General features: G+C 71.6%; 99 protein-coding genes, 1 rRNA gene and 3 pseudogenes (1 of these 103 cut by a window edge). 41 read left to right on the top strand and 62 right to left on the bottom strand.

The window, feature by feature from the left end; translation table 11 throughout:
• The 4 genes from AB0M70_RS17100 to AB0M70_RS17085 form a co-directional block, all read right to left on the bottom strand.
• On the bottom strand, positions 1-878 hold the 5' portion of the coding sequence (locus AB0M70_RS17100) for an amidohydrolase (protein ID WP_365820782.1). It extends 850 nt beyond the left edge of the window; the window shows 878 of its 1,728 coding nt (coding positions 1-878); its start codon is at positions 876-878; its stop codon lies beyond the left edge, outside the window.
• Between the two features lie 197 nt (positions 879-1,075).
• Positions 1,076-1,342 (bottom strand): hypothetical protein, encoded by a 267-nt coding sequence (locus AB0M70_RS17095; RefSeq protein WP_363210773.1) that lies wholly within the window; start codon positions 1,340-1,342, stop codon positions 1,076-1,078.
• A gap of 116 nt (positions 1,343-1,458) precedes the next feature.
• Positions 1,459-2,193, bottom strand: a complete 735-nt coding sequence (locus tag AB0M70_RS17090) for an anti-sigma factor (protein ID WP_365820781.1) — start codon at positions 2,191-2,193, stop codon at positions 1,459-1,461.
• Positions 2,190-2,732, bottom strand: coding sequence for a sigma-70 family RNA polymerase sigma factor (locus AB0M70_RS17085; RefSeq protein WP_365820780.1), 543 nt, complete (start codon positions 2,730-2,732; stop codon positions 2,190-2,192). The genes AB0M70_RS17090 and AB0M70_RS17085 overlap by 4 nt, the downstream gene beginning before the upstream one ends.
• 209 nt (positions 2,733-2,941) lie before the next feature.
• Between AB0M70_RS17085 and AB0M70_RS17080 the strand changes: the two genes are divergently transcribed.
• The 4 genes from AB0M70_RS17080 (at position 2,942) to AB0M70_RS17065 (ending at position 9,045) form a co-directional block, all read left to right on the top strand.
• A complete protein-coding gene (locus AB0M70_RS17080; protein ID WP_365820779.1) occupies positions 2,942-4,498 on the top strand; it encodes a DUF4331 domain-containing protein in 1,557 nt (518 codons plus the stop codon).
• A 97-nt stretch (positions 4,499-4,595) separates the two neighbouring features.
• Positions 4,596-5,906: a hypothetical protein gene (locus AB0M70_RS17075; protein WP_365820778.1), complete on the top strand. Its 1,311-nt coding sequence runs from the start codon at positions 4,596-4,598 to the stop codon at positions 5,904-5,906.
• Entirely contained in the window at positions 5,903-7,306 is a 1,404-nt protein-coding gene (locus tag AB0M70_RS17070; protein ID WP_365820777.1) for a sulfite exporter TauE/SafE family protein, read from the top strand. Before AB0M70_RS17075 ends, AB0M70_RS17070 begins: the two co-directional genes overlap by 4 nt.
• 110 nt (positions 7,307-7,416) lie before the next feature.
• On the top strand, positions 7,417-9,045 hold the full coding sequence (locus tag AB0M70_RS17065) for a serine/threonine-protein kinase (RefSeq protein WP_365821132.1): 1,629 nt from the start codon (positions 7,417-7,419) through the stop codon (positions 9,043-9,045).
• Between the two features lie 46 nt (positions 9,046-9,091).
• Here AB0M70_RS17065 and AB0M70_RS17060 read toward each other — a convergent pair whose 3' ends face one another.
• The gene (locus AB0M70_RS17060) at positions 9,092-9,916 is read right to left on the bottom strand and encodes an SGNH/GDSL hydrolase family protein (RefSeq protein WP_365820776.1); all 825 of its coding nucleotides are present in this window, start codon (positions 9,914-9,916) and stop codon (positions 9,092-9,094) included.
• Between the two features lie 312 nt (positions 9,917-10,228).
• Here AB0M70_RS17060 and AB0M70_RS17055 point away from each other — a divergent pair, with 312 nt between their 5' ends.
• The 6 genes from AB0M70_RS17055 to AB0M70_RS17030 all read left to right on the top strand — a co-directional run bounded on the left by AB0M70_RS17055 (position 10,229) and on the right by AB0M70_RS17030 (position 18,645).
• Positions 10,229-10,582 (top strand): hypothetical protein, encoded by a 354-nt coding sequence (locus AB0M70_RS17055; RefSeq protein WP_365820775.1) that lies wholly within the window; start codon positions 10,229-10,231, stop codon positions 10,580-10,582.
• Position 10,583: 1 nt separating this feature from the next.
• A complete protein-coding gene (locus AB0M70_RS17050; RefSeq protein WP_365820774.1) occupies positions 10,584-11,684 on the top strand; it encodes a GNAT family N-acetyltransferase in 1,101 nt (366 codons plus the stop codon).
• Positions 11,685-12,061: 377 nt separating this feature from the next.
• Positions 12,062-12,895, top strand: a complete 834-nt coding sequence (locus tag AB0M70_RS17045) for a glycosyltransferase family 2 protein (protein ID WP_365820773.1) — start codon at positions 12,062-12,064, stop codon at positions 12,893-12,895.
• Positions 12,892-13,929 carry a glycosyltransferase family 2 protein gene (locus tag AB0M70_RS17040; protein WP_365820772.1) on the top strand — a complete coding sequence of 346 codons (1,038 nt, stop codon included), beginning with the start codon at positions 12,892-12,894 and terminating at the stop codon, positions 13,927-13,929. The genes AB0M70_RS17045 and AB0M70_RS17040 overlap by 4 nt, the downstream gene beginning before the upstream one ends.
• The gene (locus AB0M70_RS17035) at positions 13,926-14,726 is read left to right on the top strand and encodes a polysaccharide deacetylase family protein (RefSeq protein WP_365820771.1); all 801 of its coding nucleotides are present in this window, start codon (positions 13,926-13,928) and stop codon (positions 14,724-14,726) included. The genes AB0M70_RS17040 and AB0M70_RS17035 overlap by 4 nt, the downstream gene beginning before the upstream one ends.
• A 166-nt stretch (positions 14,727-14,892) precedes the next feature.
• Positions 14,893-18,645 carry a lipopolysaccharide biosynthesis protein gene (locus tag AB0M70_RS17030; RefSeq protein ID WP_365821131.1) on the top strand — a complete coding sequence of 1,251 codons (3,753 nt, stop codon included), beginning with the start codon at positions 14,893-14,895 and terminating at the stop codon, positions 18,643-18,645.
• Between the two features lie 36 nt (positions 18,646-18,681).
• Here AB0M70_RS17030 and AB0M70_RS17025 read toward each other — a convergent pair whose 3' ends face one another.
• A complete protein-coding gene (locus AB0M70_RS17025; protein ID WP_365820770.1) occupies positions 18,682-20,106 on the bottom strand; it encodes a xylan 1,4-beta-xylosidase in 1,425 nt (474 codons plus the stop codon).
• Between the two features lie 162 nt (positions 20,107-20,268).
• Here AB0M70_RS17025 and AB0M70_RS17020 point away from each other — a divergent pair, with 162 nt between their 5' ends.
• Positions 20,269-21,363, top strand: coding sequence for a DUF5925 domain-containing protein (locus AB0M70_RS17020; RefSeq protein ID WP_365820769.1), 1,095 nt, complete (start codon positions 20,269-20,271; stop codon positions 21,361-21,363).
• Positions 21,364-21,512: 149 nt separating this feature from the next.
• Here AB0M70_RS17020 and AB0M70_RS17015 read toward each other — a convergent pair whose 3' ends face one another.
• Complete coding sequence (locus AB0M70_RS17015) at positions 21,513-21,905, bottom strand: GntR family transcriptional regulator (RefSeq protein ID WP_365820768.1); 393 nt, start codon at positions 21,903-21,905, stop codon at positions 21,513-21,515.
• A 72-nt stretch (positions 21,906-21,977) separates the two neighbouring features.
• Between AB0M70_RS17015 and AB0M70_RS17010 the strand changes: the two genes are divergently transcribed.
• Positions 21,978-22,907, top strand: coding sequence for a GNAT family N-acetyltransferase (locus tag AB0M70_RS17010; RefSeq protein WP_365820767.1), 930 nt, complete (start codon positions 21,978-21,980; stop codon positions 22,905-22,907).
• Positions 22,888-23,406, top strand: coding sequence for a DUF402 domain-containing protein (locus tag AB0M70_RS17005; RefSeq protein WP_365820766.1), 519 nt, complete (start codon positions 22,888-22,890; stop codon positions 23,404-23,406). Before AB0M70_RS17010 ends, AB0M70_RS17005 begins: the two co-directional genes overlap by 20 nt.
• Here AB0M70_RS17005 and AB0M70_RS17000 read toward each other — a convergent pair.
• A pseudogene (locus AB0M70_RS17000) lies at positions 23,407-23,913 on the bottom strand (NUDIX domain-containing protein); the annotation flags it as partial. It lies immediately after the preceding gene.
• Positions 23,914-24,060: 147 nt separating this feature from the next.
• Here AB0M70_RS17000 and AB0M70_RS16995 point away from each other — a divergent pair.
• On the top strand, positions 24,061-24,201 hold the full coding sequence (locus tag AB0M70_RS16995; protein ID WP_363210756.1) for a hypothetical protein: 141 nt from the start codon (positions 24,061-24,063) through the stop codon (positions 24,199-24,201).
• Positions 24,202-24,223: 22 nt separating this feature from the next.
• Here AB0M70_RS16995 and AB0M70_RS16990 read toward each other — a convergent pair whose 3' ends face one another.
• Genes AB0M70_RS16990 through AB0M70_RS16975 form a run of 4 tightly spaced genes read right to left on the bottom strand, consistent with a single transcriptional unit; the run spans position 24,224 to position 27,762 of the window.
• Positions 24,224-24,715, bottom strand: a complete 492-nt coding sequence (locus AB0M70_RS16990; protein ID WP_365820765.1) for a GNAT family N-acetyltransferase — start codon at positions 24,713-24,715, stop codon at positions 24,224-24,226.
• Positions 24,712-26,220 (bottom strand): tripartite tricarboxylate transporter permease, encoded by a 1,509-nt coding sequence (locus AB0M70_RS16985; protein WP_365820764.1) that lies wholly within the window; start codon positions 26,218-26,220, stop codon positions 24,712-24,714. Before AB0M70_RS16985 ends, AB0M70_RS16990 begins: the two co-directional genes overlap by 4 nt.
• 1 nt (position 26,221) lies before the next feature.
• Positions 26,222-26,764, bottom strand: coding sequence for a tripartite tricarboxylate transporter TctB family protein (locus AB0M70_RS16980; protein WP_365821130.1), 543 nt, complete (start codon positions 26,762-26,764; stop codon positions 26,222-26,224).
• A 14-nt stretch (positions 26,765-26,778) separates the two neighbouring features.
• Complete coding sequence (locus tag AB0M70_RS16975; RefSeq protein ID WP_365821129.1) at positions 26,779-27,762, bottom strand: tripartite tricarboxylate transporter substrate binding protein; 984 nt, start codon at positions 27,760-27,762, stop codon at positions 26,779-26,781.
• A gap of 249 nt (positions 27,763-28,011) precedes the next feature.
• Here AB0M70_RS16975 and AB0M70_RS16970 point away from each other — a divergent pair, with 249 nt between their 5' ends.
• The gene (locus AB0M70_RS16970; protein ID WP_365820763.1) at positions 28,012-28,698 is read left to right on the top strand and encodes a response regulator; all 687 of its coding nucleotides are present in this window, start codon (positions 28,012-28,014) and stop codon (positions 28,696-28,698) included.
• Positions 28,699-28,951: 253 nt separating this feature from the next.
• The gene (locus tag AB0M70_RS16965; protein WP_365820762.1) at positions 28,952-29,962 is read left to right on the top strand and encodes a lytic polysaccharide monooxygenase; all 1,011 of its coding nucleotides are present in this window, start codon (positions 28,952-28,954) and stop codon (positions 29,960-29,962) included.
• Between the two features lie 67 nt (positions 29,963-30,029).
• Here AB0M70_RS16965 and AB0M70_RS16960 read toward each other — a convergent pair whose 3' ends face one another.
• The 3 genes from AB0M70_RS16960 to AB0M70_RS16950 all read right to left on the bottom strand — a co-directional run bounded on the left by AB0M70_RS16960 (position 30,030) and on the right by AB0M70_RS16950 (position 33,052).
• Positions 30,030-30,911, bottom strand: coding sequence for an alpha/beta fold hydrolase (locus tag AB0M70_RS16960; RefSeq protein WP_365820761.1), 882 nt, complete (start codon positions 30,909-30,911; stop codon positions 30,030-30,032).
• 177 nt (positions 30,912-31,088) lie between these two features.
• Positions 31,089-31,757, bottom strand: coding sequence for a response regulator transcription factor (locus AB0M70_RS16955; protein ID WP_365820760.1), 669 nt, complete (start codon positions 31,755-31,757; stop codon positions 31,089-31,091).
• Positions 31,754-33,052: a sensor histidine kinase gene (locus tag AB0M70_RS16950; RefSeq protein ID WP_365820759.1), complete on the bottom strand. Its 1,299-nt coding sequence runs from the start codon at positions 33,050-33,052 to the stop codon at positions 31,754-31,756. The genes AB0M70_RS16955 and AB0M70_RS16950 overlap by 4 nt, the downstream gene beginning before the upstream one ends.
• A gap of 133 nt (positions 33,053-33,185) precedes the next feature.
• Here AB0M70_RS16950 and AB0M70_RS16945 point away from each other — a divergent pair, with 133 nt between their 5' ends.
• Positions 33,186-34,094 carry an ATP-binding cassette domain-containing protein gene (locus AB0M70_RS16945; protein ID WP_365820758.1) on the top strand — a complete coding sequence of 303 codons (909 nt, stop codon included), beginning with the start codon at positions 33,186-33,188 and terminating at the stop codon, positions 34,092-34,094.
• Positions 34,091-34,933 carry an ABC transporter permease gene (locus AB0M70_RS16940; protein ID WP_365820757.1) on the top strand — a complete coding sequence of 281 codons (843 nt, stop codon included), beginning with the start codon at positions 34,091-34,093 and terminating at the stop codon, positions 34,931-34,933. Before AB0M70_RS16945 ends, AB0M70_RS16940 begins: the two co-directional genes overlap by 4 nt.
• Before the next feature lie 12 nt (positions 34,934-34,945).
• On the opposite strand, the gene AB0M70_RS16935 is transcribed toward AB0M70_RS16940, so the two are convergent.
• Together AB0M70_RS16935 and AB0M70_RS16930 are read right to left on the bottom strand one after the other, a co-directional pair.
• Positions 34,946-35,920, bottom strand: a complete 975-nt coding sequence (locus tag AB0M70_RS16935) for a hypothetical protein (RefSeq protein ID WP_365820756.1) — start codon at positions 35,918-35,920, stop codon at positions 34,946-34,948.
• The gene (locus tag AB0M70_RS16930) at positions 35,917-39,351 is read right to left on the bottom strand and encodes a DNA polymerase III subunit alpha (RefSeq protein ID WP_365820755.1); all 3,435 of its coding nucleotides are present in this window, start codon (positions 39,349-39,351) and stop codon (positions 35,917-35,919) included. Before AB0M70_RS16930 ends, AB0M70_RS16935 begins: the two co-directional genes overlap by 4 nt.
• A 175-nt stretch (positions 39,352-39,526) precedes the next feature.
• On the opposite strand from AB0M70_RS16930, the gene AB0M70_RS16925 reads away from it, so the two are divergent.
• A complete protein-coding gene (locus AB0M70_RS16925) occupies positions 39,527-40,588 on the top strand; it encodes a DUF3533 domain-containing protein (RefSeq protein WP_365820754.1) in 1,062 nt (353 codons plus the stop codon).
• A 49-nt stretch (positions 40,589-40,637) separates the two neighbouring features.
• The gene (locus AB0M70_RS16920) at positions 40,638-41,783 is read left to right on the top strand and encodes an AAA family ATPase (protein ID WP_365820753.1); all 1,146 of its coding nucleotides are present in this window, start codon (positions 40,638-40,640) and stop codon (positions 41,781-41,783) included.
• 113 nt (positions 41,784-41,896) lie between these two features.
• Here the strand turns inward: AB0M70_RS16920 and AB0M70_RS16915 are convergent, their stop codons facing one another.
• From AB0M70_RS16915 to AB0M70_RS16895, 5 genes are all read right to left on the bottom strand, one after another.
• Positions 41,897-42,982, bottom strand: coding sequence for a S1 family peptidase (locus AB0M70_RS16915; protein WP_365820752.1), 1,086 nt, complete (start codon positions 42,980-42,982; stop codon positions 41,897-41,899).
• 275 nt (positions 42,983-43,257) lie between these two features.
• Positions 43,258-44,193 carry a slipin family protein gene (locus AB0M70_RS16910; RefSeq protein WP_365820751.1) on the bottom strand — a complete coding sequence of 312 codons (936 nt, stop codon included), beginning with the start codon at positions 44,191-44,193 and terminating at the stop codon, positions 43,258-43,260.
• A 179-nt stretch (positions 44,194-44,372) separates the two neighbouring features.
• A complete protein-coding gene (locus AB0M70_RS16905; protein ID WP_365820750.1) occupies positions 44,373-45,272 on the bottom strand; it encodes a S1 family peptidase in 900 nt (299 codons plus the stop codon).
• Positions 45,273-45,526: 254 nt separating this feature from the next.
• A complete protein-coding gene (locus AB0M70_RS16900) occupies positions 45,527-46,345 on the bottom strand; it encodes a DUF1684 domain-containing protein (protein ID WP_365820749.1) in 819 nt (272 codons plus the stop codon).
• Between the two features lie 76 nt (positions 46,346-46,421).
• Complete coding sequence (locus AB0M70_RS16895) at positions 46,422-47,711, bottom strand: DUF5685 family protein (RefSeq protein ID WP_365820748.1); 1,290 nt, start codon at positions 47,709-47,711, stop codon at positions 46,422-46,424.
• Positions 47,712-48,000: 289 nt separating this feature from the next.
• Here AB0M70_RS16895 and AB0M70_RS16890 point away from each other — a divergent pair, with 289 nt between their 5' ends.
• Positions 48,001-48,444, top strand: a complete 444-nt coding sequence (locus AB0M70_RS16890) for a cell division protein SepF (RefSeq protein WP_160504177.1) — start codon at positions 48,001-48,003, stop codon at positions 48,442-48,444.
• A 13-nt stretch (positions 48,445-48,457) separates the two neighbouring features.
• Here AB0M70_RS16890 and AB0M70_RS16885 read toward each other — a convergent pair whose 3' ends face one another.
• Both AB0M70_RS16885 and AB0M70_RS16880 read right to left on the bottom strand, forming a co-directional pair.
• Positions 48,458-49,654: an acyl-CoA dehydrogenase family protein gene (locus AB0M70_RS16885; protein WP_365820747.1), complete on the bottom strand. Its 1,197-nt coding sequence runs from the start codon at positions 49,652-49,654 to the stop codon at positions 48,458-48,460.
• 113 nt (positions 49,655-49,767) lie between these two features.
• Positions 49,768-51,393, bottom strand: coding sequence for an MFS transporter (locus tag AB0M70_RS16880; RefSeq protein ID WP_365820746.1), 1,626 nt, complete (start codon positions 51,391-51,393; stop codon positions 49,768-49,770).
• Positions 51,394-51,624: 231 nt separating this feature from the next.
• On the opposite strand from AB0M70_RS16880, the gene AB0M70_RS16875 reads away from it, so the two are divergent.
• On the top strand, positions 51,625-52,785 hold the full coding sequence (locus AB0M70_RS16875; protein ID WP_365820745.1) for a glycosyltransferase family 39 protein: 1,161 nt from the start codon (positions 51,625-51,627) through the stop codon (positions 52,783-52,785).
• A 237-nt stretch (positions 52,786-53,022) separates the two neighbouring features.
• On the top strand, positions 53,023-54,036 hold the full coding sequence (locus tag AB0M70_RS16870; protein WP_365820744.1) for a phosphatase PAP2 family protein: 1,014 nt from the start codon (positions 53,023-53,025) through the stop codon (positions 54,034-54,036).
• A 111-nt stretch (positions 54,037-54,147) separates the two neighbouring features.
• On the opposite strand, the gene AB0M70_RS16865 is transcribed toward AB0M70_RS16870, so the two are convergent.
• Complete coding sequence (locus AB0M70_RS16865; protein ID WP_365820743.1) at positions 54,148-54,363, bottom strand: I78 family peptidase inhibitor; 216 nt, start codon at positions 54,361-54,363, stop codon at positions 54,148-54,150.
• Positions 54,364-54,781: 418 nt separating this feature from the next.
• Between AB0M70_RS16865 and ctaD the strand changes: the two are divergent.
• Positions 54,782-56,416: pseudogene (gene ctaD / locus AB0M70_RS16860) on the top strand (cytochrome c oxidase subunit I); the annotation flags it as partial.
• Here the strand turns inward: ctaD and AB0M70_RS16855 are convergent.
• The 5 genes from AB0M70_RS16855 to AB0M70_RS16835 all read right to left on the bottom strand — a co-directional run bounded on the left by AB0M70_RS16855 (position 56,355) and on the right by AB0M70_RS16835 (position 61,666).
• A complete protein-coding gene (locus AB0M70_RS16855) occupies positions 56,355-57,425 on the bottom strand; it encodes a YafY family protein (RefSeq protein WP_365820742.1) in 1,071 nt (356 codons plus the stop codon). The pseudogene ctaD and the gene AB0M70_RS16855 sit on opposite strands and share 62 nt — an antisense overlap.
• 75 nt (positions 57,426-57,500) lie before the next feature.
• Complete coding sequence (locus tag AB0M70_RS16850) at positions 57,501-58,376, bottom strand: hypothetical protein (RefSeq protein WP_365820741.1); 876 nt, start codon at positions 58,374-58,376, stop codon at positions 57,501-57,503.
• Positions 58,373-59,653, bottom strand: a complete 1,281-nt coding sequence (locus AB0M70_RS16845) for a glycosyltransferase family 4 protein (RefSeq protein WP_365820740.1) — start codon at positions 59,651-59,653, stop codon at positions 58,373-58,375. The genes AB0M70_RS16850 and AB0M70_RS16845 overlap by 4 nt, the downstream gene beginning before the upstream one ends.
• 164 nt (positions 59,654-59,817) lie before the next feature.
• A complete protein-coding gene (locus AB0M70_RS16840; RefSeq protein WP_365820739.1) occupies positions 59,818-61,101 on the bottom strand; it encodes an ABC transporter substrate-binding protein in 1,284 nt (427 codons plus the stop codon).
• Complete coding sequence (locus AB0M70_RS16835; protein ID WP_365821128.1) at positions 61,076-61,666, bottom strand: hypothetical protein; 591 nt, start codon at positions 61,664-61,666, stop codon at positions 61,076-61,078. Before AB0M70_RS16835 ends, AB0M70_RS16840 begins: the two co-directional genes overlap by 26 nt.
• A 135-nt stretch (positions 61,667-61,801) precedes the next feature.
• On the opposite strand from AB0M70_RS16835, the gene AB0M70_RS16830 reads away from it, so the two are divergent.
• The 3 genes from AB0M70_RS16830 to AB0M70_RS16820 are packed head-to-tail and all read left to right on the top strand — an operon-like array spanning position 61,802 to position 66,160.
• Entirely contained in the window at positions 61,802-62,314 is a 513-nt protein-coding gene (locus tag AB0M70_RS16830; RefSeq protein ID WP_365821127.1) for a hypothetical protein, read from the top strand.
• Positions 62,315-62,318: 4 nt separating this feature from the next.
• Complete coding sequence (locus AB0M70_RS16825; RefSeq protein WP_365820738.1) at positions 62,319-65,474, top strand: ATP-binding cassette domain-containing protein; 3,156 nt, start codon at positions 62,319-62,321, stop codon at positions 65,472-65,474.
• Entirely contained in the window at positions 65,471-66,160 is a 690-nt protein-coding gene (locus AB0M70_RS16820) for an ATP-binding cassette domain-containing protein (RefSeq protein ID WP_365820737.1), read from the top strand. The genes AB0M70_RS16825 and AB0M70_RS16820 overlap by 4 nt, the downstream gene beginning before the upstream one ends.
• On the opposite strand, the gene AB0M70_RS16815 is transcribed toward AB0M70_RS16820, so the two are convergent.
• Both AB0M70_RS16815 and AB0M70_RS16810 read right to left on the bottom strand, forming a co-directional pair.
• Positions 66,138-67,031 (bottom strand): transglycosylase family protein, encoded by an 894-nt coding sequence (locus AB0M70_RS16815; protein WP_365820736.1) that lies wholly within the window; start codon positions 67,029-67,031, stop codon positions 66,138-66,140. The two genes, AB0M70_RS16820 and AB0M70_RS16815, sit on opposite strands and share 23 nt — an antisense overlap.
• A gap of 119 nt (positions 67,032-67,150) precedes the next feature.
• Positions 67,151-67,786 carry a transglycosylase family protein gene (locus tag AB0M70_RS16810; RefSeq protein ID WP_365820735.1) on the bottom strand — a complete coding sequence of 212 codons (636 nt, stop codon included), beginning with the start codon at positions 67,784-67,786 and terminating at the stop codon, positions 67,151-67,153.
• A 526-nt stretch (positions 67,787-68,312) separates the two neighbouring features.
• Between AB0M70_RS16810 and AB0M70_RS16805 the strand changes: the two genes are divergently transcribed.
• Together AB0M70_RS16805 and AB0M70_RS16800 are read left to right on the top strand one after the other, a co-directional pair.
• A complete protein-coding gene (locus AB0M70_RS16805; protein ID WP_365820734.1) occupies positions 68,313-69,119 on the top strand; it encodes a hypothetical protein in 807 nt (268 codons plus the stop codon).
• Positions 69,120-69,261: 142 nt separating this feature from the next.
• Entirely contained in the window at positions 69,262-69,561 is a 300-nt protein-coding gene (locus AB0M70_RS16800; RefSeq protein WP_365820733.1) for a hypothetical protein, read from the top strand.
• 89 nt (positions 69,562-69,650) lie between these two features.
• On the opposite strand, the gene der is transcribed toward AB0M70_RS16800, so the two are convergent.
• From der to AB0M70_RS16770, 6 genes are all read right to left on the bottom strand, one after another.
• Complete coding sequence (gene der, locus AB0M70_RS16795; RefSeq protein ID WP_365820732.1) at positions 69,651-71,123, bottom strand: ribosome biogenesis GTPase Der; 1,473 nt, start codon at positions 71,121-71,123, stop codon at positions 69,651-69,653.
• 70 nt (positions 71,124-71,193) lie between these two features.
• A complete protein-coding gene (locus tag AB0M70_RS16790) occupies positions 71,194-71,880 on the bottom strand; it encodes a lysophospholipid acyltransferase family protein (protein WP_363210719.1) in 687 nt (228 codons plus the stop codon).
• A complete protein-coding gene (gene cmk / locus AB0M70_RS16785; protein ID WP_363211132.1) occupies positions 71,838-72,530 on the bottom strand; it encodes a (d)CMP kinase in 693 nt (230 codons plus the stop codon). Before cmk ends, AB0M70_RS16790 begins: the two co-directional genes overlap by 43 nt.
• Positions 72,531-72,651: 121 nt before the next feature.
• Entirely contained in the window at positions 72,652-73,737 is a 1,086-nt protein-coding gene (locus AB0M70_RS16780; RefSeq protein ID WP_365820731.1) for a prephenate dehydrogenase, read from the bottom strand.
• Positions 73,734-74,096, bottom strand: coding sequence for a chorismate mutase (gene aroH, locus AB0M70_RS16775; protein WP_363210717.1), 363 nt, complete (start codon positions 74,094-74,096; stop codon positions 73,734-73,736). The genes AB0M70_RS16780 and aroH overlap by 4 nt, the downstream gene beginning before the upstream one ends.
• Positions 74,097-74,226: 130 nt before the next feature.
• On the bottom strand, positions 74,227-74,700 hold the full coding sequence (locus AB0M70_RS16770) for a YidB family protein (protein ID WP_365820730.1): 474 nt from the start codon (positions 74,698-74,700) through the stop codon (positions 74,227-74,229).
• A 188-nt stretch (positions 74,701-74,888) separates the two neighbouring features.
• On the opposite strand from AB0M70_RS16770, the gene AB0M70_RS16765 reads away from it, so the two are divergent.
• The 4 genes from AB0M70_RS16765 to AB0M70_RS16750 are packed head-to-tail and all read left to right on the top strand — an operon-like array spanning position 74,889 to position 77,400.
• Positions 74,889-75,566, top strand: coding sequence for a hypothetical protein (locus tag AB0M70_RS16765; RefSeq protein ID WP_365820729.1), 678 nt, complete (start codon positions 74,889-74,891; stop codon positions 75,564-75,566).
• A 58-nt stretch (positions 75,567-75,624) separates the two neighbouring features.
• A complete protein-coding gene (locus tag AB0M70_RS16760) occupies positions 75,625-76,218 on the top strand; it encodes a DUF6529 family protein (protein ID WP_365820728.1) in 594 nt (197 codons plus the stop codon).
• Positions 76,215-76,676 carry a Rieske (2Fe-2S) protein gene (locus tag AB0M70_RS16755; protein WP_365820727.1) on the top strand — a complete coding sequence of 154 codons (462 nt, stop codon included), beginning with the start codon at positions 76,215-76,217 and terminating at the stop codon, positions 76,674-76,676. The genes AB0M70_RS16760 and AB0M70_RS16755 overlap by 4 nt, the downstream gene beginning before the upstream one ends.
• Before the next feature lie 22 nt (positions 76,677-76,698).
• The gene (locus AB0M70_RS16750; RefSeq protein WP_365820726.1) at positions 76,699-77,400 is read left to right on the top strand and encodes a nucleotidyltransferase domain-containing protein; all 702 of its coding nucleotides are present in this window, start codon (positions 76,699-76,701) and stop codon (positions 77,398-77,400) included.
• Here AB0M70_RS16750 and AB0M70_RS16745 read toward each other — a convergent pair.
• The 11 genes from AB0M70_RS16745 to AB0M70_RS16695 all read right to left on the bottom strand — a co-directional run bounded on the left by AB0M70_RS16745 (position 77,397) and on the right by AB0M70_RS16695 (position 90,181).
• Positions 77,397-78,416 (bottom strand): ADP-ribosylglycohydrolase family protein, encoded by a 1,020-nt coding sequence (locus tag AB0M70_RS16745; protein ID WP_365820725.1) that lies wholly within the window; start codon positions 78,414-78,416, stop codon positions 77,397-77,399. The genes AB0M70_RS16750 and AB0M70_RS16745 overlap by 4 nt on opposite strands.
• Positions 78,413-79,141, bottom strand: coding sequence for an NUDIX domain-containing protein (locus tag AB0M70_RS16740; protein WP_365820724.1), 729 nt, complete (start codon positions 79,139-79,141; stop codon positions 78,413-78,415). The genes AB0M70_RS16745 and AB0M70_RS16740 overlap by 4 nt, the downstream gene beginning before the upstream one ends.
• A 142-nt stretch (positions 79,142-79,283) precedes the next feature.
• Complete coding sequence (locus AB0M70_RS16735; protein WP_365820723.1) at positions 79,284-80,471, bottom strand: pseudouridine synthase; 1,188 nt, start codon at positions 80,469-80,471, stop codon at positions 79,284-79,286.
• 10 nt (positions 80,472-80,481) lie between these two features.
• Positions 80,482-81,159 carry an SMC-Scp complex subunit ScpB gene (gene scpB, locus AB0M70_RS16730; protein WP_365820722.1) on the bottom strand — a complete coding sequence of 226 codons (678 nt, stop codon included), beginning with the start codon at positions 81,157-81,159 and terminating at the stop codon, positions 80,482-80,484.
• Positions 81,156-82,160 carry a ScpA family protein gene (locus tag AB0M70_RS16725; protein WP_365820721.1) on the bottom strand — a complete coding sequence of 335 codons (1,005 nt, stop codon included), beginning with the start codon at positions 82,158-82,160 and terminating at the stop codon, positions 81,156-81,158. Before AB0M70_RS16725 ends, scpB begins: the two co-directional genes overlap by 4 nt.
• 17 nt (positions 82,161-82,177) lie before the next feature.
• Positions 82,178-82,777, bottom strand: a complete 600-nt coding sequence (locus AB0M70_RS16720; protein ID WP_365820720.1) for a hypothetical protein — start codon at positions 82,775-82,777, stop codon at positions 82,178-82,180.
• Positions 82,762-83,922 carry a ParA family protein gene (locus AB0M70_RS16715; protein WP_365820719.1) on the bottom strand — a complete coding sequence of 387 codons (1,161 nt, stop codon included), beginning with the start codon at positions 83,920-83,922 and terminating at the stop codon, positions 82,762-82,764. The genes AB0M70_RS16720 and AB0M70_RS16715 overlap by 16 nt, the downstream gene beginning before the upstream one ends.
• Before the next feature lie 378 nt (positions 83,923-84,300).
• On the bottom strand, positions 84,301-85,416 hold the full coding sequence (gene ald / locus AB0M70_RS16710) for an alanine dehydrogenase (protein WP_365821126.1): 1,116 nt from the start codon (positions 85,414-85,416) through the stop codon (positions 84,301-84,303).
• A 144-nt stretch (positions 85,417-85,560) separates the two neighbouring features.
• On the bottom strand, positions 85,561-87,612 hold the full coding sequence (locus AB0M70_RS16705; protein WP_365821125.1) for a tetratricopeptide repeat protein: 2,052 nt from the start codon (positions 87,610-87,612) through the stop codon (positions 85,561-85,563).
• Between the two features lie 197 nt (positions 87,613-87,809).
• Complete coding sequence (locus AB0M70_RS16700; RefSeq protein WP_365820718.1) at positions 87,810-88,436, bottom strand: NUDIX hydrolase; 627 nt, start codon at positions 88,434-88,436, stop codon at positions 87,810-87,812.
• Between the two features lie 86 nt (positions 88,437-88,522).
• The gene (locus tag AB0M70_RS16695; RefSeq protein ID WP_363210704.1) at positions 88,523-90,181 is read right to left on the bottom strand and encodes a CTP synthase; all 1,659 of its coding nucleotides are present in this window, start codon (positions 90,179-90,181) and stop codon (positions 88,523-88,525) included.
• Between the two features lie 415 nt (positions 90,182-90,596).
• On the opposite strand from AB0M70_RS16695, the gene AB0M70_RS16690 reads away from it, so the two are divergent.
• Together AB0M70_RS16690 and AB0M70_RS16685 are read left to right on the top strand one after the other, a co-directional pair.
• Entirely contained in the window at positions 90,597-92,402 is a 1,806-nt protein-coding gene (locus tag AB0M70_RS16690) for a glycoside hydrolase family 15 protein (RefSeq protein WP_365820717.1), read from the top strand.
• A 151-nt stretch (positions 92,403-92,553) separates the two neighbouring features.
• Positions 92,554-94,197, top strand: a complete 1,644-nt coding sequence (locus AB0M70_RS16685) for a PucR family transcriptional regulator (protein WP_363210702.1) — start codon at positions 92,554-92,556, stop codon at positions 94,195-94,197.
• Positions 94,198-94,219: 22 nt separating this feature from the next.
• On the opposite strand, the gene AB0M70_RS16680 is transcribed toward AB0M70_RS16685, so the two are convergent.
• The 3 genes from AB0M70_RS16680 to recN form a co-directional block, all read right to left on the bottom strand.
• Complete coding sequence (locus AB0M70_RS16680) at positions 94,220-95,356, bottom strand: glycosyltransferase family 4 protein (RefSeq protein ID WP_365820716.1); 1,137 nt, start codon at positions 95,354-95,356, stop codon at positions 94,220-94,222.
• An 853-nt stretch (positions 95,357-96,209) separates the two neighbouring features.
• Positions 96,210-96,986, bottom strand: coding sequence for a hypothetical protein (locus AB0M70_RS16675; protein ID WP_365820715.1), 777 nt, complete (start codon positions 96,984-96,986; stop codon positions 96,210-96,212).
• Between the two features lie 147 nt (positions 96,987-97,133).
• Positions 97,134-98,861: a DNA repair protein RecN gene (gene recN, locus AB0M70_RS16670; protein ID WP_365821124.1), complete on the bottom strand. Its 1,728-nt coding sequence runs from the start codon at positions 98,859-98,861 to the stop codon at positions 97,134-97,136.
• A 222-nt stretch (positions 98,862-99,083) separates the two neighbouring features.
• Between recN and AB0M70_RS16665 the strand changes: the two genes are divergently transcribed.
• Positions 99,084-100,433 (top strand): ABC transporter permease, encoded by a 1,350-nt coding sequence (locus AB0M70_RS16665; protein WP_365820714.1) that lies wholly within the window; start codon positions 99,084-99,086, stop codon positions 100,431-100,433.
• Positions 100,434-100,694: 261 nt separating this feature from the next.
• On the opposite strand, the gene AB0M70_RS16660 is transcribed toward AB0M70_RS16665, so the two are convergent.
• The 3 genes from AB0M70_RS16660 to AB0M70_RS16650 are packed head-to-tail and all read right to left on the bottom strand — an operon-like array spanning position 100,695 to position 102,722.
• Positions 100,695-101,600, bottom strand: coding sequence for an NAD kinase (locus AB0M70_RS16660; protein WP_363211127.1), 906 nt, complete (start codon positions 101,598-101,600; stop codon positions 100,695-100,697).
• 11 nt (positions 101,601-101,611) lie between these two features.
• Positions 101,612-102,427 (bottom strand): TlyA family RNA methyltransferase, encoded by an 816-nt coding sequence (locus AB0M70_RS16655; protein ID WP_365820713.1) that lies wholly within the window; start codon positions 102,425-102,427, stop codon positions 101,612-101,614.
• 7 nt (positions 102,428-102,434) lie between these two features.
• A complete protein-coding gene (locus AB0M70_RS16650) occupies positions 102,435-102,722 on the bottom strand; it encodes a hypothetical protein (RefSeq protein ID WP_365820712.1) in 288 nt (95 codons plus the stop codon).
• 42 nt (positions 102,723-102,764) lie between these two features.
• On the opposite strand from AB0M70_RS16650, the gene AB0M70_RS16645 reads away from it, so the two are divergent.
• A complete protein-coding gene (locus AB0M70_RS16645) occupies positions 102,765-103,112 on the top strand; it encodes an SCP2 sterol-binding domain-containing protein (RefSeq protein WP_365820711.1) in 348 nt (115 codons plus the stop codon).
• Here AB0M70_RS16645 and AB0M70_RS16640 read toward each other — a convergent pair.
• The 3 genes from AB0M70_RS16640 to AB0M70_RS16630 all read right to left on the bottom strand — a co-directional run bounded on the left by AB0M70_RS16640 (position 103,096) and on the right by AB0M70_RS16630 (position 106,078).
• Complete coding sequence (locus AB0M70_RS16640; protein WP_365820710.1) at positions 103,096-103,947, bottom strand: ABC transporter ATP-binding protein; 852 nt, start codon at positions 103,945-103,947, stop codon at positions 103,096-103,098. The genes AB0M70_RS16645 and AB0M70_RS16640 overlap by 17 nt on opposite strands.
• 62 nt (positions 103,948-104,009) lie before the next feature.
• The gene (locus AB0M70_RS16635) at positions 104,010-105,038 is read right to left on the bottom strand and encodes an iron chelate uptake ABC transporter family permease subunit (protein WP_365820709.1); all 1,029 of its coding nucleotides are present in this window, start codon (positions 105,036-105,038) and stop codon (positions 104,010-104,012) included.
• A complete protein-coding gene (locus AB0M70_RS16630; protein ID WP_365820708.1) occupies positions 105,035-106,078 on the bottom strand; it encodes an iron chelate uptake ABC transporter family permease subunit in 1,044 nt (347 codons plus the stop codon). The genes AB0M70_RS16635 and AB0M70_RS16630 overlap by 4 nt, the downstream gene beginning before the upstream one ends.
• A gap of 107 nt (positions 106,079-106,185) precedes the next feature.
• Here AB0M70_RS16630 and AB0M70_RS16625 point away from each other — a divergent pair, with 107 nt between their 5' ends.
• Genes AB0M70_RS16625 through AB0M70_RS16615 form a run of 3 tightly spaced genes read left to right on the top strand, consistent with a single transcriptional unit; the run spans position 106,186 to position 108,352 of the window.
• The gene (locus tag AB0M70_RS16625; RefSeq protein ID WP_365820707.1) at positions 106,186-106,488 is read left to right on the top strand and encodes a hypothetical protein; all 303 of its coding nucleotides are present in this window, start codon (positions 106,186-106,188) and stop codon (positions 106,486-106,488) included.
• Entirely contained in the window at positions 106,488-107,519 is a 1,032-nt protein-coding gene (locus AB0M70_RS16620; RefSeq protein ID WP_365820706.1) for an ABC transporter substrate-binding protein, read from the top strand. Before AB0M70_RS16625 ends, AB0M70_RS16620 begins: the two co-directional genes overlap by 1 nt.
• A complete protein-coding gene (locus AB0M70_RS16615) occupies positions 107,519-108,352 on the top strand; it encodes a siderophore-interacting protein (RefSeq protein WP_365820705.1) in 834 nt (277 codons plus the stop codon). The genes AB0M70_RS16620 and AB0M70_RS16615 overlap by 1 nt, the downstream gene beginning before the upstream one ends.
• A gap of 120 nt (positions 108,353-108,472) precedes the next feature.
• Here AB0M70_RS16615 and AB0M70_RS16610 read toward each other — a convergent pair whose 3' ends face one another.
• The gene (locus AB0M70_RS16610; protein WP_365820704.1) at positions 108,473-109,501 is read right to left on the bottom strand and encodes an HAD hydrolase-like protein; all 1,029 of its coding nucleotides are present in this window, start codon (positions 109,499-109,501) and stop codon (positions 108,473-108,475) included.
• A 72-nt stretch (positions 109,502-109,573) separates the two neighbouring features.
• Here AB0M70_RS16610 and AB0M70_RS16605 point away from each other — a divergent pair, with 72 nt between their 5' ends.
• Positions 109,574-110,851: a DUF1015 domain-containing protein gene (locus AB0M70_RS16605; RefSeq protein ID WP_365820703.1), complete on the top strand. Its 1,278-nt coding sequence runs from the start codon at positions 109,574-109,576 to the stop codon at positions 110,849-110,851.
• 89 nt (positions 110,852-110,940) lie between these two features.
• On the opposite strand, the gene AB0M70_RS16600 is transcribed toward AB0M70_RS16605, so the two are convergent.
• The 3 genes and pseudogenes from AB0M70_RS16600 to rrf all read right to left on the bottom strand — a co-directional run bounded on the left by AB0M70_RS16600 (position 110,941) and on the right by rrf (position 113,280).
• A complete protein-coding gene (locus AB0M70_RS16600; protein ID WP_365821123.1) occupies positions 110,941-111,789 on the bottom strand; it encodes a hypothetical protein in 849 nt (282 codons plus the stop codon).
• A 522-nt stretch (positions 111,790-112,311) separates the two neighbouring features.
• A pseudogene (locus AB0M70_RS16595) lies at positions 112,312-112,908 on the bottom strand (hypothetical protein); the annotation flags it as partial.
• A 255-nt stretch (positions 112,909-113,163) separates the two neighbouring features.
• A 5S ribosomal RNA gene (rrf, locus tag AB0M70_RS16590) occupies positions 113,164-113,280 on the bottom strand.
• Positions 113,281-113,491 lie beyond the last annotated feature (211 nt).

The following is a 113,491-nucleotide window of genomic DNA, read 5'->3' as shown; positions in this document are numbered from 1 at the left end:
GCCATCATCACCGCGGCGTCCAGGGCGGACTTGTTGCCGAGCGGGGTGCCGCCGTGTCCTGCCACGCCGAGGAAGGTGAAGGTGACGGCGGTCATCGCGGTGGTGGTGCCCCAGCCGGTCGCGTTGGCCGTCGAGGGGTGCCAGTCCAGGAACGCGTCGAGCCCGTTGTACACGCCCTTGCTGACGGCGTACGTCTTGCCGATCAGCGCTTCCTCGGCCGTGGAGCCGAAGAACTTCACGGTGACGGGGACGCGGTGCTGCTTCGCGGCCTGCGCGACGGCCGCCGCGGCGGCTGCCGCCGCCGTGCCGAGCGCGCTGTGGCCGCAGCCGTGGCCGGGGCCGTAGCCGGGGGCGAAGGGGTCGTGGATGTACTCGCGCGGGTCGTGGTGGCCGACGCCCTTGTGCTGCGAGAGGCCGGGCAGCGCGTCGTACTCGCCGCTGAAGCCGAGGACCGGGCCGCCCTTGCCGTACGTGTACGTCGCGGTGAAGGCCGTCGGGAAGCCCGCGGTGCCGAACCGCACGTCGAATCCGGCCTGTTCGAGGAAGTCGGCCTCGGCGATGGAGGACTTCCACTCGCGCAGGGACAGCTCGGCGTTGTCCCAGATCTCGGCGTTCAGACCGGTGATCCGGCCGTCGTGGGAGGTGATCCAGTCGAGGGCCGCACGCTTGGCGGGGGTATCGGCGGCGAGGCCTCGGGGGGCTTCGTAGGCCGCGGGGCTGTCGTCGGCTCCGGCGGCCATCGCCGGGTCCGCGTCGGCGGTCATGACGCCGGCGGTGACACCGGCCGCGCCGAGGAGCTGCATGATGTGGCGGCGGCTCAGGGACGGGCCGCTCGCGGGGAGTGCCTCATGCTCATGCTGATCGTGCAGGTCACACACGCGCACCTCCGGGGGTGAGGTTGGGTGTATCGGCCAATCAACCAGCCACACTGGTGGCGGAAGGTTGCGGCGTCAACAGGTGCGCATGACACGGGTGTCACTTGGGGTGCGTGAGGGGTGACGTATCCGGAGGGAAGGGGCGGGTGGGTGGAGGCAATCCGCCGCTGAGCGGCGGCCGAACCCCCGACCACCCGTGGTCAGCGACCCCCAAAGAGGGACCGACGCAGCCTGCGCAAGGGGGCGAAGAGGGAGACCCTCCGCACACGTGCACCGTGGCCGCTGCGGTCATGCGCGCCCCGTGAGGTCAGCTCACGCATCAGCAGCGTCGCCTCCGCCGTCTCCCGCTGCGGGACGGCGGGGCCGCCCAGCACTGAGAGATGGCGGTCGAGACGCGAGCTTGTCGCGCTGCTCCCGCAGGTGATCGCAGGGACACGCGCCCTGCTGCGCACCGTTATCTGTTCCATGTCACTCCCCACCCGTACGAGGGCACCCGGCCCAGGGCAGGTTAACCCTATCGCCCCGTCCCGACACTCGTGTATCCCGGTCACAGGATTCACCTACCCCGTAAGGAGGTTGACGATTACTCTCCGAATCCAACTGATTCCAGGGCGAGTTGGACAAGAGGGGCGGAAGTGGGCCTCTCTGAGCCACCGTCGGGTTCGGTGGTCACGGCCAGTGACGCGGTGGTTCCGCGCAAGCCCTCGGCGATCACGGGCGTTTCGCCGTCCAGCAGGCCCAGGGAGCGGGGCCGGGAGGCGGGCCGCAGCAGCCACAGTTGGTGCGCACGGCCCCGGGGCGGCGCCCCGAGCCCGGTGGCGGTCACCACGGCGCGCCGCCTGGACTCCGACGCGACGACGTTGATGCCGCGCCCCCACGCGTCCGTGCTTCCGCTCGCGCGGGCGTCCGGAGCGGCCAGGACGTGGGCGATCTCACGTGCCTCGGCGCGCTCCTGGTCGAGCCGGCGGTCGGTTCGGACCAGCTGGAAGGCGAGGACCGCGGACGCGACAAGCGCAAGAGCGATGGCTCCGACGGCGACAAGGAGCGTCGGGGTGCGAGGGGGCGCGCTCTGAGGGATGGGCGCCCGCGAGGGCGGCTCCTGCTCCGTCGCGCGTACGGCGTTCAGCACCCGCTCGCGCAGGGCGGGCGGCGGAGAGGCCGCCGCCGCGCCCGCCAGGCGTACGGTGCCCTCGCCCAGCTCCCTGGTCTCCGTCCGGCAGGGCGCGCAGCGGGCCAGGTGCCGTTCGAAGCCGCGCAGTTCACGGGGGTCGAGGGCGTCCAGGGCGTAGGGGACGGCCAGCGAGTGGACGCGCCTCACGCGGCGGCGCCCAGGCAGTCCCGCAGCCGCAGCAGTCCGTCCCGCATACGCGTCTTGACGGTGCCGAGGGGCACGGAGAGGCGCCGGGAGACCTCCCGGTACGTGTAGCCGTCGTAATAGGCGAGGGTCACGGCCTGGCGCTGGAGGTCGGTGAGGCGCCGCAGGCAGCGGCGCACCCATTCGCGCTCCAGGTTGCCCTCGACGGCCTCGGCGACCTGGTCGTAGGCGGGTCCTTCGCCGCGCTCGGCCACGCGCTGTTCGCGGTCGTTCGCCGCGCGGACGCTGCGGACCCGGTCCACCGCCCTGCGGTGGGCGAGCGTGAGGACCCAGGAGAGGGCGCTGCCGCGCGCCGGGTCGAAGCGGGCCGCCGTGCGCCAGAGTTCGAGCAGCACCTCCTGGACCACTTCCTCGGACTGGGCGGGGTCGCGGAGCACGCGGCGGACCATGCCGTAGACCGGCCCGGACACCTGGTCGTACAGCTTCTCGAACGCCTGCTGGTCGCCCTGGGCGATCAGTGGCAGCAACTCATCGGACTCCATGCGCGTCCCCTCCCCCTCGTCCCGTCCGGGCGGCTCATGCCGCCGCCGGCCGGGTGCCGCGCCGTGCGGTCGCACCGGGATTCGGGGCGGAAGAAGGCAGCGGATTGGGAACGGGGCCAATCCGCCGGGCCCTTCGCCCCGAATGGCGTGCGTCAGGCGGCTTGCGCGCACCGCGCGGGGTCGCGCGAAGGACAGTAAGGACGGACGCGATGACAGCTATCGCCAAGGGCGCACCGAGGCGGCGCGGCACGCGCGGCCTCGCCGCGCTCGTGTGTGGCGCGCTGGCCGCCGGGGGGCTCGCAGCCGCCGGCGTGACGGCACTGGCACCGGAGGCGGCCGACGCCTCCAGCCACCGGGAGGCCCCGCTGATCTCGGGGCAGCCCCAGTACGACACCACGGACGTGTACGCGTTCGTGAGCCCGGACAAGCCCGACTCCACGACCATCGTGGCGAACTGGCTGCCCTTCGAGGAGCCCACGGGCGGGCCGACCTTCTATCCGTTCGCCGATGACGCGCAGTACGACGTCCACATCGACAGCGACGGGGACGCGCAGGGCGATCTCCTCTACCGGTGGACGTTCGACACGCAGACGAAGAACGGCGACACGTTCCTCTACAACACCGGGCCCGTCACGAGCCTCGACGACCCCGACCTGAACGTGACACAGACGTACGACCTGGAGCTGCTGAAGCTCAAGGACCAGAAGGTCACCTCGACGACGAAGCTCGCCGACGACGCGCCGGCCGCGCCGTCGCACGTCGGCAAGGCGTCCATGCCGAACTACAAGAAGCTGCGCGATCAGGCCGTCAAGCAGGTCAAGGGCGGTGGCTCGACGTTCGCCGGACAGGCCGACGACCCGTTCTTCGCGGACCTGCGGGTGTTCGACCTGCTGTACGGCGGTGACCTGTCGGAGGTCGGGAACGACACCCTCAAGGGCTACAACGTGAACTCCGTCGCCCTTCAGGTGCCGACCTCCCAGATACGGCAGTCGGCGAAGCAGCCGACCGTCGGGATCTGGTCGACGACCCAGCGCAAGAACGCCAACGGCAAGTGGTCCCAGGTCTCGCGGCTCGGCAACCCGCTGGTCAACGAGGTGGTCGTGCCGCGGAAGGACAAGGACAAGTTCAACGCGTCCTCGCCCTGGAACGACGCGGACTTCCTGAAGTACGTGACCAAGCCCGAGCTGCCGAAGCTCCTGGAGAAGATCTACAAGCTGAAGGCGCCCGCCGAGCCGCGCAACGATCTCGTGTCGGTGTTCCTGACGGGCGTGAAGGACCTCAACCAGCCGCCGGGCGTCAGGCCCGCCGAGGCGCTGCGGCTCAACACGTCCATCAAGCCCGCGGCCACGCCCAAGCGGCTCGGGGTCCTCGACGGCGACAACGCCGGGTTCCCGAACGGGCGGCGGCTCACCGACGACGTCATCGACATCGAACTGCAGGCCGTCGAGGGCGAACTCGTCGGGAACAAGAACGACCTGGGTGACGCGGTCGACGCCAACGAGCAGAAGTTCGGCGACACCTTCCCGTACCTGGCGCTTCCCACGTCCGGCTCCCGTGGCCCGTTGGCCAAGGGCGGCGGGGGCGAGGGCACCTCGGCGCGTGACGCGCTGAACGGCGGGGCCGTGCCCGGCCGTCCGGCGTCCGGCGGCGACGACACCGATGCCGTGCTGATCGCCTCGGCGGCCGCGGGAGCGGCAGGGGTGCTCCTTGTCGGACTCGGGCTCGCGTGGTGGCGCAGGCGCGGTTCCTCCGGGATCGCGGGCTGAGCCCGTTCCCTGACCGGCGCGGCCCGCACTCATCCCCCTGCGGGCCGCGCCCTCTCCCTTCTTCCCGGCTCGGCAACTCCTTCTGGAAGGTCTTGTGATGGCACTGCCTCGTCCTGTCGGCCGGTCCGTCGTGGCCGCCGTCGCCCTTGCGCTCGCGATCACCGGGGGCGCTGTCGTGGCCGGCGGCGAGGACGGTCCCGACCGGTCGCCGTCGTCGTCCGCCGCCGTGGCGCCGGGTGCGCTGCGGGGTGCCGATCTCGATCGTGGCGTCGAGTCGCTGCAGGCGCATCTGCGGGACCAGCCGGAGGACTTCGGGGGGTGGGCGACGCTGGGCACCGCCTACGTCGAGCAGGCCCGTACCCGGGGTGATCCCTCGCGCTACCGCGAGGCGGAGCGCGCCCTGGACCGCTCCCTGAAGCTGCGGCCCCGCAATGACGCGGGGCTCGCGGGGCGGGCGGCGCTGGCCGCCGCCCGCCATGACTTCGCCGGGGCGCTGCGTCACGCGCGGGCCGCGCTGAAGGTGAACCCCTACAGCGAGGGCGCGCTGGCCTCGCGGATCGACGCGCTGGTCGAGCTGGGGCGGTACGGGGCGGCCGCGCGGGCCGCCGACGAGGCCGACGCCCGGCGGCCCGGGGTGCCGGTGTTCACGCGGTACGCGTATGTGCGGGAGCTGCGGGGCGATGTGGCGGGGGCGCGGCGGGCGCTGACGCAGGCGGTCGGCACCGGTGCGAAGGCCGGCGGGGACCTCGCCTACGTCACCACCGCGCTCGGGCAGCTCGCCGGGCGGCAGGGCGCGTACGGGGAGGCGCTGAAGCAGTGCGGCACGGCGCTGCGGGCCGACGCCACGTACCTTCCGGCGATGGAGTGCCGGGCTCGGGCCTGGGCCGGGCGGGGCGAGACGGAGCGGGCGATAGGCGCGCTGCGGGACGTGGTGGCGCGGGCGCCGCTGCCCGGTCCGCTGGTCGCGCTCGGCGAGTTGTACGAGGCGCGGGGCGGGCCTGGCGACAAGGCGAAGGCCCGGGAGCAGTACGCGCTGGTGTCCGCCTGGGTGTCGCTGGCTCGGGCGAACGGTGTGAACGCGGACCTGGACGCGGCGGTCGCGCTGACGGACCACGGGGACCGGGACGAACGCAGGGCGGCGCTGCGGGCCGCGGAGGCGGAGTGGGGGCGGCGCCACACGGTGCACACGGCGGACGCGCTGGCCTGGGCCCTGCACGTCGACGGCCGCTCCGAGGAGGCACTGCCGTACGCCCGCAAGGCCACGGCCACCGGCTTCAAAGAGGCGTCGTTCCTGTACCACCGGGGTGTGATCGAGGGGGCGGCGGGCAACGCGGCCGCCGCCCGGCGCTGGCTGTCGGCGGCGCGGGACCTGAACCCCGGGTTCGTTCCTCCGGCGGAGGAGCGATGAGGCGGCGCGCCCTCGCTCACGGGGGTGTCCTGCTCGCGGGCCTCGCTCTCCTGCTGCTGCCGGCCGCCGAAGCGCACGCCCACCCGTTGGGGAACTTCACCGTCAATCGGTACGACGGACTTGTGGTGGGCTCCGGGCAGGTGCGGGTCGACCACGTCGAGGACCTCGCCGAGATCCCGGCCACCCAGGCCATGTCCCGCGTCAAGCGTGTGGGGATGGGGAGTTGGGCCGACGAGCGGTGTGCGGACGCCGCCCGCGACAGCCGGCTCCGGGTGGACGGGCGGGCGACGGAGCTCCGCGTGCGGGAGGCCAGGGCGGTCTCCCGGGACGGCCAGGCGGGCCTGGCGACCCTGCGCGTGGAGTGCGAGCTCGGTGCCCCGCTCCCCCGGGGCACCGAGCTCGCGGCACGGTTCGAGGCCGCGGGAGACGCGGGGCCGGGGTGGCGTGAGGTCACCGCGCGGGGGGACCGGATGACCTTGCGCGCGTCCGACGTACCGGAGGCGTCCGTGTCCGAGAGCCTCACCCGCTACCCGGAGCGGCTGCTCGACTCGCCGCCCGGCGAGGACTCCGCCGAGCTGCGGATCACCCCCGGCGGTCCCGCGCTGAGCGAGGAGAAGCCAGAAGCTCCGGCCTCCGTGCTGCCGCGCGGCGCTGACCGGTGGACGCAGGCCCTGACGGGGCTCGTGGCGCGCCATGACCTCACCCCGGGCTTCGCTGGACTCGCCCTGGGCATCGCCCTGTTGCTGGGCGCGCTGCACGCGATCGCGCCGGGGCACGGCAAGACGCTGATGGCCGCGAGCGCCGCAGCCCGGGGACATGCCTCGCTGCGGGACGTCCTCCCCCTCGCCGCTTCGGTGACCGTCACGCACACCCTGGGCGTGACCGCCCTGGGGCTGCTGGTGGCGGGGGGCTCGGCCGCCGCCCCGTCGGTCATCGCCTGGCTGGGTGTGGTCAGCGGCGTGCTCGTCACCGGGGCGGGGGCGCTGCTGCTGCGAAGGGCTTGGCGGCGGCGCAAACACCACGCTCACGCACACCATCACCATCACCATCACCACACGCACGAGGCGCCGCCCACGGTGCGGGGCGCCCTCTTCCTCGGCTTCGCGGGCGGCCTGGTGCCCAGCCCCTCCGCGGTGGTCGTGCTCGTCGGCGCCGCCGCGCTCGGCGAGGCCTGGTTCGGGCTGCTGCTCGTCCTGGCGTACGGAGTGGGGCTCGCCGTCACGCTGACGGCCGCGGGGTTCCTCGTGGTGCGGGTCGGGGCCCTCGCCGGGCGGCGGGTGCACGGGCCGCGGTGGCTGCACCGGGCCACGCACCGGCTGCTGCCGGTGGGTTCCGCCTTTGTCGTGGTGGCCCTTGGGTGTGGATTGGTGTTCAAGGGGGCGGCAACCGCGCTCGGTTGAGGTAGTTTTGTGGAGAATCGCACTGCTGCGGATGGGGGACGCCCGTGAGCGCGAACGAGCGTGTGATCGCGGGACGCTACCGCCTGCTCGCCCCCTTGGGCGAGGGCGGCATGGGCACGGTCTGGCGGGCCCGCGACGAGGTCCTCGGCCGTGAGGTCGCCGTCAAGGAAGTGCGCGCGCCCGCCGGGCTCCCGGCCCCCGACGTCGACCGGCTGTACGCCCGCCTGGAGCGCGAGGCGTGGGCGGCCGCCCGTATCCCGCACCGCAATGTGGTGACGGTCTACGACGTGGCGAGCGAGGACGGGCGCCCGTGGATCGTCATGGAGATCGTGCGGGGGCTCTCGCTGTCCGACGTCCTGGACGCGGAGGGGCCGATGGCGCCGCAGCGGGTCGCCCGCATCGGCGCCGAGGTGCTCGCCGCCCTGCGCGCCGCCCACGACGCCGGGGTGCTGCACCGCGACGTGAAGCCCGGCAACGTCCTCATCGCGAACGACGGCCGGGTGGTGCTCACCGACTTCGGGATCGCCATGGTGGAGGGGAGCTCGGCCCTCACCATGACGGGTGAGGTGGTCGGCTCCCCCGAATTCCTGGCCCCGGAGCGGGCGTTGGGGCAGCGTCCTGGTCCGGAGTCCGATCTGTGGTCCCTCGGCGTGCTGCTCTACGCGGCCGTCGAGGGCAGTTCGCCCTTCCGGCAGGACACCCCGCTGAGCACGCTGCGCGCGGTCGTCGACGAGCAGCTGCCGCCGCCCCGGTACGCGGGCCCGCTGCTTCCGGTCATCGAGGGGCTGCTGCGCAAGGACCCCGCCGCCCGGATCTCCGCCGCCGAGGCCGAGGACCAGCTGCGGCTCGTCGCGGCGGGCGGCACCCCGCAGATGGCGACGCCCCTGCCGTACATGCCGACGGTGACGTCGCAGCAGCAACAGCAGGTGCCCTCGCCGTATCCGCCGACCACAGACGGGCACGAGCCGCTCGTCACCACGACCACCACCGTCCCCCCGCCCCGCTCACGCCGCACGGTCCTTGTCATCACCGCGGGCCTGGTCGCTCTCGCGCTCGCGCTGGGCGGCCTCGTGTACGCCCTGGTCAACCGTGACGACGGCGGCGGGGGCGGCAACAACAGCGGGGCGTCCGAGGGCAGCGGAAGCGACGGCGGGGGCAACGGCGGCGGCGGCTCCGACGGCGGCAAGGACGGCGGCAGCACCTCCGGCGGCAGCGACGGCGGAGGGTCGGGCGACGGCGGCGGCAGCGACGGGGGCTCCACCGGCGGGGGGTCCACAACCGGCGGTGGAGGCGGCGACAACGGCGGTGGCGGCAACGGCGGTGGCGGCAACGGCGGTTCGACCACACACCCGGCGCAGTCCGTCAAGGTCACGGTCGCCGGCGCGAACACACAGTACAGCGGCGCCTGTCCGCCGGCCGCCGGGCAGGCGCCGTCGTTCACGGCGACGTTCACGGTGGGGCGGGTTCCGGTCACCGTCGACTATCGCTGGGTGACCAAGTCCGGCGAGCCCAGTGACCCCGGCTGGAAGACGCTCAGCTTCGCCTCCGGCGGGGGGAAGACCAAGCAGGTGCATCACACGGAGACGGTTGCCGGGGAGCCTGGCTCGACCCATCAGAACGAGATCAGCGTGGAGGTGCGCAGCCCGGTGAAGGCCGAGTCGAACGCGGTCGCGTACTCCGTGACATGCGAAAAGGAGACCCCGACGGGCGGGGCCTCCTCCTATGCGCCGAACGAATAGGGCCGGACGGACACGGCCCGACGGAGCGGGTCAGGGACGGCGGGGGTCAGGACGCGGCGGCACTGAACACGGGGAGGTAGCCGCCGGACTGGCCTGCGGCCTTGGGGTGGTAGGACTCGCCGATGTTGGTCCAGTTCACGCTGTGCAGCCACGCGTCGCCGGAGCAGATCTCGTGGCCGCTGAAGGTGGAGGTCACATCGCCGAAGGCGAAGCCGTGGTCGGCGGCGCGCTTGGCCGTCGTGGAGTTGAGGAAGTCGGCGGCGCTGTTGATGGCGCCGCGTTCCTTCTCGGAGAGGCCGGCGAGGCAGCCGCCGCCGAGCTTGTAGAAGCGGGGGTATCCGAGCACGACGACCTGGGCGGCCGGTGCCTTGGCGCTGATCGCCGAGTAGACCCGGTCGAGGTTGCCGGGCAGCGTCGTCTCGACGTAGCTGCGGGCCTGCGCGATGCGTGCGAGGCACTTGCTCTCGGACTGGAGCACGCAGGTCGTCATGACGTCGGAGAAGCCGGCGTCGTTGCCGCCCACGGAGAGACTGACGAGCCCGGTGCCGGAGTTGAGCGGGCCGAGCTGATTGGCCACGACATCACCCGTACGAGCGCCCGAGCAAGCCGTGAAGTGGAAGCTGGAGGGTGAGTTGGCGGCCGCCCACAGTGCGGGGTACGCGCGGGGGGTGCGCTTGCAGTTGCCACTTCCGCTGTCGTAGGCGCCGGCTCCGACTCCCGAGGAGTAGGAGTCGCCGAGTGCCACGTAGCCGGTGGCCGCGGCCTGCTGGTCGGATCGCTGGTCGGCTTGAGCCGCTGTGGCCCCGGTGAGGGCGAAGGCGGTGGCGAGGAGGAGTGAGGAAGCGTATGCCGTGATTCGGGACAATCTCATGGAACCTCCCTTAGCAGGATTTCTGCCTCGACCGTGGTACCACTCCCCTCAGGGCGTCGATAGTGTTCATGTCAATAAGTTTCCCGGCAATTCCCTTGCCCACGCCGGGAGTTCCGCTCGTCTTCAGGGGTGCATCTGCGAACATCTGCACACTCCCTCCGCATCTTGACGGGCCGCCGCAGACTGCGCGACATTGAAGCCCGGCATCCGGCGCGTCGGGGGGCAAAGTCGCCAATGCAGACGATCAGGATCAAGGCACCTTCATCAGACACCGGGCGCGAGCCCGGGGAGCGGCCGAGACGTCACGAGGACGTGCCCGCGCTGCTCGCGGGCACGGCGGTGGCGGTGGGCGCGGTCGGCGCGATGCTGGCGCTCACGGACATCGACTCACCCCTGCGCGCGCCCTTCACCCTGTTCTTCCTGCTTGCCGCCCCCACCGCCGCGATCGGCGCCGCGCTCAAGGGACTTGATCCATGGGGCCGGATCATTACTTCCGTTTCCGGGGCCGTCGCGGTCAATCTGTTGGTGGCCCAGGCGATGCTGGCCCTCCACATGTGGTCGGTGCGCGGCGGGGTGGTCGCCATCACCGTGATCGGGTCGCTCATTTATCTGCTGGTACTGGTGCGGCAACTGCGACGCCGTACCCCGACGAGGCGGACCTCCTGACGTGGACATCACCGTGCACCGCCCCGGAGAACTCACCGCCGCGGACCGGGTGGCCTGGACGGCGCTGCAGTCCAAGGCCCATCTGAACGGCGCCCCGGAGCTGGCCAATCCTTTCCTCTCGCCCGAATTCACCCTCGCGGTGGGCCACTGGCGGCGCGGGGTGCGGATCGCGGTCGTACGCGAGGACGGTGAGCCCGCGGCGTTCTTCCCGTTCCAGAGATCCATCACCGGCGTCGGCCGGGCCATCGGCCTCGGCGTCTCGGACTGCCAGGGCCTGGTGCACCGGCCCGGCTTCACCTGGGACGCGCGGGAGCTGCTGCGGGCCTGCGGGCTCGCGCTGTACGAGTTCGACCATCTGGCCGGCGGCCAGGAGCCGTTCGAGGCGGGCGCCTCCGGCTCCTTCGCCTCCCCCGTCATGGACATCGACCAGGGGTACGAGGCCTATCTCGCCCAGCTCAAGGAGAAGTCGCCGAAGTTCACCCGCTCGACCCGCGCCAAGGAGCGCAGACTCCGGCGCGACCACGGCACCGTGCGCTACGTGCACGACGAGCGCGACCCCACGGTCCTTCGCACCCTGATGGAGTGGAAGGCGGCCCAGTACCGCAGGACCGGCCGCAGCAACCGCTTCGCGCAGGCCTGGATCACCCAGCTCGTGCACCAGCTCTTCCACACCAGGTCCGACCAGTTCGCCGGCCTGCTCTCCGTGCTGTACGTGGACGAGGTGCCGGTCGCCGCGCACTTCGGGCTGCGCTCGGAGCGGATCATCGCGCAGTGGTTCCCGGCCTACGACCCGGCGTTCGCCAAGTACTCCCCCGGTCTGATCATGCATCTGCACATGGCGGAGGCGGCCGCCGCCGACGGCATCGCGTACCTGGACCTCGGCCGGGGCCAGAAGCAGTACAAGGACTCCCTGAAGACACGCGAACTCACCGTGTACGAGGGGTGGGTGGCTCTGCGCCATCCGGCAGCGATCGGTCACCGGGCGCGGCGCGCGCCGGTCAGGGCGCTGCGCAACACCGTCTTGTCCAGGCCGGAATTCTTTGAACCGGCCGACAAGCTGCTGAAACAGGTGGGAAAAATACGATCAAGAAAGAAGGAATAAAGGCCGGAGACAGGAACAGGGTGCTCCATTTGTGCCCGCCAAGACTGGCCAAATCATCGAAAACGTGAGGCCACGTTCCAGGTCTTGCCATACGGTCTCAATCATCAATACCGTCTTACATCCACCCGCATCGGTCCATCACGTAATGCGATCTAGGGGAGGGCTCAAGATCGCGGTGGTTCCGGCGCGGGGCGCGGTAGGGGGGTGCCGTGCCCGGCGAACGAATTCTTGCCGGGTCACGTCCCGCGCGATGACAGCTCACTCGGCATGCACGGAGATCTATTCGTCATGCGCAAGTGACAACCCCCCTTTCGAACCGGATACAAAGCCGGACCGCCCGGGGGTGGGCGGTCCACCGGACGAGAGGGATCAGACTCATGAGTTCTGTTGTGCGCCCGGCCACCGAGCCGGGTCCGGATCCGTTGGGCAAACCGGCGCTGTCCACCGACTACCGGCCGATTTCCTCGCACCTGGCGATCACTCCGCCGGTGAGCGTCGTGATTCCCGCCATGAATGAGGCGGAGAATCTTCCCTACGTTTTCAAGACACTCCCCGACTGGGTCCACGAGGTCGTTCTCGTGGACGGGAATTCCACCGATGACACCGTGGCGGTCGCCCGCGAACTGTGGCCGGACGTGAAGGTCGTGAGACAACTCGGCAAGGGCAAGGGCGACGCCCTGATCACCGGATTCGAGGCGTGCACCGGCGACATCATCGTGATGGTCGACGCGGACGGCTCGGCCGACGGCCACGAGATCGTCAGCTACGTCTCCGCCCTCGTCTCGGGCGCGGACTTCGCCAAGGGCTCACGCTTCGCCAACGGCGGTGCCACGGACGACATGACGCCGATCCGCAAGCTCGGCAACCACGTCCTGTGCTCGGTCGTGAACGCCAAGTTCGGCGCCCGCTACACCGACCTGTGCTACGGCTACAACGCCTTCTGGCGGCACTGCCTCGACAAGATAGATCTCGACTGCACGGGCTTCGAGGTGGAGACCCTGATGAACATCCGGGTGGTCAAGGCCGGGCTCAAGGTGCAGGAGATTCCCAGCCACGAGTATCTGCGCATCCACGGCGTCAGCAATCTCAGCGCCGTGCGCGACGGTCTGCGCGTCCTGAAGGTGATCCTCTCGGAGCGTTCCAACCGCCGTGGACAGCGCCGCGGCAGCCGTGGTGTCCCCTTCCGCACGCGTCAGGGAGAGGTGTCTTGAGCGGTCCCCACCACCACGGGGGAGGCACGGTCGGGGGTATCTCCGTCGTCATCTGCGTCTACACCGAGGACCGCTGGGAGGACATCCTCGCGGCGGTCGCCTCGGTGCGGGCGCAGTCCCTGGCGGCTCTGGAGACGCTTCTCGTGGTGGATCACAACGCCTCGCTCCTGGACCGCCTCGGCAAGGAGTACAAGGAGACCGAAGGGGTGCGGGTGCTCGCGAACGCGGGCCCCCGCGGCCTCTCCGCGGGGCGCAACACCGGCATCGCCGCGTCCGGCGGCGAGATCATCGCGTTCCTCGACGACGACGCCGTCGCGGAGCGGGACTGGCTGCGCCACTTCGCCGAGGGGTACGCCGACCCGAAGGTCTTCGCGGTGGGCGGACGCACCATGCCCATCTGGGAGTCCCGGCGCAGGCCCGCCTGGTTCCCCGAGGAGTTCGACTGGGTCGTCGGCTGTACGTACAAGGGGCTGCCCGAGGGGCGCGTGCGGGTGCGCAACGTCCTGGGCGGCAACGCCTCCTTCCGCCGCAGCGCCTTCGAGGCGGCGGGCGGCTTCGCGACCGGCATCGGGCGTGACGGCGACAGACGCCCCCTCGGCTGCGAGGAGACGGAGCTGTGCATCCGGCTCACCCGCGCGAGGCCGGACGCGATCCTGCTCATCGACGACCGCGCGGTGATCCACCACCGCGTCCCCGCGGCGCGCGAGCGCTTCGCGTACTTCCGCACGCGGACGTACGCGGAGGGCCTCTCCAAGGCGCTCGTGGCCCGTAGTGTCGGCGCGGAGAAGGGCCTGGAGTCCGAGCGGCGGTATGCCACGCGCGTCCTGCCGGCCGGTGTCGGGCGCGGGCTGCGGGACGCGCTGCTTGCCCGCCCCGGCGGCGCCGGCCGCGCGGGGGCCATCGTGGCGGGCGTGGTCACGGCGGCCGGGGGGTACGTCCTCGGGAGTGTCCGCGCGCGCAGGGCGGGCGCCTCCTTCTCGGTCGCGGAGATCGGGGCGGGGACGGACGCCGACGGTGAGGGGAGGCAGCCATGAACACTCCGGTGCCGATACTCATGTATCACTCGATCGCGCATGAACCGACCCTGGAGACCCGGGAGTTGTCGGTCTCTCCGGGAGCGTTCGCCGAGCAGCTGGAACTGCTCGGCGAGCGGGGTTTCACGCCGCTGACCACCGCCGGGCTCGGCGCGATCTGGCGCACCCCCGGCCGCGCGCTGCCCGCGCGACCCGTCCTGATCACCTTCGACGACGGCTACGAGGGCGTGCACCGGCACGCGCTGCCCGTGCTCACCAAGCACGGCTTCGCCTCGACGCTCTTCGTCTCCACGGGCTGGCTGCGCGGGGAACACGACACCGGGGGCGGGCTCGACGTGATGCTCGACTGGGACCAGGTGCGCGAACTGGCGGCGGCGGGCACGGAGATCGGCGGGCACAGCCACACGCACCCGCAGCTCGACCAGCTGGACGACGACGCGCTCTGGTCCGAGCTGCTGCGCTGCAGGGACATCGTCACCGACGAACTCGGCACCCGGCCCGCCTCCTTCGCCTACCCGTACGGCTATTCGAGCCGCCGGGTGCGCAACACGGTGCGCGGTGCCGGATTCTCCCAGTCGCTCGCGGTCGGCAACGGCCTCGCGCGGCGCACCCAGGGGCCGTACGCCCTGCAGCGGGTGACCGTGCGCCGCTCCACCGGCATCGAGGAGTTCGCGCGGCTCGTCGAGGGCCGCTCGATCGCCCTCACCTTCGCAAGGGACCGTGCCCACACCAAGGGGTACGCCGTGGTCCGCAGAGCACGACAGGCCCGCCGGAAGGCAACTCGTACCCGTGTCTGACACGTCGACCGCCCAGGCAGACGTCTCTGGGACTCCCGGCACCGAACAGCAGCCGACGTCCGGCAAGCCGGGCAGGCCGCGCAGACTGCGCCTGCTCGGCGGCGGCTCGGGCGGCTCCGGCGGCTCCGGCGGCGGAAGTCCGCTGTTCCGCAACGCCTACGCGCTGATGCTGAACACCGGCATCTCCGGCGTGCTCGGCGTCGGCTTCTGGCTGGCCGCCGCCCGGTACTACTCCGAGTCGGCGGTCGGCCAGGGCTCGGCGGCGATCGCCGCCATGAAACTCCTCGCGGGGCTCACCGCCCTCACCCTGACGGGGGCGCTCGCCCGCTTCATCCCCATCGCGGGGCGCGCCACCGGCAGGCTGATCTTCCGTACGTACGCGGGCAGTTCGGTGGTCGTCGCGTTCGCCGCGCTGATCTTCCTGTTCACGCTCGACCTGTGGGGGCCCTCGTACAAGTTCCTGCACGGCCCGCTGAACGGACTCGGCTTCATCGCCGCGGTCATCGCCTGGTCGCTGCTCACCCTCCAGGACGGCGTGCTCACGGGGCTGCGCAGCGCGCTGTGGGTCCCCGTCGGCAACACGATCTTCTCGGTCGTCAAGCTGGGGCTGCTCATCGCGATGGCCGCGGCGATCCCGACGGCCGGCGTCTTCGTGTCATGGGTCGCCGCGATCGCCATGTCGGTCGTCCCGCTCGGCTGGCTGGTGTTCCGCCGGCTCGTGCCGCGACACGTGAAGGCGACGCAGGACAAGACCAAGCCGCCCACGCTGCGCGAGATGGGCCGCTTCCTGGCCGGCGACTACACGGGCTCGCTCTTCTCGCTCGCCGTGGTCTATCTCGTGCCGGTGATCGTGGCCTCGCAGGTCAGCTCGGTCGACAACGCGTACTTCTACATCACCACCACGATCGGCGGCACGGTCAATCTGCTCGCCATCAACATGGGCGCCTCACTGACCGTCGAGGGCGCGCACGACCCGGCGCGGCTCGCGGCGAACACCCGGGCCGCGCTGCGCCGCATGGCCCGCATCATGCTGCCGGTCTGCGGTCTGCTCTTCGTCGGCGCGCCCTATGTCCTGCGGGTCTTCGGCCAGGAGTACGCGGACGCGGCGACGCCGCTGCTGCGCTGGTTCGCGGTGGGCGCGGCGCTGCGGGTCGTCATGGAGACGTACTTCGCGGTGCAGCGCGCGCAGAGCCGGACGTCGGGGATCGCCTGGATGCAGGGCCTGTTGTGCTTCCTGGTGCTCGGCCTGACGCTGCTCCTGCTGCCGCGGATGGGCCTGACGGGGGCGGGCGTCGCGGAGATCTGCAGCCTCGCGGTGATCGTGGCGATCGCGGCGCCGAAGCTGTACCGGGTGGCCCGGGGTGCCGGGCCGTCCTCGCCGGACGGCGGCGGGGCGCCGGACGGCGATCTCGCGGACCTGGGCACGCCCGAGGACGCGCCGGTCCCCGCCGCCGAGGAGACGGACCGCAAGAAGGAGCGGCGCGGGCCCGCCTGGGCGCTGCGCGAGTCGCTCGACTCGGACACGCTGCAACTGGCCGTGCAGCCCGACTTCGAGCACCCGGAGCGCCGGCCCGACATGCGGCCGGGGCCGGGGACCCCCGCCGCCGGGACGCCCGCTGTCACCAGGGCCGCCGCGGGAAGGCCCGGGGGCGGGAAACCCGCGGGCACGGGGGACGAGGGGGACGACATGGAGCACCGGCCGACCTGGGCGCTGAGATCACCGCTGAGGCCGGCGGAGCCCGAGGACGAGTCCAAGGTCAGGGCCGATGCCGACGCCTCGGTGGCGCGGCCGTCGCCGCTGCCCTCCTCGGTGTCCTCCGCCGTCACCCCGCCCGCCGAGGAGCCGGCCACGGCCGTGCGCACCGGCGAGGCACCGCCCGAGCCCGTCGGCGCGCCCGACGAACGGCTCCCCCGCCGCCGCACCGTCTTCATGGCGCTGTTCCTCGCCCTCGCGCTCGCCCTCTACTGGTGGCCCGCCCTGGACATCACCGAGGCCGACCTGGACACGATGGGCGGGCTCGGGCTCATCTCGGTGCTGCCCACGGCGACCCTGCTCGGGGCCGCGCTGCTCGTCGTCGCCTTCGCCTCGCTGCTCTGGGCGGAACGGCCGCACCAAGCGCTGCTCATGGTGACACTGCTCGCCACCGTGGTGTGCCTGCACGCGCTGCCCGCCGTCCTCGAGGACGAGCCCCGGTTCGCGACGGCCTGGCAGCACCTGGGCTTCATGGAGTACATCGACAGGACCGGTTCCGCGGTGCCCGACCTGGACGCGCGCTGGAGCTGGCCCGGGTTCTTCGCCGCAGCCACGTTCGTGGCGAAGGCGTGCGGGGTCTCGGACATGACCGAGGTGATCCGCTGGTGGCCGCTGGCCATGCAACTGCTCTACCTGGCGCCGATGTTCCTGCTCGTGCGCTCCATGCGGGCGTCCTGGCGCGCCAAGTGGGCCGGTCTGTGGATCTTCGCGCTGAGCGGCTGGGTCGGCCAGGACTACTTCTCCCCGCAGGGCTTCACGTATCTGCTCTATCTGGTGTTCGTCGCGGTGCTCCTGGTGTGGTTCCGCGCGCCGCACGTGCTGTGGGCCAAGCGGCGCCCGGGTGAGCTGGAGGTCGAACCCGCCGACCGGCGCCAGCGCGCGGTGCTGCTCGTGGTCCTCATCGCGCTGTTCGCGGCGACGGTCCCGGCGCACCAGCTCACGCCGTTCGTGATGCTCGGCGTCCTCGCCGCGCTCGTCATGGTGGGCCGCTCGGAGCTGCGCGGCCTGCCGATCCTCTTCGCGGTCCTCGTCGCCGTCTGGGTGGGCTTCCTCGCGGAGCCGTACTGGTCGGGGCACTTCGACGAGCTGTTCGGCGGGATCGGCGGCGTCGGCGGCAATGTGTCGTCGTCGGTGTCCGGCCGGATCGAGGGCGGCAGTTCGACCCATCAGCTCGTGCTGTACGCCCGCGTGGCGCTGGCCGGCGGTGTCATGGCGTTCGCCTGCTGGGGCTGGTGGCGGCGGCGCGACCACAAGTACACGGAACGCTCGCTGCTCGTGCTGACCTTCGTCCCGTTCCTGGGCTTCGGCATGCAGTCGTACGGCGGCGAGATGGCCCTGCGCGTCTTCATGTTCGCGCTGCCCGGCGCCGCGCTCCTGGCCGGTCTCGCGTTCTTCCCGCGCGCGGGCATCACCGCGAAGGAGCGGGACCGCGACCGGGTGAGCCTGGCGCCCCTGGCCGCGCTCCTTGCCGGTCTCGTCCTGATGGGCGGCTTCCTGGTGGCGCGCTGGGGCAACGAACCCTTCGAGCAGACCCGGGCCGGCGAGGTCGCCGCGATGGAGTACGTGTACGAGCACGACGACCCGACGGTGCGGCTGCTGTGGATGAGCGACGACACGCTCAACAACGTGACGCCCGCGCTGCCGTGGGGCGCACGCGACATGGAGAAGGTCCAGTACGTCCCGACCCTCGCCCCGGCCGATCCGGTCCTGGTGTCCGGCCTGGTGAAGGCCCTCAAGGACGCGGGCCCCCACTCGTATCTGATGATCAACAAGAGCCAGACGGTCTATCTCCAGATGGACGTGGGCTACTCAGGCACGTGGGACACCCGGCTGATCACGAACCTCGACGACCGCCGGGAGCTGAAGAAGGTCTTCACGAACGACGACGCGACCCTCTACGCGCTGCGCGAGCAGCCGGACGGCAAGGTCGCGAAGGCCGAACCGGGCCCGATCGGCCCCCAGGTGACCTGGACGCCGTGGTCGGTGATCGGGGCCCTCGCGGCGATCGCCGTGATCCTGCTGCTCCTCACACGGGAGGTCGTGCGCGTGGCGGTGGAGCCGAGCGTGCGGCAACTGCGCTGGCTGCAGAGCAGCTTCTGGTTCTCGCTGCCGCTGCTCGCGGTGCTGCTCGCCTCACTGGTCCAGCGGTTCCTGACGATGGCGTGACGTCCCTGGCGGCGGGGAGGGTGCGGCTGGAGCGGATCACCGCTTCAGCCACTTCACCTCGTACCCCTTCATCGCGAAGCGCTTGCCGTCGACCTTCGCGTCGATCGGGCGGTCCAGGGTGTTCACGACGAGCACGGTCTGCTTGTCGGCCAGCACCCGTACGTTCGGTACGTCGTCGGCGGCGACGGAGACCTTCTCGTACCGCGTGCCGGGCGGGAACGCGTCGCTGAACCGGGAGAGCATGGTCAGCATCGGCAACTCCGTTCCGCCGTCGTCGAGTTCGGTGGAGCGCCACAGGCAGCCCGCGCAGCGCTCGCCCCTCTTCTGCGGGTTCCAGTAGAAACCGCTGCTCGCGCCGCCGCGGGCCATCGCCATCAGCCCCGATGCCTGGACGGCGACGCGGTGCGGCTCGGACCAGTCGTCGCGGTTGTCCTCGCTGTCGCCCGGCTCCACGTAGTACTCGGCCCACCACAGGGGCAGGTCTCCGGTGCGCTCGCGCACCCACTCGCCGACCGCCGTGAGCTTGTCGGTGGCCTTGAACTCGTCGGGGAGCATCTCGTCGTCCACGGTGTAGCTGGAGCCGTCCACGACGACGAAGTCGGCGCCCGCCTTGTTCTTGTTCCAGTGGTCGAAGGCGTCGAGCACCCGCTGATCCATGCGCCCCCAGGGGCCCTTGACCGTCTTCGAGGCGCCCTCGGTCTGGCGCGGGTCGACGCTGTCCATGACGAGGTAGGGGCCGCCGACCATGATGTCCTCGTTGACCTTCTTGAGCTCCTTGTAGACCAGGTTGTAGAGCTCGGTGTAGCCCTCGTAGTCCCAGCGGGCCTCCTCGTTGTTCCAGAAGCCCTTGAATTCGTTCCAGACGATGAAGTGCCTGACGTCCGGATAGCGTTTGGCGACGGTCGCCGCGAGCTTCGCGAAGTCCTTGTAGTGGGCGCGCTCCGGGGCGGTCTCCAGGGCCTGCTGGCTCCAGTCGGTGTTGTCCGCGCCGGGCTTGCCGCCCTTCATCCAGTCCGGGGCGCAGCACAGGGTGACGACCGGCGTGCCGTCGGTGGCGCGGATGAAGTCCATCCGCCGGTCCATCTCCTCGAAGTCGTAACGCCCCTTGACCGGCTCGGGGTTGCTCGCGCCCCAGCCCATGATGTGCTGGATCTGCGGCAGGGGGCGCGGCTGCCCCGCGAGCAGCTCCTCGGCACGCTCCGTGGCCGCGGCGCCGCCCTCGTCGGCGCTGTACTGGGTGTGGGTGAAGCCCCAGCCGACGGCCGGCTCCGCGTCACCGGGCGGGACGGCGGGGGTGCCGTGCACCTTGTCGCCGTCGCGTGTGGTGCCCTCGGTGCCCTTGCCGTCATCGGGAAGCGTGGTGATGACGGTCAGGACCAGGGCCAGTGCGACCAGACCAACGCCGAGCAGCGCGGCGAGCCGCCACCGCTGTGCCCCCGAATTCCACCCATGACGTCCCATCAAGGACAACAGTAACGGCGGTAGTTGGTGGTAGGACAGGTTCCGCACCACGGGTTCGCAACCGATCGTGGTGCGACGGAGCGCGGCGGGAGTACGGCGGGAGTACGGCGGAGTGCGTAAACCGGGATGCACGCGGGCACTTGTGTGCCGGATCATGGCGGCATGTCTGCGAACCCTCAGGACACCTTGCCGATCCGGCTCAACGTAGACGACAGCGACTCCCCGTCGGATGTCGTGGACGCCCTCTTCCTCGGCCGCTTCGCCACCGGCGAGCAGCCCTTCTCGCACAGCTCCAACATCGACCGCGTCAAGTCCGGCAGCACGCTGCTCCCGCCGGGCGCGACGGTGCTGCGCGCGGCCCGCGACGATGACCGCAGCGCCACGCTGGCCGAGGGCGACGGCTGGACGCTCCTGATCTCGCGCTGGAACCGCGGCGCGGACGTCACGGTGACGGCGACGAGCGCCGACCTCGCGCAGAAGGTCCTGAAGCAGGCGACGGACGGCGCGCAGGACGAGCCGGAGCCGCAGCCGGACAACGTGACCATGGGGTTCTGGTATGTCTCGCCCCGGCGCGGTCCGCACCGCACCACGCGGCAGATCGCCGCCGGCACGTGGGAGGAGGTGCGGGAGAACTACACCGCGCCGGTCGCCGAGGCCATGGACTCCCTGATGAAGACGACCCCCGAGGACATCTCGGGCCGCCTCCTGCTCCTGCACGGCCCGCCGGGCACGGGCAAGACGTCGGCGCTGCGGACGCTCGCGCGGTCCTGGCGCGACTGGTGCCAGGTGGACTGCGTCCTGGACCCGGAGCGGCTGTTCAACGACGTCGGCTATCTGATGGACATCGCGATCGGCGAGGACGACGGCACGTCCAAGGGCCGCTGGCGGCTGCTGCTCCTCGAGGACTGCGACGAGCTGATCCGCGGGGAGGCGAAGCACACCGCCGGGCAGGCGTTGTCGCGGCTGCTGAACCTGACGGACGGGCTGCTCGGGCAGGGCCGCAACGTCCTGGTCGGCGTCACCACCAACGAGGACCTCGAGCGGCTCCACCCCGCGGTGGTCCGCCCCGGCCGGTGCCTCGCCCGGATCGAGGTCGGCGGCCTGACCCGCGCCGAGTCGGTCGGCTGGCTCGGCACCGACGAGGGGATCTCCCGCGAGGGCGCGACGCTGGCGGAGCTGTACGCCTTGCGCCGCGGCACGTCACCTACGGCGGTGCCGGATCCCCGGGAGGGGGCGGATGCGGGGCTCTATCTCTGAGCTGCTCCGCTGTGGGCAGGCGTTCCGCAGGGCGATGGGGGTCCCCCCGCTCGAACGCAGTTGAGAGTGGGGGAGGGTGGGCACAACACGAAGCTACTGGGTGCCGATGCAGCCAGGCGTCAAGCACCGCCCCGCCTCGGGCCAGAGATTCACCCCGAGTCCCCGTAGGCGGCCCGCAAAGCCTCCCGCGCAGCGGCAAGCGCGGCCTCCTCGGAGAGGCCCAGCCTGTGCGCCCGCTCGGCGAAAGCCTGCGCGGCGGCGGATGCCTCCCGCGCGGCCGCGTCCCCCGCGGCGGCGACGAACGTCCCGTGCCGCCCACGCGTCTCGATCACCCCGTCCGCCTCCAGCGCCCGATACGCCTTGGCCACCGTGTTGGCGGCCAGCCCGAGGTCCTGGGCGAGGCCCCGCACGGTCGGCAACTTGTACCCCACCGGCAGGGTCCCGCCCCGCGCCTGCTCGGCGATCTGGGCCCGCACCTGTTCGTAGGAGGGCACGCCACCCGCACCGGCGCCGCCACCGTCGATCTCGATCTTCAAAGTCACGCGGCGATTGTCCCGCACCCCCGCGGAAAATAAGAGGCACCCGGGCGCGCCCCGCGCGTAGCGTGCGGCACCATGACCGTTCTAGTCCGCGCCCTGCGCCCCGGTGACACGCCGGACGCCGCAGCGTTCGCAGCCGTACGCCGGGCCTGTGTGCCCGCCATGCTCGCCACCGCCGATTCGATCCGTTTCGACCTGGCGCACGCCCATCCCGACTCCCGCTACCGCCAGTTGGTCGCCGAGATCGACGGGGAGATCATCGGCACGGCACAGGTGGGCATCGCCCATGACAGCCCCGAGCCGGGCCAGGGCTTCGCCAACGTCTACGTACTCCCCAAGCGGCGCGGGCTCGGCGCGGGCTCGCTGATCGTGCGGACGGCGGAGGAGTACCTGGCGGGCGAGGGAGCCACCACGGTCTACTCCTGGGTGCTCGACGAGCCCGCGAACCTCGCCTTCGCCGCCGCACGCGGCTACCGCGCGAGCCGCTCGGCCCACTTCCTGCGCCTCGACCTGGCCGGTGGCCCGCTGCCGCCGCGCCAAGAGCTGCCGGACGGGGTGGAGTTGCGTACGGGGGCGTCGTTCGGGGACGACCCGCGCGCCCTCTTCGACCTGGACGCGGAGACCGTCGCGGACGAACCGAGCGATGTGGCCGCGGAGTTCACGGACTACGCGCACTGGCTCGCCGAGACCTGGAACCACCCCCTGGTGAACCGCGAACTGACCACGGTGGCCGTGGTTGACGGCCGCCCGGCCGCCTTCACCCTGGCCCAGACGGACGACGCGTCGCGCTACTCGAGCGGCATGACCGGCACGGGACGCGCGTTCCGCGGGCGCGGTCTCGCCAAGCTCGCCAAGAACGACTCCCTGCACCGGGCGCGGGCCGCCGGATACACGGAGGCGTTCACCGGAAACGACGCCGGGAACGAACCGATGCTGGCGATCAACAGCTGGTTCGGCTACGAGATCTGCGCGACGGAGGTACGCCATGTCCGAGACCTCGGGTGACACAGCTGACTCGCTGGAGGTGGTCCTGATGAAGGCGGGCCGCACCAAGATCCGCTACCCGGCGGAGGTGATCGCGGACGACGGCACGGTGGTGACGGTCCGCGCACCGTGGGCAGGCGCCGGGGTGCGGGACTTCGGCTTCGTACGCTTCGAGCCGGGCGACGTCTTCACGGAGCACTACTGGCGTGACCGCTGGTACGCCGTGAAGGAGGTCCGCACCTCCACGGGCGTCCTGAAGGGCTGGTACTGCGACGTGACCCGCCCCGCGACACGAGACGGCGCCACGCTCACGGTGGAAGACCTGGACCTGGACCTGTGGTGCTCGGCGGACGGCCAGACAATCCTCCGCCTGGACGAGGACGAGTTCGCACAAAGCAACCTCACCACAACAGGCCCCGAGGCAGCCTCAGCGGCCCTCGCCGCCCTGGACACCTTGGAACACCGGGCCCGAACCGGAGCCCCACTCTCCCCGCCCCTCCCCGGAGCCGCCCCGAACTGATCAGCCCCGGGACGGCGGGGCCAGCGCCACCAACCGCTCGCCCCCTCCCCTCTCGAACCGCACCGCGTCCCCCTCCTCCTGCCAGTGCAGGGCGAAGCGCTCCCCCGCGTGCCACGCCTTCAGGGCCGCCCTGCAGTACGCCACCATGTCGTCCGGCAACGCGTCCGTCCTGTGCCAGCTCAGTTCGTCGCACTTCTCGGGCTCCGCGTTGGAGGGCTCGCCGCCCGCGCCGTAGGGCGCCTCGAAGAACCAGCCGATGCGGGCCTCCTCGCCCGGCCCTCGGTGCTGCAGAACCAGTTCGGCGCTGACCTCGTCGGGGGCGAGGGTCAGGCCGATCTCCTCCCTGGCCTCGCGGATCACCGCCGTGCGGACGTCCTCGCCGGGCTCGACGTGGCCGGACGGGAGGTTGTACAAGCCGTCCCCGTAACCGGTGTTGGCGCGGCGGGCGAGGAGGACCTCGTCGCCGCGGCGGAGGATCAGGTGGACGTCCACCACTTCCTTGTGGCGGCGGGCCGCGGGCGGGACCTCGTCCCGGTCGATCGTCATCCGCCGATGGTGACACTCACCACTGACAATCCGGTTTCGACGAGAAACCCTCCCGGCAGAGGTCTACAGACGTCCCACCTTGGACATCGGTAGTACAGGGAGGCAGCCATGCGCCGTGTGACCGTGCACAAGACCGTCGGGAAGCCCACCAATCGGCAGATCCGGGAGAAGTCCGAGGAGCGGGAAAGCCCTCGCGAGCGCACCGAGGTCCGCAAGGACATCCAGCGGACCTGGTGGCCGGACGGGTGAGATCCCGGGGCGGAAGGGCGAGCTAGAGCCTCTTCCGGTAGTGGTAGCGGTCGTACGGCCCGTCCACCCTGCGCTCCACCACCTCGTAGCCGTACCGAGGGTAGATCTTTCGGTTCTCCCACATCAGCGCGTTCGTGTAGAGCCGGACCTCCGCCAATCCCAGTGACCGCGCCCGCTCGTCCACGAAGGCGAGCAGGCCGCGGCCCACCCCTTGGCCTGCCGCCTCGGGGTGGACCGCGATGCTGTCCAGGAACAGGTGGTCCTCGTGCGGGACGAGGACCAGGACACCCACCACCGGATCCCCGGTGACGAAGACCCGCCCCGCCGCCACATCCGCCGCATGATCCGCCCCCATGGGGGCGGGCACGACACCGATCCGCTCGATGTACGGGTGGTACGCCGCGTCCGTCACCGCCCGCACGGCGGGAACGTCGGCAGCGACGGCGCGGCGGACGGTGGTGGGGTTCTTCGGGTTATTCGGGTTCTCCCGGTTCTCCGGATTCTCCTGGGTCATGCCTTTACGTCTACGTCAGTGCTCCTGCCTCGCACCAGCAGTTTCTTCAGGAGCGGCCAGAGGACGATCAGCGCGATGATCGCGTACACCGTGATCGAGAAGGGCGTGTCGACCAGGCCGCTTACACTGCCGTCGCTGATCTGCAGGGCGCGGCGCAGCTGTTGTTCGGCGTTCGGGCCGAGGATGACGCCGATGACCGCGGGCAGGACGGGCAGCCCGTAGCGCCGCATGCCGAAGCCGATCAGGCCGATGATCAGCAGGATCACCAGGTCGAGGGCCTCGCCGCCGACCGCGTACGCGCCGACCGCGGCGAAGAAGAGGATGCCCGCGTAGAGGTAGGGCCTCGGGATGCGGAGCAGTTTCGCCCAGACCGGGGCGAGGGGGAGGTTCAGGGCCAGGAGGAGGACCATCCCGACGAAGAGCGACGCGATCAGGCCCCAGACCAGGTCCGGTTCACGTTCGAAGAGGAGCGGGCCCGGCTGGATGCCGTACTGCTGGAAGGCCGCGAGCATGACGGCCGCCACCGCCGTCGTGGGCAGGCCCAGCGTCAGCATGGAGACCAGGGTGCCCGCCGCCGACGCCGAGGATGCCGACTCCGGGCCCGCGACCCCCTCGATCGCGCCCTTGCCCCACTCGTCCTTGTGCTTGGACAGGCGCTTCTCGGTGACGTACGAGAGGAAGGTGGGGATCTCCGCGCCGCCCGCGGGGATCGCGCCGAACGGGAAGCCGATGAGCGGGCCGCGCAGCCAGGACTTCCAGGTGCGCTTCACGTCGGCTCTGCCGAGCCAGGGGCGGCCGACCGGGATCGCCTCGCCGCTGGTGCGCCGCAGATGGGCGGCGACCCACAGGGCCTCGCCGATCGCGAAGAGGCCGACCGCGACGATCACCACGTCGATGCCGTCGGCGAGTTGGAGCGAGCCGAAGGTCAGCCGCTGCTGTCCGGTCATCTGGTCGAGGCCGACCAGGCCGAGGGTGAGGCCGATGAGGAGGGATGCCAGTCCTCGTACGCGGGACGAGCCGAGCACCGACGTCACGGCGATGAACGCGAGGACCATGATGGCGAAGTAGTCGGGCGCCCCGATGTCGACCGCGAGCTCCGCGACCTTCGGGGCGAGGGCCACGAGGAGGATCGTGCCGATGATGCCGCCCGCGAAGTGCCCGATGGCGGCGGCCGCGAGCGCTTGTGCACCCCGGCCGGACTTGGCCATCGGGTTGCCTTCCATGGCGGCCACCACCGCCGCGCTCTCACCCGGTGTGTTGAGGAGGATGGAGGTCGTGGAGCCGCCGAACATCGCTCCGTAGTAGATGCCGGCGAACATGATGAACGCGCCGGTGGGTTCCAGGCCGTACGTCACGGGCAGCAGGAGTGCCACCGCCATCGCGGGGCCGATGCCGGGCAGGACGCCGATCGCGGTGCCCAGGAGCACGCCGATGGCTGCCCAGAGCAGGTTCATGGGTGTGAGGGCCGTGCCGAAGCCGTCCATCAGGGAGTTGAAGGCGTTCATGTCACAGCACTCCCATCAGGGGACCGCCGGGCAGCGGCACCCCGAGCAGGTTGTTGAAGACGACGTACGTGAGGAGGGAGAGCCCTGCCGCGATGAGCGGATCGCGGTCCAGGTGGCGGCTGCCGAGCGCGTACGCCGCGCCCCAGAAGAGCAGAGCGCCCGCGACGGGGAAGCCGAGCGGTTCGATGAGGACGGCGGCGCCGAGGAAGACTCCGGCGAGGAGCAGCACGGTGCGCCAGTCGGCGGGTTCGGACAGGTCGATGTCCTCGCCGCCCTCGGCCTCGCCGCGCCCGCCGCGCAGGACGTCGATCGCGAGGATGACGGCGACGACCAACAGTCCGATGCCTACGGCGATCGGGACGGTCTTGGGGCCGATGGGGCCGCGCTGGGCGATCTCGACGTCCATGGTGAGGGCGTCGGTGAGGACGAGGGCGCCGAGGGCGAGCAGCATGAGGCACACGCCGAGTTCGGAGTGTTCGCGCAGCCAGGTTCGGCGGCTGCCGCCGCTTCCGCCGTCGTCGGGCGGGGTTTCGGTGGTCGGGATGGGGGTCGGGGTCGTCACAGTCCCAGCTCCTTCAGCACGGACACCACGCTCTTGTCCTGGGCGGCCAGGAAGTCGCCGAACTTGTCGCCGGTGAGGAAGGCGTCGTCCCAGCCGTTGGTCTTGAGGGACTTGCGCCACTGGGGGGAGTCGTGGAGCTTTTCGACCAGGCCGGTGAGTTTCTTGCGTTCGGCGTCGGAGAGGCCGGGCGGGGCGACGATGCCGCGCCAGTTGGTGAAGTTCACGTCGTAGCCGGACTCTTTGAGGGTCGGTCCGTCCAGGCCCTTGGCCCGCTTGGGGCCGGTGGTGGCGAGAAGGCGCAGCTCGCCCGACTTGATCTGGTCCAGGTATTCGCCGACGCCGGAGACGCCGAAGGCGACCTTCTTGCCGAGGATCGAGGCGAGGAGTTCGCCGCCGCCGTCGAAGGGGACGTAGTTGACCTTCTTGGGGTCGATTCCGGCGGCGCGCGCCATCAGCATCGGGGCGAGGTGGTCGGGGCCGCCGGGGGACGAGCCGCCGCCGACGGGGAGTTTGCCCGGGTTCTTCTTCCAGGCGGTGACGAGCTGCTTGATGTCCTTGTACGGGGAGTCCTTGGCGACGACCACGACGTCCGGTTCCTCGGTGAGGCGGGCGATCGGGGTGGTGTCGGCGAGGGTCTTGGGCGAGTCGTTGGAGCGGGCCGCGCCGACGACTCCGAGGCCCATGGACATGGCGAGCTTGCCGTTGCCGTGTTCGCCGACGAGGCGGCTGAGGCCGACGGTGCCGCCGGCGCCGGGCAGGTTGAACACCTCGATGTTGTGGGTGAGTCCGGCGTCCTCGGCGTTCTTCGCCGCGGTGCGGGCGGTGATGTCGTAGCCGCCGCCCGGCGTGTTGGGGACCATGAGGCGCAGGCCGGGGATCTGTGTGCCGGTCTCGGCCTCGCTGCCCGTGGAGAGCAGCGGCGGCCCTGCGAGCACGAGCAGCGCGGCCCCGAGCAGGGCAAGGGGTGTGCGCAGACGCACGTGTGCCACCACCTGTCGGTACGTAGTCGGGTACCTGGTCGGTACGGGGAGTTGGTGCGGCCGGGCTCCCCGTGGGGGGAGGGAACCCGGCCGCCGTCCGCGGGGACGGGGAGGCCTCGGGGACATCTCGGGGACACCTCGGGGATTCCTGTGAGGTGGCCCACATGTTGCCTGCGCGTTAAGAAGCTGTCTCTCTTCCGGAATCAACGGACGTTGTGGTCGTTGTGGTCGCGCCCATAGCCTGCGGCGATGACAAGGGTGCTGGTCGTGGACGACGACTTCATGGTCGCCAAACTGCACAGCCGTTATGTGTCCGCGGTGGACGGGTTCTCGGTGGTGGGAGTGGCGCACAGCGGCGCGGAGGCGCTGGCGGCGGTGGAGCGGCTGCGCCCCGATCTAATCCTGCTCGACGTCTATCTGCCCGACATGGACGGGATCGCGGTGCTACGGGAGTTGCGGGCCGTCGAGGAACGCGACCGGGACCGGCAGCCGCTTGACGCGTTGTTCATCACGGCCGCGCGGGACGCGGAGATCGTGCGGTCGGCGCTGCGGGCCGGGGCGCTGCACTACCTCATCAAGCCGTTCAACCAGGCGGCGCTGCGCGAGCAGTTGCTGCATGTGGCGGCGGTGCGGGCGCGCCTCGCCGGCCTGGACGAGGCGCGCCAGGAGGACGTCGACCAGATCTTCGGCACCCGCCCGCCCGGCTCCCGCGAGCTCCCCAAGGGCCTGGCGGCCCACACGGCGGACCTGGTCGAGCAGACGCTGCGGGCCCACCCCGGGGGCCTGTCCGCCACGGAATGCGCCCAGGAGGGCACCCTCTCCCGCGTCAGCGCCCGCCGCTACCTGGAGTACTTCGCGGACACGGGCCGCGCGGAGGTGACGCTGCGGTACGGGGGGACGGGGCGGCCGGAGCGGCGGTACCGGTGGGTGCGGTAGCGCTCCGCGTCTCTTCAGGGCGGTCAAATCGGGCACGACCTGAGCGGAGCCTGAGGGCTTCCTTAACCGCACCATAAAGATCGCCATCACCCCCTCCCAGCAGGCGAATCCGGGGATTTCAGCGGCTAGTTTTCTCGGCGCCGGGCCGGTTACGAACCGTCGGCGCCGCACGTGATCGGGGGGCGGCACCGGCCGTTCGCAACCGTCTCGTGTCCCCCACCCCCCCCAGAAGAGCCGCTGAGGAGAACCACTCATGACCGCACGCCGCAAGGTCGCCGCGATCGCCGCCGTCGGCATCGCCCCGCTCGCCCTGACCGCCCTGTCGGCCGCCCCGGCCGCCGCGCACGGTTCGATGACGGACCCGGTGAGCCGTGTCTCCGCGTGCTTCCAGGAGGGCCCGGAGTCCCCGAAGTCGGCCGCCTGCAAGGCCGCTGTCGCCGCGAGCGGCACGCAGGCCTTCTATGACTGGAACGGCGTGAACATCGCCAACGCCGCCGGCAAGTCGAAGGAGATCATCCCCGACGGCAAGCTGTGCAGCGCGGGCAACGACAAGTACAAGGGCCTCGACCTGCCGCGCGCCGACTGGCCGTCCAGCAAGATGTCCGGCGGCAACCACACCTTCCGCTACAAGGGCACGGCCCCGCACAAGGGTTCCTTCGAGCTGTACATCACGAAGGACTCGTACGACCCGGCCAAGCCCCTGAAGTGGTCGGACCTGGAGGAGAAGCCGTTCGTCGACGTCGCCGACCCGAAGATGGAGAACGGCGACTACGTCTTCGACGGCAAGGTCCCGGCCAAGTCGGGCCGCCACCTGATCTACTCGGTCTGGCAGCGCTCGGACTCCCCCGAGGCCTTCTACACCTGCTCCGACGTCGTCTTCGGCAAGGACAGCGGCGGCGGCGAGGCCGCGGCTCCGGCCCCGACCGCCTCCGCGCCCTCCGAGAAGGACATCGCCGCGGGCGCCGAGAAGTCCACCGTCGAGCACAACGGCCACGGTGACAGCGACCACGAGACGGGCGCCGAGGCCACGGAGGCGGCCCCGGCCGCGGGTGGCGACACCGGCGCGGGTGACGACGCCGCCGCCAACCAGCCCGAGGTGAACGGCGGCGACGCGAAGCCCGTCGCCGCCGACGAGAACCTCGCCGAGACCGGCGGCGACAGCACCACCCCGTACATCGCGATCGGCGGCGCCGCCGCCCTCGCCATCGGCGCCGCGGCCATGTTCGGCACGGCCCGCCGTCGCACGGCGCGCCACGGCCGCTGAGACCGGCAGGACCTACGGTGAGCCGCCGCTGACCCCGTCAGCGGCGGCTCTCGTCGTGATTCCCGGCTCAGGAGAAGCAGGTGCTCGGCGTCGCGTGCGCCGGGTCGAGCGCGTTGGCGACCTCGTGGTGCGCCACCCGGTCGAGGATTCCGATCGCCACGTGCTCGGACGCGTCGACGGGGCACAGGTCCTGGACGGTCACGTTGCGTACGCCGGGGCCGTTCAGGAACTGCGAGCGGTACGGGGTGACGACCTCGTCGTACTTGGTCGCGATGACGGTGTAGCGCACACCGGGGACGGTGTCGCCGCCTTCGTTGAGCTTGGTCAGGAACGGCGATCCGGCCACCTGGTCGGCGAGGGCCGGCGTCCTGGTGGTGAGCAGGTCCTCGATGCCGGGGAAGTAGGGCAGCAGCCTGGTCAGGCCGAGCAGGGTGGTGCCGTGGTTGTCGGGCGCGAGGCCGATCAGGGCGTTGACCTTCTCCGCGCCGCCGAGGAACTTCAGGTAGTGGCGGGGCATCATGCCGCCCTGTGAGTGGCCCACGAGGTCCGCCTCGGCGGCGCCCGTCGAGGCGAGCACCTTGTCGACGAAGCCGTCGAGCTGCACGGCCGACTTGTCGATCGGTCCGAGCCCGTTGAAGAACGGGACGCCGGGCAGCTGGCCGTAGTCGAGGGAGTAGACGCAGTAGCCGCGCCGCACCAGGTAAGGCGCGAGGACGAGCCAGTTGTCGATGGAGTTCCCGAAGGTGCCGTGGACGAGGACCACGGGTCGGGGGTGAGCGGCGGACGGCCGGCAGTCGTAGTCGTTCCAGCCGCTCGACGAAGAGGCAGCGGCGGCAGGCGCGGCGGTCGCCGTGGTGGCGGTGGGGGTGAGGGTGAGCAGGCCCGTCACGAGAAGCGTCATGAGGAGGGCGGCGGTGAACGCTCTGAGCGCTCGTCTCCAGGGCAGCATCGTGGGATCTCCTTGCGGCTCAAGGGAGTTGCGATGAGTGAGCCCTGTGATCCGGATCACCAGGATGCCGTGCACACGACAAATTACGGGCGAGTAGTAAAAGTGTGAAGCTACGCGTCGGCAAAACTTCCAGCAGCCACTGGCACGGTCCCCCGCGACCAGCTTCGCCCGGCGCAGCTACCGCGGCGGCGCGACCAGCCCCACCTCGTACGCGATGATGACCAGCTGGACCCGGTCGCGGGAGTCGAGCTTGGCGAACAGCCGCGCCACATGGGCCTTCACCGTGGCCACGGTGATGAAGAGTTCGGCCGCGATCTCCGCGTTCGACAGACCCCGGCCGACCAGCGTCAGCACCTCGCACTCCCGGTCGGTGATGCCGTCGACCGTCCGCCGGGCCCGCTGCTCCCGCACGGGCCGCGCGGCGAACTCCGCGATCAGACGCCGGGTGACGCTCGGCGCGATCAAGCCGTCCCCCGCGGCCACCACCTGGATCGCCGCGAGGATGTCCTCGAGCGCCATGTCCTTGACCAGGAACCCGCTCGCGCCCGCGCGCAGCGCCCCGTACACGTAGTCGTCGTCATCGAAGGTGGTGAGGACGAGGACGCGCGTCGCCTCCACCTCCGCCGTGATCAGGCGCGTGGCCTCGATGCCGTCCATGCCGGGCATGCGGATGTCCATCACGACCACGTCGGGGCGCAGGTCGCGCGCCAGTTGGACCGCTTCGGCGCCCGTTCCCGCCTCCCCCACGACCTCGATGCCGGGGTCGTCGGCCATCAGGACGCGCAGGCCCGCACGGACGAGGGGCTGGTCGTCGGCGAGGACGACCCTGACGGCGGGGGCGCTCACCGGGCCTCCACCGGTGTACGGGACTCCAGCGGTGGCAGCGGCAGCAGCGCCGTCACCCGGAAGCCGCCCTCGGGGCGCGGCCCCGCGGTGAACCGGCCGTGGAGCAGGGCGACGCGCTCCCGCATGCCGACGAGGCCGAACCCGGTGCCGGCGGGCAGGCCACCGCGGCCGTCGTCCTCGACCTCCAGGGCGAGTTCGGTCTCCCGCCGGTCGACGGTCACCCGGCAGGCGTCCGTTCCCGCGTGCCGTACGACATTGGTGAGGGCCTCCTGCAGGATGCGGAACGCGGCCAGGTCGATGTCGGCGGGCAGCGGCCCGCGCTCCCCACGCCACCGGATCTCCGCGCGGACTCCGGCGTCCCGCGCCGCCACGGCGAGGCGGTCGACGTCCGCGAGCCCCGGAGCCGGTTCGCGGGGCGCCGCGGACGCGGCGGGGGCGCGCCCTTGCCCCTCGTCCGCCGCGTCCGGCCCCGCCTCCGGTCTGCGCAGCGCGACCAGCGTCCTGCGCAGCCCCGCGAGGGTCTCCCTGCTGGTGGCCTCGATGGTTCTGAGCGCGTTGCGGGCCTCCGCGGGCTGGGTGTCTATGACCCGGCTGCCCACGCCCGCCTGGATGGCGATGACCCCGATGCTGTGCGCGATCATGTCGTGCAACTCCCGTGCGATGCGCAGCCGTTCGGCGGTGACGGCGCGGGCGGTGGCCTGGGCGCGCAGCGCGTCGGCGTGCGTACGGCGCTCGCGGACCGAACTGCCCGCCATCCAGGCGGCGATGAGGGCGACGGCGACGAAGGCCACGGTCTCGCCGTTGTTGGTGGCCCAGCCCGAGGACTGGCAGCCGTCCGCCCGGTACGGGGTGGGGGGCCGGCAGCCGCTGTCGGGCGGGAAGGCGAAGAGGGTGAGGGCCTGGGTGGTGAAGGTCATGAGGGCCGCGGTGACGGAGAGGCGGCGCGAGCGGGTGGCGGCGAGATAGCCGACGGCGCAGACCCCGGCCAGCGTCTGGAGGTAACTGATCTCGGTCGTGCGCATCTCCATGCCGGCCGTCACCGCGCCCAGGAGCAGGAAGGCCAGCGCGGGCAGTGGCCGGCGCCTGAGGAGCGAGGCGACCACGGCCGTCAGTGCGATCGACGCGAGGACCAGCAGGGCGTCGAAGCCCTGCTGTCCGTTGTCGAAGGTCACGTACGTGACGGCCGGGTAGACGACGGCTCCGCTCCAGGCCAGGCCCGTGCGCAACGGCGGCCACAGGCGCCGGCGCCGGCCGCGCCCCTCCTCGGCCACGGGCTGACCTGGGTCGATGTCCATGCGCCGATCGTATGTGCCCTTTGCGCGCAGGGGTATTGGCCCACGGTCCTACGCCCGTGGGCCACCGGAGCCCGTGGCGGGTGTGGCCTTCGGTCCGATGCCGTGCGGCCCGGCGGACGGCACCGTGGTCCAGGTGATCGAAGTCAACGAACTGACGAAGCGGTACGGCGACAAGAGCGCCGTCAAGGACCTGAGTTTCACCGTGCGGCCGGGCCGGGTCACCGGTTTCCTGGGCCCGAACGGCGCGGGCAAGACGACCACCCTGCGGATGCTGCTCGGCCTGGTGACCCCCAGCGGCGGCTCCGCCACCATCGACGGCCGCGCCTTCGCGTCCCGGCCGCGCGGCCTGCGCCATGTCGGCGCGCTGCTCGACGCTGGCGACGTGCACGGCGGCCGCACGGCGGCGGCGCACCTGGCCGCCCTGGCGCGCGGCAACCGCATCCCGCGGTCCCGGGTCGACGAGGTGCTGCGCGAGGTCGGCCTCGCCGAGGTGGCCCGGCGACGCACCGGCGGCTTCTCGCTGGGCATGCGGCAGCGGCTCGGCATCGCCACCGCGCTGCTCGGCGATCCACCGGTACTGCTCTTCGACGAACCCCTCAACGGACTCGATCCGGAAGGGGTGTTGTGGGTGCGCGGGCTCTTCCGCCGCCTGGCCGCCGAGGGCCGCACGGTCTTCGTGTCCAGCCACCTGATGTCCGAGATGGAGAACACCGCCGACCAGCTCGTCGTCATCGGCCGGGGCGAGCTGATCGCGGCGGAGAGCCTGACCGACTTCGCGGCGCGAGGGACCCGGCTGAGCGTGACGGTGCGGACGCCGGACGCCCTGAAGCTGACGGACGCGCTGATCGCCGAGGGCGCTTCGGTCGAGGCGGACGGCGACGCGCTCACCGTCACCGGTCTTCCCGCGCCTCGCATCGGCGAACTCGCCCTGCGCGAGCGGCTTTTGCTGCACGAGCTGACGACCCGCACCGCCTCCCTGGAGGAGGCGTTCATGGAACTCACCGCCGACAGCGTCGAATACCTGGCAGGAGAGACGCGATGACGACCCTCGCCATCCCCACGGTCACCGAGCCGCGCGCCCGCTTCCGCGACCTCGTCGCAGCCGAGTGGATCAAACTCTGGTCACTGCGCTCCACGTACTGGGTCCTGGCGGCCGGCGCGCTGGTGGTCACCGGGATCGACGTGAACTCCGCGCTGACGAACCTCGACTGGCTCTCCCAACGGGACGCACCCGCGCCGATGGACCCGCGGATGCGGTTCGACACGCTGTCCAGCGCGTTCGTCGACCCCGCCTGGCAGATCCTCATGGTCGTCGCGGGCAGCGTGGGCGCTCTCGCGGTCTTCGGCGAGTACACCAGCGGCCTGATCCGTACGACGTTCACGGCCGTCCCCGACCGGCGTGCGGTGATGCTGGCCAAGGCGGTCGTCATGACGGCGGTGACGGCCACGCTCGGCGCGTTCGTCTCGGTGACCTCGTTCGGCGTGACGCAGGCGATCCTGCGGGAGCACGGGGGCCTGTCGATCGGCGACCCGGGCGCGCTGCGCGCCGTCGTGGCGTCCGCGCTGCTCGTACCGCTGAGCGCGCTGGTGGGGATGGCCGTCGGCGCACTCGTCCGGCACGCCACCGGCAGCATCGTCACGACCCTCGTGACGCTGATCCTGGTGCCCGCCTTCCTCCAGGGCGAGACGTACCGGTGGGTGAAGGAGCTCGGCAACGCGATGCCGATCACGGCGTGGAACGCCCTCATCGAGAACCCCGCGATGGATCACCCGCCGGCCAAGTACCCGGAGACCATCACGGAGGCATGGATCGTGTTCGCCGCGTGGCCGGTGGCCGCGGTGATCGTCACGGTGCTCGCCGTGCGACGCAGGGATCTGTGAGGAGTCCCGGTGCTACGCCGCCAGCGTTCCCGGCACGATCGCGCCCGGACCGAACTTCGCCCGCGCCCGGTCGGCCACCGCCTCGAGCTTGCGGGCCCTGTCGTCCACCGGGTCGAACATCAGCTGGTGGGCGGCGTGTTCGGCGGGGGCGAGCCCTTCGGCGCGCAGCGAGATGCCGCGCACCCGGGCCCGCTGGAGGCCGAGCGCCTCGTACATGCGGTACGCGGAACCGGTCAGGGCGCAGGAGTGCGCGGTCGGCTCGGGCAGCGCACGCGTGCGGCTCGTCGTGGAGCGGTCCGCGTAGCGCACGGTGAGGGTCAGGGAGCGGCAGACCTGGTCCTCGTCGCGCATCCGCGCGCCCAGTTCATCGGTGAGCGAGAGCAGTGCCCTGCGATGGCGTGCGGGGTCCAACTCGTCGCGGGGAAAGGCGTGTTCGGCGGCGAGGGAGCGGGCGGCGGCGTTCGGCACGACGTGGGCGCGGTCGACGCCGTTCGCCTTCTCGCGCAGCTCGCGGCCCGCTTTGGCGCCGACGAGGCGCTGCAGCGTGGACAGGGGCGCGGCGGCCACCTTGCCGATGGAGTCGAGCCCGTACGAGCAGAGGGTGCGGGCGGTGGCGCGGCCGACCCCGGGCAGTTCGGCGACCGGCTTCGGGCCGAGGAACTCCGCGACGGCGTCCGGCCCCGGGCCCACGAACCGGGTCACCCCGGGCGCGGCCTCCCGTGCGGCCATCCGCGCCAGCATCGGCCCCGGCCCCGCGCCGATCACGCAGTCCACCCCGTACAGGGCGAGCGCCCGCACCCGGATGACCGAGGCGAGCTCGACGGCGTCCCGCCCGAAGTAACGCATCGCTCCGCGTACGTCGACGAGGGCGGCGTCGGGCGGCAGGGCCTCGACGACAGGGCTGAACTCGCCGAGCAGCGTGAGCAGCCGGGGCACGGCGGCCTCGTACATGGGCGTCAGCAGAAAACGTACGCACAGCGTGCTCATCCCGCGCTCCCCGGGCTCTGGTGCCACAACTTCCGTCCGGTGGCCGCCCGTTCGCCGGGTGGCCGGAGGTCGGCCCAGGGGTGCATCTCGTACCCCGTGGACATCCGGATGCGACGGCCGCCGTCCGCCGGACTCCCGGCGGGCTCCCCCTCGGGTCCCGGCTCGGCGAGGCGCGCGCCCACCGCTTCGAGCCCGCCCTCCTGGCGCAGCTCGACCAGTTCCGCCAGGTTCCACGCGGCGGCGCCGACCACGCTGAGGCTGCGCGGCCCGCGCCGCTGGACCACTCCGCGGACCAGGAGCAGCCAGGAGTGGAAGACGGTGTGCGCGCACCGTTCGTGGGCGTCGTCGAAGAAGGCCAGGTCGACCAGGCCCGTGCCGTCGTCCAGGGTGGTGAAGATGACCCGTTTCCCGGAGCGGATCGGCGGGGTCTGGGTGGCCGCCTTGGCGCCGGCGACCAGGACGGTCGCCCCGTGTTCGGCCTCCCGCAGGCGGCGGGCGCTCCGCACGCCGAGCTCCCGGAGGAACTCGGCGTGGTCGCCCATGAGATGGCGTGAGGAGTCCATGCCGAGGACGCCGAGCTCGGCGCTGAGCCGTTCCGCGTCGTCCAGGTCGGGCAGACCGGCGGGTGCCGTATCGCGCCCGCCGGACAAGGGGAGTTGGGCCCCGGCCGCACCCCGCGAGCCCCGCCGGAGTTCCGTCAGGTGCAGTTGCAGATCGCGGCGGTTGGCGCCGAACGCGTCGAGCGCGCCGACCTGCGCGAGCCGCTGCGCGAGCGGTTTGCCGGGCCTGGCCCGCTCCCAGAAGTCCAGGAGCGAGGCGTAGGGCTGCCCGGCCTCGATCCGCTCGGCCTCTGCCTCGCTGATGCCGTGGACGTCGGCCAGCGCGAGGCGCAGGCCCCATCGGTCCGTGGCCGAGCCAGAACCAGACACCAGTTCGATACGGTGGGCGACCGCCGACCGGTTCACGTCCAGCGGAAGGATCGGCACCCCTCGCCGCCGCGCGTCCGCGAGCAGCAGCCGCTTGGGATACATACCGGGGTCGTGCGTGAGCAACCCGGCGTAGAACGCGGCCGGGTGATGGGCCTTCAGCCACGCCGACTGGTACGTCGGCACGGCGAAGGCCACCGCGTGCGCCTTGCAGAAGCCGTACGAACCGAAGGCCTCGATGATCTCCCACGTCCGGACGATCGTCTCGGCGTCGTAGCCCCTCGCCGCCGCCTGCTGCGCGAACCAGAACCGGATCCGCCCCTGCGACTCGGGATCGGAGAGCCCGCGCCGCACCCGGTCCGCCTCGTCACGTCCGCAGCCGGTCATGATGTCCACGATCTGGATGATCTGCTCGTGGAAGACGACGACGCCGTACGTCTCCTCGAGCGGGCCCGCCAGATCCGGGTGCGGGTAGCGGACGGGCGCGCGGCCGTGCCGGGCCTCGATGAAGGGCCGCACCATGTCGGCGGCGACCGGTCCCGGACGGAAGAGCGAGATGTCGACGACCAGGTCGTGGAAGGTCGCGGGCTGCAGCCGCCCGACCAGGTCACGCTGGCCCGGCGACTCGATCTGGAAACAGCCCAGTGTCTCGGTGGACTTGATGAGCTGATACGTCGCCGGGTCGTCCGGCGGCGCCGCGTCCACGTCCACCCGCTCACCCGTGGCCCGCTCGACCTCCCCCACCGCGTGCGCGATCGCCGACTGCATCCGCACGCCGAGCACATCGAGCTTGAGCAGCCCGAGGTCCCCCACGTCGTCCTTGTCGAACTGGGACATGGGCAGGCCCTCGCCGCTGGTGGGCATGACGGGCGTACGCGCGAGCAGCGAGGCGTCGGAGAGCAGCACCCCGCACGGGTGCATGGCGACCCCGCGCGGCAGCGCGTCCAGGGCCTCGACAAGATCCCACAGGCGGCCGTGCTTGTCCGACTCCCCGGCCACCGCCCGCAGTTCGGGCAGTTCCTCCATCGCCGAGCGGGCGTCGCGCGCGCGGATGTGCGGGAAGGACTTGGCGATCTTGTCGATCTCGGCCGGGTCCATGGAGAGGGCGGCGCCCACGTCGCGGATGGCGTGGCGGACCCGGTAGGTCTCGGGCATGGCGACGGTCGCGACCCGTTCGGCGCCGAAGCGGTCGATGATCGCGCGGTAGACCTCGATGCGGCGGGCCGACTCCACGTCGATGTCGATGTCCGGCAGGACGGCCCGCCGCGTGGAGAGGAACCGCTCCATGAGCAGGCCGTGCTCGACGGGGTCGGCGTGCGCGATGCCGATGAGGTGGTTGACCAGGGACCCGGCGCCCGAGCCGCGCGCCGCCACCCGGATGCCCAGGTCGCGTACGTCGTCGACCACTTGGGCCACGGTGAGGAAGTAGGAGGCGAAGCCGTGGTGGGCGATGATGTCCAGCTCGTGGTGCATCCGCTCCCAGTACTCACGGCGCCCGTCGTAACCCCGCAGCACCATCCCCGCCGCCGCACGCGAGGCGAGCACGCGCTGCGCGCTGCGGCGACCGGCGCCCACCAGGTGCGGCTCGGGGAAGCGGACGGAGCCGATGCCGATGTCCTCCTGGGGGTCGACGAGGCACTCGGCGGCGACCGAGCGGGTCTGTTCGACGAGACGGCGGGCGGTGTCACGGCGGAAACCGGCCGCCTCCACGATCCGCTCGGCGTTGCCCAGCATGGCGTCGGCGCCCTTCAACCACCGCTCCCCGCTGTCGAGTTCCTTGGTCGGGTCGACGGGGACCAGGCGGCGCGCGGCGTCGAGCACGTCGGCGACCGGGCCCATGCCCGGATCGGCGTAGCGGACGGCGTTGCTCAGGACGGGACGCACCCCCTGCTCGGCGGCGAAGCCGACGGTGCGGGCCGCGAGCCGCAGCGACCCGGGCCCGGCGCCTTCGCGGCCGTGCCACACGGACTCGAGGCGCAGCGCGTCCCCGTAGCGCTCGCGCCAGGGTGCGATGAGGCGGGCGGCCCGGTCGGGGCGCCCGGCGGCGAGCGCGCGCCCCACGTCGGAGGCGGGGCCGAGCAGCACGGTCATGCCGTCGCCGTGGTTCTCCTCCCACGGGAGCACGGGCCGGCCATCGCCGCTCCGGTGCGCGGCGGTGATCAGGCGGCACAGCGCGGCCCAGCCCGTGGCGCCGTCGCGGGCGAGGAAGGTCACGCGGGGGGTCGACTCGTCGATGAAGGCGCCTCCGCGCACCGGGGTCCGCCGCCGCGCGTCGTGCGGTGATGCCGGCTCCCCCACCGCGAGCTCGGCCCCGAACAGCGGCCGCACCCCCGCCTTCGCACAGGCCTTGGCGAACCGGACGGCCCCCGCGAGGGTGTCCCGGTCGGTGAGCGCGAGGGCGTCCATGCCCCGCTCGGCGGCGCGCTCGGCGAGCCGCTCCGGGTGCGAGGCCCCGTACCGCGGGGAGAACCCGGAGACGGTGCGCAGATGCGTGAACCCGGGCACACGCACCTCCTGAAACCCTGAACCGATCCGACCTCACATCCCCCGCCTCCACCATAGACCAACTTTCGAACGCGTGTGCGACGACCGACCGACGGTCGAGCCGAACCGCACCCCCCTTCGCCCATTCGGCCCCGCCCACCTGCGGGAACGCCAAGGGGCACGGAGCGTGGGGGGCATGAGTTTCACCGATGAGTTGAAGAGCGCCGTCACCCCGCGAGCAGCCCTGCTGGTCATCGGTGTACTGGCCCTGCAGCTGCTGTTCATCGCCTCCTACGTAGGGGCCCTGCACGACCCGAAGCCGAAGGACGTGCCCTTCGGAGTCGTCGCTCCGGGACCCGCGGCCCAGGAGACCTCGGACAAGCTCGGGAAACTCCCCGGCGACCCGCTCGACCCGCGCGTGGTCAAGGACGAGGCCGCCGCCCGGCACCAGATCATGAACCGCGACATCGACGGCGCCCTGATCGTGGATCCCCGGGGCACCACCGACACCCTCCTGGTCGGCTCGGGCGGCGGCACCGTCCTCGCCACCGCCCTGGAGAAGATCGCCACCGAGGTCGAAGGGGCCGAGAAGCGGACGGTCAAGACCGTGGACGTGGCCCCGGCGTCCAGCAAGGACTTCGACGGGCTCTCGTCCTTCTACCTGGTCGTCGGCTGGTGCGTCGGCGGCTACCTGTGCGCGTCGATCCTGGCGATCAGCGCGGGCGCCCGTGCCACCAACCGCCAGCGCGCCCTGATCAGGACCGGCGTCATGGCGCTCTACTCGATCGCGGGCGGTCTGGGCGGCGCGCTCATCATCGGGCCGATCCTCGGCGCCCTGCCCGGCAGCATCATGGGCCTGTGGGGCCTCGGCTCGCTCGTCGTCTTCTCGGTCGGCATGATCACGCTCGCCCTGCAGTCGCTGACCGGCATCGTGGGCATCGGCCTCGCCGTCCTGCTCGTGGTGATCGCGGGCAATCCGAGCGCGGGCGGCGCCTTCCCGCTGCCGATGCTGCCGCCGTTCTGGAAGGAGATCGGCCCCTGGCTGCCGCCGGGCGCCGGCACCTGGGTGGCCCGCTCCATCGCGTACTTCAAGGGCAACGCGATCACCGGACCGATGCTGGTGCTCGCCGCCTGGGCGGTCCTCGGCACCGTCGTCACCCTGGTCATGTCCGCGCTGCGCGGAGACCGCCAGCCGGGTCAGCGGCCGGCGATGGAGGACCCGGAGACGCACACGGACTCCGGCGCCCACCGCCGGTGAAGGCCCGCTTCCCCCGGGCGTTGTCAGACCCGGGTGCGAGGCTTGAGCGATGATCACCACTCTCGCCGTGGAGAACTACCGCTCCCTGCGCAAACTGATCGTCCCGCTGGACCGGCTGAACGTCGTGACGGGCGCGAACGGCACCGGCAAGTCGAGCCTGTACCGCGCGCTGCGACTGCTCGCCGACTCCGCACGGGGCGGCGCGGTCTCCGCCCTGGCCCGCGAGGGCGGCCTCCCCTCGGCCCTGTGGGCAGGCCCGGCGAAGGCGGAGGCCACCAGCCTCCGACTCGGCTTCGCCGGCGACGCGTTCGGGTACGCGGTGGACTTCGGCCATCCGATCCCCACCTCGGGCGCCGGCGCCGAGCCCTCCCTCTTCAACCTGGACCCGGAGATCAAGCGCGAGTGCACCTGGGCCGGACCCGTGCTGCGCCCCGCCGCGCTGCTCTGCGACCGCGCGGGCCCCGCCGTGCGCACCCGCACCGCCGACGGCGGCTGGCACCGCACCCAGGGCATCAGGCCGTACGACAGCATGCTCGGCGAGCTGGCCGACCCGCAGCTCGCCCCCGACCTGCTCAGGCTGCGCGAACTGATCCGCTCCTGGCGGTTCTACGACCACGTGCGCACCGACGCCGATGCGCCGGCCCGCGCCGCCCGCATCGGCACTCGTACGCCGGTCCTCGGCCATGACGGCGCCGACCTGGCCGCCGCGCTCCAGACCATCCGCGAGATCGGCGACCCGGCGGCGCTCGACGCCGCGGTGGACGACGCCTTCCCGGGCAGCCGGGTGCGGATCGTCGACAGCGGGGGACGCTTCGAGCTCCAGCTGCACCAGCGCGGACTGAACCGCCCCCTGGGAGCGGCCGAACTGTCCGACGGCACACTGCGCTTTCTGCTGTGGACCGCCGCCCTGCTCACGCCCCGGCCGCCCTCGCTCCTCGTCCTGAACGAGCCGGAGACGAGCCTGCACCCCGACCTCCTGCGCCCCCTCGCGGACCTGATCCTCACCGCCACGAAGGACACGCAGATCGTCCTGGTGACCCACGCCCAGCCCCTCGCGGACGCGGTCGCCAAGGGCGCGATGCGCCACCGGATCGACGTGAACTCCATAGAACTGCTCAAGGAGTCGGGGCAGACACAGGTGGCGGGCCGAGAGAGCCTCCTGGACGAGCCCCTGTGGTACTGGCCGAAGCGCTAGCAGCGCCCCGTAGGGGCGCGGGGAACTGCGCGCCCAGCCACGTACGACCCGCAGAGGGGCCGGACCCCCAAAGAGGTCCGGCCCCAACCCTGCCCATTACTCCCGGCCGCGATTTAGCCGATCTCCGCGCCGAAGGCGCTCAGCGCTTCGGGCACCGGCTGGAAGAACGTCTCCCCGCCGGCGCTGCAGTCGCCGCTGCCGCCGGAGGTGAGACCCAGCGCGGTGTCCCCCGCGAAGAGGGCGCCGCCGCTGTCACCGGGCTCGGCGCAGACATCGGTCTGGATGAGTCCGTTGACGATGTCGCCGTTGCCGTAGTTCACGGTGGCGTCGAGACCGGTGACCGTGCCGTCGTGCAGCTGCGTGGTCGAGCCGCTGCGCTGCACCTTCTGGCCGACGGTCGCGTCGCCCGCCTTGGTGATGGCCTGCGACGAGCCGTTGTAGAGGTTCACCTCGCTCGGGTGCGCGGTGTCGCCGCTGTACTTGACGATGCCGTAGTCGTTGTCCGGGAAGCTGGAGCCCGCGTTCTCACCGATGACAGGCCCGCCCTGCTCCTCGGACCAGCTGGTGATCGACTCGGTGCAGTGGCCCGCGGTCAGGAAGTGCGGGGCACCGTCCTTGACCACGTTGAAGCCGAGCGAGCAGCGGCCGCCGCCACCCCAGATGGCGTCGCCACCTGCGATGAAGGGCTTGAACTCCCCCTTGCTGCGCTGGAGTTCGGCCTTGGAGCCGAGCCCCTTCACGACCGCGCCGAGCTTGTCGAGGTCGGCGCTCTTGACCGTGCGGTCCGCCGTGACGACGACCTTGTTGGTGGCCGGGTCGACCGCCCACGAGGTGCCGGGGATGGACGCCTTGTCGCTCAGCGTCGTACGGGCGCTCTTCAGCTCGGCCAGCGAGTTCTCGACGACTCTCGCCTTGGCTCCCGCCGACTCGACGGCGTCGGCCGCGCTCTGGTCGAGGACGTTCACGACGAGGTTCTTGGCCTTGGCGTCGTAGTACGAGCCTGCCGCGTCCAGACCGAGGTCCTTGCCGAGGGTCGAGGCGAGCTTTCCGGCCTTCGCGACCGAGAGGGTGTCCGGCGTGGGGGTCGGGGCACTCTCACTGGCGTTCGCAGTCTGGAAGGTGATTCCGGCGGCGATCAGTGCGGTGATGCCCGCACCTGCCACGGCGGCACGTCGCTTGGATATGCGTCGGTGCTTCAACTCACGTCCTCCTGTGGGGGGTCGGCCCGTTCGGTGTGGGGACCTGGGGGCCGGAAGGCGTACCGGCACGGAGACGCACACGCTGCGAAAGCCGCGTCCATGCCAAGGGGTGCGGCCCACTATCCCGATGTCGCCAGGTAGCACACAAGGTCTACTTCAGGACGCGCACGCGACAAACACCGTGCGCCCCCCTGGTCTTCACCGGCGCCGGTCTCACCACGTCGGTTCCCGCTGCAAACACCGCCTGCGAGCGAGTGATCGGCAGCGGGTAAGGACTAGTCCTGTCCGGTTTTCGACGCTCCTGGCGCGTCCCGTTCACCGGCTTCTGGATCCGGAGCACCGAAATCCGGCAGCGCGACGACGGGAGATTCGGTCACCGCGGCGGGTGCTTCGGCGACCGTGACGGGAGGCTCGCCCCCGGTCGCGGCCGGCTGCTGTGCCGGCTGCTGCGCCTGCTGGGCCCGCTCCAGGAAACGCAGGAGTTCCACGGGGAAAGGCAGGACGAGGGTCGAGTTCTTCTCGGCGGCGACGGCCACCACGGTCTGGAGCAGCCGCAGTTGCAGCGCGGCCGGCTCCTCCGACATCTGGTGCGCCGCCTCGGCCAGCTTCTTGGAGGCCTGCAGCTCGGCGTCCGCGTTGATCACGCGGGCCCGCCGCTCGCGGTCGGCCTCGGCCTGCCGCGCCATGGAGCGTTTCATCGTCTCGGGGAGGGACACGTCCTTGATCTCGACGCGGTCGATCTGCACGCCCCACCCGACCGCGGGAGAGTCGATCATCAGCTCCAGGCCCTGGTTGAGCTTCTCCCTGTTGGAGAGCAGATCGTCCAGATCGCTCTTGCCGATGATCGAACGCAGCGACGTCTGCGCCATCTGCGAGACCGCGAAGCGGTAGTCCTCCACCTGGATGACGGCCTCGGTCGCGTCGATCACCTTGAAGTAGATGACCGCGTCCACGCGCACCGTGACGTTGTCCCGGGTGATGCCGTCCTGCGCCGGGACCGGCATCGTGACGATCTGCATGTTCACTTTGCGGAGCCGGTCCACGAACGGCACGATCATCGTGAATCCGGGGCTGCGCACCGAACGCTGCAGCTTCCCGAGCCGGAGCACCACGCCCCGTTCGTACTGTTTGACCACACGCGCCGCGACCATCACATAGACCGCTCCGGCACATCCGACGGCCACTCCCGCCGCCACCAGCTCCTCGACCATGCCGGCCCCCAGGGTCCGAATTGGGCGTGTTGGGCGTGCACTTCGAAGGTAGCGCCGCGGGGCGCACAAAGGGAGACGGGAGACAGGAGAGAGCCCCCGCCCGGACTGCCGGACGGGGGCTCTCCTCAGCTGCTGGCTGCGAACTGGCCGTACACGAGGTCAGTGACCCACGTGGTGGATCAGTAGACGCTCACGCCGTACCGGCTCAGTGCCTCGGTGACCGGCTGGAAGAAGGTCGTGCCGCCCGAGGAGCAGTTGCCGCTGCCGCCCGAGGTGAGGCCAAGGGCCTTGGACCCCGCGTAGAGCGGACCGCCGCTGTCGCCGGGCTCGGCGCAGACCGTGGTCTTGATCATGCCGTAGACGATGTCACCGCCGCCGTAGTTGACGGTCGCGTTCAGGCCGGTGACCCTGCCGCTGTGGGTGCCGGTGGTGGAGCCGCGCCGGGTCACGGTCTGGCCCACGGTGGGGTTGCCCGCGCTGGTGATGTCCTGGCTGCCGACCGTGCCCGACTTGGTGACACCGGCGTTGGTGTACCTGACGATGCCGTAGTCGTTGGTCGGGAAGCTGGAGCCGTGCGTGGTCCCGAGCACCGTGGTCTTCGCGGAGTTGGACCACCAGGTGCCCGCACCGTCGGTGCAGTGACCGGCGGTGAGGAAGTAGTAGGTGCTGCCGCTGCGGACGTTGAAGCCGAGCGAGCAGCGCCAGCTCGACGCGTAGATCGCGTCGCCGCCGGAGATCAGCTTGCTGAACTTGCCGGGAGTGCGTTCGACCTTGAGGGCGCCCGCGTTGCCGCCCGCCGCCTCCTTGATCTTGGCGATCTCGGCCTTGGAGACGGTGCTGTCGGCGGTGACGACCAGCCGGTTCGTCGCCTTGTCGACGCTCCATGCGGTGCCTGCGACATCCGCGTCGAGCACCGCGTCGCTCGCCTTGGTGAGCTGCGCCGAGCTGAAGGTGGTGACGTCATTGGCGTTCGCAGCGGGGACGGCGAGCGCGCCGGCGGCCACGAGTCCGGTGGCCACGGCGAGCAGACGAGTACGTCTCGCTATGCCGCTGCGGGGGGTGGTGCGCTTGTTCCTCACTTGTTGTTCCTCCCGAGGGGAAGTCAGTGGGCCCGGTGGGTTGGGGCCCGTGAGGCGCAGCCAATGGACAAGAGGCAAGCCGGATTCCGGTTACGCCGTGCCCCTGACAAGCGCTGCTCGGGAGTATTCGGGCCACGGACACCGCGCACAAGGGCGCCTTTCGGCCGTCGGCGGGGTGCACGGCGACGGCCCCGACGGCTGACATGTCTGTCGTACGCCACCGGGGCTCGGCCCATCGGCCTGCCTCTGACGGGTCAGCCGCCGAGCAGGTTCCGCTCTCCCGCGGCGATGTCGGCGTCGAGGGTGTTCCCCGGGGGCGGGAAGGGGCAGATGAAGTGGTCGGCGAAGGCGCACGGGGGCAGAAGCGCGCGGTTGAGGTCCACCGTCGTGCGCCCTTCCGCGTCCGGAGCGGCGGGCCGCAGGAACCGGAACCGGTAGCTGGAGACCCCGCTGCTCGCGTCGGCGAAGACCGCCCAGAGCGAGCCGTCGCCCTCCACCGATACCTGGAGCGTGTGGTTCTTTCCGGCCAGGTCGAAGGCCAGCTCACCGCCGAGACCGAGCCCCCGCTCCACCCCGTCCGCGTTGCCGACCCGGACGGTGCGCACCCCGTCGATGGTGCTCTCGGCGGCGTACGGCGTGAACCGCCCCGGCACCGCCCAGCGGCCGTCGTACTCCGTGGCCTCGATGCCCTGGAAGGCGCGGCGCGTGGCGGACTCCGGGTCGAAGTCGCGTACCGCCCACAGGCCTTCGCGGCGCAGCACGACCAGGCGGCGGTCGCCGTACCCGACGCGGGCCTCGGCGACCGGGCCGGGGTCGGCGGTGAGGCGGGCCTCGCCGCTGAACGGCTGCCCGTCCAGGGTGAGCCCGTCCCCTGCCCCGGCGGTCAGGACGATCTCGTCGCCCGCCTCGGTCCAGCGCCCGGGGATGTCCGGAAGCGATCCATCCGGGTAATCGGCGAGCCAGTGGGTGCCGGTGAGGGAGAGCGGGCCGTAGGGCGCGGACACCGTCCGGGTCCGCTGCTCGTGCCAGTGCTTCCAGTCGCGTGCTGCGTCCGTCGATGCGTCCGTGGTCATGTGATCAACCCTTCCACACGGGCTCGCGAGAACCCGGACGGTCCCATCGGTCGCTGGACGGCCACATCGGTCGCGTCTACAGACCGCAGTCGCAGCAGGAGCAGCACTCGCAACAGGAGCAGCATCCGCTGTCGCCGCAGTTGGTGCAGCAGCCCTCCCGCTTCTTGCGGGACCAGGGGCCCTCGTACGAATCGGCGCAGCACAGCTTGCAGGTGCAGCAGAGCCCGATGGCGACCGCGCATCCCGCCCAGAAGCCGCGCTTGCCCGGCTTCGGCGGCTGCGGCTCGAACCCGGGCCCGCCCCCGAACCCACCGGGCCCACCCGGACCGCCGGGACCGACAGGGCCACCGGGACCGACCGGTCCACCGGGCACCCCGCCTCCGTACGGATTGCCGCCCCCGTACGGATTGCCGCTGCCGTAGGCCCCGCCCTGCTGGTCGTAGGGTCCGCCCGGCGGTGGTCCGAAGGAGCCGCCCTGATGGGCCGTCACCTCGTGGGTGTGTCCGCACGCGTCGGTCCCGAAGGCACGGTCCACCGACCGCCCCAGCTCGTGCGCGAGCAGCATGTGGGCGAGCTTGCCGTCGGTGAATTCGGCGTCGCGCAGCGCGAGGCGTATGCCGTGCAGGGCGTCGTCGGCGAGGCGACGGGCCTCGGCGAGGCCGGTGCCCGTGGCCGTCAGGGGGTTCCAGGCGCCCGACGCGGCGTCAGCTTCCTTGTCCTCCACGGCATCCAGGAGATGCGCGAGCCTGCCGAAGAGCCGCCCGGCCTCGGCAAGCGGCTCGGCGTTGCCCGGCCTGCCCGCGATGACGGCGGTGTGCGCGAAGGCGGCGGCGGTCGCGGTCTCGGTCGGCTCGGTGACCGTGAGCAGGGAGGTGCCGGGGCCCGCCAAGCCCTCGATGCCGACCTGCCGTTCGACGGCGTCGAGCAGGACCGCCGTGTCGAATCCCACGTCGGCGCCGGTGCGGGCGCCGGCCCGGTCCCAGCTCCGTGCGACCTTGCGGGCGGCGGCGGCCACCGGCCTGCGCGCCAAGAGGCCGTCCCCGTCCACGACGTGGTCGCGCACCTTCGCCGACGCGAGCACCAGCGAGACCGCGGCGGCGAGCCGCGCTCCCTCGCCCTGCGCGACGGACGCGGTGCGCATGCCGCGCAGCGGACAGGGGCCGGCGGTGCGACGCCAACCGGTCGACTTCTCGGCCTGAGCCTCCGTCAGAACCGAGATGATCAGGCCGTCGTAGTTCGTCACGACGCGGGCGAACTGCCCGTGATCACCGCGCAGCGCGAGGCAGAGACCGCAGAGGTGCGCCATCCATTGCGTTTTGAGCCCTTCGCCCAGACGATGGCTGCAGGGCCTGACGATTCCGAACATGCGACTCCCCCGTGAGCCTGTCTTCGATCAACTCGGGCATCGTATCGAGGGGTCCGTTCACCCGTACGCACCGGTCGTCACCCATACGCCGTGAGAAATCATATTTCACTCACTGTCAGCAGCCGTACACAGCCGCACCCTTGGGGAATCACGCGTCACGGCGTGTTGACTCTGCACCAGTACCGTCACGAAAACCCCGCGCGGCGACTATCCACTTGGCGCACTATCCGCATCATGGACGAACATGGGGACAGGGAACGCAGAAAGCCCGCTGTGAGAGGAGGCGTCCATGGGATCGGTGCGCAAGGCGAGTGCCTGGCTTGGCCTCGTCGACGACAACAACAATGACGAGCGTTACTACGACGGCTACGACGACGACGGGGCCGAGGGGCCCGGCGAAGCCTGGGTGACCGACCCGCGGGTGCGGGTGGTCGCCGAGGCCGCCGAAGAGGAAGGGCGCCGGATCGGGACCGTGACCCCGGACAGCTTCCGGGACGCGCGCGGCATCGGCGAGCTCTTCCGGGACGGCGTCCCGGTCATCATCAACCTCACGTCGATGGAGCCCGGCGACGCCAAGCGCGTCGTGGACTTCGCGGCGGGCCTGACCTTCGGACTGCGCGGCTCCATCGAGCGCGTGGCGACGCGGGTCTTCCTGCTCACCCCCGCCGACACGCACATCGTCAACGGGGAGGCCACGAGCCGTCCGACGGACGGTTTCTTCAACCAGAGCTAGCGGGCGAGGCCGCTCACCGGAAGGCGTCAAGGCCGGTGAGCGCCTTGCCCAACACGAGTTGATGCATCTCGACGGTGCCCTCATAGGTGAGCACCGACTCGAGATTCGTCGCATGCCGCATCACGGGGTACTCGAGCGAGATCCCGTTCGCACCCAGGATCGTCCGGGACGTGCGGCAGATCTCGATCGCCTCTCGCACGTTGTTGAGCTTGCCGAAGCTGACCTGTTCGGGACGGAGCCTGCCCGCGTCCAGGCGCCGGCCGAGGTGATGCGCGAGCAGGATGCCCTTGTGCAGCTCGACCGCCATGTCGGCGAGCTTGGCCTGGGTGAGCTGGAAGCCGCCGATGGGCCTGCCGAACTGCTCGCGGGTCCTGGAGTACGCGACGGCCGCCTCGAAGGAGGAGCGGGCGGCGCCCATGGCTCCCCAGACGATGCCGTAGCGCGCGTGGGAGAGACAGCTCAGCGGGCCCTTGAGCCCGGTGACCTCGGGGAGCACCGCGTCCTCGGGCAGCCGTACCTCGTCCATCACCAGCTCACTGGTGACGCTCGCCCGCAGCGACCACTTGTGCTTGATCTCGGGTGCCGAGAATCCGGGGGTCTCGGTGGGGACGACGAAGCCCCTGATCCCGTCGTCGGTGTGCGCCCAGACCACGGCGACCCCGGCCACCGAACCGTTGGTGATCCACATCTTGCGGCCGGTGAGCACCCAGTCGGTGCCGTCCTTCTTGGCGAAGGTGCGCATCGAGGCCGGGTCGGAGCCGTGGTCGGGCTCGGTCAGGCCGAAGCAGCCGATGATCTCGCCGGCGGCCATGCCGGGCAGCCAGCGCTGCTTCTGCTCCTCGGAGCCGAAGCGGTGGATGGCGTACATGGCCAGGGAGCCCTGCACGGAGACAAGCGAGCGGATGCCGGAGTCGGCGGCCTCCAGCTCCAGGCAGGCGAGCCCGTACTGGACGGAGCTCGCCCCGGCGCAGCCGTAGCCCTCCAGGGACATGCCGAGCGCGCCGATCGAGCCGAGCTCACGGGCGAGCTCGCGGATGCCGGGCAGCTCGCCCTTCTCGTACCAGTCGGCGATGTGCGGCAGGACGCGGTCGGCGGCCCAGGTGCGGACGGTCTCGCGGATCGCGAGGTCCTCCGGCTCCAGGAGGTCGTCGATGCCGAGGGGGTCGGCGGGGTCGAAGGGCGGCAGGGGCGTACGGCTGCGTGCGGACATCTCGGGCCTCCGGCGGCGCAAAAACTAGCAGCGGTAGTTACTTACGGCTCGCGTTGACGTTACCAAGGGCGGGCGAGTGGGGGAATTCCCCGGCCGAAGGCGTCAGAAGCACGTCAGCGGAGGGATTCCGCCGGGACCTCTGCCTCGCTCCGGGGCGCCGGAACCCCCTGCTCGGGCAGCTCCGCGGGCGCCCCGCACTCCATGGTCCGCGGCAGCTTCAGCGCCATCAGCGCGCCGAGCAGCAACAGCCCCGCGCTGACGAGCAGCGTCACGTGCAGCCCGTGCACGAAGGACTCGCGCGCCGCGACGCGCAGTGCCGCGCCCGCCCCGCCACCGAGGCCGGAAGCGACCTCGTACGCCTCGCCGAGCGAGTGGCTGGCAGCGGCGCTCTCCTTGGCGGGCACGCCCTGGACGGACGAGAGGCCCGGCGCGTACGCGGCGTTCATGACGCTGCCGAGCAGCGCGATGCCGATGCCGGCGCCCAGCTGGTAGGAGGTCTCGCCGATCGCGGCGGCGCCGCCCGCCTGCGCCTGGGGTGCCTCGCTGAGCATCGACTCGTACGAGCCGAAGAGCGTGGTCTGCAGGCCGAGGCCGAGCAGCACGAAGCTGAGGAGCAGCAGCGGGTCGTTGACCTCGTCGCCCAGGCCGGTGAGCACAAGGACGGCCACCGCGGTGAGGGTGAAGCCGCAGGCGACCATCGTGCGCGGGCCGAAGCGGTGCAGGAGCTTCGATCCGGCGAGGCCCGCGGCCATCGCGGCGACGGTGAGCGGCACGAGCCGCATGCCGGTCTCCAGCGGGGAGAGGCCGAGCACCAGCTGCAGATACTGCGCCGCGACCAGTTCGAGGCCCACCAGGGCGAGCATCGCGAGCACGATGCAGCCCAGCGAGGTGCTGAACGCGGGCCGGGCGAACATCGACAGGTCGATGAGCGGGTGCTCGCGCCGCCGCTGCCTGCGGACGAAGCCGACCAGGAGGGCCGCGCCCAGGAAGAACGAGAGGAGGGTGGTCATGCCGAACGGCGACTCGCCGCCGCCCGCCCGCTTCACCGCGAACACGATGCCGAAGAGGCCGCCCGCGGCCATCAGCGCGCCGACCACGTCCCACGGCCCGTCGCGGTCCCCCGTGGACTCGGGGAGCAGCAGGCGCCCGATGGGCAGGCTGACCAGCATCAGCGGGATGTTTATGAGGAAGACCGAGCCCCACCAGAAGTGCTCGAGGAGGAACCCGCCGAGCAGCGGGCCGCCCGCGGCGCCGATGCCGGCCACGGCGCTCCAGACGCCGATGGCGACGGCGCGCTCACGCCGGTCGGGGAAGACCTGGCGGAGGATCGAGAGGGTCGCGGGCATGATCATCGCGCCGCCGACGCCGAGCAGGGCGCGGGCCGCGATCAGCACCTGGGCGTTGTCCGCCATGGCCGCCACGGCCGAGGCCACGCCGAAGAGCGCGTACCCGAGGAGCAGGACCCGTCTACGGCCCACCCGGTCACCGAGGGTGCCGAAGAGGATGAGCAGCGAGGCGCAGACCAGCGGATAGACGTCCACGATCCACAGCAGCTCGATGCCACCGGGCTTCAGGTCCTCGGTGACGGCGGGCACCGCCACGTGCAGGACGGTGGCGTCGACGGCGACGAGCAACAGGCTTACGCAGAGGACGACGAGCACCAGCCAGCGGTTGGCGCCGCCCTGCGACCCGGGTACCCGACGGCCGGAAGGAGCGGTGGCCGTGGTTGAACCCGACATGTGCGATACCTCCCAGTGATCCCTCGCATCGGCGGCCCCGCGGGACGTGATCTCCCAGCTGGCGGCAACGAAAAGGCGAGTGAGCCGTCAGAGTACGCGAGTTCACGGCTGTGGCGCGTGGCGGACCTCTCACGGTTGAGCGGAGACGGTGTGGCATACGCCACGCTGCCCACGCATGGACCACGCCCCCGATCGTGTGGCCGGTTCCCGCCTGCGCCGATAATCGAGCCCGTGACCGACCTGGACCAACGCCCTCCCCCGCCGTCCATCGGCGCCCGTGCGGGCGCCGCGCTGCGCCGTGCGGCGCCCGCGCTGCTCGCCTATGCGGGGGTGCGCGCCCTGGGGCTCGCGGTGCTCGCCCTGTGGAGCGCGGCCGCGGGAAAGAGCGCCCACACGCTGCTCACCGCGCGCTGGGACTCGCTCTGGTACACCCGCGTCGCCGAGCACGGCTATGGCTGGGAGGTGACGCTCCCGGACGGCAGCGTCCACTCGAACCTCGCGTTCTTCCCGCTGCTCCCCTGGCTGGAGCGTCTCGTCTCGGCGATCAGCCCGTTGTCGTACGCCGACGCCGGCCTGGTGGTGAGCTGGCTCGCCTCGCTCTGCGCCGCCGCAGGGATCTTCGCGATCGCCGACCATCTGTACGGGCGCCGGGCCGGTGTCTGCGCGGTCGCGCTGTGGGCGGTGCTGCCGGTCGGCGTCGTGCAGTCGATGGCGTACAGCGAGTCACTGTTCACGGCGCTCGCGGCCTGGTCGCTGTACGCGGTGCTCACCGGCCGATGGGTGTGGGCGGGCGTGCTGGCCTCCTTCGCGGGCCTGACCCGGCCGGTCGGCGCGGCGGTGGTCGCCGCGATCTGGGCGACGGCCGCCGTCCGGCTGTACCGGGAGCGCAGGCCGGACCCGCGCGTGCTCCTCGGGGTGGTCCTCGCCCCGCTCGGCGCCGCGGGCTATGTCCTGTGGGTCGGCCATCGCACCGGCGACGGCGTCCTCGGCTATCTCGACGTACAAGCCGGCTGGGGCAACGGATTCGACTTCGGCTACGCCTTCGCCCGCTTCGTCGGCGACAAGTTCACCGGCCTCCCCGGGGCCCTCGCGGGGGTCGGCCTGATCGTCGGGGTCGCCCTGGTGGTCTGGCTGTACGTCATCGGCGTACGGCAGAAGCAGCCGCTGCCGCTCCTCGTGTACTGCGGGATCGTCGTGGCGCTCGCGCTGTGCGCCGCGGGCTATTTCGGCTCGAAGCCGCGCCTCCTGCTGCCCGCCTTCCCCCTGCTGCTTCCCCTCGCCGTGGCGCTCGCCGGGCTGCGTACGTCCAGGTCGGGGCCGGTTCTCGGGGCCGTGGCGGCGGCGAGCGCGGTCTACGGGGCGTTCTGGCTGAACGGCTCGGGTCCGCCATGATCGTTTACGAGGGCCCCGGTGAGCGTCCGGGAAATTCCGCACCAGCCCCCGGTGAACGAATTAATAAGGGCCATAAAACGGCCACGCCTTTGATCAACGAATTCGGTATAGGCCTGATCTCGGAATAGGGAAACCGCAGGAATAAACCCCCGTCTGAGATCAATGCCACATCACATCGTCATCACAAAGCCACTGATTCGGCCTAGTCCCGCACTCACTCGCTGTAACGTCGATTGGGTGCGTACCGAACGAAACCTCACCCGTCTGGACCGGGTCTTCGCCCGGCTCGACCGTGAGCCGGAACGACCGGCCGGCCTCGATCTGCCGAGGATGAGCAGGCACAGGATCGTGCTCTTCAGCGCGACCCTGGCCTTCTACCTCGCCATCGTGGTCGCCGTGCTGACCACGTCGTGGCTGGTGCGGTTCGACTGGCAGGTCATGTTCTTCCGGCCCTACCAGCAGTGGCCCGAGATCCACGCCTTCCTCGACTACTGGGTGGTCCTCGGCCAGCGCGGCCCGACCGCCGTGATGGTCGCGGCCTGGCTTGGCTGGCGCTCCTGGCGTCAGCACACGATCCGCCCGCTCCTGACGTTCGGCGCCGCCCTGCTGCTCCTGAACGTCACGGTCGGCGCCGCCAAGATCGGCATGGGCCGCCTCGGCCCGCACTACGCCACCACGATCGGCGCCAACGAAATGTGGCTCGGCGGCGATATATTCCCCTCCGGCCACACCGCCAACGCCGTCGTGACCTGGGGAATCCTGGCCTATATGGCCTCCACCCCGCGCACCCGCCGCTACTTGTCGGCGCTCTCGGCCGTGGTCTCCCTCAGCGTCGGCCTGACCACCGTGTACCTCGGCACCCACTGGCTGAGCGACGTCTTCCTCGGCTGGGCCGCGGGCCTGCTCGTGCTGCTCGCGCTGCCGTGGGTGGAGCCGCTGCTCACCCAGGTCGAGGGCTGGATCTTCAGCCTGCGGGACCTGTGGCGCTCCCGTCGCGCCGGCCTCGCGGGACCGGCGGCCCCCGCCCCGGCCAGAGTGCCGCAGCCCACGCCCGCACCGGCCGACGAGCCCCCGCTGCGCGAGCCGGTCGGCGCCGCGCGCCCCGCCCGCGCCCCGGCCTACCTCGCCCCGGGCCCGCACACACCGCGCTCCGAGCGCAGCCCGGTCACCCCGGCGGGCAGCCGCCGCCCGCCGCACTCCGAGCGCACCACACGCGCCGCCACGTCGCCCCGCCCCGTCGCGGGCGGCTAGCCCCAGGACAGCGGGGGCCGGTACGCACAACCCATCCCCCGCATCGCGAAGGCCCCGGTCCCGTCAAGGAACCGGGGCCTTTCGCCTGCCGTGCGCACGCCTGGCCGGGGGTCAGCCCTTCCAGCAGCGGACCACGACGCCTTCCTTGACCTCGAAGTTGAGCCGCCCCGCGAGGTACTCCATGGTGATCATCGCGCCCGGAGGCAACGACCTGACGGTGGACCAGCCACGCTCGCGGGCCTGCCGCTCGGCGCCGTCGGCCGCGAGACCGACGTAGGCGTCCAGGCTGTCCTGGGGTTCGGCGGGGGGAGTCGGGATAGGTGCCATGTCCGCCACGTTAGGCGGCGCGGCGCGGTCGCGGAAGGCCGTAGCCGGACACCATGCGTCACCGGTCCCTCTCCGGTCACGCTTCTGTCACAGGATCACGACGCCCGTTTCCCCTTAACTCCGTCACACGTACGGGCGGTTCCGGAGTTGTTCCCCTGCCATTAGCGGATATCCCGCGGGCCCTTCGAGAGGTCCCCGATACCACCTCTATAGCGCGCCGGACAGGTCACCGACCCGCCTTTTTCGCGCCCCCCTCCATTTCCGAATCCAGGGCGCCCGGCGAGAGGTGACGACGCATAGGGAATTCAAGATTCCAGCACAGCGGTCCCGTACGCCCCCTGTCGGAGCCGGGTGTGACGCGAGCATCATGGCGGGTGCTTCGAACAGGACCGGTGGCGTGACGGCGAAGGGGCGAGCGATGGGGACTGAGACCGCAAGCGCGGCGGCACCGCCGGTCCGGCAGAGGACCCCGGGCCGGGTGCTCGTGGACTGGCTGACCACCACCGACCACAAGAAGATCGGTCACCTGTACCTGATCACGTCGTTCGTGTTCTTCCTCGTCGCGGGCCTGCTTGCGCTGATGATGCGGGCCGAGCTGGCCCGTCCCGGGCTGCAGCTGATGACCAACGAGGAGTTCAACCAGGCGTTCACCATGCACGGCACGATCATGCTGTTGCTGTTCGCGACGCCGACGTTCGCGGGCTTCGCCAACGAGATCATGCCGCTGCAGATCGGCGCCCCGGACGTGGCCTTCCCCCGGCTCAACATGCTGTCGTACTGGCTGTTCCTCTTCGGCGGCCTGATGGTGCTCGGCTCGCTCCTGGTGCCCAGCGGCCCCGCCTCGTTCGGCTGGTTCGCCTACGCGCCGCTCAACAGCATGGAGCGGACACCGGGGGTGGGCGCCGACCTGTGGATCATGGGCCTGGCGCTCTCCGGGTTCGGCACGATCCTGGGCTCGGTGAACTTCCTGACGACCATCATCGGGATGCGCGCGCCCGGGATGACGATGTTCCGGATGCCCGTCTTCACCTGGAACGTGCTGTTCACCTCGATCCTGGTGCTGCTCGCGTTCCCCGTGCTCGCCGCCGCGCTGCTCGTCCTGGAGGCGGACCGGCGCTTCGGCTCCATGGTCTTCGCCTCGGAGAACGGCGGTGCGCTGCTGTGGCAGCACCTCTTCTGGTTCTTCGGGCATCCCGAGGTCTACATCATCGCGCTGCCGTTCTTCGGGATCATCTCCGAGATCATCCCGGTGTTCAGCAGGAAGCCGATCTTCGGCTATCTGCCCCTGATCGGCGCGACGATGGCCATCACCGGGCTCTCCGTCGTCGTGTGGGCGCACCACATGTTCGCGACGGGCGCGGTGCTCCTGCCCTTCTTCTCCTTCATGTCCTTCCTCATCGCGGTGCCCACGGGCGTGAAGTTCTTCAACTGGACGGGGACGATGCTCAAGGGGTCTTTGTCGTTCGAGACACCGATGCTGTGGTCGGTCGGCTTCCTGGTGAGCTTCCTCTTCGGCGGTCTCACCGGCGTCATCCTGGCCTCCCCGCCCCTCGACTTCCACGTCACCGACACGTACTTCGTCGTGGCGCACTTCCACTACGTCGTGTTCGGCACCGTCGTCTTCGCGACCTTCGGCGGCTTCTACTTCTGGTGGCCCAAGCTCACCGGGAAGATGCTCGACGAGAGACTCGGCAAGATGCACTTCTGGACGCTCTTCATCGGCTTCCACGTGACGTTCCTCGTCCAGCACTGGCTGGGCGCCGAGGGCATGCCGCGGCGCTACGCGGACTATCTGGCGGCGGACGGCTTCACGGCGCTCAACACCGTCTCGTCCATCGGGGCGTTCCTGCTCGGCATGTCCACGCTGCCGTTCCTCTACAACGTCTGGAAGACCGCCAAGTACGGCAAGAAGGTCGACGCCGACGACCCCTGGGGCTTCGGCCGCTCCCTGGAGTGGGCCACCGCCTGCCCGGCGCCGCGCCACAACTTCGTCACGCTGCCCCGGATCCGCTCCGAGTCCCCGGCGTTCGACCTGCATCATCCGGAGTACGCGGCGTTCCATCCGCCCCAGTCGCAGTATCCGGACCCGCAGACCGAACACCCCGGTCCAGGGCCCGGCTCAGGAGGTCCCTCGCCGAGCTGAGCCGCTCGGTGAAGTCCGCGGGCGCGACGACCTCGAACTCGAAGCCCATCAGGAGCACATGGATCACCATGACGTCCAAGCTCATGGCGCCCGTGCGCAGCAGGCAGCTCTGCTCGGTCTCGGCCTCCAGGGTGCCGTCCGACGGCGTGACGCGCTGGGCGGCCTCCTCCAGGGGCACCAGGAGCCGGAACACCGCATGGGCGGCATACCCACGGGTGGAGACGCCCTGGGAGACGTAGGCGGCGAGGTCGTCGGCGGGCGGGGTGCGCGGCGCGAAGCGCGGTCCGTGCGGCGGCCTCGGCGTGATGCGGTCCGCGCGGAACGTGCGCCAGGCGTCGCGGTCGACGTCCCAGGCGACGAGGTACCAGCGGTGTTCCGTGCAGACGATGCGGTGCGGTTCGACGGTGCGGCGGGTCGAACTGCCGCCGTGGTCGAGGTAGTCGAAGCGCAGGCGCTCCGCGTCCCGGCAGGCGTGGGCGAGTTCGGTCAGGACCGAGGGGTCGACGGCCTGCTGCCGCGGGGTCCGCAGCATGGGCACGGTGAACGCCGTCAGCGCCCCCACCCGGCGCCGCAGTCTGCTCGGCAGGACCTGCTCCAGCTTGGTCAGGGCGCGTACGGAGGTCTCACCGATGCCCCCGATGCCCTGCCCCGCGGCGGTGCGCAGGCCGACGGCCACCGCGACCGCCTCGTCGTCGTCCAGGAGCAGCGGGGGCAGCTCCGCGCCCGCGCCGAGCTGGTAGCCGCCGCCCGTGCCGGGGCTGGCGTTGACGGGGTAGCCGAGCTCGCGCAGGCGGTCCACGTCACGCCGTACGGTGCGCGGGGTGACGCCGAGCCGGTCGGCCAGGTCCGCGCCCGACCAGTCGCGGTGGGCCTGCAGCAGCGAGAGCAGGCGGAGCAGTCGTGCGGAGGTCTCCAACATGGGGCCGATTGTGCCCGGCGTCGCGGACAGCCACGGTCCGCGATGGCGCCGGCCCTTGGAGCCATGCCCCCTGGATCAGCCCTCGACCGTGTTCGCCTCGCGAACGCGGATCGCGAGGTCGTTGTCGTTCGTGTAGTACGGCCCCGCCTCCAGCGGTCCGTGCGCCGCGGTGTCGAGCCGGACCGCCGGGTAGGTGAAGATCTGCTTCTTGTCCGGGATGTCGTCCAGGAGCCGGGCGAGCCGGACCCTCGGCCCGCTCTCCCCCGCCGGGCGCAGCCAGAGGTCCCAGGGGCCGACGCCGCTGTCCGCGAGCACGTCGCACCGCAGCCCGAAGCTGAACTCCACGCCGTTCGCCGTCAGTTCGTACCGCTCGGCCCGGTCGGGCTCCGCGCGGCGGGTCGCCTCGGCGTAGGCGGCGCCGGTCAGCGCGGTGCCGTACACGCGGCCCTGGACGGTCACCGAGGTGCCGGTGATCTCCAGCTCGCCGATCTCCGCGTGCGGGGCGCGCAGCCAGCTGCGTACGGAGAGGTTGCCCTGCTTGGTCGCGTACGGGATGCGGACGTCGATGTGGCCGCGGGCGCCGCTGGGGGCGCGGTCCACCAGCGAGCGCAGGTCGTTGACGCCGGGCGCCAGGCGGCGCGGGGTGGCGCCGCCGACCTCCACGTAGGCGTTCCAGCGGCCCTCGGCCAGCTCGACGCTGCTGGGCAGCGCGGCCCGCAGCCGGCCGTCGGCCGCCGGGGACAGCGGCAGGTGTACGTCCTCATCGGCGGAGGCGGCGTCGCGGCGGCGCAGCAGCAGATAGGCGGCGCCCTCGCCGCCGGGGTCGGTGACGTCGAAGGTCAGGCCGCCCGCGGAGTCGGCTATGCAGTCGGCTCGCGGGGCCGCGGCGACGTCCTGGTCGGCACCGGAGTCGCAGGGCGATGAGGCGTCCGAGGTGGCCAAGGCCGTCATGCGGTGGATCCCTTCGTCTGTATGCCGCTGGTCGGTACCCCGTGTCCGATGTCCCGTACCGCGTAGGCGCCGTTCAGGAGCGCGCCGCGGGTGCGGTGCAGTGAGCCGCGCATCCGGCCGCCGAAGGAGCTGCCGCGGGCGATCATCCCGGTGAACATCGCGTCGTAGCGCTCGGCGATGCGGACCGGGTCGAAGCGCTCGGAGTCCTCGAGGGCGGCGTCCCCCATCTGCCGCCGGAGCGTGTCGTCGTTGATCAGTTCGAGCAGTCCGCCCGCTATCGCGTCGGGGTTGCCGACCTCGACGAGGCGCCCGTCGACGCCGTTGTCGATGATCTCGCCGGGCCCGTGCGGGCAGTCGGTGGCGACGACGGGCAGTCCGCAGCGCATCGCCTCGACGATGGTCATGCCGAAGGACTCGAGGCTGGAGGTGACCGCCGCGATGGAGCCCTTGGCCCACTCGGGCTCGATGGGGTGGGCGGGCCCCATCAAAAAGACGTGGTTGTAGAGGCCGAGCTCGTCGATCAGGGCGCGCAGCTTGTCCTTCTGCTTGCCGCCGCCGTATATGCGAAGGCGCCAGTCGGGGCGCTGGGCGCGCACCTGGTCGAAGGCCCGGATCAGCAGGTCGTACCGCTTGACGGGGGCGAGCCGCCCCGCCGCCACGACCCACTTCTGGGAGCCGTCGGCGGGCTCTATGCCGGGCGCGGGCACCGGGTTGGGCACGGCCTGGACGTGGACTCCGGGCAGGCGCATCTTGCGGCGGTAGGCGCGGGCGTCGGCCTCGGTCGTCGTGGTCAGGACGTCGAGGCGGGGGTAGACGCTGCGCAGCTGACGGCGCAGCTCCTTGGAGTGGCTGTCGAGGGTGAGGTGCTCCTGGCCGACGCGCAGCGGGCCGCGCGCGGTCTCGCGGGCGAGGTGCACGTTCAGGCCGGGACGCGTGCCGACCACCACGTCGGCTCTGGCCGAGGACAGATGCTCGGCGATGCGCCGGTCGGTCAGGGCGCTGTACTGGTCGTAGCGGCCTTCCGCGCTGGGGAAGGTCCGTGCGGGCCGCAGGGCGTCGGCGGACTCGCCCTCGTAGCCGGGGCTTTCCTTGCGCATGTCGACGAGGTGGCTGAGCCTGACGCGGGAGTCGGGCGCGAACACGGGTTCGTCGCGGTGCCGGAAGACGGAGACGATCTCGACGTCGTGCTGCTCGGCAAGAGTGTTCGCCAAGTTGTACGTCGTCCGGATCGTCCCGCCGATTCCGTACGCGTTGTGAATCAGGAAAGAGATGTGCATGCGTCCCCGTATCCCACGCTTCCCCGCGGACAGTCCTTCTCGTCCGCCTACCGCAGGGTTAGACGGGGATTACGGGCACAGGGTTGGGTTTCATCATCATCTTGTTCTTGAACAGTTGTGCCATCGGTATCCGGTTTCGGGAACTTTCCTGCTAGCTACACGCATCATGGCTGGTAGGAGAGCTGCGGCACGTCGAAGCAGTTGTCGTTCATGTCCCCCTGTGTGACCCAGCCCTCACCGTCCTTCCAGCGGGCCACCGACACACAGGTCCTACGGTCGGCGGGCGGACGCGCCCGCTCCTCGTACCGCACCGGGAGCAGCAGCCCACGCGCCGTGTAGGACTCGCCCCGGTTCATGAAGCGGTCGACACATGCGCTGGTGACGTCACCCCGGCAGGACTTCGCCGCGTCCGTGAACCACATCGCTGCCGCCCACCCCTCCAGTTGCCACTGCGAGACATCCTTGTGCCCCTTCATGGCATCGCGGAACTCCCGTACGGCGGGTTGGCCGGTTTCCTCGTGGTTGCGGCTCGCGCCGGTGGCCCACAGGGCGTTGCGGCAGCGCGGGGCGTCCTTGTAGTCGTCGGCGACGGTCGAGGTCCAGTTCTGGACGTTGGTGACCTTGGCGGTGACGTCGGCGCCCACGTCGTCCATCGCCTCGCACAGCTGGGCGTTGCCGTGCGTGTCCATGGCGTCGAAGACGAGGTCGGCGCCCTGCTCCTTCAGGTCGGCCGCCGCCGCGCGGAAGTTGGGCAGCGCGAAGTCGACCTGCTCGGTGACCACCTTGTAGCCCTCGGCCTTCAGGCCCCGGGTGACGAGACGGGCGTACGCGGCGGACGCGGCCTGGTTGTAGGAGACGACGGCGGCCGTGCGTGCCCCCTGCTCCCGCTTGAAGTAGCGGTAGACCTCGGTCCCGCCGATCAGCTTGCCGCCCCAGCCGGGCTTCCCGTCGCGCGGGGCGAGGCTGCCGTAGATCCCGTACAGATGCGGATAGGTGTCGTACGCGGACCCGATCGGCTGGCCCCCGACGTCGGGCACGCGCGCGCGGGAGACGCGGGAGGCACCCGCGTAGTCGAGGGAGCTGGTGGCGACGAGCGCGACGACACGCTCCTCCTCGACCAGCTTGTCCACGCACTCGTTGTTGCCGACGCCGCTGCCGCCGTCGTCGCACGTGCGCACCTCGACCTTGCGCCCGTCGATCCCGCCCCGCGCGTTCAGCCGCTCGAAGTACGCCTTGGCCCCGTCCCGGGGCCCGGTGAAGGCGGAGCCGCCGACCGGGCTCGTCGCGCTGGTGATGATGCCGACCCGGACCGGCGCCCCCGGCGGGGCGGGCGCCGCGCTCCTGCCCTCGAAGTCGCTCTCCGGGAGCCGGCTGCCGCACCCCGCCACCGCCACCGCCACGAGCAGCGCGGCCCCCAGGACCTCAACAGCCCGGACCGGGCGACTCATTGCCGCTCAGCTTCACCAGTGCGCAGAGAGTCTTGACGGACACCTTCCAGGTGTCGTCCTGGTTGACGGAGGTGCCCGATGCGGCGGGCAGCGCGGTGGCGCCCTTCAGGGTCAGGGCGTACGTCACGTCCGCCTCGGTCGCCGAGCTGAACTCGACCTTGTTGACGTCGGCGCTGACCTGCTTGCCGCGCTCGTCGCCGTTGAAGCTCTCCAGGACGCCCCGCATCTTCGCCCCGTCCTCCAGGACGGCCTCCTTCTCCTTCAGGGGGACGGCAGGGTCGAAGAACTTCTCGAAGTTCTTCTTGACCTCCTTCTCGGCCGCCGCCGGATCCGCGGGCTCGTCCTCCGCGGGCTCCTCGTCCTCAGGTGCCGGCGAAGAGGCCTCCTGGCTCGTCCTGTCCGTGGACGGCTCGGGCGGATCGCTGTCGCCGCCCCCGCCGCTGTCGTCACCGCATGCCACGGCGGCCGGAGCGAGCAGCAGGACCGCGGCTGCCGCGAGGGCCGCGCTCCGCACCCTTCCCCGCCTGAGATCGCTCCCCCGCTTGGGGCTGGTCCAGAAAACCATCTGGCTCACCACCGGGTGTCCGTCCGGGCCGCCTGGGCCCGGAGCTTTCAGGGTCAGCTTGCAGAAGGCATAGTGCAAGCCATCGGCTGACATGGACAGCCCACCGACGCTACGAACGTGTCCCAGGGGGCGCAGATGCGGGCGGCTCAACCGGATCAGACAGACCGTTCGGCCCGGCTGCGTGCCGTGCGCCCCGTCCTCTGGGCCGCCTTCGCCGCCCTCGCCGTGGGCGCGGTGCTCTGCGTGGTCGGCTGGTACGGCACGTCCGGCGAACGCTTCGCCGAGCGGCAGCTCCCGTATCTGGCGTCGTGCACGGTGCCCGGCGCGGCCCTGATCGTCGCCGGGGCGGTGCTCTTCGCGCACGGCCGGAGCACGCTGGCCACGGCCCGCGTCGAGGAGCTGTACGAGCTCCTGGTGACGGCGGGTTCGCCTGCCGCCACGACGCAGCGGCCGGCCCCGGTGGCGAGCAGCGGCGACCTCCTGATGATCCCCGGCGGCACGCTCTGGCACCGCGCGGACTGCCCCCTGGTGGCGGGAAAACCGGAAGCGGTCCCCGCGGACGCCCACATTCTCGCGACCGGCGGCCTGAGTCCCTGCCCCATCTGCGAACCGCAGCAGACCCCGATCACCCCGTCCCCGGAGCGCTGACCCGGTGGCCTCCCTGAGCTACGACCTGACGCTGGCCGGGCTCGCGGTCGGCAGCGCGGCGGCCCTCACCGGCATCGGCCTGATCGTCACGTACCGCGCGACCGGTGTCCTCAACTTCGCGCACGGCGCGATCGCCATGATCTGCGCGTACGTCCTGCGCCAGCTGACGGTGGAGTGGAACTGGCCGCTGCCCCTGGCCGCCGCGGTCACGCTCCTCCTGATCGCCCCGGCCATCGGCCTGCTCCTGGAGAAGGCGGTCTTCCGGCCCCTGTCGATCCTGGGCAGCGACCCGGCCCAGACCCTGGTGGCGTCCATCGGCGTCTTCGTCCTGCTGGTCGGCGGCGCGGCGCTGGTCTGGGGGCCGGGAGCGAAGGCGGACGCGCCCACCCTCGTGTCGGCGGACCCCTGGGTGCAGTTGGCGGTGACGGTGGTCCTCGCTCTGCTGGTCTGGGCGGTGACCCGCTGGACCCGCTTCGGCAGCGAGCTGCGGGCCGTGGTCGACAACCGTCCCCTCGCGGTCCTCAGCGGCATCGACGCGGACCGGGTGGCTTCGGCGGGCTGGGCGTTCGGCGCCTTCACAGCGGGGCTCACCGGCGTACTGCTCGCTCCCTTCGTACGCCTCGACCCCTACGGCATGCCGCTCCTGGTGATGGAGGTCGTGGCGGTGGCGGTGGCGGCCCGTATGCGGAGCCTGTCCGTCGCGATCACGGTGGCGCTCGGACTCGGCGTGGCGCAGAGCCAGTTGACGCGCCTGCATCCGTCGGGCTGGGCGGAGCCCCTCCTGCAGTCCCTGGGAGCGAACCTCTTCGTCCTCGCTCTCCTCGTCGCGGCCCTCGTCCTGCCGGGCATCGGCTCGCACAGCACGCTCCCTCGCACAGCGACGGCGCGTGTCCCCACGCCCCCGGGCGCGTGGATCGTGGCCGCGGTCCTCTTCCTCATCCCCCTGGGCTTCGCGGGCCCGGACCTGACGACGTCGGTGCAGGTCCCCGCCCTAGCCGTCGTCCTCCTCTCCCTGGTGGTCGTCACCGGCCGGAGCGGCCAGATCTCCCTGGGGCAGGCGGCGTACGCGGGTCTGGGCGCGCTCTTCACGGCACTTCTCGCTTCGGGCCGCTTCCCGGGCCTGCCCGAGCTCCCCCACCTCCCGGCCCTGGCCGTGGCCGTCCTCCTGGTGGCCCCCCTCGGCCTCCTCACCGGCTGGCCCGCGATCAGCCGCCGGGGCCTCGCGCTCGCCCTGGCGACGTTCGCGGTCGGCGTGGGCGTCAGCCGCTTCGTCTTCGCCCAGCCGTACGCGACGTCGGGCCTGGCCCTGGACCGCCCGGCGGGATTCGACAACGACCGCGCGTACTACGTCCTCGAACTGCTCCTCCTCGCCGCGGCATTGCTCTTCGCGGCCGGCATGCGCCGGGGCCGCATGGGGCGGGCCCTCGCCGCGATGCGGGATCACGAGGCGGGGGCGTCGGCCGCGGGGGTGCCGGTACGCGGCCTGAAGCTGACGGCGTTCGTGGCCGGCGCGGGTCTCGCCGCTCTGGGGGGCGGGATGCTGGGCATGGGGTTACGGGCCTTCGACCCCGCCGCGTACGACCCCGTGCGCGGGCTCCTGTGGTTCGCGGCGGTGGTGGTCCTCGGCGCCGACAGCCTCCTCGGGGCCCTGCTGGCGGCGGCACTCCTGGTGGGCCTGGACGCGGGCACGCGGGGCGGGGTGGCCGCCGCCCTGATCGGCGTCCTGGCAGTCCTGACGGGCCGCTTCCCGGGCGGCCCCTACGAGGCGCTACGTTCCCTCACGACCCACCTGACCCGCCACCCCACCTTGACCCCCTTGGGCACCCGAACCCGAACCTCACTACCCCCACTCCCTCAGACCCCCCGCAACACGACCCCCACGAACACCCCCTCCCTCCCACCCACCCGCTCCCCCCACAACAAACGGAAACCCACACCCAACCGACTGAGCCCGCCCCCCAGCAAACCACTGCCGCCCCACACCCAACGGCCCGGCCGACCCCCCGACGCCGAGCAGACGGGCCGCGAGAACACCCCCGCAACATCGGAACCGGGACCGGCACCGGCTTCCAGCGGGGCGCTGACGGCCCTCACCCGACTACTCCCCTGGCGGGCAAGCCTCACCCGATCGTCTGAACGGCCACCCCGCGGGGGGCAGACGGGCCGTGAAAGCACCCCCACGGCAGCGAAACCGGGACCAGCCCACAGCGGCGCGATAGCAGCCCTGTCCCGCCGACTCCCCTGGCGAGCAAACCCCACCCAGCCGCCCGGTCGGCCACCCCGCCGCGAGCAGACAAGCCGTGAGAGTGGCGCCGGAGCGCAGGCGTCGGTGCCGCCGGAAGGGGCGGTTCGGGATGGGGGGCCTGAGCACGGTCCGCGGCGCTTCGGAGTCGAAGGAGGCTCGCCGCCGCCCGCCGGCGGTGAGGACGGGCGCGGCGAGGCGGGCCCGTCCCCGCGACGCCCTCTCGGCAACTGCCCACGCACCCTCACCGCCCACCACATCACCGCCACCTACGACGACGGGTTCACCGCCCTCGATGGCGTGACCCTTTCCGTGACCCCAGGCCATGTCACCGCCGTCATAGGACCCAATGGCGCAGGCAAAAGCACCCTCTTCCACTGCCTGGCCGGCACCCTTCGTCCCGCCACGGGACGCATCACCCTCGGTGGCAGGGACATCACCCGCACCCCCGCCCACGCCCGGACCCGCCTCGGTCTGGCCCGTACGTTTCAGCAGTTGGCGGTGTTTCCGTCCCTGAGCGTTACGGAGAACGTTCAAGTCGGAGCGGATCAGGCAGGGTTTCCGTCCGCCACCGTCCAAGCCCTGCGTCTCCTCTCTCTCCACCACCCCGCGATCCGTCATCACCCCGCCGCGGACCTCCCCACCGGCACCCTCAGGCGCGTGGAAGTGGCCCGCGCCCTCGCGGGCCGCCCCCACACCCTCCTCCTGGACGAACCGGCGGCAGGCCTGGACACCGCCGAGGTGGCCGCACTCGCCCGCGTCCTGCGCGCCCTGGCCGCCGACGGCATGGCCCTCCTGGTGGTCGAGCACGACATCGACCTCATCGCGGACCTGGCCGACACCGTGCACGTCATGGCGGCGGGCCGCATCGTCACCTCGGGGCCCCCGACCGAAGTCCTCCACAGGGCGACACCATGAGAACCGGCATCGAACTCCACGCGGCCCGGGTCCGCTACGGCCCCCTCGAAGCACTGCACGGCGTGACCCTCGCCGCCCCCGCCCCCGGCCTCACCGTCCTCCTGGGCCGCAACGGCTCGGGCCGCACCACGGCCCTGCGTGCCCTGGCAGGCACGGCGCGCCTCACCTCCGGGGCCGTCACCTGGGACGGCGCGGACGTCACCCGGCTCACCGCCCACGAACGCGCGACGCGGGGCCTGTGCTTCGTACCGGACGGACCTGCCGTGTTCAGCCACCTCACGGTCAGCGAGAACCTCGGCCTTGCAGGCCCCGAGGCCGCCCCCGACCTCACCCCGGCCCTGGACGCGTACCCCGAACTACGCCCCCTCCTCCACCGCCGCGCAGGCACCCTCTCCGGCGGCGAGCAACGCATGCTGGCGCTCTCCCGCGCCCTCCTCACGACCCACGCCCGGGTGATCCTCATCGACGAACCCACCCAGGGAATGTCCACCTCCGTCGCGTCACGTACCTACGACCTCCTGGTGGGCCTGAGCGCGCACGCCTGCGTCCTGACCGCCGAACAACGCCTGCCGCCCGGCCTGCGCGGACACGCGGGCCAGGCGGCAGTGGTGGTGCACGAACTACGCCGTGGCGAGGTCGTGTTCAGCGGCGAGGCGACCGAACTCAGCCGCCGGAGGCGGTCCTGACGGGCTCAGGGCTCGCGGCGGCAGGCTCGTCGGCCCCGCCGGTCCCTCCGGTCTGGGCGGCCTTCGAGGGCTCGGGAGTCTCTGACGGCTTCGGGGGCTCCGACGGCGACGCGGACTCCGAAGGCGCGGCCGTCTTCGAGGGCTTCGCGGGCGCGGAGCTCTCCACGGGCTCGTCCGGCTCGGCAGGCTTCGCGGGCTCCGAAGGCCTGGCCGTCCCCCCGGGCTTCGCAGTCTCCCCGGGGTTCGCCGGCTTGGCGGGCTTCGCGGGCTTCGCCGGGGACTTCCCCGGGATGACCAGCCTGGTACCGACACCCAGCCGGTCAGGCTCGCTTCCCACCGCCTTGCGATTGGCTCGATACAGAGCTTGCCAGCCGCCCCGCACCTCGTACCGCCGCGCGATGGAGCTCAGCGTCTCCCCCGCCTTCACGACGTGCACGACGAAGTAGCCGTCCCGGATCTCCTTGGGGATCTTCTTGGAGCAGACGGGCCAGGCATTCCACCCCTGGTTGCGCACCACGGCCTCGGCGACCTTGATCTGCTCCTTCTTGGTGGCGAGATCGGCACGCGGCGCGTACTTGAGCCCGCCGTGCTCCTCCCAGGTGGACTGCCGGAACTGCAGCCCTCCGTAGAAGCCGTTCCCGGTGTTCACATGCCACCGGCCGGTGCTCTCGCAGTGCGCGAGGCAGTCCCAGGGCCCCCCGCTCCGGGAGCAGTCGAGCGCCCCGACGGCGGCTCCGGCCCCCGGCAGGGGCGCGGCCGGAGCAGGAGCAGGAGCGGCGTGCGCGGTCGCGGACGCGGGCAGCAGCAGTGAGGTGACAGCGGCGATGACCAGACCGGCGGGCCACAGCGACCGAAGACTCTTGATCGGCATCGGATGCATCCGCCCAAGCTAGGCAGCGCCACCGCGGCAAGGAGCCGTGCCGCGCCGCCACGGGCGTGGCCCCACCCGGTCGGATGAGCGGGTAAGACCACGCCCCGAAGGGCCGGAACTCAGAGGTCGAGCCGCTGGCCGGGCAGGATCACGTTCGGATTCCCGCCGATGACCGCCTTGTTGGCGGAGTACACCTTCTGCCAGCTGACGCCGTGCGCGGCCGCGATCCGGCTGAGGGTGTCCCCCTGCCGAACGGTGTAGTCACCGCGCCCGGATCCCCGGCCTGCATGACTCGGCACACGGTTCTGCGGCTGCGCGGACGGCCGCTCGGCCGCCTTGGGGGCCTGCGGAGCCTTGGCCGCCTTGGGCGCCGCCGGAGCGGCTGCCGCCCCCGGCGCGCTGCCGGACGCACCCGCCCGCGCCGAGCAGCTGGGCCAAGCGCCCCACCCCTGGGCGCGCTGGACCTTCGTGGCGACAGCGATCTGCTGCGCCTTGGACGCCTTGTCGGCGGTCGCCGCGTAGGCGCCTCCGCCGTACGCCCGCCAGGTGGACGCGGAGAACTGAAGCCCTCCGTAGTAGCCGTTCCCGGTGTTGATGCTCCAGTTTCCGCCGCTCTCGCACTGTGCGATGCGATCCCACACTCCGCTGTCCGCCGCTCCGGCCTGGCCGGTGGCGGTGAGCAGTCCCAGCGGGGCGAGCAACGCCGCTCCGCCGATCACTGCTGTCCTGCGAACGCACTTGGGACGTGCGGACATGAATTTCCCTCTCGAAGGACCCGGGGTCCCCCAGGTGCCCCGGACCTCCGCGCGCATCTGGCGCCGGAGGCCCGCGCACCCCGTCCGCCGGAGTTCGGCACGTTCGTGCCGTGGTGCTCGAGCTGGCTGTCTGGTGCGGCCGGCGGACGTACCCGAGCGGTGCTCGCTGCACACGGCGGTGGAATCTAGGTGCCTCCTCGCCCCGATATCAACCAACTCCTTGTCATTCCAGGCCAGTTGGCCGTTACCCGAAGTAGCAGCCAATTCAAGCCAGCCACTTAATTACCTGATTTCATTATTTGTCGACCTGTCGGCATGGTGATCTGTGACCCAGCTCACCGGTGCAACTTGCCTGTAAGCGGCAGATGTTGGCGCGGAGTGACGGATCTGGTCGGGCAACTCACCCTCCGCTGCGGATGGTTCGATTCCGTTCGCCTTCGCGCGTGACTTGCGCCACTGATCGCCCGTTGTCTTCTTATGAGCCGGGCACCCCCGGTCCGCACGCAACGAGTCCGAGGAGCCCCCCGTGCCGCGCATGCTCGACGTCGGCGACGACGTACGCGCCGAGATCGGCGACGAAGAAGCAGACCGGCTGCTCGCCGGAGAGAACGCCCCGGGCAGTTACGACTGCACGTCCTGCCGGACCCCGGGCGACACGGAGCAGGAACGCACCAGCACCGTCCTGTTCATCGGCGACGAGACCGCCGTACTCGCCTTCGCGCACGCCACCTGCCTGCCCTCCCAGATCGTCCAGGTCTCCGAGGAGCAGCTGCAGGGTGCCGTGCGCTCGATCACCGGCGAGGAGGGCACCGGCCTCGCCGGTGTCGCGGGACCCGGCCCCGCCGAAGGAGTGCCCGACCAGGCGGTCCTCGGCGTGACCAGCGGTCTCGTCCTCATCGACGGCGAGCTGCATCCCGCCCTCGTCGTCGAGCCCACCGGCGCCATCGCCCGCCCGGGGTCCGCCCCCGGCGGTGGCGACGACTTCCTGCAGCTCCTGATCGAGCAGGGATTCACGCCGGCGGCCTCGCTGGACGACGTGCCCCCCGTGCTGCACGGCTGGTCGGTGCTGCTCGCCGCGGGCCAGCTGCACGCGGTGCTCCAGCCCGGCGCGGGCGGCGGCTCACCCGTCGCCTGGTGGCAGGCCCACCACCCGCTCCAGGTCACCGAGGCGTGGCGGTCCGCGGCGAACAAGCTGCAGTCGGTGCTCCTGTTCGCGGCGCCGGTCGGCTCCATCGGCCGCCAGCCCCGCGAGGACCTGCTGCGCGGCGCCCTGGACAAGGCGGCGACGCACGGACGTCTGGTCGCGGCCTCGATGCCGCTCGCGGGCACCTGAGCCCGTGCGGGCCGCGCCGCCGTCACGCCCCGTGAAAGCGGCGCGGCCCCCGCATCCCTGCGCGCACGGGGTCGTTGGCACATACGTGCACACATACGACCCCTCCCGCCCCCGCCCGGCATACCAGACCCCCATCCCGTCCATGCGCTCGGCGCAGGACGCGGGGGGCGACCACTCGGCCACACCGATCTACGACGCGCTCTACTTGGAGTACCGCAGGTCGTTCAAGGCCCTCCCGGGAGACCGGACCGGCGAGGAGGATCTGGGGTTCACGTCGTTCGGCTCCGCGCCCTACGGCATGCACCGGGTGGGTGACCGGCTCGACCCGCGGCACCACACCTTCAGCCAGCTGCACGTCAGCCGCTACGGCCACGAGCAGCACGGCACGGTGCACCAGCAGTTCCCGGCGGCGCTGCCGCCGGGGCCACGCCGGGGGCTCTGAGCCACCACCGCGTCACCCGCACCACCAGCAACGGGCCGGGCCCCGCCTTCTCTCCGAAGGCGGGGCCCGGCCCGTTGGTCCATCCGTGGCTACTTCTTGCGGCCGCGCTTCTCGCGCACGCGCACCGAGATGTGGATCGGCGTGCCCTCGAAGCCGAACTCCTCACGGAGCCTGCGCTCCACGAAGCGGCGGTAGCCGTGCTCGATGAAGCCCGAGGAGAACAGCACGAACCGCGGCGGCTTCGTGCCCGCCTGGGTGCCGAAGAGGATGCGGGGCTGCTTGCCGCCGCGGATCGGGTGCGGGTGGGAGGCCACGAGCTCACCGAGGAAGGCGTTGAGACGGCCCGTCGGGACGCGCGTCTCCCAGCCCGCGAGGGCCGCCTCGATCGCCGGGACGAGCTTCTCCATGTGGCGGCCGGTCTCGGCGGAGACGTTCACCCGGGGGGCCCACGCGACCTGGAGGAGCTCGGTCTCGATCTCCCGCTCCAGGTAGTAGCGGCGCTCCTCGTCGAGGGTGTCCCACTTGTTGTACGCGACGACGATGGCGCGGCCCGCCTCGACGGCCATCGTGACGATGCGCTGGTCCTGGACGCTGATCGACTCGCTGGCGTCGATCAGGATGACCGCGACCTCCGCCTTCTCGACGGCGGCCGCCGTGCGCAGGGAGGCGTAGTAGTCGGCACCCTGCTGGAGGTGGACGCGCTTGCGGATGCCCGCGGTGTCCACGAACTTCCAGACGACGCCGCCGAGTTCGATGAGCTCGTCGACCGGGTCACGGGTGGTGCCCGCGATCTCGTTGACGACCACGCGGTTCTCGTTCGCCACCTTGTTGAGCAGCGACGACTTGCCGACGTTCGGACGGCCGATGAGCGCGATGCGCCGCGGGCCGCCGATGCCGCCGCCGAAGGACTGCTCGGGCGCCTCGGGCAGCGCCTCCAGGACGGCGTCCAGCATGTCGCCCGTACCGCGGCCGTGCAGCGCGGAGACGGGGTACGGCTCGCCGAGGCCAAGGGCCCACAGGGCGGTGGCGTCGGCCTCGCCGGAGGGGCCGTCGACCTTGTTGGCGCACAGGACGACGGGCTTGCCGGACTTGCGCAGGAGGCGCACGACGGCTTCGTCCGTGTCGGTGGCGCCGGTCGTGGCGTCCACGACGAAGACGACCGCGTCGGCGGCCTCGATCGCGTACTCCGCCTGGGCGGCCACGGACGCGTCGATGCCGAGGACGTCCTGCTCCCAGCCGCCGGTGTCGACGAGCTTGAAGCGGCGGCCCGCCCACTCCGCCTCGTACGTCACGCGGTCGCGGGTCACGCCGGGGCGGTCCTCCACGACGGCCTCGCGGCGGCCGATGATGCGGTTGACGAGGGTCGACTTGCCGACGTTCGGGCGGCCGATGACCGCGAGGGCGGGCAGCGGGCCGTGGCCCGCGTCGCCGATCGCGCCCTCGACGTCCTCGGGGTCGAAGCCTTCCTCCGCGGCGAGCTCCATGAACTCCGCGTACTCGGCGTCGCCAAGCGCCCCGTGCTCGTGTTCAGCCGAGCCTTCGGGCTGGATCTGGTCGTTCATGAAGTCCGTACCTCTGTCGTATTCGTGATCGGTGGACCCTCTCGCGACGGTCCACTACTGAAAGTCTCGCTCAGCGCCCGGTCAGGCGCCTGGCGTCGGCCAGGTGCGCGGTGAGCCGCTCCTGGATGCGCACGGTCGCCTCGTCGAGGGCCTTGCGCGTACGCCGTCCGCTGTCGTCGCCCGCCTCGAAGGGGTCGCCGAAGATGACGTCGACCCTGCTCCGCAGCGGGGGCAGCCCCTTCCACAACCGTCCGCGCTTCTCCGTGCTTCCCAGCACCGCCACCGGGACGATCGGCGCCCCGCTGCGTACGGCGAAGTAGGCGAGGCCTGCGCGCAGCGAGGCGAAGTCGCCCTCGCCGCGTGTGCCCTCGGGGAAGATCCCGAGGACGCCGCCGTCGTCGAGCACACCGAGGGCCTGGGTGATCGCCGTGCGGTCGGCGATCTCACGGTCCACCTTCACCTGCCCGATGCCGCGCAGGAAGCGGTCCAGGGGGCCTATGAAGGCTTCCTTCTTGATGAGGAAGTGCGTCGGCCTCGGTGCCGTGCCCATCACCATCGGGCCGTCGACGTTGTGGGAGTGGTTGACGGCCAGGATCACCGGGCCGGTCACGGGAACCTTCCAGGCGCCGAGGACGCGGGGCTTCCACAGGCCGTACATGAGGCCGACGCCGATGCGGCGGCCGACCTCCGCACCCCGTTCCGACGGCGCCGCGGTCACTTCGCCGCCCGCTTCTCCTCGACGAGGGTGACGACGCACTCGATGACCTGCTGCAGCGTGAGCTCGGTGGTGTCCACCTCGACGGCGTCGCCCGCCTTGGCCAGCGGGGACGTCTTGCGGCTGGAGTCGGCCGCGTCCCGCTTGATGAGCGCCTCACGCGTCGCGGCGACGTCGGCGCCCTTGAGCTCGCCGCTGCGGCGGGCGGCGCGGGCCTCGGGCGAGGCCGTGAGGAAGATCTTCAGGTCGGCGTCGGGCAGGACGGTCGTACCGATGTCACGCCCCTCGACGACGATGCCCTTCTCGGCGGAGGCGGCGATGGTGCGCTGCAGCTCCGTGATGCGGGCACGCACCTCGGGGACGGCGCTGACGGCGCTGACCTTCGAGGTGACCTCGGTGGTGCGGATCGGCCCCGCGACGTCCGTGCCGTCGACCGTGATGGTCGGGGCGAGCGGGTCGGTGCCGGAGATGATCTCGGGCTTGCCCGCGACCGCGGCGATGGCGGTCGGGTCCGTCAGCTCGATGCCGTTGTGCACCATCCACCACGTGATCGCGCGGTACTGGGCGCCGGTGTCCAGGTAGCTGAGGCCCAGCTGGGCGGCGACGGCCTTGGAGGTGCTCGACTTGCCCGTGCCGGAGGGCCCGTCGATGGCGACGATCACTGCTGCGGGCGCCGGGCCGGCGGTTTCCACGGTTTCCACGGGGTGCGAAACCTCTCTCAGGACGCGGGGGCGGGGTAGCGGGGCGCGGACACGCCCCGCACAAGGTTACTGGCTCCCGCGCGCACCTCTTACTGCCGGATGCCCCGGGCCTTCACTGCCGGATCGCCCAGCCCCGCTCCCGCAGCGCCGCCGCGAGCACCGGCACGGCCTTCGGCTCCACCAGGAGCTGCACGTGGCCCGCCTGCTGCCCGGTGGCGTGCTCGATGCGGACGTCCTCGATGTTCACCCCGGCCCGCTCGGCGTCGGCGAAGATCCTGGCCAGCTGTCCCGGCTGGTCGTTGATGAGCACCGCGACGACCTCGTACGCGGTCGGGGCGGCGCCGTGCTTGCCGGGCACCCGGATCTGTCCGGCGTTCCCGCGCCGCAGGACGCTCTCGACGCCCGCGGCGCCCTCGCGCCGCTTCGCGTCGTCCGCCGACTGCAGCGCACGCAGCGCCGTCACCGTCTCGTCGAGATCGGTGGCGACGGCGGACAGCAGGTCGGCGACGGGACCCGGGTTGGCCGAGAGGATGTCGATCCACATCCGCGGGTCCGACGCGGCGATGCGCGTGACGTCACGGATGCCCTGGCCGCACAGGCGCACCGCCGTCTCCTCGGCGTTCTCCAGGCGGGCGGCGACCATGCTGGAGACCAGGTGCGGCATGTGCGAGACGAGCGCGACCGCGCGGTCGTGCGCGTCGGCGTCCATGACGACCGGCACGGCACGGCAGAGGGCGACGAGCTCCAGGGCGAGGTTGAGGACCTCGGTGTCGGTGTCGCGGGTGGGCGTGAGGACCCAGGGCCGCCCCTCGAAGAGGTCCGCGGTGCCGGCGAGCGGGCCGCTGCGCTCGCGCCCCGACATGGGGTGCGTGCCGATGTACGGGGTGAGGTCGATACCGAGCGCCTCGAGCTCACGGCGGGGGCCGCCCTTGACGCTCGCCACGTCGAGGTAGCCGCGGGCCGCGTCGCGCCGCATGACGTCGGCCAGCGTGGCGGCGACGTGCGCGGGCGGCACGGCGACGACGCACAGGTCGACCCGCCCCTGGGGCGCTTCGTCGGTCCCGGCGCCGAGCGCGGCCGCCGTGCGGGCCTGGCCGGGGTCGTGGTCGGCGAGGTGCACGGTCACGCCGCGCGATACGAGGGCCAGGGCGGCGGAGGTGCCGATCAGGCCGGTGCCGATGACGAGGGCGGTTCTCACTGGGCGATGTCCTTGCGCAGGGTGGCCGCGGCACCGAGGTACACGTGCGTGATCTCGGCGCGGGGCTTGGGGGACTCTATGTGCGCGAGGACGCGGACGACCCGGGGCATGGCGCCGTCGATCTGCAGCTCCTGCGCGCAGATCAGCGGGACGTCCACGATGCCGAGCTTGCGCGCGGCCGCCGCGGGGAAGTCGCTGTGCAGATCGGGCGTCGCGGTGAACCAGATGCTGATCAGGTCCTCCTGGGTCAGCGCGTTCCGCTCGAGGATGGCGGTGAGCAGCTCGCTGACCTGCTCGTCCATGTGGTCGGCCGCGTCCCGCTCCAGTTGGACGGCGCCCCGGACCGCTCGTACCGCCACTGTGCTGCTCCTCGCTCGCGTGTCTACGACTGCTGTGCGGACCAAGGGTAGTCAGCGCCCGGGGGACGAGTGCGCGGCGCCCGTCTGCCGAGACGGCCGCCGCGTGCCTCACCGGATGGTCACGGAGGAGTCAGAGCCGTTGGTCCTTGATGATGTCCTCCAGCGAGCCGGACGGGACCTGCCCTGCCGGGGTCAGCTGGTCGACGGCCTGCGGCAGCTGCCGCGCGATCTGGTCCGCGGCCTCGTCACGGCTGACGCCCGCTTCCTCGGCGACCTTCTCCAGGGTCGCGTCGGGGACGGCCTGTTTGACGTGGTCCGGGCTCAGCGGCTGGTTGTCGCCCTTGCCCACCCAGGAGTCGAGCTGGTCCTGGCTGACCAGGCCCGACTTCGTGATCATGTCGAGGAGGCCGCCCAGCGGATTGCTGCCCACGGAGCCCCCTTGGCCGCCGTTCGCGCCGCTTGCTCCGCCTGCTCCGCCGCCCAGGAGGCCGCCGAGGAGCGAGCCGAGGATGTTGCCGCCGTGGGAGGCCCCCAGGTCTCCCTGGTCCTTCTGGCCGCCGCCGAGGAGACCGCCGAGAAGGCTTCCCAGATCGTTGCCCGCCATGGTCACGCCTTTCGAGTGTGTGGCCGGTCCCGCGCACCGAGGGGCGCAGGCCTCAGACCCTGCCAATGTCACCCGAATCGCCCCCTGTCGCCACTTGGCCCGATTGGTGGCCGTTCAACTATGGACGCCGAGGCACGGGTCCGCTTGCATGGAGGAGCCGTCACGGCCCACGCCTCGGGGGAGGCCGCATGAAGCGCTCGGGACCGCTGTACACGCTTCTGGGGGGACTGCTGCTCGCCCTGTTCATGCTGTCGCTCAACGCGACGACAGGGGAGGGCAACACGTCGTACGGAGGAGATTCGCCCGGCGGCGCGGCATCACCCGCGCCCACCTCCGCGAAGCCCACCAAGAGCACGCCCGCACCCTCCGAGAGCCCGTCGAAGAGTCCCTCGAAGAGGCCGGCGGGCAAGTCCGAGTACGCGGGCCGCACGGCCGACGACGCCGCCGCGATCTCCCTCTCGATCCGTGACGACAAGGCCATCGCGTACTACTGCAACGGCCGCGACGCGGAGTCCTGGCTCAAGGGCGACGTCGAGGACGACGGCTCCATGCGGCTGACCGGCAAGAAGGGCGCGAAGCTGGAGGGCACGCTCGCCGGCAACGCGGTCACCGGCACGGTCGAGGTCGGCGATCAGCCGCGGGACTTCACCGCCGCCAGGGCGAAGAAGCCGTCCGGTCTGTACCGCGCGACCACCGAGGTCCGTGGCGCCGAGATCGACGGCGGCTGGATCGTCCTGCCCGACGGGCGGCAGGTCGGCATCGTCAAGCGCGACGGCAAGCCGCAGCCGGCCCCCCGCCTCGACCCGGAGACCGGCGCCGTCGTCGTCGACGGCGACCGCCTCACCGCCCGCCCCGTAGAGCCCTGACAGTCCCTGACAGGCCCTGAGCACCCCCCGCTCCGTCCGCCCCGACCATGGAGCCGCCATGAGCGTCGACCCGAACGCCGCGACCCAGGGCGGCTTCGGCCCGCCCCCGGGAGCCGGTGACCACCGCCGTCCGCACCCGGCGCGCTATCTCGTCCCCGCCCTGGTCGCCGGGGCGGTCGCGGTCGGCCTCGGGGTGTACGGCAAGGCGCACGACCCCGAGGGCACCGCCTTCAACCTGGCCGGGTTCAGCAGCACGAGCGCGGTCAAGGCCTGGCTCGGCACGACGGCGTTCGCCTTCGCGCTGGTCCAGATCGTCTCGGCGCTCATGGTGTACGGGCGCCTGCCGGGGCCGTCCTGGTCGTCGGCGCTGCACCGCTGGTCGGGGCGGATCGCGTTCCTGGTGGCGGTCCCGGTGGCGGTCCACTGTCTCTACGCCCTCGGCTACCAGACGTACTCGTCCCGGGTGATGTGGCACTCGCTCCTTGGCTGCTTCTTCTTCGGGGCGTTCAGCGCCAAGATGCTGCTGCTGCGCTCGGAGAAGCTGCCGGGCTGGCTGCTTCCGGTGATCGGCGGTCTGGTGTTCGTGGTCCTCACGGTGGTCTGGTGGACGTCGGCCCTGTGGTTCTTCCGTACGTTCGGGGTGACGACATGAGCGGCACACCGCCGTCACGGCGCACCGTCCTCGCCGCGGGCGGCGTGGTCGCGCTGACCGCCGGATGCAGCAAGTACGGGGACGAGGGGGCGGAACCGGAGCCGCCGAAGTCGGAGGCCACGTCTGCCGAGCCCTCGAAGTCCGGCGGGAAGGACGAGCCTCCGCCCAAGCCCGAGGAGTTGGCCAAGACCTCCGACATCCCGGTCGGCGGCGGCAAGGTCCTCAAGGACAAGAAGATCGTGGTGACACAGCCCGAGAAGGGCGACTTCAAGGCCTTCTCCGCGGTCTGCACGCACTCGGGCTGCACGGTCAGCGACGTCGCGGACGGCACGATCAACTGCGCCTGCCACGGCAGCAAGTACCGCGTGGCGGACGCCTCGGTGGCGGACGGCCCGGCGCCACGCCCGCTCGCCCCGGAGAGCATCAAGGTCACCGGAAATTCGATCACGCGCGGCTAGCCGGTGGCCGTACGCTCCCGGCATGCACCGCCCCACGGACACCGACCTGGACCTCGTACGCGACCACACCGTCTACGCCTGCGTGATGGGCTCGCGCGCCTTCGGCCTGGCCACGGACGGCAGTGACACCGACCGCAGGGGCGTCTTCCTCGCCCCCACGCCCCTCTTCTGGCGTTTCGAGAAGCCGCCCACGCACGTGGACGGACCGGCTCCGGAGCAGTTCAGCTGGGAGCTGGAACGCTTCTGCGAGCTGGCCCTGCGCGCCAACCCGAACGTCCTGGAGTGCCTGCACTCCCCCCTCGTGGAGCAGCTCACGGAAACCGGCCGCGAACTCCTCGCCCTGCGCGACGCGTTCCTCTCCCGCCAGGCCCACGCCACGTTCGCCGGCTACGCGCTCGGCCAGCACAAGAAGCTGGAGGCGGACGTACGCCTGCACGGCGCACCCCGCTGGAAGTACGCCATGCATCTCCTGCGCCTCCTGACGAGCTGCCGCGACCTGCTGCGCACCGGCAGGCTGACGATCGACGTCGGCGACGAGCGCGAGCCACTGCTCGCGGTCAAGCGCGGCGAGGTGTCCTGGGCGGAGGTCGAGTCCCGGATGCGGCGCCTCGCGGCGGAGGCGGACTCGGCAGCCACTCGCACCCCGCTCCCCGCCGAGCCGGACCGGGAGCGGGTGGCGGACTTCCTGTTCCGCGCGCGCCGCGCTTCAGCGGCGGCGGCCTAGGTGAACTGAGCGCCCTCCCCGTCCCAGAGCGCCCCGAGCTCCAGCAGTTCCCCCCGGTACTCGATCCGCCCGGCCCACTCGGCGGGCCAGGCGTCCGCGCCCAGGTGGGCCCCCGCGAAGGCACCGGCCAGGCAGGCGATCGAGTCGGAGTCGCCGGAGGTGCAGGCGGCCCTGCGCAGGGCCGTGAGGGGCTCGTCCACGAACTGGAGGAAGCACAGCAGCCCCGTGGCGAGCGCCTCTTCGGCGACCCAGCCCGCGCCCGTGGCCAGACAGGGGTCCGTCTCCGGGTTGGCGTCCCGCAGCGCGCCCTCCAGACGTTCGAGGACCGCCAGGCACTCGTCCCAGCCCCGGGCGATGAACATCCCCGGCGTCGGGTCGTCGTCCCGCGCCCACAGCTCGCCGAGCCAGCGCGCGTGGTAGATCTCCCGGTTCTCGTACGCGTACGAACGCAGCAGCCCGACCAGCCCCGTCGGCTCGGCGCCCTCCGCGAGCAGCCGTACGGCGTGCGCGGTCAGGTCGGACGCGGCGAGCGCCGTCGGGTGGCCGTGGGTGAGCGCGGACTGCAGCTGGGCCGCGCCCGCCCGCTGCTCGTCGCTCAGGCCGGGAGCGAGCCCGGTGGGTGCGACGCGCATATTGGCGCCGCAGCCCTTGGAGTGGATCTGGCTGGCCTCTTCCCACGGCTTGCCGGTCTTGAGGAGGTAGCAGGCCTTGAGGCAGGTGTTGCCGGGGGCGCGGTTGTTCTCCGGCGACTGGTACCACTCCACAAACTCCTCGCGCACCGGCCGCTCCATCCGCTTCGGCCCGAGCAGCCCCCGGTCCATGGCGGTCCGCAGGCCGCGGCCGAGCGCCAGCGTCATCTGCGTGTCGTCCGTGACGATCGCGGGCCGGGGCAGCTCCATCTCCCGCCAGGGCCCGCACTTGGCGAGGATCGACGGCACGTCGTTGAACTCGGTCGGGAAGCCGAGCGCGTCCCCCAGGGCGAGGCCTATCAGGGATCCGGTGGCGGCACGCTTCATGAGGGCTTTCCTTCCGAGGGGACGGTCGAGGGGCGCAGGAGGGGCGGGTGCAGGGCGGTGGCCGGGCCCGCCCGGTAGACGGCCGCCGGTTTGCCCCGGCCGCCGGTCAGGCGCGCGGCACCGGGGATCGCCTCGACGAAACCGGAGGTGCCGAGCACCTTGCGCCGGAAGTTCGCCGGGTCGAGTTCGGCGCCCCACACCGTCTCGTAGACCTGGCGCAGCTCGCCGAGCGTGAACTCGGGCGGGCAGAAGGCGGTGGCCAGGCCGGTGTACTCGAACTTCGCGCGGACGCGGTCATGGGCGTCGGCGAGGATCCGGTCGTGGTCGAAGGCGAGCGGCCCCTGAGTGCCGTGGGGCAGCCACTCGGCGCGGGCCGCGTCGCTGCCGGCGTGCACTGCGGGCGGATCGGGGACTAGGGCCGCGAAGGCGACGGAGACGACGCGCATCCGGGGGTCGCGGTCCGGTTCGCTGTAGGTGCGCAGCTGTTCCAGGTGGAGTCCGGCGCTGTCGGTGAGGCCGGTCTCCTCGGCGAGCTCGCGTCCCGCTGCGGTCTCGGCGGACTCCTCCGGCAGCACGAATCCGCCGGGCAGCGCCCAGCGTCCGGCGTACGGTTCCTGCCCGCGTTCGACGAGCAGCACGTGCAGGCGGCCCGCGCGGACGGTGAAGACGGCGAGGTCGACGGTGACGGCGAACGGCTCGAAGGCGTACTTGTCGTAGCCCTGCACGATCCCCCCACTTCTTTATGGTCAGAGCGACTATAAAACTGGGAGGGCTCGCACCGCAACAGGCAACTTCGCCCGGGACAGGCAAAAGGCGGCCGGCCCCTGCATCCGCAGGGACCGGCCGCCTTCACTGACCTCGGACCGCCTAGAGGTCGACTTCCTGCATCAGCATGCCGACCTCGGTGTTCGAGAGCCTGCGCAGCCACCCCGACTTCTGGTCGCCGAGCGCGATCGGCCCGAAGGACGTCCGCACCAGCTTGTCGACGGGGAAACCTGCTTCCGCGAGCATGCGGCGCACGATGTGCTTGCGGCCCTCGTGCAGCGTCACCTCGACCAGGTAGTTCTTGCCGGTCTGCTCGACGACGCGGAAGTGGTCCGCGCGGGCGTACCCGTCCTCGAGCTCGATGCCGTCCTTGAGCCGCTTGCCCAGGTCACGCGGGATCGGGCCGACGATGTGCGCGAGGTAGACCTTCTTCACGCCGTACTTCGGGTGCGTGAGGCGGTGCGCGAGCTCACCGTGGTTGGTGAGCAGGATGACACCCTCGGTCTCGGTGTCGAGCCGCCCCACGTGGAACAGCCGCGCCTCGCGGTTGTTCGTGTAGTCCCCGAGGCACTGCCGCCCCTCGGTGTCCTCCATGGTGGAGACGACACCGGCGGGCTTGTTCAGCGCGAAGAACTGGTACGACTGCGTGGCGACCGTCAGGCCGTCGACCTTGATCTCGTCCCGCTCCGGCTGGACCCGCAGGCCCTGCTCCATCACGATCTCGCCGTTGACCTCGACGCGGGCCTGCTCGACCAGCTCCTCACAGGCACGGCGCGAGCCGTAACCCGCGCGGGCCAGGACCTTCTGCAGCCGCTCGCCCTCCTGCTCGGCGCCGGGGAACGTCTTGGGCGGGCTGACCTTCGGCTTGCCCGCGTAACGCTCGCGGTTGCGCTCTTCCTGCCGCGCGTCGTACTCACGGGACGTCGCGGGAGCTCCCGCGCCACGGCGCGTGCCCCTGTCCGAGCCCTGAGGCGCCCGGGGGCCGCCCTTGGCGCCACCGCGCGCGGCCGCGCCGCGGCCCTTCCTGTTGGCGTCGCCGCCCACGTCGTAGCGACGCTCCTCGGGGCGGGGCTTGCTCTCGCGCTTCGGCGCCTGGTCGTCGCGACCGCCTGCGGCACCGCGACCCTGCCGGTCGGGGCTGTTGCCCGAACCCCGGTAATCGCGCCCGCCGCCGCCGCTTCCGCGACCGCCGCCGCTTCCGCGCCCACCGCTGCTGCCACGGCTGCCGCTGTTGCCACCACGGCTCCCGCCGTTGTTTCCGCTGCTGTTCCTGCCGTTGCTGCTTCGCATCAAATTTCCGTTAGTCGTCGTCTGTGCTCTCGGTGTACTCGTAACCCGGCGCATCGGGTGCGTCCGGATCGAACGACGGAACGCCTTCCAGCGTCTCGGCCTCGATCGCCTCCGCCTCGGGGAGGAAGGGCGCGAGCTCCGGGAGCTCGTCCAGGCCGCGCAGGCCCATCCGCTCCAGAAAGTAGTTCGTCGTCCTGTACAGGATCGCACCTGTTTCGGGTTCCGCGCCCGCCTCCTCCACCAGACCCCTCTGGAGAAGCGTCCGCATCACGCCGTCACAGTTCACTCCGCGCACCGCGGAGACCCTGGAACGGCTGACCGGCTGGCGGTAAGCGACGACCGCGAGGGTCTCCAGGGCCGCCTGGGTGAGCCGTGCCTGCTGCCCGTCGAGCACGAAGCGCTCCACGGCGGCCGCGTACTCGGGCCGGGTGTAGAACCGCCAGCCGCCCGCCACGAGCCGCAGCTCGAAGCCGCGGCGCTGCACGGTGTACTCGTCGGCGAGCTCCCGCAGCGCGTCGGCGACCTGCCGCCGGGGACGATCGAGGATCTTGGCGAGGTGCTCCTCGGTGGCCGGTTCGTCGACGACCATGAGGACGGCCTCCAGGGCGGGCCGCAGCTCAAGATCGGCGACGGCGCCCGCCAGGTCTCCCGCGGGGCTCCCCGCGCTCATGGGGCCGGTGGGGCTCATGGGGCCGTCTCCTCACTCGTCTCACTCGTCTCACTCGTCTCGCCCGGCGCATCGGGCGCGCGGTCGAACTCGTCGGTCACCGTCGGCTCCCCGTCGCCGTCCCCGCCGGTCCACCGCACCAGCAGCTCCCCCAGGGCGGCCTCCTGGTCCAGCTCCACGGCCTTCTCGCGGTACAGCTCAAGGAGCGCGAGAAAGCGCGCGACGACGGTGAGGGTGTCCCCCGCGTCCTCCACGAGCATTTGGAAGCTGAGCTCGCCCCGCTCCCGGAGCCGGGCCACGACCACCCCGGCCTGCTCCTGCACGGAGACCAGCGGGGCATGGATGTGGTCGACGTACACCTGGGGCTTCGCGCGGGGCTGCATCGCCTTCACCGCGAGATGGGCGAACCCCTCGGCGCCGATGCTGATGACGACCTCGGGCAGCAGCTCCGCGTGGTGCGCCTCGAGACCGACGGTGCGCGGATAGCGCCGCGCCTCCTGCTCGAGCCGCTCGCTGAAGATGTCGGCGATGCGCTTGTACGCGCGGTACTGGAGCAGCCGCGCGAAGAGCAGGTCCCGCGCTTCGAGCAGCGCGAGATCCGCCTCGTCCTCGACCTCGGCGGAGGGCAGGAGCCGGGCCGCCTTGAGGTCGAGCAGCGTGGCGGCGACCACGAGGAACTCGGTGGTCTGATCCAGGTCCCAGTCGGGCCCCATGGCGCGGATGTACGCCATGAACTCGTCGGTCACCGTCGAGAGGGCGACTTCGGTGACGTCCATCTTGTGCTTCGAGATGAGCTGAAGCAGCAGATCGAAGGGGCCCTCGAAGTTGGCGAGACGGACCTTGAACCGCCCGTCGTCTGGCGCGGGCTCCGGCTCGGGGGCCGACTCGGACTCCGGCTCAGGGGCCGGCTCCGGTTCGGGAATCGGATCCGGCTCCGGCGCGGGCTCCGCGGGAGCCGCACCCGGGCCGCGCCCCAGCGCACGCCGACGGGCGGCCGGTGCGGAATCGTCGTTCAGGGGCATCGGCGGGAACGCTACCGCTACCGCCCGCGCAACCGTCGTACGAGAATGCTCGCGTCCCCGCGGGACTCCAGATCCGCGAGCACCACGGCCACCGCCTCGCGGACGATGCGCCCGCGGTCGACCGCGAGGCCGTGCTCGCCCCGCAGCACGAGGCGCGCGTGCTCCAGGTCCATCAGCTCCTCGGCGGAGACGTACACGGTGATCTTCTCGTCGTGCCGCTCGCGCCCGCTGGGCCGCCGGTTGGCCGCCCGTGCGCGTCGCCGCGCCTGTGCCGTGGAGGAGGCGTTCGCGGACCGGCCGCCGCTCTGTGCGGCGGCTCCTTCCTGGCCCTGGGCCTGACCCTGCCCCTGGGCGGCGCGGCCCTCGGCCGTGGCCGACCGGCTGCGGGACTCGCCCGACTCCGCGTCGGCGGCGCCGTGTTCGGCGGCGTCACCGCCGTCCGACTCCGCGCCGCTGCCGTGCGCGTCACCGGCAGCGGTGTCGTCGCTCTCGCCGGCCGGCGACGGCACCCGTGCCTCGCCGTTCGCCTGGCGTCGCGGGGACGACGACTGCAGCGCCATCCCCCCGGTCGTACGGAACAGTTCGTCGGCCCCCGGCAGACTCACTCGGCGTGACACCGGGCGAGCACCTCCCTGGCGAGCTGGCGATAAGCGGCCGCGCCGACCGAGTTCGATGCGTACGTCGTGATCGGCTCACCGGCGACCGTGGTCTCCGGGAAGCGGACCGTGCGCCCGATCACCGTGTGGTACACGTGATCGTCGAAGGCCTCGACCACCCGCGCGAGCACCTCACGGCTGTGCACCGTGCGGGAGTCGTACATGGTGGCCAGGATGCCGTCGAGCTCCAGGTCGGGGTTGAGCCGCTCCTGGACCTTCTCGATGGTCTCCGTCAGGAGGGCCACACCGCGCAGCGCGAAGAACTCGCACTCGAGCGGCACGATCACCTTGTGGGCCGCCGTCAGGGCGTTCACGGTGAGCAGGCCGAGCGAGGGCTGACAGTCGATCACGATGTAGTCGTAGTCCTGCATCAGCGGCTTCAACGCCCGCTGCAGCGTGGACTCGCGCGCGACCTCGCTCACCAACTGCACTTCGGCGGCGGACAGGTCGATGTTACTGGGCAGCAGGTCCATGTTCGGGACCGCCGTCTTCAGCAGCACCTCGTCGGCCGACATGCCCCGCTCCATGAGCAGGTTGTAGACCGTCAGGTCCAGCTCCATCGGGTTCACCCCGAGGCCCACCGAGAGGGCGCCCTGCGGGTCGAAGTCGACCAGCAGGACCCGGCGTCCGTACTCCGCGAGCGCGGCGCCCAGGTTGATGGTCGACGTCGTCTTGCCCACGCCGCCCTTCTGGTTGCACATCGCGATGATCTTCGCGGGACCGTGATCGGTCAGCGGTCCCGGGATCGGGAAGTACGGCAGCGGGCGTCCCGTGGGACCGATGCGCTCACGGCGCTGACGGGCCGCGTCCGGGGCCAGCGTGGCCGCGTACTCGGGATCGGGCTCGTACTCGGCGTCAGGGTCGTAGAAGTGCCCCTGGGGCAGTTCCTCGTAGTCGGCGAGTTGGGTGTGGGTGGTGTTTTCGCCACTCCGGTCGCCGGCCATGGCGTTCACGTGATGGCCATCCATGCTCTGGGGTGCAGACGATGTTGACTGGGCCGACTGGGCCGCTCGCGTCGGCTGCGGTTTCTGGCGGGCTTCGAAGGTGCGGACAGCGACGGAGCCGACAGCCTCGAGCCCCACGGGTCCTTGGCCGCGCTCAGACATTCCTGGTTGACCACCCCCGGGAGCAAATGTCGACTCATTCACAAGTCGTCTTACCTCCTTGGTGACCAGGAAATTTCTCGATAGGTCAGCGTGGCACCATGCCGACGGTTGGCGACTCTATGGCGTGTCACCGGTCCGCAGCAACACAATCCGCCGGACCCGGCCCGATGTGTCGGCAATCGAACGCCCCCATGTCAAGGGTGTGCGGCGTGTCTTCGGCGCGATTCCGGGGTGTGCGAATCGGTTAAAGGGTTACGTTCAAGGCGAGTTGACCATGTCCACGGACATACGCATACGGCCGGACCCCTCTCAAGGTCCGGCCGTGGGCGTGAGATTGACGACTTTCGTTGACGAAAGCGGTCGGGTTCAGCTTCGGGTTCAGCCGAGGAGCGTCTCCAGCTCGACGTGCTCGAGGCCGTGCGACTCCGCGACCTCCTTGTAAACGACCTTGCCGTCATGGGTGTTGAGACCCAGGGCGAGCGCGTGGTCACGGCGCAGCGCCTCGACCCAGCCGCGGTTCGCCAGCTCGACGATGTACGGCATCGTCGCGTTGGTCAGCGCGTACGTCGAGGTGTTGGGCACCGCGCCGGGCATGTTGGCGACGCAGTAGAACACCGAGTTGTGGACCGGGAAGGTCGGCTCGGCGTGCGTGGTCGCGTGCGAGTCCTCGAAGCAGCCGCCCTGGTCGATCGCGATGTCGACAAGGACACTTCCCGGCTTCATCCGCGAGACGAGCTCGTTGGTGACGAGCTTCGGCGCCTTCGCGCCCGGGATGAGGACGGCGCCGATGACGAGGTCGGCGTCGAGGCAGGCCTTCTCGAGCTCGAAGGCGTTGGAGACGACGGTCTGGATCTTCGTGCCGAAGATCTTGTCCGCCTCCTTGAGCTTGTTGATGTCCTTGTCGAGCAGGGTCACGTGGAAGCCCATGCCGATGGCGATCTGCGCGGCGTTCCAGCCGGAGACGCCACCGCCGATGACGACGGCCTTGCCGGCCGCGACACCCGGGACACCGCCGGGCAGCACACCGCGGCCGCCCTGGGCGGCCATCAGGTGGTAGGCGCCGACCTGCGGGGCCAGGCGGCCCGCGACCTCGGACATCGGGGCGAGCAGCGGGAGCGCGCGGTTCGCGGTCTCGACGGTCTCGTACGCGATGGCGGTCGTGCCGGACTCCAGGAGCGCGTCCGTGCACTCCTTGGACGCGGCCAGGTGCAGGTAGGTGAAGAGGGTCTGGTCCTTGCGGAGGCGGTGGTACTCCTCGGCGATGGGCTCCTTGACCTTCAGGAGGAGGTCGGCCGTGGCCCAGACCTCGTCCGCGGTGTCCAGGATGACGGCGCCCGCGGAGACGTACTCCGCGTCCGTGATCGAGGAGCCGACACCGGCGTTCCGCTCGATGACGACCTGGTGGCCATGGCGCACCAGCTCATGCACGCCTGCGGGGGTGATGGCCACCCGGAACTCGTTGTTCTTGACCTCGCGGGGGATGCCGACCTTCACGTCGATCACGGTCCTCTTGGCTCAGGGGTTTTTCGGGCAATGCACTACATACCGATACACAAGAGGGCGCATCGGAGACACCACGGAAGTACGCGGCGGAGCCAGTCTAATGAAGGACTTCTCGCTGTCTAGCCTTTCAATGCATCAATCTTCTGCGATAGTGCTACGGATTTCGTAGGCGGAAGGTCTGGCTCCAGCTGGTGATGCAAGCCCGGTGACCTCCTCCGTCCCTGTTCCCAGCATGCGCTCGGCGGCACTGCGGTGCAGCCGGGCGGCCGCCGGGTCGCCGAGCCGGTCCAGGGTGTCGGCCAGCCTGAGCTGCAGCGCTGCCTGAAGACGTACGTCACCGGCCTGCCGCGCCCAGTCGACGGCCTCCTGGCAGGTGCGCAGCGACTCCTCGGGCCGCCCCGCGTACTCCTGCACCCGCGCCAGCTCGCTCAACGCCCTTGCCTGGCCCGCCACATCACCGGCCTTGCGGTAGCCGGTGACCGCCGAGCTCCAGTTGCGCAGCGCCTCGCCGTAACGGCCCGCGTACGTGTGCGCCGTCCCGATGCGGCCGTAGAGCCGTGCGGCATCGGCGCGCTCGTCGCGCGTGAGGCGCTGGGCGAGCGCGCGCCCGAACCAGTCGGAGGCCCGCGACCAGTCCCCCAGCTCCTGATAGGCGCCGCCTACGGATTCCATCGCGCGGCCGGTCGCGTACGGATCATTTGCTTCCCGTCCGGCGTCCAGCGCGAGCCGATAGCGCCCCAGCGCCTCGTGCGTGCGTCCCGTCCGCGCGTCCAGATCCGCGAGATTCAGCAGGGCCGCCGCCTTCTCGCGGGGCAGGTTGCGCCGCTCGGCGACATCGAGGACGAGCCGGTGTACGCCGTACAGCTCGGGAGCCGCCTCCTCCGTGCCCCGGTGGGCGACCAGCGCCCGCGTCAGGGCCGCCATCAGGCGCCGCGCGAGGGTGTCGAGCTCCCCGTCGGCGACCGCGAGGCGGGCCGCGGCGAGCAGGGCGGGCTGCCGGACGCGCAGCCACTCGGAGGCGGCCGCCGGATGGGGGAAGCGCAGGGCGCGCGGCAGCCCGGCGAGCTTCTTGCGGGCGCCCGAGTCGTCCGGCTCCGTGACCGCCCGGCAGGACTGGAGGAGGCGTACGGTCCGCTCCAGCATCCTGGCCCGCGCGAGCTGCACCTCGGCGGGCCGGTCCTGGCTCTCGGTGCGCGCACGGAGCAGCGGCAGCAGGCAGGCCGGCAGCTCGTACTGCGGAAGGGACGAATTCACGGCCCTGACCAGGCCGAGCTTCACGAAGTCGTCCAGGGTCGTGCGGGCCGCGGAGACCGAGCAGCCCGCGAGCGCGGACGCGGTGTGCGGGTCGAGGTAGCCGGCCGGGGCGAGGGAGAGATAGCGCAGTATCCGCGCGGCGGCGCCCGGCAGCGAGGTGTACGAGAGCTCGAAGATGCGGGCGAGGGCGCCGGAAGCGGACTCGTCCTCGGACCGGTCGTGCACCTGCTTGGCCAGGTCGGCGACGGCCGCCTTGGGCCGCCCGGAGAGCCAGCCCCCGGCCAGGACGAGCGCGGCGGGGTGCGCGGCGCAGGCCTCGACCAGGCTCTCCGCCGACCGCGGGTCCACGGTGATGCGCACCGGGCCCGCCGCGCGGGAGAGCAGTTCGACCCCCGCGGCGGTGTCCAGGCCGCCCAGCGTGCAGGGCCGCACGTCCGGGATGCCGGTGAGCGGACCCTCCGAGACGGCGACGACCAGGCACTCGGGCGTGTCCGGGAGCAGCGGGTCGACCTGCTCGGCGTCCGCGGCACCGTCGAGAAGAAGCAGGGCCCTGCGGCCGGAGAGGGCCTCGCGGAGCACCTCGGCGAGCTCGTCCTCGTCGGCGCCCGGCGGCGCGGGGACCTCGAGGGCGTCGAGGAGTTCCCGGGCGGTGCGTTCCGTGGGCACGCGCGTGCCGTCGGGTTCGCTGAGGTGGGCGCGCAGCACCCCGTCGGGGTAGTCGTCGGCGACCTGCCGGGCGAGTTCCTCGGCGAGCGCGGAGCGGCCGGAGCCGGGGCGGCCGGCGATGAGGAGCACGCGCGCCCGGGGCGCCTTGCGGCCCGCGATGGTGTCGAGCCCCGCGCGGTCGATGTCGGCGCGGAGCTCTTTCAACTCCCTGCGCCGGCCGACGAATTGACTGTCCTCGGACGTCCGGGCCGGAGCGGGCCGCGGCACCGCGCCGCCCGCCGCCGAACCGTCCGTGTCGACCGCCTGATCCGTCACGGGTCATGCTCCGTCCGCCTGCGCGCGAACCCGCCGGGACTCCGGGCGGGACGCTTCCAGAGCCTAGTTCAGGCCCTGGTGTCTCCCTTGGCGAGCGGCACGCACAAGTCCCCCGATCGGATCAGCAGATCGTCACACCGGAGGATCTCTCAGGCCTCGAAGGGGCGCGCGGGCCAGGGCGCCTCGGCGGGACGCAGCGCGTCGACGCCGTCGCCGCTCAGCGCGGCGGTCAGCGAAAGGGCGCCCACGACCAGGCAGTTGTTGTGCAGCTCACCGGCGAGCACACCGCGTACGAGCTCTTCGAGCGGTACGCGCGCCAGCTCCATGTCGGCCTCCTCCTCGGAGACCTCGAAGCGCTCGCCCTCGGCCTCGGACAGATCGCGGGCCAGGAAGATCCGCACGGCTTCGTCGCAGCCGCCGGGCGTGGTGTAGACGTCGGTCAGGACACGCCAGTCCTCGGCCTTGACGTGCGCCTCTTCGTAGAGCTCGCGCTGGGCGGCGTGCAGGGGGTTCTCGCCGGGGATGTCGAGCAGCCCCGCCGGGATCTCCCACAGCTTGTGGCGGACGGGGTGGCGGTACTGGCTGAGCACCAGGACGCGGCCCTCGTCGTCCAGGGCGAGCACCGCGACCGAGCCGGGGTGCACCTGGTAGTCACGGTGCACGACGGACCCGTCGGGCATGACCACGTCGTCGGTGCGCACCGAGGTCTTGTTCCCCACGAAGGGCGTCTTCGTCGCCGTGACCTGCCACTCCTCGGCGGTGTCCTTGATCGTCATGTCGCCCTGTCCTCCCACACGTGCAAACAGAAACCGGGGCACGCGCCTCATAAGGCTCGTACCCCGGCAACCGTATCGCTCTTGTGTTACTTGCCCGTCTGGCGCTCCACCGCGGCCTTCACCAGGCCCGCGAAGAGCGGGTGCGGACGCGTCGGGCGCGAGCGCAGCTCCGGGTGCGCCTGCGTGGCGACCAGGTAGGGGTGGACCTCGCGGGGGTACTCGACGTACTCGACGAGCTTGCCGTCCGGGGACGTGCCGGAGAAGAGGATGCCGGCCTTCTTCTCGAGCTCGGCGCGGTAGGAGTTGTTCACCTCGTAGCGGTGACGGTGGCGCTCCTCGACGTACTCCTTGCCGTCGTACACCTCACGGGCGATGGAGCCCTCGGCGAGCTTTGCGGGGTACATGCCCAGGCGCATCGTGCCGCCCATGTCGCCCTCACCGGCGACGATGTCCAGCTGCTCCGCCATGGTCGAGATGACCGGGTGGGCGGTGGCGGCGTCGAACTCGGTGGAGTTGGCGTCGGGGATGTCCGCGAGGTTGCGGGCGGCCTCGACGACGATGCACTGCAGGCCGAGGCAGATGCCGAGCAGCGGCACCTTGTGCTCACGGGCGTACTGGATGGCGCTGACCTTGCCGTTGACACCGCGCTCGCCGAAGCCGCCGGGGATCAGGATCGCGTCGACGTCGCCGAGCTGCTTGGCGGCGCCCGCCGGGGTCTTGCAGTCGTCGGAGGTGACCCACTTGACCTTGACCCGGGCGCGGTTGGCGAAGCCGCCGGCGCGCAGGGCCTCGGTCACCGAGAGGTAGGCGTCGGGCAGGTCGATGTACTTGCCGACCAGCGCGATGGTGACCTCGTGGTTCGGGTTGTGCACCCGGTCCAGGAGGTCCTCCCACTGGGTCCAGTTCACGTCGCGGAACGGGAGGTCCAGCTTGCGGACCACGTACGCGTCCAGGCCCTCGGTGTGCAGGACCTTCGGGATGTCGTAGATCGACGGCGCGTCCTTGCAGGCCACGACCGCGTCCTCGTCGACGTCGCACATCAGCGAGATCTTGCGCTTGATGGCGGTCGGCACGTCGCGGTCGGCGCGCAGCACGATGGCGTCCGGCTGGATACCGATGTTGCGCAGGGCCGCGACCGAGTGCTGGGTCGGCTTGGTCTTCAGCTCGCCGGAGGGGCCGATGTAGGGAAGCAGCGAGATGTGCACGACGAAGACGTTGTCGCGGCCGACCTCGTGGCGGACCTGGCGGACGGTCTCCAGGAACGGCAGGGACTCGATGTCGCCCACCGTGCCGCCGACCTCCGTGATGACCACGTCGACGTCGTCGGTGGCCATGCGGCGGATGCGGTGCTTGATCTCGTTGGTGATGTGCGGGATGACCTGCACCGTGTCGCCGAGGTACTCGCCGCGCCGCTCCTTGGCGATGACCTGCGAGTAGACCTGGCCGGTGGTGACATTGGCCGTGCCGTCGAGGTCGACGTCCAGGAAGCGCTCGTAGTGGCCGATGTCCAGGTCGGTCTCGGCGCCGTCGTTCGTGACGAACACCTCACCGTGCTGGAAGGGGTTCATCGTGCCCGGGTCGACGTTCAGGTACGGGTCGAGCTTCTGCATGGTCACGCGCAGGCCACGCGCCTTGAGGAGCGCACCCAGGCTCGAGGCAGTCAGACCCTTGCCGAGGGAAGAGGCGACACCCCCGGTGACGAAGATGTGCTTGGTCGTCGATGACGCAGAGGATCGAGTCTGCATGGCCAAGAGGGGGCTCCCGTGGTCGCGGTCTGAAGGGTGCGTACCGGCCTCGTCCCAGGTTTTGGAGGAGGTGCCGTCGCTGCGGTTCGGGGGTTCTAGGACCACCGGCTCACGGGCTACCAGGGTATCAGCGCTCGGACGAGGCTGCTTCCGGCCACGCTCGGACACCCCCGTCACACCTCCCTCACCAGGCGCTCACCCGTTCGGCGCAGGCCGGTTGCCGGGAGCGGCGCGCAGATCACCGGGGTGCGTCGTATCCTGCTCGGACACTGGCTGCCGAGCCGGACCGACCAACGGCAATCACCCCCTACCGTTCTTGGAACAAGAGGCTCGCGCAGTTCGTTTTACAGCGAACCCTTGACCGTAGTAGCGAGCGCCCCGAGAGGGCGACGTGGCCGTTTGACTGGAGATGCACGTGGCCGGGCGCATCGAGGATTACGCACTCATCGGAGACATGCAGACCGCTGCCCTGGTCTGCCGGGACGGCACAGTCGACTGGCTGTGCCTGCCCCGCTTCGACTCTCACGCCATCTTCGCCGGATTGCTCGGCACGGAGGAGCACGGATTCTGGCGGCTCGGGCCCGCGCACAGCCCCGACGCGCCACCGCCGACCGCCGCGCGGCGCACGTACCGCGGCGACTCGCTGATCCTGGAATCCGAGTGGGACACCCCGCGCGGCACGGTCCGCGTGACGGATTTCATGCCGCCGCGCGACACGGACGCCCCGCAGCTGGTGCGGATCGTCGAGGGCGTCAGCGGCCGGGTGCCGATGCGCTCCGCCCTGCGCATGCGTTTCTCGTACGGCCGTGTCGTGCCCTGGGTGCACAAGGTCGACGAGCGCACCGTGGCCGTCGCGGGGCCCGACTCCGTGTGGCTCGACACGTCGGCGGAGACCTTCGGCAAGGACCTCACGACGTACTCGGACTTCACGGTCTCGCCCGGTGACCGGGTCGCGTTCACCATCTCGTGGCAGCCCTCGCACAAGGAGCCGCCGCCGCCCGCCGAGCCCGAGAACGCCCTGGTGGCGACGCAGGACTTCTGGCGCGAATGGGTGGACCACTGCACGTACCACGGCCCGTACCGCGAGGCCGTGGTCCGCTCGCTGATCACCCTGAAGGCCCTGACGTACGCCCCCACGGGCGGCATCGTCGCGGCGCCCACGACGTCGCTGCCGGAGGACATCGGAGGCTCCCGCAACTGGGACTACCGCTACACCTGGCTGCGCGACGCCGCCATCACGCTCTCCTCGCTGCTGCGCACCGGATACCGCGAGGAGGCCCGCGCCTGGCGCGAGTGGCTCCTCCGGGCGGTGGCGGGCGACCCCGAGAACCTGCAGATCATGTACGGCATCGCGGGCGAGCGCGAGCTCGGCGAGGCCGAGCTCGACTGGCTGCCGGGGTACGAGGGCTCGACACCGGTCCGGGCCGGCAACGGCGCCGCGCACCAGCTCCAGCTCGACGTGTACGGCGAGGTCACCGAGGCCCTGCACCTGGCGCACATGACGGGCCTGGCCCGCAGTGACTACGCCTCGCTGCTCCAGCTCAAACTGATCCGGTATCTGGAGACGCACTGGGACCAGCCGGACGAGGGCATCTGGGAGGTCCGCGGCCCGCGCCGCCACTTCGTGCACTCCAAGGTGATGGTGTGGGTCGCCGTCGACCGCACGATCAAGCTCATCGAGTCCGGTGACGCGGACGGCCCCCTGGACAAGTGGCGCGACCTGCGCGACGACATCCACCGGGACGTCTGCGAGAAGGGCTACGACAAGGAGCGCAACACCTTCACGCAGTCGTACGGCTCGAAGGAGCTGGACGCCTCGCTGCTCCTCATCCCGCAGATGGGCTTCCTGCCGCCCGACGACAAGCGCGTGATCGGCACGATCGAGGCGATCCAGCGGGAGCTCTCGACGTCGGACGGCTTCATCCTGCGCTACCCGACGACCGGCGACGGGGAGAACCTGGACGGCCTGGAGGGTGACGAAGGCGCCTTCCTCGCCTGTTCGTTCTGGATGGCGGACGACCTGGCGATGATCGGCCGGGTCGACGAGGCCCGCAAGCTCTTCGAGAAGCTGCTCGCGCTCCGCAACGACCTGGGCCTGCTCGCGGAGGAGTGGGACCCGCGGCTCCAGCGCCAGGTCGGCAACTTCCCGCAGGCGTTCAGCCACGTGCCGCTGATCGACACGGCACTGCGCCTGACGGCCAGCGGGGCGTACGGCGGCTAGCCGGGACCTGCGGCTCGGGACGGCGACGGGCTCCTCCGTCGCCGTCCGTTTCATGTCCACGGCGACAGTTGTCGGGATATGAGCGGAACGGATCACTCCCGTAACCGGTCGGAGATGTTCCCGGAGCGAATGCGCAGGTAGCGTCCGCCCCATGGAAAGTCAGGGCACGCAGGGCACTCAGGGCGGCATCACCGTGCAGCGCGCCCTGGAACTTCCGGGTCTTCGCGGCGGGCTGCCCGAGGTCGTCGCGGGCGCCGAGCGGCTGCAGCGCACGGTGCGGTGGGTGCACGCGGGCGAGGTGCCGAACATCGCCTCGCTCCTCAAGGGCGGCGAGCTGCTCCTGACCACGGGCCTCGGCCTCGGCGCGCGCCCCGCCGAGCAGCGTGTCTTCGTGCGCAAGCTCGCCGAGCGCGGCATCGCGGCCCTCGTCGTCGAGCTGGGCCCGCGCTTCACGCGGCTGCCCGCGGCGATCGTGGAGACGGCGCGCGCCGCGGGGCTTCCGCTGGTGCAGCTGCACCGGGAGGTGCCCTTCGTGACGGTCACCGAAGAGATCCACACCGAGATCGTCAACGGCCACTACGCGCTGCTCCAGCGGGCCGAGGAGGTCCACCGGCGCTGCACGGAGGCGCTGCTCGGCGGGGGCGGCGTACCCCAAGTGCTGCGCGTGCTCGCGGACTTCAGCGGCAATCCGGTGTTCCTGGAGTCGCCGGACGGGCAGCTTCTGTACGCCGCCGGGGCGGGCACGGAGTGCGCCGATCCGCTCCAGGTGTGGGAGGGGCTGCGGGGCCGGAGCGTCGACAAGGACGGGCCGCCCGCGGGCGCGCTGCTCGTCGACGTGCCCGGCGGCGGCCCCGGGTCGGGCTCGGTGCGTGCCCGCCTCGTGCTGCTCGCCGTGGAGTCCGCGCTGCTTCCGGTGCACCGGATCGCGGCGGAGCGGGCCGCGGGCTCGCTCGCGGTGGTCCTGATGCAGGCGCGCCAGGAGGAGGAGCTCGCCGCGCGCGGCCGGGGCGACTTCCTGACCGACCTCGCGGAGGGGCGCATCCTGGCCGACGACGCGCCCGCCCAGGCGCGGGTGCTCGGCTTCAAGCCCGGCGAGAGCCCCCTGCTGCCGGTCGTGATGCGCCTCGCGGACGGGCTGCCGCCGGGCGGGGGCTGGGCGGTGCTCGCGCGGGCGGTGGCGGAGGAGCTCGCGGCGGTGGGGGTGCCGGTGCTGCTCGGAGTGCGTCCGGTCGAGGGGCGCGTCCCGCTGCTCCTGGGGCTCCGCTCGGAGTCCGAGCGCACCGCGGTGGCCGACCGGGTCGCCGCCGCGCTGCGGGCGGGCGTGGAGCGGGCGGGGATGCAGCGGGCCGGGGCGCTGCCACCGGTCGTGGTGGTCGGGGTCGCGGGCGGCTGGGCGGCGGCTTCGGCGGGGCTCCGGCACGCGGCGGAGACGGCGACGGCCGCGCAGGGCCTCATCGACCGCCCCTGGTACGACGCGCGGCGCCTGGACATCGACCTGTTGCTGTGGCGCCTGCACAACTACGACGACTCGGCGCTCGCGGCGTTCGTGGACCGTGCGATCGGCCCGCTGCGCGCCCACGACCTGCGCTCGAAGCCGCCGCTGCTTCCCACCCTGCAGACGTATCTGGCGCATGCGGGACGCAAGGCGGAGACGGCGCGCGAACTGCACCTGAACCGACAGACGCTCTACAACCGTCTCGCCAGGATCAGTGAGCTCCTCGGCACGGACCTGGACGACCCGCAGACGGTGCTCGCCCTGAGCCTGGCGCTGCGGGCCCGCAGACACGTGGCGTAGCCGCCCCGCGCACGCCCCTGCCCTACATGCCGAACGGCCGCGTCAACTCGTCGTAGACGCTGAGCACCTGGGTGACCGTCTCGTCCTCCGTCGGCCATGTCGCCGCCTGTGCCGTGCCCTTGTCCTTGAGGCGCTCCCGGAGCGCGGGGTCGGCCAGGAGGCGCGCGACGGCGGTGGCCAGGGCCGCGGCGTCGCCGTACGGGACGAGCACCGCGGCGTCGCCGACCAGTTCGGGGATGCCGCCGACGGCGGTCGCGACGAGCGGCACGCGCGCGTGCAGGGCCTCCTGGGCGAGCACTGAGCGGGACTCCCAGCTGCTGGGCAGCACCACGAGGTCGGCCGCCGCGAGCATCTCCGATACGTCGTCGCGCCGCCCGACGAGCCGGACCGGCAGGCCCTCGCCCTCGATACGGCGTTGCAGCGCGGCGCGTTCCGGTCCCTCGCCCGCGATGACGAGGAGCGGCAGGGGGTCGAGGTGGCGCCACGCGCGTGTGGCCTCGAGGAGGACGTCGTAGCCGCGCTGCCGTTCGAGCGTGCCGAGCGTGACGATCAATGGCCGCCCGACGGCGCCCAGTTCGGCGAGCGCCTTGTGGCGCAGGCCCTCGGCGTCCTCGGCATCCCCGGTGACCGGTCGCGGCGCGGGGAAGGTCACGGGGGCGAGTCGGGCGTCCCGCGCGCCCCTGCTGCGGGCGCGGTCGACGAGGTCGGACGAGGTGCCGAGGACCACGGCCGCGGCCTTGGCGACGCGTCGCTCCAGGAGGCGCAGAAGGCGGGCGCGCGCGCCTTCCGCGTGCGCGCGCGTGTGCCAGGTGACGACGAGGGGTGTACGGCGGCCGGTGAGCGCGAGGGCGGCACGGAGCGCGGCGTGCAGGCCGTGCGCGTGCACCAGGTCGGCGTCGGCGCATGCCAGGCGGAGGGAGGCGACGGACGCGGGGTCGCTGCTGCGGGGTACGTGTACGTGCCGGGCGCCGGTGCCCGTGAGGTCGTAGGCGTCGGCCGCCTCGGTGGGGGCGCACACCGTGACCCGCACGCCCCGCGCCGCGAGGCCCGCGGCGAGCGACCTGACGTGGGCACTGCTGCCCGCGCTGCCACCGCCCAGGACCTGCACGGTGTGCATCGGGGTCTGACCGTGCGGTGAGTGGCTGCTCACGTGGCTCACGTAGCCGGGGCTCCTGGGTAGGCGTCGGGGGCTGCGCCAAGGATGCCAGTCCGTACGGACGTTCCGGCACCGCCGAAAGGTCTCTTCCGTGTCAGGGCGGGCAACTCCCTGACACGGATCACCCACACGGGTGAGGACAACGAGGATTCAGCACCGCGAACGACCCACGGCCCTCGCATCTTCGCAGCGACCCCACTCCCGAAGAAAGACTTCCGAAACTCCGACACACCAGAACTTCCGCCGCCAGCGCCCCCACCTCTCCCCCGGCGCTCCCGAAGCCCGGCGTCGGCAGGTCTGCCCGCGGCGAATGGCGCCGCCGAGCTTGACGACCGGGGGCGCGCACTCCGGCGCCCCGCACCAACCCACGCCCTCACCCGGAACGGCGCACTCCCCACACCTCCAACGACACGGCCCTCCTCCCCGCACACGCCCGCCGCGTGCAGCACGGCCATGGCCGGCGCTGATACCAAGGCCGACCCGCACACCCGAGCCGCACACTCCCGCAGCAATACGGCCCACAGCCAGAACCACGGCCCAACGCGCCCGAGCCCTTATCCCCAGCCCCCGCAACAACGCTCACCTTCGCGCCATACGCGGCTACCGCCACAATCCCTCCCCCACCCCGCAGCAGGGCCCCACGACGCCACAAAGCCACACCCGGCCGAGCCCCTAGGCCCAGCCCCGCGCCACCGCGCACACCTTCTCGCCATACGCGGACACCGCCACACCCCCTCCGGCGTGCAGTACGCGCCCAGCACGACCGGCGACGCTGAGTTTCCCGCCTGAGGCACGCACTCCCGCACCCAGCACCAGGGCCCCCTCAACGCCACAAAGCCACACCCCGGCCGAGCCCCTAGGCCCAGCCCCGCGCCACCGCGCTCACCTTCTCGCCGTACGCGGCCGCCGCCACGACCCCCGCCGCGTGCAGCGCGAGCCCGGCGCGGTTGTTGCCCGTCGTGATGGCCAGGCCGAGTGCCGCGCCCAGGGCGTGTGCTCCCGCGTCGCCGATCATCGCGCGCTCGCCGATGTCCTCCGGCAGGACGGCCGCCGCGGCTCCCAGGGAGGCGGCGGAGAGGACTCCGGAGGCGCCCCGGCGCAGCAGTCCCGGCGTCCCCAGCGCGACCACCGCTGCGGCGGCCCGTCCCGGGCGTACGTCCACGAGGTTGACGAAGTGGGCGGTGCCCGCGATCACGACGCCCGCGAGGAACTTGTCCACCGGCCGCTCCTTGAGCCGTGCGCCCGCGGCGAGCCCCGCCGCGGCGACCCCGAACAATTTCACGGCCCCGCTGGTCACTTCGCCCTCCCGCAGCGCGCCCAGGTGCGCACGGAAGCCCCGGCGCGGATCACCCTCGCCCGCCACGTCGTCGTACGCCCCGCACGCCCCCGCCGCGAGCACGGCGAGCCCGGCCGCGGCGCGGGCCCTGGCAGGCAGCGCCGCGGCTCCGGCCGCCGCACCGAGGGCGGCAGCCGGCCCGGCGTACAACTCCACCGCCCGCCCCGCGTAGTTCTTCCGCTGCCAGCGGTCAGGGCTACCGGGTGCGCGGGAGCGCAACGCGGTGGTGGCCACGCGGGTGACGGCGGCCGAGGCGAGGAGGGCGGTGAGGCGCCGGGCGGGCTTGCGGTCGATCATGCGGGCCAGGCTACGGGGAGGCCGAGCCCGTCCGGCGTTTGAGGACGAACTCGGCGAAGCCGGTGATCTGCGGTACACAAGGCACCCAGGCACAAGGCACCCAGGCACCCCCGACCAAGGCACCCCCCGCTCAAGGCGCCCCGCCCGCTACCCGTCCCCCCGAGCCGTCGCCAGCAACTCCTCCGCATGCGCCCGCGCGGTCTCCGAGTCCTCCTGACCCGCCAGCATCCGGGACAGCTCCCGCACCCGGTCCTCGCCTTCGAGCACGAGAACCCCGGACCGCGTCACGGACCCGTCGTTCGTCTTCTCGACAAGGAGTTGCCGGTCCGCGAACGCCGCCACCTGCGGCAGATGCGTCACGACCACGACCTGCGCGGACTTGGCGAGCCGTGCGAGCCTGCGGCCGATCTCGACCGCGGCCTTCCCGCCGACACCCGCGTCGACCTCGTCGAAGAGATACGTCGGCACGGGATCCGTGCCCGCGAAGACCACCTCGACGGCGAGCATCACACGCGAGAGCTCGCCGCCGGACGCACCCTTGGCGATCGGCCGCGGCGGGGCCCCCGGATGCGGGGCGAGGAGGAGTTCCACCTCGTCGACGCCCGAGGGACCGTACGCGACGAAGCGCCCGTCGACCGGCACACCGTCCGCGCCCTCCGGCACCTCCGTGGCGGTGATGTCGATCGTCACGCGCGCGTGCGGCATCGCGAGCGAGGCCAGCTCCGCGGTGACGGCCGCGGCGAACCGCGACGCGGCCTCCTGGCGCGCGTCGGTCAACGCCTGCGCGAGCCCCGCGAGTTCGCCGCGGAGCGCGTCCCGCTCGGCGGTGAGTTCCTCCAGGCGGTCGTCGTCGCCCTCGAGTTCGGTGAGCCGCGCGGCCCCCTCCTCGGCCCAGGCGAGCACGGAATCGATGTCGGCACCGTACTTCCGGGTCAGCTGGGTGAGCGCGGCCCGCCGCTCCTCCACCGCCGCGAGGCGCAGGGGATCGGCGTCGAGGTCGTCGGCGTATCCCGCGAGCTCTCCCGCCACATCGCCCAGCAGAATCCCGATCTCACCGATCCGCTCGGCGAGCGCGGCCAGCGCGGGGTCATGGGACCGCACCGCTTCGAGCGCCCGGTGCGCGCCCGCCACGAGCGTCGCGGCGTCGACACCCTCCGGGTCCTCGGGGACCCCCGCGAGCGCGGCGTGCGCGGACGTGGCGGCGGAGGCGAGGGCCTCCGCGTGGCCGAGCCGCTCGGCCTCGGCGGCCAGTTCGGTGTCCTCGCCCGCACGCGGCTCGACGCCCGCGACCTCTTCGAGGCCAAAGCGCAGCAGGTCGGCCTCCTGGGCCCGCTCCCGCGCGCGCGTGGTGATCTCGTCGACCTCGGTCGTCACGGCCCGCAGCCTGCGGTACGCCGCCGTGTACTTGGCCAGCGGCACGGTGACCGCGTCGCCCGCGTACCGGTCGAGGGCCCCGCGCTGCCTGGCCGGCTTGAGCAGGCCCTGCTGATCCGTCTGACCGTGCACCGCCACGAGATCGTCGGCGAGCTCGGACAACAGCCCCACCGGGACCGAACGGCCGCCGAGGTGCGCACGCGAGCGCCCCTCCGCCGAGACCGTACGGCTGATGAGCAGCGCCCCGTCGTCGAGTTCGGCCCCCGCCTCCTCGGCGCGCACGGCAGCCGTGGCATCCGCGGGCACAGTGATCCGCCCTTCCACCACCGCCGCCTTGGCGCCGATCCGCACCAGGGCGGCATCGGCACGTCCGCCGAGCAGCAGGCCAAGGCTGGTGACCACCATCGTTTTGCCCGCACCGGTCTCGCCGGTCACCGCGGTGAACCCCGGCGACAGCTCGACCACTGCGTCGTCGATGACTCCGAGCGACCGTATCCGCATCTCCTCCAACACGGACACGACCTTACGAGGTCATGGGCCAGGTGTGCGACGGCCCCTGGTCTCCTTGCACCGTCCTTCCACGAAGACGCAGGTGGCAAAGGCGGACCGAACGGACGCTGTCACTCGCAGGGGGTGGGGTTTTCCGGGGTGGGGATTACCCCACCACGATCTTCGTGCCAGCCTCCTGGTGCGTGGTGGACCCAGGGCCCCACCATGATCGGTATGGGAACGGGACTGGCATGGGCGGCGCTGCGGGCGCATCGCCCGGCTTTCGTGGGTACGGCGGTGGCCGCGCTCTTCGCGGCGACGGTGGTCAGCGCGTCGACGATGATGCTCGGCGCGACGGGTACGGACGGCCTGTCCGCGCGGGCCCGCAGACAGATCACGGCGAACGGCGTCGGGGACATGGCCCTCGTCCTGCTCATCGGATCGATCTACATGTCGATATTCGTGGTCGCGTCGACCATGGGCACGGCCGTCACCCAGCAGCACCGCGAGCTCGCCCTGGTGCGGTCCATCGGCGCCAGACCCCGGCAGATCCGCCGGGCGGTGGCGGGGCAGGCGCTCGCCGCGTCGGTCCCGGCGGCGCTCGTCGGCTTCGTCGTCGGCGGCTTCGTCGCACGCTGGTGGCACGCGGGCATGGTGTCGCACGGGCTGCTCCCCGCCGAGGCCGACTTCCGGTTCGGCTGGGTCGCCCTGCCGGTGTGCATCGGCGTGGCCGTGGTGACGACGACGCTCGCCGCGTTCCTCTCGGCGCTGCGGTTCTCGCTGCTTCGCCCGGCCCGCGCCCTGAGCGAGGCGGCGACCGGGCGGCGGGGGCTGGGCATGCTGCGGGCGCCGCTCGGCGTGATCGCCGTCGTGGGGGCCTGCGCCCTGGCCGTGCTCCTGTCGAAGCAGCCGGCGGACGAGGCAGGTGAGGGGGCCTTCCTCGTCCTGATCCTCTTCTGCGTCGGCGCGGGACTGCTCGGTCCACGCATCGTCGGGCCCGCGGCCTGGCTGGTCTCCGCGCTGGTGGGCCGGTTCGGCGGCAGCGCGCGCCTCGCCATGCTGAACATCCGCTCGCAGCCCCGCCGCTTCTCCGCCGCGGTCGTGCCGCTCGTCCTGGTCGTGGGCTTCGGCCTGACCAAGATCGGCATGCACACGACGGCGCAGCACCACACGGGCTCGGCGGGCAGCACGGGCGAGGTCTGGCTCGACTACGTGGGCACGGGGTTGTACGCCGGCTTCGCCGCGATCGCCGCGGCGAACACCCTCGCCATGATCTCCTTCGAGCGGCGCCGCGATGTCGCCCTGCTGCGGGTGGTGGGCAGCCGGCGCTCCCAGGTGCGGGCGATGGCGGCCTGGGAGGCCGTGGTCGTCGCGGGTACGGCACTGCTGCTCGGCACCGCGATAGCGCTCGGCACGCTGGCCCCCATCCTCAGCACGGCCTTCGGCTCATCACTCCCGTACCTGCCGTGGGCGGTACCGGCAGGGATAGCGACGGGCACGCTGCTGCTCACCCTGCTCGCGACAGGGCTTCCGGTGGGGAGCGTGCTGCGGCGCCAGGCGATCACCGTGGTCAACGCGACGTGACGCGGGGCGGCGCCCCCGAAAGGGGCGCGGGGCTGTCACATATGCGGCTCCGCCGCGTGGGCGCGCCCAGCCCCCACCGGCCCGCAGGGCATGAGCGCCCCGAAGGGGCGCGGGGAACGGCGCGCGCAACCACACCCGACCCGCAGACATGCCCTCAACAGACGCCCCGCAAGGGGCGCGGGGCTGTCACATATGCGGCTCCGCCGCGTGGGCGCACCCAGCCACGGCAAACCCGCAGCCGAATCCGCTCCAAGCACCACGCTAGTGAGGCGCCCCCCGCCACCCCGAAACCGGCAGGGCGAACTTGGCGACGAGCCGGTCGGTGAACGAGGCGTGGTGCAGCCGGGCGAGCCGCACCGGCACCTCACCCCTGCGCACCTCGACCCGCGCCCCCGGCGGCAGCTCCACGGTCCGCCGGCCGTCGCACCACAGCACCCCGTGCGACGTGTGCTGCTGGACCTCGACGGCGAGCACCGAGTCCGGCGAGGTCACCAGGGGCTTGGCGAACAGGGCGTGGGCGCTGATCGGCACCATCAGGAGCGCCTCCACCTCCGGCCACACCACGGGCCCGCCCGCGGAGAAGGCGTACGCGGTGGATCCGGTGGGCGTCGCGCACACGATGCCGTCGCAGCCGAAGCCGGTGACCGGACGCCCGTCGATCTCCAGGACGACCTCGAGCATCAGCTCGGCCGACATCTTCTGCACGGCGGCCTCGTTCAGCGCCCAGTCGCGGTGCACGACACCGCCGTTGCTGCGCACGACGACGTCGATGGTCATCCGCTCCTCGACCTCGTACGCCTTCGTCACCACCCGGTCGACGACCTTGTCGAGGTCGTCGCGCTCGGCCTCGGCGAGGAAGCCGACCCGGCCCAGGTTCACGCCGAGCATCGGCACCCCGGAGGCGCGGGCGAACTCCGCGCCGCGCAGCAGCGTGCCGTCTCCGCCGAGCACGACGAGCAGTTCACAGCCGTCCAGGCACTGCGGCGTGGCCTCCTTCACCGTGCCCACCTCGGACGGCAGCGGCAGATCGGCCGCCTCCGCCTCCAGGACGCGTACGCCGATGCCGCTGCGCAGCAGTCCCTGGACGACGAGTTCGGCACTGCGGATGGCAGCCGGCCGCCCGGTGTGCGCGAGCAGGAAAACGGTACGAGCTCGGGTCTGGGTCACTCGGGTCTGAGTCAACGGGGCCCCTCCGCCACGGCACGGTCAACGTCCGCCGGGTCGAGTTCGGGCGCCCCGGCACGCAGCCACAGAAAGTACTCGACATTCCCGGAAGGTCCGGGCAGCGGGCTCGCTGTCACGCCACGCACACCGAGCCCGAGCCCCCACGCCTGGCGCGCCACACCGCGTACGGCGTCGGCCCGCAGCGCCGTGCTGCGCACCACGCCGCCGCTGCCCAGGCGTTCCTTGCCGACCTCGAACTGCGGCTTGACCATCAGGACCAGGTCGGCGTCCGGGGCAGCGCAGCGCACGAGCGCGGGAAGGACCAAACCGAGCGGGATGAACGACAGGTCGCCGACGACCAGGTCGACGGGGGTGCCGTCGATGGCCTCCAGCGTCAACTCGCGTACATTCGTGCGGTCCTTGACGGTGACCCGGTCGTCGCTCTGCAGCGACCAGGCGAGCTGGCCGTACCCGACGTCCACGGCGACGACGCCCGAGGCGCCCGCGCGCAGCAGCACATCGGTGAAGCCGCCGGTGGACGCGCCGGCGTCGAGTGCACGCCGCCCCTCGACGACCAGGCCCTGCGGGACGAACGCGGCGAACGCGCCCGCCAGCTTGTGGCCCCCGCGCGAGACGTAGTCGGGGTCGTCCTCGTCGTTCACGACCACGATGGCCGCGGCGGTCTCCACCTGCGTCGCGGGTTTCGACGCGGTGTTCTTGCCGACGGTCACACGACCGGCGGCGATCAGCTGGCTGGCGTGCTCGCGCGAGCGCGCCAGCTTGCGCCGGACGAGCTCGGCGTCGAGGCGGCGGCGTGCCACTCCTGCCACGTTCTGTTCAGCTCCTGTTGTACGGGGGTGAGTACTGGGGTGAGTACTGGGGCGAGGGCGCCGGCGGCCCGGGACGTGCGTCGAGCGCGGTCAGCGCGTCACGCAGGCCCCGGTGTACATCCTCGTACACCTCGATGTGGCCGTCCGTGGCGAGGTGGTCGGCGTCGCCGAGACGCCCGAGCAGGCCGTCCACCTCCGCGTCACCGGTCGGAACACGCTCCACCCCGAGGGGCGCGGGGCCGACGGGGTCGTACGTCTGCGGCTCAGGCTCGGGGCCCGGCAACGAGTCGCTCATGCCACGACGCTACCGCGAAGCGCTGCGGTACCGTCGATCACGATGGCGACGATCGAAGAGTGCCGCACGGCGCTCGACAAACTCTCGGACAACCTGGCGGGCGCCGAAGGCGACGTGCGCGGCGCCGCCGCGCTCGACCGCTCGCTGAGCTGCCGCATCACCGATCTCGACGTGACCTTCACCGGCCGTCTCGAGAACGGCCGGATCACGGTGCTCGACACCTACCCCGGAGCCCCTCGCGAGAAGGCCGAGATCCGCCTCGCCATGGCGGGCGACGATCTGGTGGCGCTGGTCGACGGCGAGCTGAACTTCGCGAAGGCCTGGGCCTCCGGCCGGGTCAAGCTGGAGGCGGGCCTGCGCGACATGCTCCGTCTCAGGTCGCTGCTCTAGCCCCCGCGCCCGCCGCGCCTGCCGCGCCCGCCGCGTCGACCGTCTTCCTCCGCCCCCGCCGTGCCGCGGGCACCACGAGCGGTGTCCCCGACTCCGGGTCGTCGATGATCTGGCACTCCATCCCGAAGGTCTCCCGTACGAGCTCCGCCGTGACGATCTCCGACGGCGGGCCCTCGGCGATGACCTCGCCCTCCCGCAGGGCGATGAGGTGGGTGGCGTAACGAGCCGCGTGGTTGAGGTCGTGCAGGACGGCGACGAGCGTGCGCCCCTGCTCCTCGTGGAGGTCGGCGCACAGATCGAGCACGTCGATCTGGTGCTGGATGTCGAGGAACGTCGTCGGCTCGTCCAGGAGAAGCAGCGGGGTCTGCTGCGCGAGCGCCATCGCGATCCAGACGCGCTGGCGCTGGCCGCCCGACAGCTCGTCGACATAGCGATCCGCGAGTTCGGCGACGCCGGTCGAGGCCATCGACTCGTTCACGATCCGCTCGTCCTGCGCCGACCACTGGCGAAGAAGCCCCTGGTGGGGGTAGCGGCCGCGCGCCACCAGGTCGCCCACGGTGATCCCGTCGGGCGCGATGGAGGACTGCGGGAGGAGGCCGAGCGTCCGCGCCACCTTCTTCGCGGGCATCGACTGGATGACGTTGCCGTCGAGCAGGACACGGCCCGCCGAGGGCTTCAGCATCCGCGACAGGGCGCGCAGCAAGGTGGACTTGCCGCAGGCGTTGGGGCCGACGATCACCGTGAAGGAGTTGTCGGGTATCTCGACGGACAACTTCTCCGCGATGACGCGCTGGTCGTAGCCAAGGGTCACGTCGTCCGCGACGAGCCGATTCACTGCGGCACGCTCCTGCCTGTCGGTGCTCTGGGAGGTATTCGTATCGGTCGCCGTACGCGTCTTCATATCCGCCCCGCCTTGCGCTCGATGACCAGGAGCCACAGCAGGTAGATGCCGCCGAGCACACCCGTGACCACGCCGACGGGCAACTGGTCGGCGCCGAAGGCCCGCTGCGACGCCCAGTCCGCGACGATCAGCAGGGTGGCGCCCATGAACATGGCCGGCATCAGGTTCGGCCCCGGCGAGCGGGTGAGCCGCCGGGCCAGCTGCGGCGCGGTGAGCGCGACGAAGCTGACGGGGCCCGCCGCGGCGGTGGCGGCGGCGGTGAGCAGCACGGCCGAGGCCATCAGGACGATGCGGGTGCGCTCGACGGGCACGCCGAGCGCGTAGCCGACGTCGTCGCCCATCTCGAGCATCCGCAGCGGACGTGCGTAGGTCATGACGAGCGGTACGAGGATGGCGCACAGGACGAGCAGCGGCCAGACCTGCTCCCAGTCACGACCGTTGAGCGAGCCGGTCATCCAGACGACGGCGCGGGCGGCGTCGACGATGTCCGCCTTGGTGAGCAGATAGCCGTTGATCGCGGTGACGAAGGCGGAGACGCCGATGCCGACCAGGACGAACCGGAAGCCGTGCACGCCCCGCTTCCAGGCCAGCACATAGATCGCGAAGCCGGTCACCAGACCGCCCACCAGCGCCCCGCCCGCGACCTGCACCGCGGTGCCCTGGAAGAGGACGATCATGATGAGCGCGCCCGCGGTGGCCCCTTGCCCGAGGCCGAGGATGTCCGGACTGCCCAGCGGATTGCGGGAGATGGACTGGAAGATCGCGCCGCCCAGCCCGAGTCCGGCGCCCACGAGGAGGCCGACGAGGACCCGCGGCAGGCGCAGGTCGTTGATGATGAACTCCTGGCCGGCGTCGCCGTTGCCGAGGAGGGTGCGGATGACGTCGGCGGCGGGGATGGGGAAGTCGCCGGTGCCGATCAGGACGACGCTCGCGGCGAGCGCGGCCAGGATGAGCACGGCGACGACCACGGCCGTGCGGACGTCGAGGCGGAAGCTGAGTCCGCCCCGGGTGCGTATCGCCTTCACAGCTGGGCCAGCCTCCGCCGTCGTACGAGAAAGATGAAGACCGGGGCGCCGATCAACGCGGTGATGATGCCGACCTGCAGTTCGGCGGGGCGCGCGACGATACGCCCGATGACGTCGGCGCCGAGCAGCAGGACCGGCGAGAGGATCGCCGCGTACGGCAGGATCCAGCGCATGTCGGGTCCGGTGAAGGAGCGCACGACGTGCGGCACCATCAGGCCGACGAACATGATCGGCCCGCAGGCCGCGGTCGCCGCCCCGCAGAGCAGCGTCGCTGCGGCCATGGACAGCGCGCGGGTGCGGTTCAGGTGGGCGCCGAGCGCGCGGGCGGTGTCGTCGCCCATCGCCATGGCGTTGAGCGGCCGGGCCAGGCCCAGGGCGAGCACGATGCCGATCACGAGGAACGGCAGGACCTGCAGGATGGTCTCGGTCTTGGCGGAGGCCAGGGAACCGACCGTCCAGAAGCGCATCTTGTTCAGCGCGGCGTTGTCCGTGATCATCACGGCCTGCAGATAGCCGTAGAGCGCGGCGCTCAGCGCGGTTCCGGCGAGCGCGAGCCGTACGGGCGTCGCGTTGCGGGTCCCGCCGAGCGCGTAGACGGCGGCGCCGACCACGGCCGCTCCGGCGAAGGCGAACCACACGTAGCCGCTCAGCGAGGTGACGCCGAAGAAGCTGATGGCGGTGACGACGGCGGCCGATGCCCCGAGGTTGATGCCGAGCAGTCCCGGGTCGGCCAGCGGGTTACGCGTCAGGGCCTGCAGGACGGCGCCCGCGAGGCCGAGGGCCACTCCGACGAGCACGCCGAGCAGCGTCCGCGAGAGCCGCTCTCCGACGACGACATCGCCGTACGTCCCGGTGTCCTGGAAGAGCCCGTGCCAGACCTGGTCCAGGGACATCTGTTTGGCACCGACCGCGATGCTCGCCACGACGACGAGCAACAGCACACAGACCGAGACGAGGAGCCCGGCGCTGCGTATCGCGCGGCGGTTGGGTGGCGCGGGGGCGGTCTCCGCGCTGGCTTCGGGGGGACTGTCGACCAACACCAGGTTAGGTTAGCCTACCCTCGCACTTGACTTCGACGAGAGAGGCACCACCCATGCGTGCCCGCCGCCCGATACCTCCTGGTCCGACCCGACGTGGCGTGCTCGGCATGGACGGCACCCTCGGCATCGGCGGACTTCTGACAGCATGCGGCGGCGACGAGAACGACGCAAAGTCGTCAGGCGGCGCCAAGCGCTGGAGCTTCAAGGACGACCCCGGCACGACGGCGAAGGCCGCCGGTCGCCCGCGCAAGATCGTCACCTACATCGGAGCCTGGGCGAAACTCCCCGCGGTCAAGGCGGACCAGGTCATCTCCTGGTCGAACGAGGCCCAGTTCAGCCACGCCGGCTACGCGCCGCTCATCGAGCAGCTCGCGGCAGCCGTCGACAAGTCGAAGAAGGCGGCAGCCTGATGCCCACCACCCATCGCCCCCTCGCGTCGAGAGGCATGTCCCGCCGCGGACTGCTCGCCTCAGGCGGCGCCCTCGGCCTCGGCGCGCTGCTCAGCGCCTGCGGGAGCGAGGAGAAGAAATCCGGGAAGAGCGCGGACGCGAAGTCCTGGAGCTTCAAGGACGACCGCGGCAAGACCGCCGAGGTGGACCACACCCCGAAGAACATCGTCGCCTACATCAGTACCGCCGCGGCCCTGCACGACTACGGCGTCACCTGCACCGGAGTCTTCGGCCCCTCCAAGCCGGTGGACGGCAAGCCCAACCCCCAGGCGGGCGATCTCGATGTCGACAAACTGACGAGTCTGGGCGAGTCCTTCAACCAGTTCAGCATCGAGAAGTACGCGGCGCTCGAGCCCGACCTCCTGGTCAGCAACATGTTCCCGCCGCCCGCCCTCTGGTTCGTGCCCGCGGACAGCACCAAGAAGATCGAGGCGCTCGCGCCCACGGTCGGCATCAACGGCGCCCGCGCCTCGCTCCTGGAGCCGCTCAAGCGCTACACCGAACTCGCCGAGGCGCTGGGCGGAGACCTCGAGACGGAGAAGGTACGCGCCGCCAAGGCCCGCTTCGACAAGGCCGAGCGCCGGCTGCGCAAGGCGGCGAAGGCCAACCGCGGCCTCAAGGTCCTCGCGATGACCGGCGACGCCGACCAGTTCTATGTCGCCGTACCGGACTCCTACTGCGACCTGAACTACTTCAAGGACCTCGGCGTCGAGTTCGTCGAGGGCAAGAAGAGCGACGACTGGGGCTTCTGGGAGTTCCTCAGCTGGGAGAACGCCGACAAATACCACGCGGATCTCATCATGATGGACAACCGGTCGAGCGCGTTGCCGCCCAAGGAGCTCGCGAAGAAACCCACCTGGGAACTGCTCCCCGCCGTCAAGGCCGGACAGACCGTGCCCTGGTCGATGGAGGAGCGCTACAGCTACGCCGGTTTCGCCCCCGTGCTCGAACAACTCGCCGCCGCCATCGAGAAGTCGAAGAGGCTCACCTGATGTCCGAATCCCCGTACCACTTCTTCGACACCCACGTCCTGCGCACCGAGTACGTCACCCCCTCCATGATCCGCGTCGCCCTCGGCGGCGACGACCTGGCCCGGATGGCATCGGCCGGCCGCGACCAGCGCATCAAGGTGTTCCTGCCGCACCCGGGCCAGGACGCCCCCGTCATGCCGGACACGACGTCCGGCGACGCGGCCAACTGGTACGCCGACTGGTGCGCCCTCGACCCCGACATACGGGGCATCATGCGCACCTACACCACACGTGAACTGCGCCGCGATCCGGACGAGTTGATCGTCGACTTCGCGGTCCACGGCGCGACCCCCTCGCCCCACGACGGGCCGGCCACCAGCTGGGCACGGTCCGCCCGGCCCGGCGCGCGGATCGGCGTGCTCGCCCCGGTCGAGGAGGAGAACGGCGCCTACGACTTCAGGCCGCCGCAGGACACCGACTGGGTCCTGCTCACCGCCGACGAGTCGGCACTCCCGGCGGTCGCGGCCATCCTGGAGACGCTCCCGCCCCAGACGCCGACCCGCGTCTGGATCGAGGTCCACGATCTCGCGGACCAGCAGGAGCTGCCCACGAAGGCCGACGCCGAGATCACCTGGCTCACGGAGGAGGGCTCGACGCCCTCCGCGATCCGCGCCGCCGAGCTGCCTTCGGGCACTCCGTACGCCTGGGTCACGGGCGAGTCCGCGACGGTCAAGACGGTCCGGCGTCACCTGGTCGGCGACCGCGGCTTCGACCGCAAGCGGATCTCGTTCTCCGGCTACTGGCGCAAGGGCACCACGACGGACGAACTGATCGACCGCAACGAAACGGCCTGACCTCCTCCTGGCCCGCCCCACCCGAAGCCACCCCGAGGCCCCGACCACCCGCCACCGGTCGGGGCTTCGCCGCAGGCCGGGCAACAGGGCACTCAGGGCAGCAGGGCACTCAGGCAGCGGCTACACCCCCAGCCGCGACAACGCCTTCCCCGCGTCCAGCGTGCACTTCCCGTCCCCCGCCTCCGTCCACGCCGCCGCGCACAGCGCCCGCAGCCCGTCCATGACCTCGCCCTCGCCGTCTAGCACCAGCTCGTGCCCCCGCACCGAAGCCGTCCACCCGCCGCAGCCGAAGCCGCCCTCCGCCGGGGTCACGTCGGGCTGGCCGGTCAGCATGCCGCGCAGGTCCGCGTCCACGTACGTGGGGCGGTGCTCGGGCGGGGCGGCGAGCAGCTGGGCGCCGTCCGTGACGCCGGTCAGGACGAGCAGCGAGTCCACCTCGCCGTTGAACGCGCCCTCGATGTCCGTGTCGAGCCGGTCCCCCACGACCAACGGCCGCTCGGCGCCCGTCCGCAGGATCGTCTCGCGGTGCATCGGAGGCAACGGCTTGCCCGCCACCTGCGGCTCCGCACCCGTCGCGATGCGGACGACCTCGACCGCCGCGCCATTGCCGGGCGCGATACCCCGCGCACTCGGAATCGTCAGGTCCGTGTTGGACGCGAACCACGGCACACCCCGCGCGATCGCGTAACAGGCCTCGGCGAACCGCCCCCACGCCATGTCGGGACCGCCGTACCCCTGCACGACCGCCACGGGCTCGTCGTCCGCCGAGTCCACCGGCTCAAGGCCACGCTCGCGCAGCGCGACCCGCAGCCCCTCCCCGCCGATCACCAACACACGCGCCCCTTCGGGGACTTGCTCGCTCACCAGCCGAGCCGCCGCCTGCGCGGACGTGATGACGTCCGCGGCCCCCGTCGCGATGCCGAGCTCCGACAGGTGCTCGGCCACCGCGTCCGGCGTGCGCAGCGCGTTGTTCGTCACATACGCGAGATGCATGCCGCCGGACCGGGCCGTCCCGAGCGACTCGACGGCATGGTCGATCGCGTGACCGCCCGCGTACACCACCCCGTCCAGGTCGAGCAGCGCCGTGTCATACGCCTCGCTCAGCACACTTCGGCTGCCTTCGGGCCGCGTCCTGACGGTCTGGCTCATTACGCATCGCTCCTCGATCGATCCCACTCCCCCGATCATCGCTCATGCCACTGACACACATACGATGCAGCAATGAACACAGCGGGTCATACCGACGACCAAGGCCTCGACCTGATCCCGTTCCGGGGCGTGCGCTACGACCCCGATCGGGTCGGCAGCCTTGCCGCCGTGACGTCCCCGCCGTACGACGTGGTCGTACGGCCCGACGGCCTGCTCCACCTGGAGTCCGCGGACCCGCACAACATCGTCCGGCTGATCCTCCCGCAGGCGACCACACCGGCGGCCCGCAACCAACAGGCCGCCGAGACCCTGCACGCCTGGCTCTCCGAGGGCATCCTCGCGCCCGACCCGGAGCCGAGCCTCTACATCTACGAGCAGCGCGACGCCGGCATCCTGCAGCGCGGCGTCATCGGCGCACTGCGCCTCTCGGAGGCCGAGGACGGCATCGTCCTGCCCCACGAAGGCGTCATGCCGCACGTCGTGGAGGACCGCGCGGCCCTGATGCGCGCGACGAGCGCCAACCTGGAACCGCTGCTCCTGACCTACCGCTCGAACGGCGACGCCACGGGCGCGACAGCCGTCATCGAGCGCACCGTGAAGAACAGGCCTCTCCTGTCGACGACCACGGAGGACGGCTTCAGCCACCGCCTGTGGGCGGTCACCGACCCCGCCGACCTGGGAGAGATCCAGTCAGATCTCTCCCACCACCAGGCCCTGATCGCGGACGGCCACCACCGCTGGGCGACCAATCTCAGGCTGCGGTCCGAGCACCCGTCCGACAGCGCCTGGGACTACGGCCTGGTGCTCCTGGTGGACACCGCGCGCTACCCGCTCCGGGTCCGCTCCATCCACCGCTACCTGCACGGACTCCCCGTCTCCGACGCCCTCGCCGCCCTCGGGGACTCCTTCCGCACCCGCACCGTCGAAGGCCCTCTGCCACGCGCCCTCGACGCCCTGGCCGAGGCGGCGGCCGAGGGCAACGCCTTCCTCCTCGTGGGTGACGGCGCCTTCCACCTCGTGGACCGCCCCTCCCCCGACCTCCTCGCCCGTACGATCCCGGCGGACCCGCCGGAGGCCTGGCGCACCTTGGACGCGACGGTCCTGCACTCCACGCTCCTCGATCACATCTGGCAGATCCCGGACGCCCCGGAGCACATCGCGTACATCCACGACACCGAGGCGACCGTGGAGAAGGCGGAACGCGACGGCGGCACGGCGGTCCTGATGCACCCGGTCCGCGAAGAAGTCGTACGCGACCTGGCCCGCCAGGGGGTCACGATGCCCCGCAAGTCCACGTCCTTCGGCCCCAAGCCGGCATCGGGCCTGGTCCTGCGCAGCCTCGACTTCTGAAGCACGCACACACGACACAGGCACCTACGACAAAGGGCGGGACCCCGATGGGATCCCGCCCTTTGTCCGTCGTCCTACGAGGTCAGCCCTTAGGCCTTGCCGCCCTCGCCGCCCTCGTCACCGTCGTCGTCCAGCTCGAAGTCGTCCTCGTCGTAGTACTCCTCCACGCCCTCGTCCTCCTCGTCCTGGACGGGAGCGACGAAGACGACATCGGGCTCGGAGACCGGCGCCGTCTGCGCGACCGGGACCTCCGCGTCGCCCTGGAGCGCGTCGACGAACTCGACACCGTCCAGCTCGGCGAGACGGTCCGACGCGTCGGTGCTGCCGTCCTTGTCGGACTCGACGACCTTCGCGAACCACTCGCGCGACTCGTCCTCACGCCCTGCGGCGAGCAGCGCGTCGGCGTACGCGTACCGCAGTCGCGCGGTCCACGGCTGGACGGAGTTCGACGCGAGCTCCGGGCCCTGCAGGGTGACGATGGCGGCATCGATCTGCCCCAGGTCACGCCGCGCACCGGCGGCGACGAGACGCATCTCGACCTGCCCCGGCTTGTCCAGCTTCTGCACCTCGGGCGCCCCGGCCATGTCGAGCGCCTTCTCGGGCCGGCCCATGCCACGCTCGCAGTCCGCCATGACGGGCCAGAGCTCGACACTGCCGGTCATGCGCTTGGCGGCACGGAACTCACCGAGCGCCTCGCTGTACTTCTGGGTCGCGTACGCCGCGAAGCCCGCCGCCTCGCGTACGGCGGCAACACGCGAGGCGAGCCGCAGCGCGACGCGCGAGTACTCGTAGGCCTGCTCGGGGTCCTCGTCGATGAGGTTCGCGACCATCACCAGGTTCCTGGCGACGTCCTCAGCGAGCCCCTTGGGAAGGCTCTGCAGCTCCTGCTGAACGTCCTTGTCGATCTCGTGGCCCGTGACGTCGTCCGGGATCGGCAGCCGCTTGATCGGCTCGCGGTCACGGTCCCGGTCGTCACGCCCGCGGTACCCACCACGGTCGCCGTCACGCCGGTCATCGCGCCCACGGAACCCACCGGGCCGCCCACCACGGTCGTCGCGCCGCGGCCCACGGTCATCGCGCCCACGGAAGCCGCCACCGCCACCACCGCGGTTGTCGTCGCGACGGAAGCCGCCACGGTCCCCACCGCGATCGCCACCACGGTCACTGCCGCGGTCATCACGCCGGAAGCCGCCACGGTCGCCACCGCGGTCATCCCGGCGGTCGTCGCGACGGAAACCGCCACGGTCGCCGCCACCACGGTTGTCATCACGACGGTCGTCACGCTGGAAAGCGGGACGGTCACCACCGCGGGGCCGGTCATCGCGCCGGTCATCACGGCGATCGTCGCGCCGGAAGCCACCACGGTCACCACCGCGATCGTCACGTCGGTCGTCCCGACGGTCATCCCGGCGGAAGCCGCCACGGTCGCCGCCGCCACCACGATTGTCATCACGACGGTCGTCACGCCGGAACGCGGGACGATCCCCGTCACGACGGAACCCACCGCGGTCGCCACCGCCACCGCCGCGGTTGTCGTCACGACGGAAGCCACCACGGTCACCACCGCGCTCGTCACGCCGGTCATCCCGACGGTCGTCACGCCGGAACGGGGGACGGTCGCCGTCGCGACGCGGGGCGCCGGAGGTCGAGCGGTCGTCACGGCGGAACGCGGGACGGTCGCCATCACGGCGGTCGTCACGACGGGGGCCACCGGAGGTCGAACGGTCATCGCGACGGAACGGAGGACGCCCGCCACCCTCACGGTCGTCACGCCCGCGGAAGCCGCCACCGCCGCCACCACGGTTGTCATCACGGCGGAAGCCACCGCGGTCACCACCGCGATCGTCACGCCGGTCGTCGCGACGGAAACCACCACGGTCGCCACCGCCACCACGGTTGTCGTCGCGACGGAAACCACCACGGTCACCGCCGGCACCGCGGTTGTCGTCACGGCGGAAGCCACCGCGCTCGCCGCCACGGTCATCGCGACGCGGGGCGCCCCGGTCACGGTCGTCACGGCGGGGGCCACCGGAGGTGGGGCGGTCGTCGCGGCGGAACGGAGGACGCCCGCCACCGCTGCGGTCGTTGTCGCGACGCGGTGCGCCGCCACGGTATCCGCCCCGGTCGCCACCGTCCCGGCTGCGCTGCCCGCGCTCCGGTCGCTCGTCGGGAGAGTTGGTGGACATCGGTGACTCCTAGTCTTCGGTACCGCAGTCATTCTCGCGCAGCCGGGTAGCCGGCGCGCTTCGACAAAAACAAAAAGGACCCTTGGTCCCAGCGTGGACGCTGGGACCAAGGGTCCTCCAAAATTTGTTCGGCGGCGTCCTACTCTCCCACAGGGTCCCCCCTGCAGTACCATCGGCGCTATGAGGCTTAGCTTCCGGGTTCGGAATGTAACCGGGCGTTTCCCTCATGCTATGACCACCGAAACCCTATGAAATATCCCGCCGCAGAGCGGGATCCCAAACAGGGCAGCGAACAAGCACACTCTTCAATTAAGTGGTGTAGCCGTTCAGCCGACACAACTGTTCGTTGTTTCAGAACTAACACAGTGGACGCGAGCAACTGAGGACAAGCCCTCGGCCTATTAGTACCAGTCACCTCCACCCGTTACCGGGCTTCCAGATCTGGCCTATCAAC

The sequence above is a fragment of the Streptomyces sp. NPDC051214 genome (assembly GCF_040682375.1).
Classification (GTDB): Bacteria; Actinomycetota; Actinomycetes; order Streptomycetales; family Streptomycetaceae; genus Streptomyces.
The sequence above is the reverse complement of the archived record's forward strand: the minus strand, read 5'-3'. Positions and strand labels throughout refer to the sequence as shown.

Bases quoted from the DNA above. Each gene is read 5' to 3' on its own strand.
- AB0M70_RS17095 (WP_363210773.1), bottom strand. From the start codon at position 1,342: ATGGAACAGATAACGGTGCGCAGCAGGGCGCGTGTCCCTGCGATCACC.
- AB0M70_RS17085 (WP_365820780.1), bottom strand. From the start codon at position 2,732: ATGGAGTCCGATGAGTTGCTGCCACTGATCGCCCAGGGCGACCAGCAG.
- AB0M70_RS17080 (WP_365820779.1), top strand. From the start codon at position 2,942: ATGACAGCTATCGCCAAGGGCGCACCGAGGCGGCGCGGCACGCGCGGC.
- AB0M70_RS17075 (WP_365820778.1), top strand. From the start codon at position 4,596: ATGGCACTGCCTCGTCCTGTCGGCCGGTCCGTCGTGGCCGCCGTCGCC.
- AB0M70_RS17070 (WP_365820777.1), top strand. From the start codon at position 5,903: ATGAGGCGGCGCGCCCTCGCTCACGGGGGTGTCCTGCTCGCGGGCCTC.
- AB0M70_RS17065 (WP_365821132.1), top strand. From the start codon at position 7,417: ATGGGCACGGTCTGGCGGGCCCGCGACGAGGTCCTCGGCCGTGAGGTC.
- AB0M70_RS17060 (WP_365820776.1), bottom strand. From the start codon at position 9,916: ATGAGATTGTCCCGAATCACGGCATACGCTTCCTCACTCCTCCTCGCC.
- AB0M70_RS17045 (WP_365820773.1), top strand. From the start codon at position 12,062: ATGAGTTCTGTTGTGCGCCCGGCCACCGAGCCGGGTCCGGATCCGTTG.
- AB0M70_RS17035 (WP_365820771.1), top strand. From the start codon at position 13,926: ATGAACACTCCGGTGCCGATACTCATGTATCACTCGATCGCGCATGAA.
- AB0M70_RS17030 (WP_365821131.1), top strand. From the start codon at position 14,893: ATGCTGAACACCGGCATCTCCGGCGTGCTCGGCGTCGGCTTCTGGCTG.
- AB0M70_RS17025 (WP_365820770.1), bottom strand. From the start codon at position 20,106: ATGGGACGTCATGGGTGGAATTCGGGGGCACAGCGGTGGCGGCTCGCC.
- AB0M70_RS17020 (WP_365820769.1), top strand. From the start codon at position 20,269: ATGTCTGCGAACCCTCAGGACACCTTGCCGATCCGGCTCAACGTAGAC.
- AB0M70_RS17010 (WP_365820767.1), top strand. From the start codon at position 21,978: ATGACCGTTCTAGTCCGCGCCCTGCGCCCCGGTGACACGCCGGACGCC.
- AB0M70_RS17005 (WP_365820766.1), top strand. From the start codon at position 22,888: ATGTCCGAGACCTCGGGTGACACAGCTGACTCGCTGGAGGTGGTCCTG.
- AB0M70_RS16995 (WP_363210756.1), top strand. From the start codon at position 24,061: ATGCGCCGTGTGACCGTGCACAAGACCGTCGGGAAGCCCACCAATCGG.
- AB0M70_RS16990 (WP_365820765.1), bottom strand. From the start codon at position 24,715: ATGACCCAGGAGAATCCGGAGAACCGGGAGAACCCGAATAACCCGAAG.
- AB0M70_RS16985 (WP_365820764.1), bottom strand. From the start codon at position 26,220: ATGAACGCCTTCAACTCCCTGATGGACGGCTTCGGCACGGCCCTCACA.
- AB0M70_RS16970 (WP_365820763.1), top strand. From the start codon at position 28,012: ATGACAAGGGTGCTGGTCGTGGACGACGACTTCATGGTCGCCAAACTG.
- AB0M70_RS16965 (WP_365820762.1), top strand. From the start codon at position 28,952: ATGACCGCACGCCGCAAGGTCGCCGCGATCGCCGCCGTCGGCATCGCC.
- AB0M70_RS16960 (WP_365820761.1), bottom strand. From the start codon at position 30,911: ATGCTGCCCTGGAGACGAGCGCTCAGAGCGTTCACCGCCGCCCTCCTC.
- AB0M70_RS16950 (WP_365820759.1), bottom strand. From the start codon at position 33,052: ATGGACATCGACCCAGGTCAGCCCGTGGCCGAGGAGGGGCGCGGCCGG.
- AB0M70_RS16940 (WP_365820757.1), top strand. From the start codon at position 34,091: ATGACGACCCTCGCCATCCCCACGGTCACCGAGCCGCGCGCCCGCTTC.
- AB0M70_RS16935 (WP_365820756.1), bottom strand. From the start codon at position 35,920: ATGAGCACGCTGTGCGTACGTTTTCTGCTGACGCCCATGTACGAGGCC.
- AB0M70_RS16925 (WP_365820754.1), top strand. From the start codon at position 39,527: ATGAGTTTCACCGATGAGTTGAAGAGCGCCGTCACCCCGCGAGCAGCC.
- AB0M70_RS16920 (WP_365820753.1), top strand. From the start codon at position 40,638: ATGATCACCACTCTCGCCGTGGAGAACTACCGCTCCCTGCGCAAACTG.
- AB0M70_RS16910 (WP_365820751.1), bottom strand. From the start codon at position 44,193: ATGGTCGAGGAGCTGGTGGCGGCGGGAGTGGCCGTCGGATGTGCCGGA.
- AB0M70_RS16900 (WP_365820749.1), bottom strand. From the start codon at position 46,345: ATGACCACGGACGCATCGACGGACGCAGCACGCGACTGGAAGCACTGG.
- AB0M70_RS16895 (WP_365820748.1), bottom strand. From the start codon at position 47,711: ATGTTCGGAATCGTCAGGCCCTGCAGCCATCGTCTGGGCGAAGGGCTC.
- AB0M70_RS16890 (WP_160504177.1), top strand. From the start codon at position 48,001: ATGGGATCGGTGCGCAAGGCGAGTGCCTGGCTTGGCCTCGTCGACGAC.
- AB0M70_RS16885 (WP_365820747.1), bottom strand. From the start codon at position 49,654: ATGTCCGCACGCAGCCGTACGCCCCTGCCGCCCTTCGACCCCGCCGAC.
- AB0M70_RS16880 (WP_365820746.1), bottom strand. From the start codon at position 51,393: ATGTCGGGTTCAACCACGGCCACCGCTCCTTCCGGCCGTCGGGTACCC.
- AB0M70_RS16865 (WP_365820743.1), bottom strand. From the start codon at position 54,363: ATGGCACCTATCCCGACTCCCCCCGCCGAACCCCAGGACAGCCTGGAC.
- AB0M70_RS16855 (WP_365820742.1), bottom strand. From the start codon at position 57,425: ATGTTGGAGACCTCCGCACGACTGCTCCGCCTGCTCTCGCTGCTGCAG.
- AB0M70_RS16850 (WP_365820741.1), bottom strand. From the start codon at position 58,376: ATGACGGCCTTGGCCACCTCGGACGCCTCATCGCCCTGCGACTCCGGT.
- AB0M70_RS16845 (WP_365820740.1), bottom strand. From the start codon at position 59,653: ATGCACATCTCTTTCCTGATTCACAACGCGTACGGAATCGGCGGGACG.
- AB0M70_RS16840 (WP_365820739.1), bottom strand. From the start codon at position 61,101: ATGAGTCGCCCGGTCCGGGCTGTTGAGGTCCTGGGGGCCGCGCTGCTC.
- AB0M70_RS16835 (WP_365821128.1), bottom strand. From the start codon at position 61,666: ATGGTTTTCTGGACCAGCCCCAAGCGGGGGAGCGATCTCAGGCGGGGA.
- AB0M70_RS16830 (WP_365821127.1), top strand. From the start codon at position 61,802: ATGCGGGCGGCTCAACCGGATCAGACAGACCGTTCGGCCCGGCTGCGT.
- AB0M70_RS16820 (WP_365820737.1), top strand. From the start codon at position 65,471: ATGAGAACCGGCATCGAACTCCACGCGGCCCGGGTCCGCTACGGCCCC.
- AB0M70_RS16815 (WP_365820736.1), bottom strand. From the start codon at position 67,031: ATGCCGATCAAGAGTCTTCGGTCGCTGTGGCCCGCCGGTCTGGTCATC.
- AB0M70_RS16810 (WP_365820735.1), bottom strand. From the start codon at position 67,786: ATGTCCGCACGTCCCAAGTGCGTTCGCAGGACAGCAGTGATCGGCGGA.
- AB0M70_RS16800 (WP_365820733.1), top strand. From the start codon at position 69,262: ATGCGCTCGGCGCAGGACGCGGGGGGCGACCACTCGGCCACACCGATC.
- der (WP_365820732.1), bottom strand. From the start codon at position 71,123: ATGAACGACCAGATCCAGCCCGAAGGCTCGGCTGAACACGAGCACGGG.
- AB0M70_RS16770 (WP_365820730.1), bottom strand. From the start codon at position 74,700: ATGGCGGGCAACGATCTGGGAAGCCTTCTCGGCGGTCTCCTCGGCGGC.
- AB0M70_RS16765 (WP_365820729.1), top strand. From the start codon at position 74,889: ATGAAGCGCTCGGGACCGCTGTACACGCTTCTGGGGGGACTGCTGCTC.
- AB0M70_RS16760 (WP_365820728.1), top strand. From the start codon at position 75,625: ATGAGCGTCGACCCGAACGCCGCGACCCAGGGCGGCTTCGGCCCGCCC.
- AB0M70_RS16755 (WP_365820727.1), top strand. From the start codon at position 76,215: ATGAGCGGCACACCGCCGTCACGGCGCACCGTCCTCGCCGCGGGCGGC.
- AB0M70_RS16750 (WP_365820726.1), top strand. From the start codon at position 76,699: ATGCACCGCCCCACGGACACCGACCTGGACCTCGTACGCGACCACACC.
- AB0M70_RS16745 (WP_365820725.1), bottom strand. From the start codon at position 78,416: ATGAAGCGTGCCGCCACCGGATCCCTGATAGGCCTCGCCCTGGGGGAC.
- AB0M70_RS16735 (WP_365820723.1), bottom strand. From the start codon at position 80,471: ATGCGAAGCAGCAACGGCAGGAACAGCAGCGGAAACAACGGCGGGAGC.
- scpB (WP_365820722.1), bottom strand. From the start codon at position 81,159: ATGAGCCCCACCGGCCCCATGAGCGCGGGGAGCCCCGCGGGAGACCTG.
- AB0M70_RS16725 (WP_365820721.1), bottom strand. From the start codon at position 82,160: ATGCCCCTGAACGACGATTCCGCACCGGCCGCCCGTCGGCGTGCGCTG.
- AB0M70_RS16715 (WP_365820719.1), bottom strand. From the start codon at position 83,922: ATGTCTGAGCGCGGCCAAGGACCCGTGGGGCTCGAGGCTGTCGGCTCC.
- AB0M70_RS16700 (WP_365820718.1), bottom strand. From the start codon at position 88,436: ATGACGATCAAGGACACCGCCGAGGAGTGGCAGGTCACGGCGACGAAG.
- AB0M70_RS16695 (WP_363210704.1), bottom strand. From the start codon at position 90,181: ATGCAGACTCGATCCTCTGCGTCATCGACGACCAAGCACATCTTCGTC.
- AB0M70_RS16685 (WP_363210702.1), top strand. From the start codon at position 92,554: ATGGAAAGTCAGGGCACGCAGGGCACTCAGGGCGGCATCACCGTGCAG.
- AB0M70_RS16675 (WP_365820715.1), bottom strand. From the start codon at position 96,986: ATGATCGACCGCAAGCCCGCCCGGCGCCTCACCGCCCTCCTCGCCTCG.
- recN (WP_365821124.1), bottom strand. From the start codon at position 98,861: ATGCGGATACGGTCGCTCGGAGTCATCGACGACGCAGTGGTCGAGCTG.
- AB0M70_RS16665 (WP_365820714.1), top strand. From the start codon at position 99,084: ATGGGAACGGGACTGGCATGGGCGGCGCTGCGGGCGCATCGCCCGGCT.
- AB0M70_RS16650 (WP_365820712.1), bottom strand. From the start codon at position 102,722: ATGAGCGACTCGTTGCCGGGCCCCGAGCCTGAGCCGCAGACGTACGAC.
- AB0M70_RS16645 (WP_365820711.1), top strand. From the start codon at position 102,765: ATGGCGACGATCGAAGAGTGCCGCACGGCGCTCGACAAACTCTCGGAC.
- AB0M70_RS16625 (WP_365820707.1), top strand. From the start codon at position 106,186: ATGGACGGCACCCTCGGCATCGGCGGACTTCTGACAGCATGCGGCGGC.
- AB0M70_RS16620 (WP_365820706.1), top strand. From the start codon at position 106,488: ATGCCCACCACCCATCGCCCCCTCGCGTCGAGAGGCATGTCCCGCCGC.
- AB0M70_RS16615 (WP_365820705.1), top strand. From the start codon at position 107,519: ATGTCCGAATCCCCGTACCACTTCTTCGACACCCACGTCCTGCGCACC.
- AB0M70_RS16610 (WP_365820704.1), bottom strand. From the start codon at position 109,501: ATGAGCCAGACCGTCAGGACGCGGCCCGAAGGCAGCCGAAGTGTGCTG.
- AB0M70_RS16605 (WP_365820703.1), top strand. From the start codon at position 109,574: ATGAACACAGCGGGTCATACCGACGACCAAGGCCTCGACCTGATCCCG.